Here is a 113,173-nt window from a genome sequence, read left to right on the forward strand (position 1 = left end):
CTGGCGAAACGAGGTCCTCGGCTCCGGCACCGACATGTGGAAGTACTGGGACGACAAGCGGGCCGGCCTCATCGGCGACTGCGAGATGGCGGAGCTGGAGAACGGCCTCGCCCGCTCGCCCGGCCACTGCATGACCATGGGCACGGCGTCCACCCTGACGGCCGCCGCCGAGGCGCTCGGCGTGACCGTGCCCGGCGCGTCGAGCATCCCGGCGGTGGACTCCGGGCACGACCGGATGGCCGCCAAGGCGGGCATGGCGATCGTCGAGCTGGTGCACAAGGGCCGCACGCTCAACACCATCCTCACCCGCGACGCCTTCGAGGACGCCGTGACGACCGTCCTCGGCCTCGGCGGCTCGACCAACGCGGTCATCCATCTGATCGCCATGGCGGGCCGGGCCGGGGTGCGGCTCACCCTCGACGACTTCGACCGGATCGCGCGGACGGTCCCGGTGCTCGCCAACGTCCGCCCCGGAGGCCGGAAGTACCTCATGGAGGACTTCCACTTCGCCGGCGGCCTGCCCGGTTTCCTCTCCCGCATCCCGGACCTGCTCCACCTGGACCGGCCGACCGTCTCGTACGACACGATGCGTGAGCAGATCGCCGGCGCCCAGGTCCACGACGACGACGTCATCCGCACCCGCCACAACCCGGTCGCCGACGAGGGCGGGGTGGCCGTGCTGCGCGGCAACCTCTGCCCGGACGGTGCCGTCATCAAGCACATCGCCGCCGAGCCGCACCTGCTCAAGCACACCGGTCCCGCGGTCGTCTTCGACGACTACAAGACCATGCAGCGCACCATCAACGACCCGTCGCTGGGCATCACCGCCGACAGCGTGCTGGTGCTGCGAGGCGCCGGCCCCAAGGGCGGACCGGGCATGCCCGAGTACGGCATGCTGCCGATCCCCGACCACCTGCTCAAGCGGGGGGTGCGGGACATGGTCCGGATCTCCGACGCCCGTATGAGTGGCACGAGTTACGGCGCCTGTGTGCTGCACGTCGCGCCCGAGTCGTACATCGGGGGACCGCTGGCGCTGGTGGAGACCGGCGACCTGATCACCCTGGACGTCGAGGCCCGGACCCTCCATCTCGACGTCGACGACGAGGAGCTGGAGCTCCGCCGGGCGCGGTGGACGCCGCCGCCCACCCGGTACGAGCGCGGCTACGGCGCGCTCTACAACGAACAGATCACCCAGGCCGACACGGGCTGCGACTTCGAGTTCCTGGCCCGGCCGGGCAAGGTGCAGGACCCGTACGCCGGCTGACCCGACAGCAGAGCACCACCCAGCACAACCCTGCCCATGGAGTAAGCGCTTTCCCGCACCACGTACCAGAAACGGAGAACAGTCATGGCCCAAGCCGCAGCCGTGGCGAAACCGCCCGCGCCACCCCGGCGGCGCCGTGCCTCCGCCACGCCCCGCAGGCTCCCCTACCTGCTGATCGCCCCGGCGGCCCTGCTGATGCTGGGCTTCATCGCCTATCCCGTCATCAGCGTCTTCTACTACAGCCTGCAGAACTACAACCCCACCAAACCGTGGCGCAACGGCTACGCGGGCTTCGACAACTTCGTCACCATCTTCACCGACGACCCCCAGTTCTGGGGCACCCTGACCTTCAGCGCCAAGTGGGTCTTCGTCGAGGTCGGCCTCCAACTGCTGTTCGGTCTGGCGCTGGCGCTCATCGTCAACCAGACCTTCGTGGGACGGGCGCTCGGACGCGCCCTGGTCTTCTCCCCGTGGGCCGTCTCCGGCGTGCTGACCTCCGCGATCTGGGTCCTGCTCTACAACTCCCAGACCGGCATCACCCGCTACCTCGCCGACATGGGCATCGGCTCCTACGGCACCAGCTGGCTGTCGGACCCCTCCACCGTCTTCCCGGCGGCGATCGTCGCCGACCTGTGGCGCGGTGTGCCCTTCTTCGCGATCCTCATCCTCGCCGACCTCCAGTCCGTCTCCAAGGACCTGTACGAGGCCGCCGAGGTCGACGGCGCCAGCAAGCTCAAGCAGTTCTGGCACATCACCCTGCCGCACCTGAAGGACGCCATCATCCTGTCCACGCTGCTGCGCGCGGTGTGGGAGTTCAACAACGTCGACCTGCTCTACACCCTCACCGGCGGCGGTCCGGCCGGCGAGACCACCACACTCCCGCTGTACGTCGCGCACACCAGCGTCGACGCGCACAACTTCGGCTACGCGTCCGCCCTCACCACGGTCGCGTTCGTGATCCTGCTCTTCTGCTCGATCATCTATCTGCGGCTGAGCAAGTTCGGAGGCGAGTCCAAGTGATCACCGAGGAGGCCACCAGGACGGCGCCCGCCCCCGTGCCCCCGGCACCCGAGGCCCCCCGCCCGACCAAGCGCCACCGCAACTGGGACGAGGCACCCCGCTGGCAGATCTACCTGCCGCTGTCGATCTACCTGATCTTCACCCTCATCCCCTTCTACTGGATCCTGCTCTTCTCGCTGCGCCCGGCCGGCTCGACCTCGCTCGTGCCCTGGCCGATGACCTTCGAGCACTTCGAGAAGGTCTGGAACGAGCGGAGCTTCGGCACCTACTTCCAGAACAGCGTGCTCGTCGGCGTCGCCACCCTGGTGATGACGACGGTCGTCGCCCTGGCCGGCGGCTACGCCCTCGCCCGCTTCGACTTCAAGGTCAAGCAGGGCTTCATGCTCGCCCTGCTCTGCTCCCAGTTCGTGCCGGGCGCGCTGCTCCTGGTGCCGCTGTTCGAGATCTTCGCCGAACTGCAGATGATCAACTCGCTGGCCAGTGTCATCATCGCCGAGACGGTCTTCCAGCTGCCGCTGTCGATCATCCTGCTCAGCAACTTCATCAAGAACGTGCCGTACTCCCTGGAGGAGGCGGCCTGGGTGGACGGCTGCAGCCGGCTGCGCGCCTTCCGGGTGATCGTGCTGCCGCTGCTCACCCCCGGTCTGATCGCCGTCGGCTCCTTCGCCTTCGTCCACTCCTGGAACCACTTCCTGTTCGCCCTGATGTTCCTCAACAACCAGGACAAGCAGACGATCCCGGTCGGCCTCAACACCCTGATGGGCGCGGACAGCGTCGACCTCGGCGCCCTGGCCGCGGGCGGCATCATCGCCGCCGTCCCCGTGGTCATCGTGTTCGCGTTCATCCAGAAGTGGCTGATCACCGGCTTCAGCGCGGGGGCGGTGAAGGGATGAGACTGCGTCACCTGACCCTGGCCGCGGCGCTGCTGGGCGTCCTGTGCGTCCCCGCGCACGCGGGGACCGCCCCCGACATCAGCCGCGACACCCTCCCGGCGGGCGACGGCTGGGCGTCGTACGGCACCGGCACCACCGGTGGCGCCGCCGCCGACGACGCCCATGTCCTCACCGTCAGGAACCGCGCCGAACTGGTCCGGGCCCTCGACGGCGGCAGCGACACCCCGAAGATCATCAAGATCGCGGGCACGATCGACGCCAACACCGACGACCGCGGACGCCGCCTCGACTGTGCCGACTACGCCACCGACGGCTACGACCTGGAGCGGTACCTGGCGGCCTACGACCCCCGCACCTGGGGCTCCGCCAAACCCAGCGGACCGCAGGAGGAGGCCCGCCGGGCGTCTGCTGCGAAGCAGGCCGAACGGGTCGAGCTACCCGTCGGCTCCAACACCACCCTCGTCGGCCTCGGCAGGGGCGCCGTCCTCAAGGGCGCCAGCCTCCAGGTCAAGAACGCCGACAACGTCATCATCCGCAACCTCGACCTGCGCGACGCCTACGACTGCTTCCCCGCCTGGCAGCCCAACAGCGGCGGCCTCGGGGACTGGAAGACCGCCTACGACAACATCTGGCTGCGCGGCGCCACCCACGTCTGGATCGACCACGTCACCGCCGGCGACAAGGGTCGGCTCGACGAGGACGAGCCCACCTACTTCGCCCGCAACTACCTGCGCCACGACGGCCTGCTGGACATCACCAACGGCTCCGACCTGATCACCGTCTCCTGGAGCCGGTTCGCCGACCACGACAAGGCGATGCTGATCGGCAGCGGCGACAGCGCCACCGGCGACCGCGGCAGGCTCCGGGTCACCCTGCACCACAACGAGTTCGAGTCGATCGTCCAGCGCGCCCCCCGCGTCCGCTTCGGACAGGTCCACCTCTACAACAACCGGTACGTCGTCCCGGCCGACGCCCACGACTACCGCTACTCCCTCGGCGTCGGCACCGAGTCCGCCCTCCACGCCGAGAACAACGCCTTCCACACCCCGAGCCACATCGAGGTCGCCGACCTGGTCAAGAGCTGGAACGGCAGCGCCCTGCACGACAGCGGCACCCTGTTCAACAACTACCCGGTCGACCTGCGCACGATCTACAACGCCTACAACTCGGGCAGCGAGCGCGACCTCACGGCGGACGTCGGCTGGACGCCTACCCTGCACGCAACGATCGACAGCGCCGCGGTGGCCGACCGCGAGGTGGCACGCGGCGCGGGCGCAGGGAGGATCCCATGAGCATCGCCGTACCCCTGGTCCTGGCGGGCGCGCGCGGCCACGGCCGCTGGCACCTGGACAACATCCGCCGCCTGGCGGACAAGGGCATCGTCCGCCTCGCCGGCATCTGCGAGCTGACCCCCCTGACCCCGGACGAGATCCCCGACGGCCTCGGCACGCCCGAGCAGTCCGCCGACTTCGGCGCGCTGCTGGACGCCACCGGCGCCCGGATCGCCGTGGTCTGCACCCCCATCCCGACCCACACCGACCTGGCGCTGACCGCCGCCGCCAAGGGCGTGCACCTCCTCCTGGAGAAGCCGCCCGCGCCCTCCTACGCCGAGTTCCACCGGATGGCCGACGGGGTCGCCGCGGCCGGCGTGGCCTGTCAGATCGGCTTCCAGTCGCTGGGCTCGCACGCCGTGCCCGCGATCCGCGAGCTGATCGCCGACGGCACCATCGGCGAGGTCACCGGCGTCGGCGGGGCCGGCGCCTGGGCCCGACCCGAGGCGTACTACCGGCGCGCCCCCTGGGCCGGCAAGCGGCGGCTGAACGGCGTCGACGTCATCGACGGCGCCCTCACCAACCCGCTCGCCCACGCCGTCGCCACCGCGCTCGCCCTCGATGGTGCCACCCGCGCCGAGGACGTCGCCGACATCGAGACCGAGCTGTGGCACGCCAACGCCATCGAGTCCGACGACACCTCCTGCATCCGCCTCACCACCGCGGCCGGCCGCCGGATCACCGTCGCCGCGACCCTGTGCGCCGAGCACCCCGACGACCCGTACGTCCTGGTGCACGGCAGCCGGGGCCGGATCACCTACTGGTACAAGCAGGACCGCGTCCTGCTCCAGCGCGCCGACCACGGCCCCGAGGAGTTCGAGTACGGCCGCACCGACCTGCTGGAGAACCTCGTCGAGCACCTCACCGACGGCACACCGCTGCTCGTCCCGCCGGACGCCACCGGCGCCTTCATGAAGGCCGCCGAGGCGATCCGCACCGCCCCCGACCCCTCCCAGCTGCCCGCTTCGGCATGGCAGCTGCGTAAGGACGAGGCCCGCCGGGTGGTCCCCGGGATCGACGCACTGGTCGCGGCCTGCGCCGACACCCTCTCCCTCTACTCCGAACTGGGCGCCCCCTGGGCGCTGCCGAAAGAGGTGAGTACCGAATGACGACCGACGACACAGCCGTCCTGCGCGTCGCGGGCCGCCCGGTCGGCCGCTACGCCACCCGGCCCGAGCTGCCCGCCCGGCTCTCCCCGCGCCCCTGTCTGCACCCGGTCACCACCCTGGCCGGCACGACGGTCACCGAGCTGGCCCCGGCCGACCACGCACACCACCTCGGCGTCGGTGTGGCCGTTCCCGACGTCGAGGGGCACAACTTCTGGGGCGGGCGCACCTTCGTCCGCGACCAGGGCCCCACCGAGCTCGACAACCACGGCGCCCAGCGGCACACCGGCTTCCAGCTGCGCGGCCCCGACGGGTTCGTCGAGGAGCTGCGCTGGGTCGCCGCCGGGACCGAGCTGCTGCGTGAGCGCCGTACCGTCGCCGCCGCCGAACTCACCGAGTACGCCTGGTCGCTGGACTTCACCTTCGCCCTGACCAACGTCACCTCCGCGCCGGTCACCATCGGCAGCCCCGCCACCAACGGACGCCCCGGCGCGGCCTACGGCGGCTTCTTCTGGCGCGCCCGCAAGGAGGCCGCGGCCCCGGACGTCTTCACCGCCGACCGCGAGGGCGAGTCCGAGGTCCACGGCCGGGCCGCCGACTGGCTCGCCCTGACCGGGGAGAACTGGACCCTGGTCTTCGCCGGCGCCACCGACACCACCCGCCGTGACCCCTGGTTCGTGCGCACCGCCGAGTACCCCGGCGTCGGCTCCTCGCTGGCGTCCGAGGAGCGGCTGGCGATCGCGCCCGGCGACACCGCTGTACGCCGGATCGTCACCGTCGTCGCCGACGGCCGCCTGGGCCGGGACGACGCCACCGCGCTGGCCCGCAAGGCGGTGAGCCAGTGACGACACACACCGACGAGCAGGTGACGACCCACACGGGCGGGCCGGTGACGCCCCAAACGGGCGTGCCGGCGACGACATACACCAACCCGATCCTGAACGCCGACTGGTCCGACCCGGACGTCGTGCGCGTAGGCGACGACTTCTACCTCACCGCCTCCAGCTTCGGCCGCGCCCCCGGCCTGCCACTGCTGCACTCACGCGACCTGCTGAACTGGACCCTGGTGGGCCACGCCCTCGAACACCTCACGCCTGCGGACCAGTTCGAGACGCCGCGCCACGACTGCGGCGTCTGGGCCCCGTCCATCCGCCACCACGACGACCGCTTCTGGATCTTCTGGGGCGACCCGGACCAGGGCATCTTCCAGGTCAACGCCCCCGAGATCCGGGGCCCCTGGACCCGGCCGCACCTGCTGAAGGAGGGCAAGGGACTCATCGACCCCTGCCCCCTGTGGGACGACGAGACCGGCGACGCCTACCTCGTGCACGCCTGGGCCAAGTCCCGCGCGGGCGTGAAGAACCGCCTCACCGGCCACCGGATGCACCCCGACGCGACCTCGCTCCTCGACGAGGGCAGGGTGATCGTCGACGCGGACCGCATACCCGGCTGGTTCACCCTCGAAGGCCCCAAGCTCTACCGGCACGACGGCTGGTTCTGGATCCTGGCACCCGCCGGGGGAGTGGAGACCGGCTGGCAGGGCGCCTTCCGGTCCCGGGACTTCTTCGGCCCGTACGAGGAGCGGATCGTCCTCGAACAGAAGGACACCGAGGTCAACGGCCCGCACCAGGGCGGCTGGGTGCGCACCCCCGCCGGTGAGGACTGGTTCCTGCACTTCCAGCAGCGCGGCGCGTACGGCCGGGTCGTGCACCTCCAGCCGATGCGCTGGGGTGCCGACAGCTGGCCGGTGCTCGGCGACGACGGCGCCCCCGTCCTCGTACACACGAAGCCCGATCTGCCGGCGCAGCCGCCCGCCGCGCCCGCCACCGACGACGACTTCCCCGGCGGACGCTTCGGCCGGCAGTGGCAGTGGACCGCCAACCCCCGGGACGGCTGGGCCACGCAGCACTCCGGCGACGGACTCCGGCTGGCCTGCGTCCGCACGGCCGACGCGCACGACCTGCGCCGGCTGCCACAGGTGCTCACCCAGCGGCTGCCCGGCGCGCCCTCGGTCGTCGAGGTGGAGCTGGCACTGCACGGCAAGGAGCAGGGCGCTAGGGCCGGGCTCGCCATCCTCGGGGACGCCTTCGGCTGGATCGGGCTGGAGCGGGGCACCGACGGGACGGTGCACCTGGTGCACCGGTTCGCCGAGCCGGTCGCGACGGGGGTCCCTCCCACGCCTTTCGGGCAGTGGGGGAAGGAACGGGACGCCGCCCACCCGCGCATCGCTCGCGAGGGCCGCGCCCGACTACGGGTGGAGATCGGCGCGGGCGCCCGCTGCCGCTTCTCCGCAGACCTCGGCGACGGCTTCCAGCCCTCCGGCCCGGTCTTCGCCGCCACCCCCTGGCGCTGGGTCGGGGCCCTGATCGGGCTCTTCGCGGCCGCGCCCGCCGGGGCAGGGCACGCCGGTGCCGGCACGTTCACGCACTTCCGGATCAGATCCCTGTAACCACCGTCCCCCCTACGCCTGTTGGGAGCCGCAATGTCGCACCTCCATAGCAAGCGATTGCCGAGACACGGTGTCGTCCTGGCCGCCGTCACAGGACTGCTCGCCGCCCTCGGCCTCGGCGCGGTGGGGGAGGCGAGGGCCGCCGTCCCCTCGTCGGACGCCGCCACCCCGGCCGCCTCCCGCTGGGCCGACCAGCCGCACGGCTTCGCCTCCCTCGCCGGCGGCACCACCGGCGGCGCCGGCGGCACGGTCGTCACCGTCACCGACCAGGCGTCCCTGGCCCGGTACGCGGCCGCCGAGGAGCCGTACGTCATCCGGGTCAAGGGTTCCATCGAGGTGGCGCCCTTCGGCTCGGACATCGTGGTCGGCTCGAACAAGACGATCACCGGCGTCGGTGACACCGGCGAGATCGTCCACGGCGAACTGCACCTCAAGCCGGGCACGCACAACGTCATCATCCGCAATCTGACGATCCGCGACTCCTACGTCGAGGGCGACTGGGACGGCAAGACCACCGACTTCGACGCCATCCAGATGGACACCGTCCACCACGTCTGGATCGACCACAACCGCCTCACCCACATGGGCGACGGGCTGCTCGACATCCGCAAGGACAGCCAGTACATCACCGTCTCCTACAACCAGTTCAGCGACCACAACAAGGCGCTCGGCATCGGCTGGACCGACAACGTCCGGACCCAGGTCACCATCGACCACAACTGGTTCACCGGCACCAAACAGCGCAACCCCTCGGCGGACAACTGCGCCTACGCGCACCTTTACAACAACTACTTCTCGCAACAGGTCAGCGACGGCGATCCGGTGTGGACGTACGGCAGTTGGGCGCGCGGCCGCACAAAGATGGTCATCGAGAACAGCTACTACGACGGTGTCCAGCATCCCCACCAGGCCGACGCCACGGCCGAGTTGGTGCAGCGCGGCTCGATCCTGAGGAACACCACCGGACGCGCCGAGGCATGGGGCGACGCCTTCGACCCGCGTGACTTCTACGACTACCGGCTCGACCCCGCCGCCGCCGTACCGGCACTGGTGACCCGCTTCTCCGGGCCGCAGCGGCAGCTCGGCGACGCCGTGACGCTGCATGTCCCCGGGGCCTATCCGACGGTGCAGGCCGCCGTGGACGCCGTGCCCGCGGGCAACGACGTGCGTGTCGTCGTCGCCGTCGCGCCGGGCACCTACCGGGAGAAGGTCCACCTCCCCAGGACAAAGCCGAACATCGTGCTGCAGGGGACTGGACAGAACCGCTCGGACACCGTCATCGTCTACGACACGCCCGCCGAGTACGGCGGCTCCACCGGCAGCGCCACGGTGCGGATCGACGCGAACGACGTCACCGCCCGCAACCTCACCTTCAGCAACGACTTCGACGAGGCCGCACACGAGCTGAGGGCCGAGCAGGCGCTGGCGATGAAGACGAACGGCGACCGGATCGTCTTCGAGAACACCGCCTTCCTGGGCAACCAGGACACCCTGATGACGAACAGCCCCAGCCTGACCACCGTCAGCCGGGTCTACATCCGCGACTCCTACATCGAGGGCGATGTCGACTTCGTCTACGGGCGGGCCACGACCGTGATCGAGCGGTCGGTGATCCGGGCGCTGAGCCGGGGCTCGGACACCAACAACGGCTGGGTGACGGCCGCCTCGACCTGGACGGGCAACCCCTACGGGTTCCTGATCACCCGTTCGAGGATCGTCAGCGACGCGCCCGACGGGTCCTTCCACCTGGGCCGGCCCTGGCATCCGGGAGGGGAACCGGACGCCGTGGCCCAGGTGCTGATCCGGGAGACCGAGCTGCCGGCCGCGATCAAGTCCGCGCCGTGGACCGACATGAGCGGCTTCTCGTGGAAGGACGCCCGGTTCGCCGAGTACCGCAACTACGGCCCGGGCGCCGCGGTCACCGCCGACCGGCCGCAGATGAGCGACGCGGACGCGCGGACCCACACCGTCGCGGCCTACCTCGCGGGCACGGACGGCTGGGCCCCGCAGGCCCGCACCCACTGATCCCCCACAACTTCACCACTCCGCTGGATCCAGAAGAAGAGAGCCGACCAATGAAGATCAGCAATCGCAGAAGCCGGCGCGCCGCCGCGGCCGTCGCCCTGGGCTCCGCGCTCGCCCTCACCGCCACCGCCTGCGGCGACGACGGCAGCGGGAGCGGCGACGGCGCCGAGGGCAGCGGCAAGGGCAAGATCGTCTTCTGGGACAACAACGGCGGTGTCCGCACCGACATCTGGAACGAGATCATCGCCGACTTCGAGAAGGCCAACCCGGACATCGACGTCGAGTACGTCGGCCTGCCGTCCAAGGAGGCCCAGTCCAAGTACGACACCGCCATCCAGGGCGGCGGACTGCCGGACGTCGGCGGCGTCGGCGCGGCGATGCTCGCCGGGATAGCCGCCCAGGACGCGCTGGAGCCGCTGGAGGACCGGCTCGCCAAGTCGTCCCTGAACGGCAAGCTCAACGACGGCATGGTCGAGTCGGTCAAGAGCGCCGGCGGCTCCGACGAGCACCTCTACACGATCCCGACCTCCGCGAACAACGGCACCCTCTACTACCGCACCGACCTGTTCCAGAAGGCCGGCCTGGAGGCGCCGGAGACCTGGGAGAAGTTCTACGAGGCCGCCGAGAAGCTCACCAACACCAGCAAGAACGAGTTCGGTTACACCATCCGCGGTGGCGCGGGGTCGATCGCGCAGGCGCTCGACGCGATGTACGGGCAGTCCGGGATCACCTCGTTCTGGGACGCCGGCGGTGAGAAGACCACCGTCAACGACCCGAAGAACGTCGAGGCGCTGGAGAAGTACGCGGCCCTCTACAAGAAGGTCACCCCGGCCGCCGACCTCAACAACGACTTCACGAAGATGGTCGCCCAGTGGGACTCCGGCACCATCGGGATGCTGAACCACAACCTGGGGTCGTACCAGGACCACGTGAAGGCGCTCGGCACCGAGAAGTTCCGGGGTATCCCGCAGCCCACCGGCCCCGGCGGCAAGCGGGTCCAGGTGTCCAACCCGGTCGACGGGCTGGGCCTGTTCAAGTCCTCCAAGAACAAGGACGCCGCCTGGAAGTTCATCGAGTTCGCCGTGTCCCACGAGTCGAACTCCAAGTGGAACGAGTCGGCCGGCGCGATTCCGTCGAACACGGAGGCGGCGAAGGACGCGTGGATCTCGAAGGCCGAGCCGACGAAGCTCGCTGCTGCCGCACTGAATGACGGGTCCACGACGATTGTTCAGCTGCCGTACTACCTGCCGGACTGGAACAACATCTCGAAGTCCGACAACGAGGCGAACTTCCAGAAGGTGCTCATCGGGGACATGAGCGCGAAGGAGTTCCTGGACGGGATGGCCGAGGAGCTCAACAAGGCGCAGGCGGAGTGGAAGCAGCAGAAGAAGAGCTGAATCTCGCCGTGGGGCGGCCTGTTGTCTGCAGGGTGCAGGCCGCCCCTGGCTGGTCGCGCAGTTCCCCGCGCCCCTTGCACACTCCCGTACGTTGAAAGGTGAAACCCTGTGTCCCTTACCCGTCGGCAGGTCGCCGCCGCCGCTTTCGCCTCGGTTCCGCTCGCCATGGTGGCGTCCGGTACCGCCCGAGCCGCGCAGCGCCCCCGCACCCTCTTCATCGCCGGTGACTCCACCGCCGCCCAGAAGTACGCCGATGCCGCGCCCGAGACCGGGTGGGGAATGGCGCTGCCCTTCTTCCTCCACAGGGACCGGCCCGTCTCCAATCACGCGGTGAACGGGCGGAGCTCCAAGAGCTTCTATGACGAAGGGCGGCTGGATGTCATCCTGGCGGCCATTCGGCCCGGCGACTTCCTGCTGATCCAGTTCGCGCACAACGACCAGAAGAACACCGACCCCACCCGCTACACCGAGCCCTGGTCGACGTACCAGGACCACCTGCGGCTGTACATCGACGGTGCGCGTGCCCGGGGCGCGCGGCCCGTGCTGGCGACGTCGGTCGAACGGCGGCGGTTCGACGCCGCGGGCAACGCCCGCACCACGCACGGTGAGTACCCGGCGGCCATGCGGGCGCTCGCCGAGCAGGAGGGCGTGGCGCTGCTCGACATCCAGGCGCTGTCGCTGGCGCTGTGGCAGGAACTGGGGGTCGAGGAGACCAAGAGGTACTTCAACTGGACCGAGACCGAGCAGGACAACACGCACTTCAATCCGCCGGGCGCGATCGAGGTCGCACGGCTGGTGGCGCGGGAGCTGCTGCGCACCGGTGTGCTGGAGCCGTGTGACGTGCGCCGGCTGGACGACGCCGTTCCGGAGTCCTGGATCACCTGGCCGGAAGGCAGCGCCCAGTAACACCCCGTCCCCTCACCCCCCCGTCCCTGAAGAAAGAGAGCCGCACCATGAACGCACAGAAGTGGCATGGGCATGCCACAGTGAGAGCCGCCGCGCTGGTCGGTTGCACCGCCCTCGTGCTGTCCCTGACCGGTACCACCGCCCAGGCGGACGAGCGGGACCTCGGCCGTGAGGCGCTCGCCGCGAACGACGGCTGGGCCTCCGAGGGGGCCGGCACCACCGGTGGCTCGGCCGCCGACGCCGAGCACGTCTACACCGTCACCACCTGGGAGGAGTTCAAGGCCGCCCTCAAGGCCGGCGGCAACGCCCCGAAGATCATCAAGGTCGACGGGATGATCGACGCCGTCTCGAAGGGCTGCGAGGCGTTCGAGGCCGAGGGCTACGACTTCCAGCAGTACCTCGCCGACTACGACCCCGCGGTGTGGGGGTACGACACCCCGGTCAGCGGCGAGCAGGAGAACCTGCGGGCCGCGTCCGCCAAGAACCAGGACAAGGCCATCAAGGCGAGCGTCCCCTCCAACACCACCATCGTCGGTGTCGGCCGGAACTCCGGGATCCTCGGCGGCAGCCTCCAGATCAAGGACGTCGACAACGTCATCCTGCGCAACCTCACCATCGAGGCCCCGATCGACTGCTTCCCGCAGTGGGACCCGACCGACGACAACAACACCGGCGCCTGGAACTCCGAGTACGACGGCGTCGTCGTCTACAACTCCACCCATGTGTGGGTCGACCACAACACCCTCACCGACGGCCGCTACCCCGACAGCAGCCTGCCGACCTACTTCGGCAAGGTCTTCCAGCAGCACGACGGCCTGCTCGACATCGTGCGCGGCGCGAACTACGTGACCGTCTCGTGGAACTCCTTCAAGGACCACGACAAGACCATGCTGATCGGCAACAGCGACAGCGCCGCGGCCACCGACAGCGGCAAGCTCAAGGTGACGCTCCACCACAACCGCTTCGAGGGCATCGTGGAGCGGGCGCCGCGCGTGCGGTTCGGGCAGGTCGACTCCTACAACAACCACTTCGTGGTGACCAAGGACCAGAAGTTCGGCTACGTCTTCGGCATCGGCATCTCCTCGCAGCTGTACGCCTCGCACAACGCCTTCTCCCTGGCCCCCGGCGTCAGCGTCGGCAAGACGCTGAAGAAGTGGAAGGAGTCGCCGCTCACCGCCGAGAACAACTACGTCAACGGCAGGCTCGTCGACCTGATCGCCGTGCACAACGCGGAGATCCCCGAGGAGATCCTCCAGTCCGGCGCGGGCTGGACCCCCACCCTGCGCACCCGCGTCGACCACCCGAGGGCCGTGCCCGGCGTCGTCGACCACCGCGCCGGCGCCGGCCGTATCTGCTGACCCAGCCCTCGCACCCGAACCGGCCGGGGCGGTCCGCACCGCGGCCCCATCAGGGCGGCGTCCGCCCCGGCCCCTCGTCACCCGCTCGACCGCACCCGCGAAGGAACCTCCCCATGCCCTCGCCCCACGTCCGACTGCCCCTCTCCCGCAGAGGCTTCCTGATGGCAAGCGCCGGAGCCGGCGCCACCCTCGCGCTCACCGCCGGTCCCGCCCAGGCGTACGGCGCGCGGGCCCCGTTCGGCCGCTTCGGCTCGCCCACCGCCCGCCTCACCCCGCAGACCCTCTACATCGCCCCCGACGGCCAGGGCGACTTCAGCTCCGTGCAGGCCGCCGTCACCGCCGCGACCGGCAGCGGCTGGACCCTCGTCCTCGCCCCCGGCGTCTACCGCGAGACCGTCTCCGTCGCCACCAGCCGTACGGAGATGACCTGGATCGGCGCCTCCGAGAACCCCCGCGACGTCGTGGTCGTCTACGACAACGCGGCCGGCACCCCCAAGCCCGACGGCTCCGGCACCTACGGCACCACCGGCTCGGCCACCACCACCGTCCGCGCCGACGGCTTCACCGCCCGCTGGATCACCTTCGCCAACGACTGGCTGCGCGCCGACCACCCGGGCGTCTCCGGCACCCAGGCCGTCGCCGTCAAGGTGCAGGGCGATCGCAGCGCCTTCTTCCACTGCCGGTTCCTCGGCCACCAGGACACCCTGTACGCCGACTCCAACAACCTGGCCTCCTTCGCCCGGCAGTACTACGCCCACTGCCATGTCGAGGGCGACGTCGACTTCGTCTTCGGCCGGGCCACCGCCGTCTACGAGCACTGTCACTTCCGCACCCTGTCCCGCACCGACCTCGGCGGCGCCCCCTTCGGGTTCGTCTTCGCCCCGTCGACGGCCGGCGCCAACCCGTACGGCTACCTGGTGACGAAGAGCCGCGTCAGCAGCGAGGCCCCGGACGGCTACTACAAGCTCGCCCGGCCCTGGGTGCCCAGCTCCGACACCACCGCCCACCCGATGCTCACGGTCCGCAACTCCTGGCTCGGCCCCGGCATCGACGCGGTCACGCCCTACGCCAACATGTCGAACTCCTTCCCCTGGCAGGAGCAGCGGTTCGCCGAGTACCGCAACGCCGGCCCCGGCGCGGAGATCCCCGTGCCGGAGAACCGCCCCCAGCTCACCGACGCGGAGGCCGAGTCCGCCACCCGCGCCGCGCACCTCGGCGACTGGGAGCCCTGGAAGGAGACCTGCTGAGATGCGCCGGCGCACCCTGATCACCGGTTTCGCGGGCGGACTCCTGGCCACCACCGCCACCTCCGCCTTCGCGACCGACGCCCGCCGCCGCGTCCTGCACGTCCGCCCGGGCGACTCCGTCCAGGCGGCGGTGGACGCGGTCGGCGGGCCCGGCCGGACGATCGTCGTGCACCCGGGGACATACCGCGAGGTCGTCAACGTCCCCGCCCACACGGTGGAGTTGACGATCCGCGGCGCCACCCGCGATCCGCGGGACACCGTCATCGTCCACGACAACGCGAACGGGACGAAGAAGCCCGACGGCACCACGTACGGGACCGCGGGCTCCGCGACCTTCAGCTCCGCGGCCGCCGGACTGACCGTCCGCGATCTGACCCTGGCCAACGACTGGCTGCGCGCCGACCACCCCGACATCACCGGCACCCAGGCGGTGGCCGCCTACACCTACGGCGACCGCACCCGTTTCGAGAACGTCCGGCTGCTCGCCCACCAGGACACCCTGTTCGTCGACACCACCGCGCTCGACGCCTTCGACCGGCAGTACTTCCGCCACTGCTACATCGAAGGCGATGTCGACTTCGTCTTCGGGCGGGCGACCGCGGTGTTCGACCGGTGCCACTTCCACACGCTCCAGCGGGACGTGACCTTCACCCCGAAGGGCATGGTCTTCGCCCCCTCCACCGCACGCGCCAATCCGCACGGCATCCTCGCCGTCCGCTCCCGCATCACCTCGCAAGCGGAGGACGGCGCCTACAAGCTGGCCCGGCCCTGGGTCCCGTCGTACGAGACGACCGCCCGGCCGTCCCTCGTCGTCCGGGACACCCGGATCGGGCCCGGGATCGACCCGGTCGCCCCCTACACCAACATGCGCGACGCCTACCCCTGGCAGACCATGCGCTTCCGCGAGTACCGCAACACCGGCCCCGGCGCCGAGATCTCCGTACCGGAGAACCGCCCCCAGCTCACCGACGCCGAGGCCCTCTCCCACACGCCGGCCGCCTACCTCGGCGACTGGCGTCCCTGAGTCCCCCGGGAAACCGGCAACCGCACGACGAAAGGACCCGCACTCCATGTCTCGTCGTACCGCTCTCACCCTCGCCGGGGCCCTCGCCCTGGGCACCGGCCTCGCCGTCCTCCCCACCCAGGCGCAGGCCGCGACCGTCGTCGTCAGCAACTCCACCGACCTGTCCAACGCGCTTCGCAACGCCACCCCCGGCACCGTCATCCAGGTCCGCGGCGGCACCTACTACCCGACGGCCACGCTCCAGTCGACGGCCAACGGCAGCTCCTCCTCGCCGATCACCCTCACCGCGTACGGCTCGGAGACCGTGAAGATCGACGGCTCCGCGCTGCCGTCGGGCGCCTGGATCTTCAAGCTGACCGCCGACTACTGGAACGTCTCGAACATCACCTTCCAGAACTCCCCGGACAGCGCGGTCGTCTGCCAGTCCTGCACCGGCACCAACTGGAACAACATCAAGACCATCAACGGCGGAGACTCCGGCTTCACGCTCACCGGCGACGGCACGGTGAACAACACCGTCCGCAACATCGACTCCTACGGCCACTACGACGCCGCCAACCACGGCGAGAACGCCGACGGTGTCGCCGTCAAGTACGGCTCCGGCAGCGGCAACCTGATCACCGGCGCGCGGCTGTTCAACAACTCCGACGACGGCATCGACCTGTGGTCCTTCTCCTCGCCCGTCACGATCGAGCACACCTGGGCGTTCGGCAACGGCAAGAACCGCTGGGGAGACTCCGCCTTCACCGGCGACGGCAACGGCTACAAGCTGGGCGGCGACGGCGAGGTCGTCGCGCACGTCGTCAACAACTCCGCCGCCTGGGACAACACGGGCAACGGCTTCACCGAGAACAGCAACAGGGGCGCGATCGTCATCAACCGCACGACCGCCTACGCCAACGGCAAGTGGGGCTACTACTTCGCCACCGGAGCCGCCCGGCTCGGCAAGAACCTCGCGGTGAGCAACGGATCCGGGCTGGTCAACAAGGGCTCGTCGGTCGTCTCGCAGGGCAACAACTGGGACTCGGGGATCACGACGCCGGCCTTCCGGTCCACGGACGCGAGCACGGTCTACAACGCCCGCCAGTCGAACGGCGCGCTGCCCGTGACCACCTTCCTGACCACGGGCAGCACCACCATCGGCGCGACGATGGACTAGGAGGCCCGTACCGGCCTGATCGACTCCAACGTCGGCACGACCGGCTCGATCGTGCCGTCCGCCGCGAAGGTCATACGGTCGATCGTCGTCTCGCGGTGCATCCCGTCACCGCCCGGCCGTCCGGGCCCGTTCAGCGCGAACCGGTGGTAGACGACGTACCAGTCGTCGGTGCCGGGCGCGTTCACCACGGAGTGGTGGCCGGTGGCGAGGATGCCGTACTCGGGGCGCTTGGACAGGATCGTGCCCCGCTTGGTCCACGGGCCGAGCGGGGACGGTCCCGTCGCATACGCCACGTGGTAGTTCTCGCTGCGGGTGTCGTCCTCGGACCACATGAAGTAGTACGTCCCGTTCCGCTTGATCACGAAGGACCCCTCGCGGAAGTCGTCCGGCGTGATCTCCTCGATCCTGCTCGCGTCGTACGACACCATGTCGTCGTTCAGCGGCACGACGTACCCGCGCCCGTTGCCCCAGTAGAGGTACGCCTGCCCGTCGTCGTCCGTGAAGACCGCCGGGTCGATCATCTGCCCGGACAGCGAGCCGCCCTTGGCCACCAGTGGCCTGCCCAGCGCGTCCTTGAAGGGGCCGGCGGGGGAGTCGGCCACCGCCACGCCGATCTGCTGCTCGGCACAGAAGTAGAAGTAGTACTTCCCGTCGCGCTCGGCGATCGCCGGCGCCCACGCGTACGTGTCCGCCCAGCTCACGTCCGGCCCGAGGTCCAGGATGACCCCGTGGTCCTTCCAGTGGACCAGGTCCTTCGACGAGTACGCCTTGAACCGGGTCCCGCTCCAGCCCTGGAAGCCGTCGGTGGTCGGGTAGATCCAGTATTCGCCGTTCAGATGGTGCACGTCCGGGTCGGCGTTGAGGCCGGGCAGGACGGGGCTGCCGGTGGGGACGGCCTCGACCGTCCAGCTGCGCCTGGTGCCGTCCGCTGCCGTCACCGTGTACGTCTGCGGCCTCCGGAAGTCCCGCCGGGTGCCGGACCGGGGGCTGAGCGTGGCGCCCTCAGCCACGTGGAGCTTCGGTGCGAGGCGCGTGAGATCGGCTCCCGGCTCCATTGGCAGTACGACCTTCGAGGACGCCTCCGTGACGATGGCGTACCCCTTCTGGTCCTTCGCCGTCGCGTCCACGACCGAGGTGGGGGTGGAGGGATACGCGGCCAGCAGACGGTCGTACTCCGCCTGGGTCACGGGAAGTACCGTGCCGTGCCGGGGGCTCGCGGGAAGCTGGTAGTCCGTGGACGGGGTCCACTCGCCGGAGTCGAGGTCGGTGGTCTCGAAGGGGACGTAGCCGCGGCCGCCGTACTCGTCGATGAACAGGTACCACTTCTTCTCGGTGTTCGACTTGAACACCGTGGGGCCCTCACCGCGGTCCATCGCGCCGCTGCCGATGCAGTCCGCGACCAGGTCGTACGCGGTCGAGGTCAGGCTCGTCGACCTCTCACCGGTGATGAACTTGGCGCACGGCGAGCCGGAGGCCGGGTCCCGCTCGTCCTTGGTGTACCGGTAGTAGGTGCCCCGGTGCTCGACGACCGTCGAGTCGATCACCGAGTAGCCGGGGTCGTGCCAGATCTTCGGCTCGCTGAAGGTGCGGAAGTCCTTCGTCGTCGCGTACAGCATCTTGTTGTACGTCGAGCCGGTGTGGTCGGGGTCGTCTTCGGCGTACAGCTTCGACGCCCAGAAGACGACGTACTCGCCGAGGGCGTCGTCCCAGTAGGCTTCCGGCGCCCAGGTGTTGCCCGCGCTGTCCGGGGCGACCCGCACCAGGCGCTGGTCGGTCCAGTGGACCAGGTCGGTGGACTCCCACACCATGATCGACTTGCTGCCGTGCCGCTGGACCTCGTCCCAGCTGCCGCTGGAGTTGCGGTACATGCGCAGGTCGGTGGCGATGAGGAAGAACCTGTCGCCCTCGGGGGAGCGGATCACGAACGGGTCGCGCAGGCCCTTCTCCCCGATGGTGGAGGTGAGGACGGGTGCTCCCGCGTTCAACTCCCGCCAGTGCAGCGGGTCGTTGCCCCGGCTCAGGGCGTAGCGGATCTGCTCGCCGTCGGCGGTGCCCTCGCCGGTGAAGTAGGCGAAGAGGTAGCCGGCGTACTTGGAGTGGTTCACGGGTGGGGCTCCGGAGTTCGCGGTGCTGGGTGGGGCGGTCAACAGGCCGAGGAGGAGAGCGAGACACGCGAGGAGCAGTGCTCTGGGGCGCATGGGCCGTCCTGTGGGGGTGTGGGGGTTCCGGGTGTGGTTTCTGTTCGATGGTGCGCGCCTTCGGAGTGTCACCAGTGAGGAACAGTGCGTCAACCGGTGTGCGGGGGACGCGGGTCAGCGAAAGTTTCGGGTGTTCTTCAGCGGGGTGCGGCAACCTTTTCCCGTCATGGCGGCGACCGAGGTGCGGAAACAGGCCCCGAGGAAAGGAACCGCCCAGTGCGTCAGAGCACCGGACGCCACCGCAGGACACGCACCGTCTCGATCGCCGCGGCGGTGGCCGTCGCCTCGGGCGCGGGCGGCGTCCACCTCGGTCTGTCGAACGGCGGCGCCCAGGCGGCCGGCGCGACGGTCACCGTGTCCTCCACCGCGCAGCTGGAGTCGGCCGTGCGGAACGCGGCCGCCGGCACGGTCATCGAGGTCCGCGGCGGGACCTACTACCCGTCGGCGACCCTGCGGTCGACGGCGAGCGGCACACCGACCAGCCGCATCACGCTCCGCGCCCGCGGCGGCGAGACGGTGCGCGTCGACGGCTCCAGGCTGCCCGCCGGGTCCTGGCTCGCCGGGATCCACGGCAGCTACTGGACCGTGGAGAACCTCACCTTCCAGAAGTCACCGGCCCAGGGACTCGTGGTCACCTCCTCGACCGGCGGCGTCTTCCGCAACCTCGTCACCGCGAGCAACGGCGACTCCGGCTTCACCCTGCGCGGCGACAACACGGTGGACAACCTCGTGCGGAACCTGGACAGCCACGACAACCACGCCGCCGGCGACGGCATCGCCATCACGTTCGGCTCGGGCAGCGGCAACGTCGTCGACGGCGCGCGCCTCCATGACAACGCGTCCGACGGGATCGACCTCTGGCAGTTCTCCACCCCCGTCACCATCAGGAACTCCCGGGCCTACGGCAACGGCAACGGCTTCAACCTGGGCGGCGGCGGGGCCGTCGTCGCCCATCAGGTCCACGACAACACCGCCCGGGACAACACCCTGCACGGCTTCACCGAGAACTCCAACCCGGGCGCGATCGCCCTGGACGCCAACACGGCCCGGGCCAACGGACAGTCCGGCTTCCACTTCCCCACCGGCAAGGCCCGCCTGACCCGCAACCACGCGGCCGACAACAAGGGCGGCCCGGCCGAGCTGGGCCCGTCGACGGTGAACGAGGCGAACACCTGGGACGGCGAGTGACCGGATCCACCAGGAGCGCGGTTCCCCGCGCCCCAAAGGGACGCGGGGAACTCGTCGTTACTTGTAGGTGATGTCAGAGCCCGTGAACAGGCACGACTTCGCGTCCGGGCCCACGCCCAGCTGCTTGGGCTCCTTGCCGGAGTTGTTGCCCTCGAAGCGGACGCAGGTCTTGACCTTCTTCTTGGGGTCGCCCTCGATGCGGATGTTGCGCAGGGAGGCCGTGTCGCCGTAGTTGGCGTTCACGCCGGCGATGGCGCCCAGGGGCGCGACGACGTCGACGTCGTTGATGATGATGGTGCGCTTGTACTGGGTCTTGCAGTTGCCGCAGGAGCGGACCAGCTTGCCGGAGTTCTCGACCCGGAACTTGCTGATGACCAGCTTGCCGGCGCCGTTGAACTGCAGCACCTTGTCGTCGGCGTTCTTCGCGCCGCCGCCGTAGACCTTGTACACGGCCGACGCGGACTTGCCCTTGAAGCTGGCCGCGTCCTCGCCGACGTCCAGCCACCAGACGTTCTGCAGCGTGCAGGAACCCTTGCAGTGCACACCGTCGGCGGCCGGGGTGCCGATGATGACGTTCTTCAGGACGGCGCCGTCCTCCAGTTCGAAGATCGCCTTCTGCGACTCGCCCTGGTCGGAGGTGCCCAGCGCGCCGGCGCCGTAGAACTTCGTCAGCTTGCCGTCGTACGTGCCCGACACCTTGATCGTGGAGGACACGGCCTTGCTGCCCTTGGCCGTCGGCCAGGCGGACGCGGCGCCCGCGGGGGACAGCAGCGTTGTGGTGGCGATCGCCGCGCCCGTGATGCCGAGGGCCGAGAAGCCCGCGATCAGGGCCCGCCGCTTGGTGACCTTGCGGCGGTGCCGGACGTGCGGTTCTGCAGGTGCAGTCATGAACCAATTCCTCAAGTGGGTGGTGACTCTTGCTCCTTGTGGTCGCCACCGGTGAGGAAGAGGTTGCCGTGTCTCCAGGAATTTCTTACGAGGAGTTCTTTGCGAGAGAAGTCTCTACGAGTCGCCGGCGCTGTCGTCCTGGGCGGCGAAGTCGCCGCCCACGGCACGCTGTTCGCCGCCCGCCGTGCCGCTGATCGCGTACCGGTCGTCCCTGGCGTCCCGGCCGCCCCGGTCGTGGTCGTACTGCCCCGCGAACACCCACTCGCCCGCGGCGACCTTACGGCCCTCCTTGAGCACCCAGGTGTAGACGAGGAAGCCGTCCCGCTCCTCGACGGTCGTGGTGAAGTCGTCCTCGGGCAGTGAGCGCCAGGCACCCGTCGAGGACACCCCGCCGGTCTGCGCGACCTTCAACTGCACGGTCAGCGCCGTGAGTTCCTCGGAGGTCCTGAGGGTGATGTTGCTCTGCGCCCAGAAGTCGTTGCTGTGCGGGTCCACCGAACCGTCCGACGACAGCGGGCCGTTCTCGACGTCGTCGGTGTCCGGCAGCAGCGGGACGTCCGCAGGCGCCGAGGGCGTCGGCGGCGTGTCCCCGGCCGGTGGGCTGCTCGGCCGCCTCGACGGCTCGGCGCCGCCCGTGCTCGGCGTGGCCCGCGGGGACACCGGCGGACGGCTGGTGGCCTCGGGGGAGTTCACCGGCGGGGACGGGACGGCGACCTGCTGCTGCGGCGGGGGCGGGTCGCTCTTCACCGCGGAGGCGACCGCGTAGCCGCCGACGGCCAGCATGCCGGCGACCGCCGCCGTGGCGCTCGCGATCCGCACCCAGCCCCACACCGGCGGCCGGGTCGCGCGGTGGTCGGGCCGCTCCTGCGCCGCCATGCCCCGCTCGATGCGGGCCAGCATGCGCTCCCGGCTCGGCTCGTGCGCCTCGGCCGCCTCGTGCAGCCGGGCGCGCAGCTCGTCGTGCACGTCCCGCTGCATGGTCATCGGTCCCTTCCTGCGGTCTCGGTGCGCGCCATCACCGCGTGCACCTTCTGCGGAGCTCCCTTTGCGGTGCCGAGCAGTTTCCTCAGCTCGGCCATTCCCTTCGAGGTCTGGCTCTTCACCGTACCCACCGAGACACCGAGGGCCAGCGCGGTGTCCTTCTCCGAGAGGTCGAAGGCGTGCCGCAGCACCACACAGGCCCGCTTGCGGAACGGGAGTCTACGCAGCGCCGACTGGACGTCCACAACGCCCGCGATGTCGGGGTTCTCCGTCTTCTCCTCACGCTGCGACCAGAACAGCGCGATCCTGCGGCGCTCGCGGACGGTGCTGCGGATACGGGTGCGGGCCAGATTCGCCACCACACCGCGCGCGTACGCCACCGGATGGTCGGCCGCGCGCACCCGGTCCCAGCGGTGCCACAGCGCCAGCAGCGCATCCGCCGCCAGATCGTCGGCGGCGTCCGACTCGCCCGTCAACAGATAGGCGAGACGGGACAGTTCGGCGTAGTGGCGTTCGAAGAAGGCATGGAACTCCACGGAGGCGGCGTCGTCGACGACTGTGCCCACGGGTGACCTCTCCTGCCTGGGAAGGGGGATGGGAACGGGATGTGATCGTACAGAACTTCGAACCTTGTACGGTCATCCGATGTGCGGTCATCCGATGACGTAACACGGAGAAAACCTGAAGCCGGTTCGGCGCGGGCACAATCCAGCCAGCATCCGCACTGATCAACCAGGCTTCCGGGAGTGTCCGTGAACGGCGTCGACCGCTACTTCAAGATCTCCGCACGGGGATCCACCTTCGGCCGTGAGATACGCGGCGGCTTCGCCACGTTCTTCACCATGGCCTACATCCTCGTCCTGAACCCCATCATCCTCGGCAGCGCGAAGGACAAGTTCGGCCAGCAGCTCGACCCGGTCCAACTCACCACCGCCACCGCCCTGGTGGCCGCCGTGATGACGATCATCATGGGCGTCGGCGGCAACCTGCCGCTCGCCCTCGCCGCCGGCCTCGGCCTCAACGCCGTCGTCGGCTTCCAGATCGCCCCGCTGATGAGCTGGGACGACGCCATGGGCCTCGTCGTCCTGGAGGGCCTGCTGCTGTGCGTGCTGGTCCTCACCGGGCTGCGCGAGGCCGTCATGCACGCGATCCCGCAGGCCCTGAAGCAGGCGATCAGCGTCGGCATCGGCCTGTTCATCGCCTTCATCGGCTTCGTCGACGCCGGCTTCGTCACCCGGATCCCCGACGCCGCCAACACCACCGTGCCCGTGCAGCTCGGCGGCACCGGCACGCTCAGCGGCTGGCCGGTGCTGGTCTTCTGCCTCGGTGTGCTGCTGACCGTCGGGCTGCTCGCCCGCAAGGTCAAGGGCGCCATCCTCATCAGCATCGTCACCATGACGGTCGTGGCGATCCTCGTCAACTCGGTCGCCGACGTCGAGAGCTGGGGGCTGACCACGCCCGACTGGCCCGACGAGATCGTCGACACGCCCGACTTCGGACTGCTCGGTCACTTCAGCCTGTTCGGCGCGTTCGGCGAGACCACCGCGGTCACGGTCGTGCTGCTCGTCTTCACCCTCATCCTGTCCGACTTCTTCGACACGATGGGGACGGTCGTCGGCATCAGCTCGGAGGCCGGGCTGCTCGACGAGCAGGGCAAGGTGCCCGGCCTCGGCCGCGTCCTGCTCATCGACAGCGCCGCGGCCGCCGTCGGCGGGGCGGCGTCCGCCTCCTCCGCCACCTCCTACATCGAGTCGGCGGCCGGTGTCGGCGAGGGCGCGCGGACCGGCTTCTCCAACCTCGTCACCGGCGGACTCTTCGCGCTCGCCCTGCTGTTCACGCCGCTGCTCACCATCGTGCCGCTGCAGGCCGCCGCGCCCGCGCTGGTCGCCGTCGGCTTCCTGATGATGACCCAGGTCAAGCACATCGACTGGGACAGGTACGACATCGCCATCCCGGCGTTCCTGACGATCGCCGTGATGCCGTTCACCTACTCGATCACGAACGGCATCGGGGCGGGTTTCCTGGCGTACGTGCTGATCAAGACGGTGCTCGGCAAGGCGAGGGACGTGCACTGGCTGCTGTGGGGGGCCTCGGCGCTGTTCGCCGTGTACTTCGCGATCGACCCGATCGAGCAGATCCTCGGCGTCGGTTGAGCGCTGCCTCCCTCACCGCCCTGGCCACCGGGGCGGGGCTCAGTCCTCCAGGACGAGCACCGCCTCCTCGATCTCCGCACCGCGCGCGGCGGCATACCCGCGCGCCCGTGCCGTCTCCCGGAAGCCGCACTTGTGCAGCACCCGCAGCGAGGCGGTGTTGTCGGCCGCCGCGCGTGCGTACAGCGGGCGTTCGGGCACCTCGGCGAGCAGGGCGCGCAGGGCGGCGGTGGCGACACCGCGCCCCCAGTACGCCCGGTCCACCCAGTAGGTGACCTCACGCTCGCCCGGCTCCCCGTAGACCGCGGCGCTGCCGACGACATCGCCGTCCAGCAGGATCGTGCGCGACACGTCGGACGAGGCGCGGATCCGCTGCCAGCGGGCCTCGAAGGCGTCCCGGTCGGCGGGGTCCTCGGGGGTGAAGGCGGCCGTCCGGAGTGCCTCCGGGTCGTTCAACTGCCGGTAGAAAACAGGCAGATCGCTGTCATGGACCTCACGCAGGACGACATGCATGCCTCAGAGCCTACGGGTGGCCAGTGTCAGCCGGTCCCGGGCGTCGAACAGGGCGTCCTTCACCATCTGCTCGTGCGCCGGGGTGAGCCGGGCCACCGGCACCGAGCAGCTGATCGCGTCGCGGGCCGGGGTGCGGTAGGGGATCGCCACGCCGAAGCAGCGCAGGCCGAGCGTGTTCTCCTCACGGTCGACGGCGAAGCCCTGCTCGCGGACCTGATGCAGCTCCTCGATGAGCTTCTCGCGGTCCGTGAGGGTGTTCTCGGTGAGGGCCGGCAGCGTCTCCGGGAGCATCTTGCGCACCTGCTCGTCGCTGTAGGTGGCGAGGATCGCCTTGCCCAGCGAGGTGGAGTGGGCGGGCAGCCGGCGGCCGACCCGGGTGAAGGGGCGCAGGTAGTGCTGGGACTGGCGGGTGGCGAGGTAGACGACGTTGGTGCCGTCCAGGCGAGCCAGGTGGATGGTCTCGGTGGTGTCGTCGGACAGCCGGTCGAGGGTGGGGCGGGCGGCCGCGACCACCTCGTCGCCGTCGATGTAGGAGGTGCCGACGAGCAGCGCCCGCACCCCGATGCCGTACCGCGTGCCCGTCGCGTCGGTCTCCACCCAGCCGAGCTCCACGAGGGTGCGCAGCAGCATGTAGAGGCTTGACTTGGGGTAGCCGACGGCCTCCTGGACCGCCGCGAGGGAGTGCATACCGGGGCGACCGGCGAAGTATTCCAGCAGTTCAACCGTCCGTACCGCGGACTTGACCTGCGTGCCGCCCCCCGTCTCGCCAGCCGACATCGCCCTTGACCCCTTCCTTCGGCGGGAAATAGTCTCCAACAGCATATTCACCATCAGAGACGGCGTTCAGTATATCGAACAGCCCTGGTGGGTGACCCTGGATACACGTGGAAGGAACCCGCGGTGGCAGCAGCACCAGTCTGGAGTGTCGACCCCCGTACCGGGAAGCAGCGGGAACAGGTTGCGGTCGAGGCCACCGCCCAGGAGGTGGACGCCGCCGTCCGCGCCGCGCACGACGCGCGCGACCGTCTCGCCGACCGTGCCGTCCGCGCCGCCTTCCTGCGCGGCGCGGCCGACGGCCTGGAGGCGGCCAAGGACGGTCTCGTGGAGACCGCCGACGCCGAGACCGCGCTCGGCCCGGTCCGGCTGACCGGCGAACTCGCCCGCACCTGCTACCAGCTGCGCGCCTTCGCGGACATCGTCGACGAGGGCGCCTTCCTCGACGTCGTCATCAACCACCCCGACGACACGGCCACCCCGCCGATCCCCGACCTGCGCCGCTACAAGGTGCCGCTGGGTGTCGTCGCCGTCTACTCGGCGTCCAACTTCCCCTTCGCGTTCTCCGTCGCCGGCGGTGACACCGCGAGCGCGCTGGCGGCCGGCTGCCCGGTCGTGGTCAAGGCCCACCCCGACCACCCGGCGCTGTCCGAGCTGGTCGCGAAGGTGCTGCGGCGGGCCGCCGCCGAGCACGGCATCCCCGAGGGCGTGGTCGGTCTGGTCCACGGCTTCGAGGCCGGCATCGAGCTGATCAGGCACCCGCTGGTCACCGCGGCCGGCTTCACCGGGTCCGTCAAGGGCGGCCGGGCCCTCTTCGACGCGGCCGCCGCGCGCCCCGTGCCGATCCCCTTCCACGGCGAGCTGGGCTCGCTCAACCCGGTCGTGGTCACCGAGGCCGCGGCCGCCGAGCGCGCGGAGGCCATCGGCGCCGGGCTCGCCGGGTCGATGACGCTGGGCGTCGGGCAGTTCTGCGTCAAGCCGGGCCTGGTGCTCGTACCGTCCGGCGCGGCCGGCGACGGGCTGGTCAAGTCGCTCACCGACGCGGTCAGCGACACCGAGGCGGGCGTCCTGCTCGACCATCGCATGCGGGACAACTTCGTCGCCGGGGTCGCCGAGCGGGCGGGCCTCGACGGCGTCGACTCGCCGGTGACGCCGGGTGCGGGCGGCGAGCACACGGTCAGCGCCGGCTTCCTCACGGTGCCGGCGGAGAAGCTGGCGGCCGAGGGCGAGTACGACCTGCTCCTCGAGGAGTGCTTCGGGCCGGTCACCGTCGTGGCCCGCTACGAGGACGAGGCCGAGGTCAAGGCCGTCCTGTCCCGGCTGCCGGGCAACCTCACGGCCACCGTGCAGCTCTCCGAGGCGGAGGCCGCCGGCGAGGGGCGGGGCGCGGAGATCCTTCAGGAGCTGACGCCGCTCGCCGGGCGTGTGCTGGTCAACGGCTGGCCGACAGGGGTCGCCGTGGCGCCGGCCCAGCACCACGGGGGCCCGTACCCCGCCACGACCTCCACGTCGACCTCCGTGGGCGGTACGGCCATCGAGCGGTGGCTGCGGCCGGTGGTGTACCAGAACGCCCCGCAGGCGCTGCTGCCGGTGGAGCTCCGTGACGAGAACGAGCTGGGACTGCCGCGCCGCTTCAACGGCCGCCTCGAACGCTGAACACCCCGACGCGGCAAGGGAGAAGAGGACTGGGAAACTGTGGCCATGGATGTCGAGCTTCCCGAACTCCCCTTCTCCCTGCGCACGTACGGCCCCGACGGCCACTGGTCCTACGAGGACGGCGTCCTCTCCGGGTGGGCCGGGCCGCGCCAGGACCGGTTCGTGCCGCCCACCGGGGAGGCGCTGGACCCCGCGTCCGACGCGCCCCGGCTGCTCGGGGCGCCCGAGGGGGACTTCCAGCTGATCGCCCGGGTCACCGTCGGCTTCAGCTCCTCCTTCGACGCGGGCGTGCTGTACGTCCACGTCGGCGAGCGGGCCTGGGCCAAGCTGTGCCTGGAGTACTCCCCGGACGTGCCCACCGTCTGCACGGTGGTCACCCGGGGACACTCCGACGACGCCAACTCCTTCACCGCGGACGGCAACTCGGCCTGGCTGCGCATCAGCCGCACCGGGCGAGCCTTCGCCTTCCACGCCTCCCGCGACGGCAGCCACTGGACCTTCGTCCGCCTGTTCACCCTCGGCGACGAGAAGGAGACCGACGCCGCCTTGATCGGCTTCATGACCCAGTCCCCGACGGGCGAGGGCTGCGTGGTCACGTACGACCACATCGAGTTCCGCAACACCTGGCCGGACGACCTGCGCGACGGCACCTGACATGATCCGCAACGCCCTCCCCGCGGACGCGGAGACCCTCGCCGAACTGCACCGGCGCGCCTGGTCGACGTACTACCCCCGCCCGCCTGAGGGAGGGCCCGACGGGACGGTGAAGCTGTACCAGTTCCACGTCGACCCCGACCACTGGCGCTCCGGCGTCGGTACGGCCCTGCACGCCGCCTGCGTCGAGCGGTGGCGGGCCGAAGGGAGGCGGGTCGCCGTGCTCGACATGCATGTGGACAACCGGCGGGCCCAGGCGTGCTACGGCCGGATGGGATGGGTCGGTGACCCGGCTCATGGTGGTGGGCATCACATCGGGATGCGGTTCGGTCTGATCGGGGAATGAGGGTGGGGTGCTTGAATGTTCATCCACATTGAGCGGAGGGAGTCTCCGTACCCGTACGAGCTGGAGAGAGCCGAGAGATGCGCGTCGAGACCTGGAGCGACATCGCCTGCCCCTGGTGCTATGTGGGCAAGGCCCGCTTCGAGAAGGCGCTGGCTGCCTTCCCGCACCGTGACGAGGTCGAGGTGGTGCACCGCTCCTTCGAGCTGGACCCCGGCCGTGCCAAGGGCGACGTCCAGCCGGTGCTGGCCATGCTCAGCAAGAAGTACGGGATGAGCCAGGCCCAGGCCCAGGCCGGTGAGGACAACCTCGGCGCGCAGGCCGCCGCCGAGGGCCTCGCCTACCGCACCCGCGACCGCGACCACGGCAACACCTTCGACCTGCACCGCCTGCTGCACTTCGCCAAGGAGCAGGGTCGGCAGGACGAGCTGATCCAGATCCTGTACCGGGCCAACTTCGCCGAGGAGCGGTCGCTGTTCACCGAGGGCGACGAGCGGCTCGTGGAGCTGGCCGCCGAGGCCGGTCTGGACGCCGACGCCGCCCGTGCGGTGCTCGCCGACCCCACCGCCTACGCCGACGACGTCCGCGCCGACGAGCGCGAGGCCGCCCAGCTCGGCGCCACCGGGGTGCCCTTCTTCGTCCTCGACCGCAAGTACGGCGTCTCCGGCGCCCAGCCGTCCGAGGTCTTCACCCAGGTGCTCACCGAGGCGTGGGGCGAGCGCGCTCCGCTGAAGCTGGTGGACCAGAGTGACGCGGAGGCGTGCGGGCCCGACGGGTGCGCCGTGCCCCAGCACTGAGGCGGTGCCGCTCGGCGCGGACGTATAAGCGTTCCTTAGGGGTTCCGCGTAAAAATCCGCAATGGACTTCGAGGTCGTGGGGCGCCACAGTGGACCCATGGAGACCTTCGAGAGCGTCGTCCGCGCCGAGTTCACCCCGAAGCGCACCTACCTGAACACCGCGAGCAACGCCCTGCTGCCCGCCCGGACCGTCGCCGCCCTGCACGAGGCGGCGCTGCTGCGGGCCGAGGGCCGCCCGGCGGGCTCGCTCTACGAGGACGTGGAGAGCTGCCGGGCCGCGTACGCCCGGCTGGCCGGTGTCCCGGTCACCCGGGTGGCGGCCGGCGCCTCGGTCGCCGCCCACACCGGGCTGATCGCCGCCTCGCTGCCGGCCGGCGCCGAGGTGCTCACCGCCGAGGACGACTTCAGCTCCGTACTGAACCCGTTCCACGTCCGCGGCGACCTCAAGGTCCGCTCGGTCCCGCTGGAGCGGATCGCCGATTCCGTCCGCCCCGGCACCGCGCTCGTCGCGGTCAGCGCCGCGCAGTCCGCGGACGGGCGGATCGCCGACCTGCCCGCCCTGCGGGAGGCGGCCCGCGCGCACGGGGCACGCACCTATGTCGACTGCTCCCAGTCCGCCGGCTGGCTCCCCATGGACGCCGACGGCCACGACTTCACCGCGTCGGTCTCCTTCAAGTGGCTCCTCGGCCCGCACGGCGCCGCCTTCCTCACCGTCCCCGAGGACTTCGGCGGACTGAGCCCGCTGCTGGCCGGCTGGGTCGCGGGGGAGAGGCCCTGGGACAGCTGCTACGGCCCCGTCGCCGAACTCGCCCGCTCCGCCCGGCGGTTCGACCTCTCCCCGGCCTTGTTCACCTTCGCCGGACTGCGCGCCTCGCTCGAACTCGTCGAGCAACTCGGCGTGGACGCCATCCACGCCCATGACCTCGCCCTCGCCGACCGCTTCCGCACGGGCCTGGCCGGCCTCGGCCACGAGGTGCTGCCCGCACCCGGCTCGGCGATCGTGTCCGTGCCCGGACTCGGCCACCGCCAGGCGGAGTTGAGCGCGGCGGGCATCGAGGTCTCCGACCGCGCGGGCAATCTGCGCGCGTCCTTCCACCTCTACAACACACCCGCCGACGTCGACCGCCTGCTGGACGTCCTCACCGACTGACGGACACAGCCAGCGGACCGGGGCCCCCACCCCGGCCCGCTGAACCGCGCGGTCTACTTCACCGGCGTGAAATCCCGAGCCCCGATGCTGCGTTCTTCCGGGGGCAACCCCCGGACCCCCGGCCGGGGCCGGTTCACCGCACCGGCGTGAAATCCCGAGCCCCGATGAACTCCGGCCGTCGTACCGGCGCTGCGAAGGGCTCCACCGCCGCGTTCTCCACGCTGTTGAACACGATGAAGACGTTGCTGCGCGGGAAGGGCGTGATGTTGTCGCCGGAGCCGTGCATGGCGTTGCAGTCGAACCAGGTCGCCGAACCGGCCCTGCCCGTGAAGAGCTTGATGCCGTACTGCGAGGCCATCGCGGTCAGCGCCTCGTCCGACGGCGTGCCCGCGTCCTGCATCTGCAGCGACTTCTTGTAGTTGTCCTTGGGCGTGGCACCGGCACAGCCCAGGAACGTCCGGTGCGACCCGGGCATGATCATCAGCCCGCCGTTGGTGTCGTAGTTCTCGGTCAGCGCGATCGAGACGGACACGGTCCGCATGTTCGGCAGCCCGTCCTCCGCGTGCCAGGTCTCGAAGTCCGAGTGCCAGTAGAAGCCGCTGGCGCCGAAGCCCGGCTTGACGTTGATCCGCGACTGGTGGACGTACACGTCCGAGCCCAGGATCTGCCGGGCCCGCCCCACGACCCGCTCGTCACGCACCAGGTTCGCGAACACCTCGCTGATCCGGTGCACCTCGAAGACGGAGCGGATCTCCTTGGACTTCGGCTCGATGATCGAGCGTTCGTCGGCGCGGATCGCCGGGTCGGCGACGAGCCGCTCCAGCTCCCGCCGGTGGACGGCGACCTCGTCCGGGGCGATCAGCTGGTCGATGGTCAGGAAGCCGTCACGCTCGTACGCCTCCAGATCGGCGGTCGCGATCGGGCCGGGCGTGTCCAGGGCGCCCCATACGACGGGGTCCTGACGCGGGACGGACACCTCGGTGGTGCCTCGGCTGGGGTAGAGATCGGTCATCGTCACGATGCCTCACACCTCCTCGGGCTCGGTGAGCAGGGGGTACACGCCGTTCTCGTCGTGGTCCTCACGTCCGGTGACCGGCGGGTTGAACACACAGATGCAGCGGAAGTCCTCCTTGACGCGCAGCGTGTGCCGCTCGTGCCCGTCGAGGAGGTACATGGTCCCGGGAGTGATCGAGTACGTGGTCCCGGTCTCGTGGTCGGTGAGTTCGGCCTCGCCCTCCACGCAGACGACGGCCTCGATGTGGTTGGCGTACCACATCGACGTCTCGGTCCCGGCGTAGAGGGTCGTCTCGTGCAGCGAGAAGCCGACCCTCTCCTTCGCGAGGACGATGCGTTTGCTCTCCCAGGTCCCGGACGCCGCTCTCACATGCCGGTCGGTGCCTTCGATGTCCTTGAACGAACGGACGATCACGTCGGTGCTTGCCTCCTTGCTGGGGTTTTCCTGGTCAGGCGGTCTCGCGGACGGCGCGGGCGACGATGCTCAGCCCTTCGTCCAGCTCCTCCGGGGTGACGGTGAGGGCGGGCAGCAGCTTGACGACCTCGCCCTGCGGGCCGGACGTCTCGATGAGCAGCCCCAGGTCGAAGGCGCGCCGCGCCACCTTCTCGGCGCGCGCCTTGTCGTGGAACTCCAGGCCCCACACCAGCCCGCGGCCCCGGTACTCCTTGACGTCGGAGAGGTTCTCCTCGCAGATCGCGATCAGCCCCTGCTCGACCTGCTCACCGCGCGCCCGGGTCTGCTTCTCCATGGCGGAGCCGTCGGTCCAGTACGCCTCCAGCGCGGCCGTCGCGGTGACGAACGCGGGGTTGTTGCCGCGGAAGGTGCCGTTGTGCTCGCCCGGCTCCCACAGGTCCAGCTCGGGCTTGAACAGGCACAGCGACATGGGCAGCCCGTAGCCGCTGATCGACTTGGACACGGTGACGATGTCGGGCACGATCCCGGCCTCCTCGAAGGAGAAGAAGGCACCGGTGCGCCCGCACCCCATCTGGATGTCGTCGACGATCAGCAGCATGTCGCGGCGCCGGCACAGCTCGGCGAGGCCGCGCAGCCACTCCGGGCGGGCGACGTTGATGCCGCCCTCGCCCTGCACGGTCTCGACGATGACCGCGGCCGGGTGGTTGAGCCCCGACCCCTGGTCCGCCAGCAGCCGCTCGAACCACAGGAAGTCCGGGACCTGCCCGTCGAGATAGTGGTCGAAGGGCATCGGGGTGCCGTGCACCAGCGGGATGCCGGCGCCGGCCCGCTTGAAGGCGTTTCCGGTGACGGCGAGGGAGCCGAGGGACATCCCGTGGAAGGCGTTGGTGAAGGAGACGATCGCCTCCCGGCCCTTCACCTTCCGGGCCAGCTTCAGCGCGGACTCCACGGCGTTGGTGCCGGTCGGCCCCGGGAACATCACCTTGTACGGCAGGTCGCGCGGGCGCAGCACCAGGTCCTGGAAGGTCTGCAGGAACGACCGTTTCGCGGTGGTCGACATGTCCAGGCCGTGGGTGACGCCGTCCCGCGACAGGTAGTCGATCAGCGCCCGCTTGAGCACGGGGTTGTTGTGGCCGTAGTTGAGCGAACCGGCACCGGCGAAGAAGTCCAGGTAGGCGTGTCCGTCCTCGTCGTACATCCGGCTGCCCTGGGCGCGGTCGAAGACGGCGGGCCAGCCGCGGCAGTAGCTGCGCACCTCGGACTCCAGGGTCTCGAAGACGCTCAGATCCGGCTGGGTGATGGTCACGACGAAATCGCTCCTCGATGCGACGAGTGGGACACGTGGGAGACGTGGGTCAACGGGCCGATGCGGTACAGGACTTCGGGGTCGTGCGGGCCGTCCGGGAACAGGCCGGCGCCGAACAGCACCTCTCGGGTGACCAGCGCGCCGTGCCGGTCGGCGAACGACGTGAACAGCCGCTCGGAGGCGGTGTTGCCGGGCGTGATGGTGGTCTCCACGGAGTCGATCCCGCGCTCCGCGGCGAGCCGTCCGACCAGCCCGTCGAGCAGGGCGCCCGCCAGCCCGTGGCCGCGGTGCGCGGCGTCGACGGCCACCTGCCAGACCAGCAGGGTGCGCGGCGCCTGCGGCCGCAGGAAGCCCGTGACGAAGCCGACCGGCCGCCCGCCGTCCGCGTCCGCGCGCGCCACCGCCGAGGTGTCGGCGAAGTCCCGGCACCACAGCAGATAGCTGTACGAGGAGTTCAGGTCGAGCTTTCCGGATTCCTTGGCAATACGCCAGATGTCGGCCCCGTCCGCCACCGACGGACGGTCGATGCGCAGGTCTGCTTGTGCGGCAGTCATGGGAATTCAACCTAGCGAGAGAAATTCTGAAATGCATGGCCGGAGAGACTTACGCACAGGGCCCGCCTGTGTTATCGCGCGGGCGAGTGCGAGCGCGCGGGACCGGATGGTTTGTCAGTATTTGTACCCGGCGAAAGCGAAAAAAAGGACGCGTTGTGGAACGCGTCACACGGTTGAAACCGTCATGAAATCTTAGTGTTTAGGGCCGGAGAGAGCGGGCAGACGAATACGGGAAGCTGCCCGCTCCCATAATTGTGGAATTAATTCCGTGAGGCATTCTCTGCCGCATGCAAAGCTGCCGGCGCATTCACGTCCAGCACCTTCTCCGCGAGGGCCACCGCCCAGCGCCGGCATCTCCAGTTGCGCCGGCGCGTGCAGCAGCGCCGTGCGGCCGCCGTCGATCCAGCGCTCCTTCCAGTCCAGCAGCGACAGGTACGGTCTGCGCCCCGATCACGCACAGATCCACGCCCCACGCGTCCGGCAGTGGAACGGCACCGCCAGATCGATCACCGTCGCACCGCACTCCCGCAGCCAGTCGCCGAAGGTCTGCCCGCAGGCGCCGGTGATCACGTTCAGCGCGGTCGTGCCCGGACCGGCGGTCGCGCGGCTTCGCCTCCTTCTTCCTGTCCTCCGCCGCCATGTCGGCGGGATTCTTAGGCGAGACGGCTTTGTAACCATCGGTTTAATTTGAGCGTCCCAAACTTCTCCTTATAATCGGAAGCCGCATAGCTCCCCCTAGGGAAGGTCCCCATGAACACGCTCCTCGGGCGCCGCGCCCGCACCCTGGCCGCCATCACCGCGACGGCCGGCCTGGTCCTCGTGGCCGGCTGCACGTCGAGCGACGACGGCGACAGCGGCTCCAAGACCGCCGCCGGCGGGGTCGAGCTGGTCAAGGCCGGCCGGCTGACCACCTGCACCCACCTGCCCTACCCGCCCTTCCAGTCGGAGATCGACGGCAAGGTGCAGGGCTTCGACGTGGCGCTGATCGACCTGGTCGCCGAGGACCTCGGCGTCAAGCAGGAGATCGTCGACACCCCGTTCGAGAACTTCAAGACCGGCGCGTTCCTCAACTCCGGCCAGTGCGACCTCGCCGCCGCCGGCATGACCATCACCGAGGAGCGCAAGAAGAACGTCGACTTCTCCGACCCGTACTTCGAGGCCACCCAGGCCGTCCTCGCCGACAAGAAGAGCGGCATCTCCTCCCTCGCCGACCTCAAGGGCAAGAAGGTCGGCGCCCAGGCGCAGACCACCGGCGAGGACTACGCCAAGAGCCAGGGCCTCAACCCGGTCTCCTTCGAGTCCTCCGACGCCGTCCTCAACGGTCTGCGCACCGGCCAGGTCCAGGCCGTCGTCATCGACTACCCGGTCGTCCAGGGCTGGCTGAAGAACCAGGCCAACGCCGACGCCTTCCAGATCGCCGAGCAGATCAACACCGGCGAGCAGTACGGCTTCACGGTCAAGAAGGGCAACACCAAGCTCCGCGAGGCCATCAACAAGGCCCTCGCCGACGCCAAGGCCGACGGCACGTACAAGAAGCTCTACGAGCAGTGGATCGGCCCATACGTCGCTTCTGCGACAACAGGTGAGTCCGCGGCGTCCCCGTCCGCCTCATGACGCAGACCGACGTCACACTCCAGCCGAAGAAGAAGGGCCTGACCCGGCGCCAGAAGCGCCGGGTCTCCCGTGGCGTCCAGTACGTCGTCTTCGTCGCCGGCATCGTCGCCTTCGCGCTGCTCGCCGACTGGGACCGGCTGCAGAACCAGTTCGCGCAGAAGGACATCGCGCGGCAGATGTTCCCGGACGTCATCACGCTGGCGCTGAAGAACACCGTCCTCTACACGGTGACCGGCTTCGCCGTCGGACTCGCCCTCGGCATGGTCATCGCGCTGATGCGACTGTCGTCCGTCGGCCCCTACCGTTGGCTCGCCGGCATCTACATCGAGATCTTCCGCGGCCTGCCCGCCCTGCTGATCTTCATCTTCATCGGCGTCGCCGTCCCGCTGGCCTTCCCCGGCACGGAGATCATCGGCGGCACCTACGGCAAGGTCGCACTCGCCCTCGGCCTGGTGGCCGCCGCCTACATGGCCGAGACGATCCGCGCGGGCATCCAGGCGGTCCCCAAGGGCCAGATGGAAGCGGCCCGTTCCCTGGGCTTCTCACCCGCCCGCGCGATGGTCTCCATCATCATCCCGCAGGCGTTCCGCATCATCCTCCCGCCGCTCACCAACGAACTCGTCCTGCTCTTCAAGGACTCCTCGCTGGTGCTCTTCCTCGGCGTCACCCTGGAAGAACGCGAACTGTCCAAGTACGGCCGCGACCTGGCCAGTACGACCGCCAACTCCACGCCCATCCTCGTCGCCGGCCTGTGCTACCTGCTGATCACGATCCCGCTCGGCTTCGTCGTGCGCCGCATGGAGGCCAAGGCCCAGGAGGCCGTGAAATGACCCGTCAGGAGACGACCCGACCGGAGATCCAGGTCAAGGACCTGCACAAGTCCTTCGGCGACAACCAGGTCCTGCGCGGCATCGACCTCGACATCCACCAGGGCGACGTCGTCTGCGTCATCGGCCCCTCAGGCTCCGGCAAGTCCACGCTCCTGCGCTGCGTGAACCTCCTGGAGGAACCCACCGGCGGCCAGGTCTTCGTCGGCGGCACCGAACTCACCGACCCCGACGTCGACATCGACGCCGTACGCCGCCGTATCGGCATGGTCTTCCAGCAGTTCAACCTCTTCCCGCACCTGACGGTGACCGAGAACCTCACCCTCCCGCAGCGCCGGGTCCTGAAGAGGGACAAGGCGACTGCGGCGAAGGTCGCCGCCGAGAACCTGGCGCGCGTCGGCCTCGCCGAGAAGGCGGACGCCTACCCCTCCTCCCTCTCCGGCGGCCAGCAGCAGCGCGTCGCCATCGCCCGCGCGCTGGCGATGGGCCCCGAGGTCATGCTCTTCGACGAGCCGACCTCGGCACTCGACCCGGAGCTGGTCGGGGACGTGCTCGCGGTCATGCGCATGCTCGCCGACGAAGGCATGACCATGATGGTCGTCACCCACGAGATGACCTTCGCCCGCGAGGTCGCCGACCGCGTCGTCTTCATGGACGGCGGCGTGATCGTCGAGGACGGCACCCCCGCCCAGGTCATCGGCGCCCCCCGCCACGAACGCACCCGCCACTTCCTCTCCCGCCTCCTCGACCCCGCGATGGCCGAGGTCGAGGAGGAGACCTCCGACCAGGTCGGCGGACCGGCTGACTAAGGTTCGCACCATGAGCGAACGCGCGGTGCTGCACGTGAAGGGCCGGATCCTGGCCGGACCCGACGACATCCGGGACGACCTGTGGATCGTCGACGGCCGGATCTCCTACGACCGTCCCGCCGGCGCACGCGACATACGGACCGTCGCCGGCTGGGCCCTGCCCGGCCTGGTCGACGCCCACTGCCACGTCGGCCTCGGCCCGCACGGCCCGGTCGACGCCGGCACGGCGGAGAAGCAGGCGCTGACCGACCGCGACGCGGGCGCCCTGCTGCTGCGCGACGCGGGCTCCCCGTCCGACACCCGCTGGGTCGACGACCGCGCCGACCTGCCGAAGATCATCCGGGCCGGGCGGCACATCGCCCGCACCCGCCGCTACATCCGCGGCTACGCCCACGAGATCGAACCGGATGACCTCGTCGCCTACGTCGCCCAGGAGGCCCGGCGCGGCGACGGCTGGGTCAAACTGGTCGGCGACTGGATCGACCGCGACCTCGGCGACCTGGCCCCCTCCTGGCCCCGCGAAGCCGTCGAGGCGGCCATCGCGGAGGCCCACCGCCAGGGCGCCCGCGTCACCGCCCACTGCTTCTCCGAGGACTCCCTCCAGGACCTGGTGGAGTCCGGCATCGACTGCGTCGAACACGCCACCGGCCTCACCGAGGACCTCATCCCGCTGTTCGCCGCACGCGGCGTCGCCATCGTCCCCACCCTGGTCAACATCGCCACCTTCCCGCAGCTCGCCAAGGGCGGCGAGAGCAAGTTCCCCCGCTGGTCGGCCCATATGCGACGGCTCCACGAACGCCGCTACGACACCGTCCGCGCCGCCTACGACGCCGGCATCCCGGTGTTCGTCGGCACCGACGCGGGCGGCACCCTGCCCCACGGCCTGGTCGCCGCCGAGGTCGCCGAACTCGTCACCGCGGGCCTCCCGCCCCTCGACGCCCTCGCCGCCACCACCTGGTCGGCCCGCACCTGGCTCGGCCGACCCGGCCTGGACGAGGGCGCGCCGGCCGACCTCGTGGTGTACGAGTCCGACCCGCGCGCCGACGTACGCGTGCTGGCGGCGCCGCGCCGGGTGGTCGTGAACGGGCGGGTCGTCGCGTAGACGCGCGCCTACGGCCCTGCGCTCAGCGGGAAGCCAGGGCCATGGCCTGGTCCAGGGCCTGGAGGAAGCGGTTCACCGTGGAGCGGTCACGCACCGCCAGGCGCAGCCACTCCCCGTCCAGCCCGGGGAACGTGTCGCCACGCCGCACCGCGAAGCCCAGGGTGCGCAGGTGTCGTCGTACAGCCGCCGCACGAGGCAGCCGCACCAGCACGAAGGGACCCTCGGCCGGACCCACCACCCGCACCCCGTCCCCGGCGAACTCCTCCAGCCCGGCGACGAGATGTGCCCGGTCGGCGGCGATCCGGTGGGCCGCGTGCGCGGCCTCGGCCAACGCCACCGACGACACGCACGCCTCCGCCGCCGCCAACGCCGGAGTGGACACCGGCCACAGCGGCTGCGCCCGCTCCAGCTCGGCGATCGTCTCCGGCGCGGACAACACGTACCCGATGCGCAGCCCGGCCAGCCCCCACGTCTTCGTCAGGCTGCGCAGCACCACAAGGCCGGGCACATCCGTCCGCCCGGCCAGCGCCTCCCGCTCACCCGGCACCGCGTCCATGAACGCCTCGTCGACCACCAACACCCGCCCGGGGCGGGCCAGTCGGGCGATCGACTCCGCGGGGTGCAGCACCGACGTCGGGTTCGTGGGGTTGCCGATCACCACCAGGTCGGCCTCCTCGGGGACGGCCGCCGGATCCAGCCGGAACCCGTCCGCCTCCCGCAGCAGCACCCGGTCCACACTGTGCCCGGCGTCCCGCAACGCCGCCTCCGGCTCGGTGAACTGCGGATGCACCACCACCGGCCGACGCACCTTCAGCGCCCGCGCCAGCAGCACGAATGCCTCCGCCGCCCCCGCCGTCAGCAGCACCCGCTCCACCGGCAGCCCGTGCCGCGCCGCGACCGCCGCCCGCGCCGCCCGCCCGTCCGGATAGGCCGCCAGCCCCGCGAGCGAGGCCGCGATCCGCTCCCGCAGCCACGCGGGCGGCGTGTCCGCCCGCACGTTCACGGCGAGATCGACGAGCGCCGAACCGTCGTCACGGACCTCGGCGTCACCGTGATGCCGCAGATCGTGGCCCGGCCCCTCCTCAGTGGGCATGCGCGTGCCCGTGCCCGTGATGGTGATGCCCGTGGTGGTGGCCGTCGTCGTCCGGGTGGAAGTGCGGCTGCTGAGGCATCCCCACCTTGTCCTCGAACCCCGGCAGCGCGATCCGGTACACGCACGAGTCGCAGTTCATCCGCAGATCACCCTTGACGGCCTCGCGGTACCGCTCCATCACCAGATCCAGCAGCTCCGGCTCCGGCCCGATCACCTCCGCCGACCGCACCTCGACCTCCGGACGCCCGGCCGCCCACTCCTCGGTCTGCTGCCGCACCCGGTCCGGCAGAATCCCGGTGAACAGGAAGTACGGCAGCACGACGATCCGCCCGGCACCCAGCCGGGCACACCGGTCCAGCCCGCTCGGCACGTCCGGCGCCGCCAGCGACACGAACGCCGTCTCCACGCCCGCGTACCCACGCCCCTCCCACAGCAGCCGCGCCGCCTTGTGCACCTCGGCGTTGGCGTCCGGGTCGGTGGAGCCGCGCCCCACCAGCAGCACGGTCACCTCGTCCCGCGCCCAGTCGCCGAGCACCTCGTCCAGCCGCCGCTCCAGCACGCTCAGCAGCGCCGGATGCGGGCCCAGCGGACGCCCGTACGCGTACGAGATCCCCGGGTGCCGCTCCTTCTCCCGGGCCAGCGCCGCCGGGATGTCCCCCTTGGCGTGCCCGGCGGACACCAGCATCAGCGGAACGGCCGCGAACCGTCGTACCCCCCGCTCCACCAGCTCGGTCACGGCCTCGCCCAGCGGAGGCGGGGACAGCTCGATGAAGCCGCCCGCGACGGGCAGTTCGGGATGGCGGCGCCCGAGCTCGCGTACGAAGTCGCGGAACGCCTCGGCTCCGGCGTCGTCCCGGGTGCCGTGGCCGGCGATGAGCAGGGCGGGCGGGGTGGTCACTGGTTCTCCTCGGCGGAAATCGGGTGGTACAGCAGGGCGTTGAGCGCGGCGGCGGCGACCGCCGACCCGCCCTTCTCGGACACGTTGCTCACGGCGGGCAGCCCGCTCTCCCGCAACGCGGCCTTCGACTCGGCCGCCCCGACGAAACCGACGGGCAGACCGATGACGAGCGCGGGGGAGGCGTCCAGGGTCAGCAGCTCCTCCAGGGCGGTCGGCGCACAGCCGATCACCCACAGGGCGCCGGGCCCCACCTCCTCGTACGCCAGCCGGATCGCATGGGCCGACCGCGTCAGCCCCGGCCCCGACCTGGCGTCCTTCAACCGGCAGACGGTGCGACGGCGGGTGATGCCCGCCGCGACCATCTCCACGTCCACGACGACGGGCGCCCCGGCGTGCAGCGCCGCATGCGCCGCCACCAACTCGCCCTCGTCCATGACGAGATCGTCCGCGTACTCCAGATCGGCCGCGGAGTGGATGACCCGCTCCACCACCGCCCGGGTCAGCGGCGCGAAGTGCGAGGTGTCCAGCCGGGCCCGCAACCGCCGGAAGGACTCCTGCTCGATGGGGTGGACGACGCGGTTCAATTCGGTTCCTCCTGCCAGCGGTAGCCGCGGGGCGTCACCATGCGCCCCGCGATGATCCGGGTCGCCGTGTTGCCCACCGTCACGACCGTCATCATGTCGACCGTCGCCGGGTCGAGCGCCCCCAGCGTCGTCACCCGGCTGGACTCGTCCGGCCGTGAGGCGTTGCGTACGACACCGACGGGCGTCGTCGGCTCCCGGTGCTCGGCGAGGATGCCGAGCGCCTTGGGCAGCTGCCAGTCGCGGCCCCGGCTGCGCGGATTGTAGAAGGTGACCACGATGTCCGCCTCGGCCGCCGCCCGCACCCGCCGCTCGATGACCTCCCACGGCGTGTGCAGGTCGGAGAGGCTGATGGACACATGGTCGTGCCCGAGCGGCGCCCCGAGGATCGCCCCGGCGGCCAGCGCGGCCGTCACCCCGGGCACCCCGACCACGTCGATGTCGTCGGACGTCTCCGCGAGCGCGGGCGACGCCATCGCGTACACCCCCGCGTCCCCGCTCCCGATCAACGCCACGGCCTGCCCCTCACGGGCCTGTGCCACCGCCGTCCGGGCCCGCTCCTCCTCGGCCCCCAGCCCCGACTCCAGGATCCGGGTGCCCGGCCGCAGCAGATCACGGATCTGGTCGACGTACTGATCGAGCCCGACCAGCACGGACGCGCGCCGCAGCTCCGCCCTGGCCCGCGGGGTGAGCAGATCCCGCGCCCCCGGCCCGAGCCCCACCACCGCGAGCCGCCCGCGCCCCGGCCGCCGTACGACCGCACAGGTCGCCATCGCGGGCCGGGCCCCCGACTTCCGCTTCGGTACGAGCAGTTCACCCCCGCCGATCAGCGCGGCGGCCTCGGCGACGGACGGCGTACCCACGGCCGCGAGCGGAGCGTCGGAGGGGTTGGGCACCTGGACCCCCGCCAACTCGTCGGCGGAGTACGTCACCAGGGGCACCCCGAGCCGTTCCGCCGCCTCCACGATCCCCGGCTCCCCGGCCTTCGCGTCCACGGTCGCGACCTCGGCGACGCTACGACGCGACAGCCCCGCCTCCTCCAACGCTCCCTCGATCAGCCCGAGCACCTCGTCGACGGGGGCCCCCTTGGACGCGCCGACGCCGACCACGAGGGAGGGCGGGCGCAACAGCACCTCACCGTCGCCGGGTTCGAGCACCCGATCGGTCACCCGGACAACCGGGCCGCCCGGCTGTGCCCGGCGCTCCACATTCGACGGCAGAGCAGGCAACGGCCACTGAACATCAAGCTCCAGCGAAACGCTCTCCCCGTCCAGCACCGCCCGGGAAACCCCCGCGACATCCCCCTCCACCGGCAACCCCAGCGTGTCCAGCCCCGGCACCCCCACCGCGTCCGTAGCCGTCGTCACCACCGGCAAGGCCCCCAGCACCTCACCCACCTCCCCGGCGAGTTCATTGGCCCCACCCCCGTGCCCACCGACCAGCGACACGGCGAACCGCCCGCCCTCGTCGACACACACCACACCCGGGTCGGACGCCTTGTCCCCCAACAGCGGGGCGACGAGCCGCACCACGGCCCCCGTGGCCAGGAAACACACGAGCTGCTCGCACTCCGCGAACGCCCGCCGCACCGCGTCACCCACGGGCCCGTCGTACACCCGCGTACGCTCCGGCCAGGCCGCGGCCAGCCGGTCGCGTGCCGCCGCCCCCGCCGAGGTGGCGGAAATGAGGCCGATCACTGGGCAACTCCTTCGTCACAGAGAGGGGTTCTGACACCCCACAGCAGAAAAACGGGATTGGTCGCCGCGAGCCGGGTCACCTCACCCGGCAGCGGCGCCAGCCGCGACGACTGCAGCAGCACGCCCTCGCAGGCGAACCCGGCGTCGACGAGCGCGGCCCGCGCCGCCGGTACCCGGTCCAGCGCGGCCATGGCCACGACCACGGTCCGCCGGGCCCGCCGCGCGCACGCCCCGACGATGTCCGCCAGCTCACGCCCGCCGCCCCCGACGAACACGGCGTCGGGATCGTCGAGCCCGCCGAGCACCTCCGGCGCCGTGCCGTGCACGACGTGCACATCGACGCCGTGCGCACCGGCGTTGGCGCGGATCCGCGCCACCCCGTCGGCGGCCTTCTCCACCGCCGACACGGCGGCACCCAGCCGCGCGCACTCCACCGCCACCGAGCCGGACCCGGAACCGATGTCCCACACCAGTTCGCCCGGCCGGGGCCCGAGCCGCGCCAGCGCCAGCGCCCGCACCTCGAACTTGGTGATCATCGAGTCACGGTGGGCGAAAGCGCCTTCGTCCAGGGCCCACCCGGCGGGGGGCAGCTCCGGCCCCGCGACCGTCCGTACGGGCCCGGGACCCGTCGCCCGCCGCTCGTCGAGGCACAGGACGACACTGACCGCCGTACCCCAGTCCCGGGCGGCCGCCTCGGCGGGCGTCACCCGCTCCACCCGCTCGTGGGCCGGATCGCCCAGCGCGCAGGCCACGACGAGGACACGGTCGTAGCCCACCAGCGCCGCCCCCAGCTCGGCCGGCCCCGCGCCGGGCCCGGTGAGCACGGCGACCTTCGGGTACGCCCGGCAGAGGTTCACCGCCGTGCGGGGCTCCCGCCCGTGCGCGCTCACCACCACCGCGTCGTCCCAGGTCAGCCCGAGCCGCGCGAACGCGGTGGCCACGGAGGAGACCCCGGGCCGCACATCGAGCCGCTCCGCCCCGCACCGCTCGGCCAGCGCCCGCACGATCCCGAAGAACCCGGGGTCGCCCGACGCCAGCACCACCACCCGCCGGTCCTTGCCGTCGTACTCCTCGACGGTGTCGAGGGCGGGCGCCAGCGGCCCGAGCACGATCCGCTCGGCCGACTCAGGCAGCCGCGACCGTACGGCGTCCAGATGCCGCCGCCCGCCGACGACCAGCTCGGCCCCGGCCAGCACCTCTGCCGGGACCGGCGCACCCGTCCCCGTACCCACCACGGTGATCATGTACTGGCACCCCGCGCGCGCAGGGCCCTGCGGGCCTCCGGGTCCGCCTTGCGGTAGCCGTGGAAGTGGCCCGGGTGGTACAGGTGCGAGCGGGTGCCGTGCGCGTCCAGGGCCGGGCCCACCAGGAAGAGCGTGTGCTTCCAGAGCTTGTGCTCCTTCACCGTCTCCTCCAGCGTGCCGATCGTGCACCGCACGACCAGCTCCTCCGGCCAGGTCGCCTGATACGCCACCACGACCGCGGTGTCCGTCGGATAGCCGCCCTCCAGCAGCTCCCGCACCAGCTGCCCGCTGCGCGCCGCCGACAGGAAGATCGCCATCGTCGTGCCGTGCCGGGCGAACTCCCGCACCTCCTCACCGGGCGGCATCGGCGTCTTGCCGCCACCGAGCCGGGTCAGCACGACGGACTGCGCCACCTCGGGGATCGTCAGCTCCCGCTGCGCCAGCGCGGCCACCGCCGAGAAGGAGGAGACGCCCGGTACGACCTCCGTCTCGATGCCGATCGCCCGGCAGCGGTCGAGCTGCTCCTGCGTACCGCCCCACAGGGCGGGATCCCCGGAGTGGATACGGGCGACCCGCAGCCCCTCCCGCACCGCACGCTCGTACACGGCGACGACGTCCTCCAGGGACATGGCCGCCGAGTCGAGGATCTCCGCCCCCTCACGCGCGTGCTCCAGAACCTCCGCCTGGACCAGGCTCGCGGCCCAGATCACGACATCGGCCTCGGCGATCGCGCGCGCGGCACGGAACGTCAGCAGATCGGCGGCGCCGGGGCCGGCACCGACGAAGGTCACCTTGCCGGTGGAGGCATCGGCCATGGGTTCGGGTCCTCTCATACGGAACTTCAGCTTCGACTTCACGGGGTCCGGATATGCACGCAGCGGGTCTGATCGGATACGAAGAGCACATGGCGGTCTTCGTCGCGCTCGGCGCGGTCCTCATGACGCTGGCCGGCGGCTGGACGGCACAACGCGTGACCGACCGCCGCCACCTGGTGCTGGGCCTGGCCGGCGGCCTGATGCTCGGAGTGGTCGGCCTGGACCTGCTGCCCGAGGCCCTGGAGTCGGCCGACGACGAGATCTTCGGCGTACCGGCCGCGCTGCTGCTGTTCGTCACCGGCTTCCTGCTCGCCCATCTGGTGGAACGGCTCCTCGCCCACCTCCCCCACTCTCGACTTCGCTCGAGCGGGGCGACACCCATGGCCGCCCACGGCGCGGAGGAACACAACGGCCGGACGCCCCAGGTCGGCCTCACGGCCGCCGCCGCGATGGTCGCCCACAGCGCCATGGACGGCGTGGCGATCGGCGCGGCCTTCCAGGTGGACGAGGGCATGGGCGTGGCCGTCGCGCTCGCGGTCATCGCGCACGACTTCGCCGACGGCTTCAACACGTACACGGTCACGGCCCTGTACGGAAACGCCCGCCGCCGCGCCCTGACCATGCTGTTCGCCGACGCGGCCGCCCCGGTCGCCGGCGCGGCCTCGACCGCCTTCGTCACCATCCCGGAGCCCCTGCTCGGCGGCTACCTCGGCCTGTTCGGCGGCGCACTGCTGTATCTGGCGGCGGCCGAGATCCTGCCCGAGGCCCATCGTGCGCACCCGGCCCGCTCGACGCTGCTGTGCACGGTCGCCGGGGCGGCGTTCATCTGGCTGGTGGTGGGCCTGGCGGTGTGACGGCGACGCCGCCGACGCGGACGCCGTCACAGCTTGCCGCCCCGGCCGCCGTCGCGCCGCGCGGGCGCGATGAGCGTCGACAGGTAGGGGAGCGGCTCGGCACCGAGTTCGGCCGCGGGCCGGATGGACTCCTCCTCCAGCCCGAGCGCCGACCCCCACACCGCGTCACCGATCCGCCCGGTCTCCCGCAGCGCCTCGGCGACCTCGGCGGCCTGCCGCCCGAACTTGTAGGCGACGACCGTCCCCGGGCCGGCCAGCGCGTCCTTCAGCACGGCGGCCCCCGCGGTCACCGGCACCAGCGTCAGCGGCTCGGTGCCCTCGGTCAGCACCGCCCCCGACCGTGCCGCGAGATCCTGCATGGCGGTGATCCCCGGCACCGTCTCCACGACCGTCCCGGGCACCAGCTCACCGATGGTCTGCGCGAGATAGGTGAACGTCGAGTACACGTTCGGATCCCCGATCGTCGCGAAGGCCACGCACCCCCGGTCCCTCAGCAACTCGGCGACCCGCTCACCGGCCGCGTCCCAGGCCGCCTCCCGCCGCGCCCGATCGGTCCGCTCGTTCAACGCGAACACGACCCGTACGACCTTCTCCCCGGGCACGTAGTGCAGCACCGTCGCCTCGGCCCGTCCCCGCTCCCCGGTGTCCATCACCGGCACGACGACGACATCCGCGGCCCGCAGCGCGTTGACACCCTTGACGGTCACCAGCTCCGGATCCCCGGGCCCCACCCCGACCCCGATCAACCTGCTGCTGCTCATGACGTCCGGCACCTCTCCACGAACCGACGGGCCACACCGGGCGCGGACGCCCAGTGCGTGTGCAGATAACTCGCGTGCACACCTCGCTGTACAAAACCTTCGACCCGCCGCACCGGCGACCGCACACCCCAGGCGGGCGCCACACCGGCCCCGGGCTCGACCACCGTCCGGTGGAACTCATGCCCCCGCATCCGCGTCCCCGCGACCGCCAGCGCACTGTCACTCACGGCCACCGCGTCCCGATACCCGAGCGTCAGCCGCTCACTCATCCGGGCGGTGGCGTCGAGCACCCCGCACATGGGCCTGCCGTCCAGCTCCTTGCACAGATACAGCAGCCCCGCACACTCGGCCGCCACCGGCGCCCCGCTCAACGCCAGCTCGGCGACAGCCTTGCGCAACGGCTCGTTGGCGGACAGCTCACCGGCGTACACCTCCGGAAACCCACCCCCGATGACCAACCCACCCGTCCCCTCCGGCAGCTGCTCATCCCGCAACGGATCAAACGTCACGACCTCCGCCCCAGCGGCGGCCAGCAGCTCAGCATGCTCGGCATAGGAAAAGGTGAACGCGGCCCCACCAGCAACAGCAACTCTCACCCTGCCCGACGGCTGACCTCCCGGCCTGTCCGGCGCTTGACCTCCAAGCCCGCCCGACGGTTGACCTCCCGGCCTGTCCGGCGTTTGACTTCCAAGCCCGCCCGACGGTTGACCTCCCAGCCCGTCCGGCGTTTGAGGACGAGGCCCGTTCAGGGCCGAAGCGGGGGTCCAGGGGGCGGCAGCCCCCTGGTGGGGTCGAAGGGGCGAAGCCCCTGGAGACGGGACGGGTAGGGGCGGCGGGGGCGAGGACACCAAGACCTCAGCCGCATCCCAAGCCGCCCCCGACAACACCCCCGCACTCCGCCCCAACGCCAGCAACGCATCCAGATCACACCCCTCGGCAACCTGCCGGCCCATCGCCGCAACAGCCTCCACCGCGGCAGCCCCCCGCTCCGCCACCGGCACCAGCCCCAGATGCCGAGACGGCGTATCCACCTGCGCCACCCGCCGCAACACCCCGAACACCGGCACCCCGACGGAGTCCAACGCCTCCCGCAACAACTCCTCATGCCGCTCCGACCCGACCTTGTTCAGGATCACCCCCCCGACCCGCACCTCCGGATCCCACGACACGAACCCGTGCACCAGCGCCGCCACCGACCGCGACTGCGCCGACGCGTCCACCACCAGCACCACCGGCGCCCGCAACAACTTCGCCACCTGCGCGGTCGACGCCAGCTCCCCCTCCCCGGCGGCACCGTCGAACAACCCCATGACACCCTCGACCACCGCGACATCGCACCCGCGCGCCCCATGCGCGAACAGCGGCCCCACCAACTCCGGCCCACACAGGTACGCGTCGAGGTTGCGCCCCACCCGCCCGCACGCGAGCGCGTGATACCCGGGGTCGATGTAGTCCGGCCCCACCTTGTGCGGAGACACGGCAAGCCCCCGCGCGGCGAACGCGGCCATCAACCCCGTGGCAACGGTGGTCTTGCCGCTGCCGGACGCCGGCGCGGCAATGACCAGCCGTGGGACGGACGACATCACCACTCGATGCCCCTCTGCCCCTTCTGCCCGACGTCCATCGGGTGCTTCACCTTCGACATGTCGGTGACGAGATCCGCGAACCCGACCAGCTTCTCCGGCGCGTTCCGCCCCGTGATCACGACATGCTGGGTTCCAGGACGCCCCCGCAGCACCTCGATCACCTCATCGGTGTCGACCCACCCCCAGTGCATCGGATACGCGAACTCGTCCAGCACGTACAACCGGTACGTCTCGTTGGCCAGATCCCGCTTGACCTGCTCCCAGCCCTCCCGGGCCTTCTCCTCGTTGCTGAAGTTGTCCCCCTGAAGATCGCGCTGCACCCACGACCAGCCCTCACCCATCTTGTGCCAGTCGACGGACCCACCCTCACCGGAGTCCCCGAGCACCCGCAGCGCCCGCTCCTCGCCCACCTTCCACTTCGCCGACTTCACGAACTGGAACACCCCGATCGGCCACCCCTGGTTCCAGGCCCGCAACGCCAGCCCGAAGGCCGCCGTCGACTTGCCCTTGCCGATCCCCGTGTGCACGACGACCAGCGGCCTGTTCCGCCGCTGACGTGTCGTCAGCCCGTCGTCCGGTACGACACTCGGCTGTCCCTGCGGCATTACGCGGCCCTCCTCTGTACGTCCTTCACGAGCCCGGCGATGCTGTCCGCCCGCAGCTCGTCCAGCGCCACGGCGGTCCCGCCCAGCTCGCCCGCCAACTGACCGGCGAGCCCCAGCCGCACCGGCCCCGACTCACAGTCCACGACCACCGAGGCGACCCCCTCGGCCGCGAACAGCCGAGCCGCACGCCCGGCGAGCGCGACCGGCTCCGGCCCGCCCGTGGCCCGCCCATCGGTCACCACCACGACCAGCGCCCGCCGCGCCGGATCCCTGAGCCGCTCCACCCGCAGCACGTCATGCGCCTTGAGCAGCCCGGCGGCGAGCGGAGTCCGTCCACCGGTCGGCAGCGACTCCAGCCGAGCCGCCGCCGCGTCCACGGACGAGGTCGGCGGCAACGCCACATCGGCGGCCGACCCCCGGAAGGTCACCAGCCCCACCTTGTCCCGCCGCTGATACGCGTCGAGCAGCAACGACAGCACAGCACCCTTCACGGCACTCATCCGCTGCCGGGCCGCCATCGACCCAGAGGCGTCGACAACGAACAGGACGAGATTCCCCTCACGCCCCTCCCGAGTGGCCTGCCGCAGATCATCCCGCCGGACCACCAGCCCCGGCCCGGACCGCCCCCGCGCCCGCTGATGCGGCGCGGCCGCCTGCACGGTGGCAGCCAAGTGCAGCTTGGTCAGAGCACCCTGCGGCCGCCGGGCCCCGATCGTCCGCCCCTGCTCGGCCCGCGCCCGCGAACGCCGCCCGGCGGCTCCCTCACCGATCCCCGGCACACTCAGCACCTTCGTCCGAAACGGCTCGGAAGCCCGCACGGCGGACTGCTCACCGGCCCCGGACGCCTGAGGCTCGCCCGCCTCCCCGGCCTCGGGCCGCGCGGCGGTGTCACCACCCCCCTGCGGAGCCCCGTCGTCCGGGGCCGGCTGCCCACCGCCGCCGCCCGGCCCATCGGGATCCGGGTCGTCCTCGGGGGACTCGCCGGAGAACTCCTCCAGCGTCTGGTCCAGCTTGTCCTCGTCAAGGCCCGGCGCATCAAAGGGATTGCGTCGCCGCCGGTGCGGCAGCGCCAGCAGCGCCGCCTGCCGCACATCCTCGGCCAGCACATCCGTCCGCCCGGCCCAGGCAGCCAACGCGGTGGCGGTCCGAGCCATCACGATGTCGGCCCGCATCCCATCCACCTCGAATGCCGCACAGGTCGCCGCGATCTGCCGCAGTGCCCCATCGCCGAGCCGCACGGACGGCAACAACTCCCGCGCCGCCACGATCCGCTGCCGCACGGCGACTTCCTCGTCCGCCCACCGGGCAGCGAACCCGGCGGGATCGTCGTCGTAGGCGAGCCGCCGCCGCACGACCTCGACGCGCTGCTCCGGCTCCCGGGAGGCGGCCACCTCGACGGTCAGCCCGAACCGGTCGAGCAACTGCGGCCGCAGCTCGCCTTCCTCGGGATTCATGGTCCCGACGAGCAGGAACTTCGAGGCATGCCGTACGGAGACGCCTTCGCGCTCCACGTACGAGGCGCCCATCGCGGCAGCGTCCAACAGGAGGTCGACCAGATGGTCGTGCAACAGGTTGACCTCGTCGACGTACAGGATGCCGCGATGCGCCTCCGCCAAGAGACCTGGCTCGAACGCTTTCACACCCTCGGAGAGCGCCCGCTCGATGTCGAGCGCCCCGACGAGCCGGTCCTCGGAGGCCCCGACGGGGAGCTCGACCATCCGGGAGGGACGCTCGACACCGCTGCCACTCTCGTGCGGCCCGTCCGGGCATCCCGGGTCGGGTGAGGCGGGGGCACAGGAGAAACGGCACCCGGCGACGACCTCGATCTCCGGAACGAGCGCGGCCAGTGCTCTGACCGCGGTCGACTTCGCGGTGCCCTTCTCGCCGCGTACGAGCACGCCGCCCACCTGCGGTGACACGGCGTTGAGCAGCAGGGCGAGCCGCAGGTCGTCTTGGCCGACGATGGCAGTGAAGGGATAAGGCGTGCTCACGCGATGATCACTCCTTCGGGTGAGTCATGAGGAGGCGGCTCGCATTCCCGCCGCAGGCCGGTCAAGGTGAAGGCATGGTCCCCGCTGACGCGGGGGTGGTCCGGCCGCACAGGTCGCGGCGATCTGTCGGAGCGCGTCGTCCCCGCCGACGCGGGGGTTTCCAGGGAGATCACGCGTCTCCCTCCAGATCTCCCTCAAGTTCGAGGTAGGTCGCTCGGAGCCGCTCCAGGGTCTCCTGGTCCGGCTCCGCCCACAGGCCGCGGTCCGCCGCTTCCAGCAGCCGCTCGGTGATGCCCCTCAGGGCCCACGGGTTGGACTTCTTCATGAAGTCCCGGTTCTCGGGGTCGAAGACGTACTCGGCGCTGAGCTTCTCGTACATCCAGTCGTCGACCACGCCCGCCGTCGCGTCGTACCCGAACAGGTAGTCCACGGTCGCCGCCATCTCGAAGGCGCCCTTGTAGCCGTGCCGCCGCATGGCCGCCATCCAGCGCGGGTTGACCACCCGCGCCCGGAACACCCGGTGCGTCTCCTCGCCGAGGGTCCTGGTCCTCACCTGGTCCGGAGTCGCCGAATCACCCACGTACGCCTCGGGGTTGGCCCCCGTCAGATGCCGCACCATCGCGACCATGCCGCCGTGGTACTGGAAGTAGTCGTCGGCGTCGACCAGGTCGTGCTCACGCGTGTCGACGTTCTTCGCCGCCACCGCGATCCGCCTGAACGCCGTCTCCATGTCCCCCCGGGCCGCCCGCCCATCGAGCCCCCGCCCGTACGCGTAACCACCCCACACGGCGTACACCTCGGCGAGGTCCGCGTCGCTCCGCCAGTTCCGCGCGTCGATCAGCGGCAGCAACCCGGCGCCGTAGGCCCCCGGCTTCGACCCGAAGATCCGAGCCGTGGCCCGCCGCCGGTCACCGTGCTCGGCCGCGTCCTCCTCCACATGCGCCCGCACGAAGTTGGACTCGTCCGGCTCCGCCAGCTCCGCCACCGTCCGCACCGCGTCGTCGATCAGCCCGACCACATGCGGGAACGCGTCCCGGAAAAACCCGGAGATACGCACCGTGACGTCGATGCGGGGTCGCCCCAGCTCCTCCAGCGGGATCACCTCGAACCCGGTCACCCGGCGCGACGCGTCGTCCCACACCGGCCGGCACCCCAGCAGCGCCAGGATCTCGGCGATGTCGTCACCCTGCGTCCGCATGGCCGACGTACCCCACACCGTGAGCCCGACGGACTTCGGGTACTCGCCCGTGTCCTGCAGATAGCGCGCCACCAGCGAATCCGCCAGCGACTGGCCGACCTCCCAGCTCAGCCGCGACGGAATCGCCTTGGGGTCGACGGAGTAGAAGTTCCGGCCGGTCGGCAGCACGTTGACCAGCCCGCGCGTGGGCGAACCCGACGGTCCGGCCGGGACGTAACCGCCGTCCAGCGCCCGCAGGATGTGCCCGATCTCATCGCTGGTACGCGCCAGCCGAGGCACGACCTCCGAGCAGGCGAACTCCAACACCGCGACGGCGTCCGGCAGTTCGGCCCCGAGTACGTCCCGCACGAGCGGCGCCGCCTCGGCCACCGCCCACCCGCGTTCCTCCATCCCCTCCGCGATCCGCCGGCACAGCTGCTCCAGCAGGTCGATCGCGTCGGCACCCGTACGGGCCGGACCCTCCACCAGGTCCGTCAACTCCACCGGCACCTTCACCGGAGCCCCCGGCTCGGCCAGCAACTCCTTCTCCACCAGCCCGAAGTGCGCCGCCAGGCAGGCCCGCAGCCCCGGCAGCGCGTTCGCCTGCCCGCCCCACACCTGCGAGGCCCGCAGCACGGCCAGGACCAGATTCACGCGCGGCTCACCGACCGGCCCGCCACCCAGGACATGGAGCCCGTCCCGGATCTGCACGTCCTTGATCTCGCACAGATAGCCGTCGATGTGCATGACGAACTCGTCGAAGTCGTCGTCGTCCGGCTGCTCGTCGACATGCAGGTCGTGGTGCAGCTCGGCCGCCTTCACCAGCGTCCAGATCTGCGCCCGCACCGCCGGCGCCTTCACCGGATCCAGGTCGCTCACCAGCGCGTACTCGTCCAGCAGCTGCTCCAGCTTCGCCAGATCCCCGTACGTGTCGGCCCGCGCCATCGGCGGCACCAGATGGTCGACCACCGTCGCGTGCCCGCGCCGCTTGGCCTGGGTGCCCTCGCCGGGGTCGTTGACGATGAACGGGTAGATCAGCGGCAGCTCGCCCAGCACCGCGTCCGGCGCGCACCCGCGCGACAGACCCAGCCCCTTGCCCGGCAGCCACTCCATGGTGCCGTGCTTGCCCATGTGGACGACGGCGTCCGCGCCGAAGGAATTCTCCAGCCACCGGTACGCGGCCATGTAGTGGTGCGACGGCGGCATGTCCGGGTCGTGGTAGATCGCGATCGGGTTCTCCCCGAAGCCGCGCGGCGGCTGGATCATCACGACCACGTTCCCGAACCGCAGCGACGCCAGCACGATGTCGTCGCCGTCGACGTACAGCGACCCCGGCGGCTCACCCCACGCCTCCAGCATGGCCTCCCGCAGCTCCGGGTCCAGCTCGTCGAACCACGCCCGGTAGTCGGCGAGCGGCACCCGCGCGGGCGCGGCGGCCAACTGCTCCTCGGTCAGCCACTCCACGTCGTGCCCGCCGGCCTCGATGAGCCGGTGGATCAACTCGTCCCCGCCCGACGGGTATGCGGTGACGCCGTACCCCGCGTCGCGCAGGGCGTCCAGCACCCGCACCGCCGACGCGGGCGTGTCGAGCCCGACCGCGTTGCCGACCCGTGAGTGCTTGGTGGGGTAGGCGGTGAAGACGAGAGCGATCCGCTTCTCCGCGTTCGGCTTGTGCCTCAACTGCGCGTGCCGTACGGCGATCCCGGCCACCCGCGCCGCCCGCTCAGGGTCGGCCACGTACACCGGCACCTCGTCCGGCCCCTGCTCCTTGAAGGAGAACGGGACCGTGATCAGCCGCCCGTCGAACTCGGGGATCGCGACCTGCATGGCCGCGTCCATCGGGGACAGCGCGGCATCCGACTCCTCCCACGCCGCCCGCGACGACGTCAGGCAAAGCCCTTGCAGCACGGGGATGTCGAGCTTGGCCAGCGCCCCGATGTCCCAGGCTTCCTCGTCACCGCCCGCCGACGCCTGCGAGGCATGCGTACCGCCGGCCGCGAGCACGGTGGCGACCAGCGCGTCGGCCCGGCCGAGGATCTCGTACAGCGCGGCGTCGGCGCCGCGCAGCGAACCGCAGTAGACGGGCAGGGCGTTGGCGCCCCGCGCCTCGATCGCGTCGCACAGCGTGTCGACGAAGGCGGTGTTGCCGCTCAGCTCGTGCGCCCGGTAGAAGAGCACGCCGACGGTGGGCCGCCCCTCGACGTGCGCCCGCTCCCCGTGCACGCCGTACTCGGGCATCTTGCGCGGCTCGTCGAACCCCTCGCCGGTCAGCAGCACGGTGTCGGACAGGAACCGCGCCAGCTCCGTCAGGTTCGCCGGCCCGCCCTCCACGAGGTACTTCAGCGCCTCCGCGACGACACCGGCCGGCACCGTCGACTCGGCCATCAGCTCGGCGTCCGGCACGGCCTCGCCGCCCAGCAGCACGGTCGGGATCCCGGCCGCCCGCAGCGCGGCGAGCCCGTCCTCCCAGGCGCGCTTGCCGCCCAGCAGTCGTACGACGGCGATGTCGGCGCCCTGGATCAGCTCCGGGAGCTCCTGCGCGACATCCACCCGGGTCGGGTTGCCGATGCGGTAGGAGGCACCGGTGGCGGCCCGGGCCGCCAGCAGATCGGTGTCGGCGGTCGACAACAACAACACTGTGCTCATGCGGGCGCTCCCGGTGGATTGAAAGGCAGTCCTTGCGGCGCGCCCGACTCGATGAGCCGCCAGAGCGCGTCCGTGTCCGCGTGCTGTTCGATCAGGTCGCCGAGCCGGTCGAGCTGCTCCTCGCGCAGCGCGGCGAAGGAGGTGTCCGGCGCCGGTACGAAGCGGCGGCCCGCGGCGGCCGCGACCTCCCGCAGGAAGGCCCGCCGGAAGCCGTCCGACTCCAGCGAGCCGTGCCAGTGCGTGCCCCAGGTCTGGCCGACCCGGCAGCCGTCCAAGAACGGATCGCCGCCCTGCACTTCAGCGACCCCGTGGTGGATCTCGTACCCCTCGACGCGCTCCCCGAGCGCCTCGCCCACCGGCCGGGTGAGGGTCTTCTCGCGGGCGAACCGCACCCGTACGGGCAGCAGTCCGAGCCCGTCGACCTGCCCGCGGCGGCTCTCCACGTCGTCCTCGATGTGCTCGCCGAGGATCTGGAACCCGCCGCAGACACCGAGGACGGGCCGCCCCTCGGCGGCGCGCCGCGCGACGGCCTCGGCGAGCCCCCGCTCCCGCAGCCACTCCAGGGCCCGGACCGTGCCCCGCGTCCCCGGGATCACCACCAGGTCCGCGTCGGCAAGCTCCTCGGGCCGGTCCACGAACCGCACCACGACGCCCGGTTCGGCGGCGAGGGCGTCCACGTCCGTGAAGTTGGACATCAGCGGGACCGCGCAGACGGCGACCCGCAGCACGTCCTCGCCGACGGGCGGGGCGACGGCCGACTCCCGCACGGTGCCGCGCAGGGACACCCGCAGTCCGTCCTCCTCGTCGATGCCGAGCCCGTGCCGGAAGGGCAGTACGCCGTACGTACGCCGCCCGGTGAGCCCGTGCAGCATGTCCAGGCCAGGCTCCAGCAGGGAGACGTCCCCGCGGAACTTGTTGACCAGGAACCCGGCGACCAGCTCCTGGTCCTCCCGCGACAGCAGCGCCACGGTCCCGAAGAAGGAGGCGAACACGCCGCCCCGGTCGATGTCACCCACCACCAGCACGGGCAGCCGGGCGTTGCGCGCGATGCCCATGTTGACGATGTCGGTCCGCCGCAGATTGATCTCGGCGGGACTGCCCGCCCCCTCACAGATCACCGCGTCATACGTGCCCCGCAACTCGGCGAGGCACTCCAGCACGGTCCCGAGCAGCTTCTGCTGCCGCCCGCCGTGATACCCGCGCGCACTCAGCTCACCGACCGGCTTGCCGAGCAGCACGACCTGACTGCTCTGCTCGCCGCCCGGCTTGAGCAGCACCGGGTTCATCAGCGCGGTCGGCTCGACCCGGCACGCCTGCGCCTGCATGGCCTGCGCCCGCCCGATCTCGGCACCCTCCCGGGTGACGTACGAGTTCAGCGACATGTTCTGCGCCTTGAACGGCGCGACCTTGACCCCCTGCCGCACCAGCCACCGACAGATCCCGGCGGTGACGACACTCTTCCCGGCGTCGGAGGTGGTCCCGGCGACCAGAAGCCCGCCGCCGCTCATACGCCCCGCCCCGTCCGCTGCGTCGACCGCTGTGGGCAGTCGTTCCGCAGGGCGAGGGGGGTACCTCCCGGGCGCCTTGCGGCGCACGCCCGCAGCACCGCCCCAGCCGCACTCACCCCCAACGCCGACCACCCGACCCGCCGAGACAGCCGAACAGCCCTGCCGATGTCCCCGACTTCCACCGCACGCCCCTCCCCATTCAGCACAGGCCGATGCTCGATCCGCCCGCCATACGACAAGGTCCCCCCGAGCCGTACCCCGAGCGCGCCCGCGAACGCCGCCTCGACGGGCCCCGCGTTGGGGCTCGGATGCTTCCCCGCATCCGCCCGCCAAGCCCGCACGGCCCCGCGCGGATCCCCTCCGGCCAGTACCGCGAGCACGGCGGTGACCCGCGCCCCCGGCCAGCCGGCGACATCGTCCAGCCGCGCCGACGCCCACCCGAACCGCCGATACCGATCGGACTTGTGACCGACCATCGCATCAAGGGTGTTGACAGCCCGAAACCCGACGAGCCCCGGCACCCCGGCCACGGCCCCCCAGACCAGCGCCCCCACCACCGCGTCGGACGTGTTCTCGGCGACGGACTCGACAACGGCCCGGGCGATCCCGTCCGCGTCCAGCGCCTGCGGATCCCGTCCGCACAGATGCGGCAGCCGGGCCCGCGCGGCCTCCACATCGCCCGCCTCCAGGGCCCGCCCGATGGTTCGGGCCTCGCGGCTGAGCGAGGTCCCGCCGACGACGGCCCAGGTGGCGGCGCCGGTCAGCGCGACGGAGGCGGCGGGGGAGTTCCGTACGGCACGGGACGCGAGCGCGCCGAGCGCCACGGCGCCACCGGCGCACACGGCGGCGTGCAGCGCGCCCCACCCGCGGTGGTCGCGCCACAGCACCCGTTCCACGGCTCCGGCGGCCCGCCCGAACGCGGCGACCGGATGCCCCCGGCGCGGATCGCCGAGGAGGAGGTCACCGAGGAGGCCGGCGGCGGCGCCGTACGCGAAGACGCGATCGGCCCGCATCGGCTCAGCCGACCACGGGGCAGGGAAGGACCCCGGTACTGAACCTGAACCTAGATCGGCAGCCGCGCATGGCGATATGTCCTCACTCAGGGTGTCCACGCCCTGGTTCGACGAGACCGGCGGTGAGAGTTCCTGGCTCCCGGGGGGGGTTCTACCCCGGTGACAGTGGCGGGACCGCGCCGGATTCACACCGGCTTCCTCTCCTGCCGCCGTACATGGCCCCGGCAGTCCACCACGCCTTCGGAAGGGCCGTCAACTTGCCGTTGACCTGCAAGGGGAGAGTGTGCAGAACCCCACACCCGGCTTTCGACGACGACATGACTCCGCCCTGTCGGAAACCTCGGTGAGGTCCCGGACAGGGCGGAAGCCGATCCGTGTGGCTCAGGCCACGATCAAGGAGATGCCGTACGCCACCGCGGCCGCGCACGCCGCGAAGCAGGCGTACGCGCCGGTCGTCGCGAGGACGGCCGAGCCGCCCTCGGACTGCGCCCGCTCGCGGCGGGAGAGGCCGGCGATGCCGAGGGTGAAGAGGGTGACGAGGCCCACGGTGACGGCGAGGCTGACGCCGAAGACGGAGCCCAGGGCTGCCCAGTCGATCTTCATGGTGATGCTTCCTTGGGGGTACCGGGTGGGCGGGGCTCAGGCCGTGGTGGCCGGCGTGGTGGCCGGCTCGGCCGTGGGGGCGGGGATGACGGCCGCGAGCTCGTCGGCCGCCTGGCCGCCCGTCGGGGGCGGGGTGACGGCGGCGATCGCGGTGGTGACCACACCGGCCGGCTCGTCGGCGTCCGTGTCGTTGACGTTGGTGTGGTCGACGATCTCACGACGGGAGATCTTCCAGATGGCGGCGCTGGAGGCGACCAGGAAGACCGCGACGAGGGCCGTGCCCCAGTCACCGAAGCCCGTCACGTACTCGGCGAGCGCGGCGACGAGCGCGGCGGCCGGCAGCGTCAGACCCCAGGCGACGAACATCCGGGTGGCGGTCGACCAGCGGACGACACCGCCCTTGCGGCCGAGGCCCGCGCCCATCACCGAACCGGAGACGGAGTGCGTGGTGGAGAGGGAGAAGCCCAGGTGGGAGGAGGCCAGGATGACCGTCGCGGCGCTGGTCTGGGCGGCGAAGCCCTGCTGCGGCTGGAGGTCGGTCAGGCCCTTGCCCATGGTGCGGATGATGCGCCAGCCGCCGAGGTAGGTGCCGAGCGCGATGGCGATGCCCGCGGAGAGGATCACCCACATGGGCGGGTCGGAGTCGGGCGCGACGGCGCCGCCGGCGACCAGGGCGAGGGTGATGACACCCATCGTCTTCTGCGCGTCGTTGGTGCCGTGGGCCAGGGAGACCAGGCCGGCCGAGGCGATCTGACCGGCGCGGTAGCCCTTCTTGGACGCCTTGTCGTCGGCCTTCTTGCCGAGCGAGTACGTCACCCGGGTCGCGAGCATCGCGGCGACACCGGCGACGATCGGCGCGGCGATCGCCGGGATCAGCACCTTGGTGACGAGGACGTCGCCGTGGACCGCGCCGATGCCGGCGGAGGCGACGGCGGCGCCGATCAGGCCGCCCATCAGGGCGTGCGAGGAGCTGGAGGGGAGGCCCACCAGCCAGGTCAGCAGGTTCCAGAGGATCGCGCCGACCAACGCGGCGAAGATGACCTCGGGACGGATGCCCGTCTCGTCGACGAGACCTTTGGAGATCGTGTTGGCGACCTCCACGGAGAGGAAAGCGCCCACCAGGTTGAGCACGGCGGACATGGCCACCGCGACCTTGGGCTTGAGCGCACCGGTCGAGATGGTCGTGGCCATCGCGTTGGCGGTGTCGTGAAAACCGTTCGTGAAATCGAACGCGAGTGCAGTTACCACCACAATCGCGAGGATCAGCGAGAAGTTTTCCATTTACCCAGGCAATCGTTCGAAGTCATTGGCCGTTGGACCGTAGGCAACCTGGGTGAACGGAAGGTGAACTGATGCGGGCGTAGGAGTGTCCTACGGGCCTGCTCAGACCCAAGAGCCTTGCGCGAACCGCCTCAGCCGGTCGCTGGACCCGTTGAAGAGATTCTGGTCACCCGGCAGCTCCCCGCCGTTGTCGTACTGCCAGAACGTCCACGTCGACCAACCCGCCGGCAGTGCCCCCGCCTCCCGCGTGCGGTACCGGGCGATCCACAGGGCGTGCTCCGCGGCGAAGGCGGTACTGCCGTCCGTGCACTGGTTCCACCAGTGGGTGGTCGTGTAGATCACCGGACGGCGACCGGTGAGCCGGTGCGTCTCGTCGCTGAAGGCCCGGATCCAGTCGACCATCCGCGCCGGGCTCAGCCCGTAGCACCGCTTCCCGCGGTCGTACGGGTTGTATTCGATGTCCAGCGCGGGCGGCAGCGTCCATCCGTCCGCGCTCCAGGCGCCGCCGTTGCGGACGAAGAACGCGGCCTGGGCCTCACCGGGCCCCCGGTCCGGCAGCGCGAAGTGATACGCGCCACGGATCAGACCCGCGCCGCGCGCCCCGTCGTACTGCCCGGCGAAGTACGGGTTGCGGTAGCCGACGGACTCGGTCGCCTTGACGTAGACGAAGCTCGCTCCCTTCGCCCGGGTCGCCGCCCAGTCGACGTCCCTCTGGTGCGAGGAGACGTCATGCCCCCGGGGCAGCTGCGCCGCCTCGGCGGGCGGCGCGGTGAGCGCGGTGAGCGCGGCCAGTGCGGTCACCGCCGCGGTGAGGATCCCGATGGGACGGACGCGGGCGTGGACCATGGTTCCCCCCGATATGGCTGTGTGTGGGTGCACGTCGAACGCGACCGGGAGATTACTGAAAGATCGATCAACACCCGCCGATATCCGGCCAATCGCCTCGACTACGGGATGAATGCGGATATGCGCCCTGCCGGACCCCCGGGCTCCGCCCTGCAGTGCGCGCACACCCACCGGCGGACCGGGCCCGCGCCTGGCAGGATCGCGGCATGGCTGAGCAGCGACGCGAGCAGCGGGAGACCGGGGGCACCCGGGGCGGCACACCGGAGCCGGGAGAGCCGTGGGGGAGACGTGCGAGCGACGCGGAGGCCCGTGCGTGGGAGGCGCTCGTGGCGGCCGCCCGCCGCACCGTCGCCGACGGACTGGTCGTCGGCGCCTCCGGCAACGTCTCGGTGCGCGTCGGCGACACCGTGCTGGTCACACCCTCCGGCGTGCCCTACGACCGGCTCGGCCCGGACGACGTCACGGGCGTCGACCTCGACGGCCGACAGGTCCTCGGCACGCTCGTCCCGACCAGCGAGCTGCCCATGCACCTCGCCGTCTACCGCGCCACCGACGCCGGCGCCGTCGTGCACACCCACGCCGTGCACGCCACGGCGGTCTCCACGCTCCTGTCCGAGCTGCCCGTCATCCACTACATGACGGCCGCGCTCGGCGGACCCGTCCGGGTCGCGCCCTACGCGACCTACGGCAGCCAGGAGTTGGCCGAGAACATGCTCCGCGCCCTCGCCGACCGCACCGGCTGCCTCCTCCAGAACCACGGCACCATCACCTACGGCACCACCCTCGACCAGGCATACGACCGCACAGCCCAACTGGAGTGGATGTGCCACCTGTGGCTCACGGCGTCCACGATCCCCGGCCTGAAACCGACCCTCCTGACGGACCAACAACTAGCCGAGGTCACGCGGAAGCTCCGCACCTACGGCCAACACACCTGAGCCACGTCCGTCCGTGCTGCCGCCGGTCCTTCCTCCGCCGGCGGCTCTTCCCGCCGGCCTGTGCTGGTGTCAGCTCTTCCTCCGCCGGCGCGTCTTCCCGCCGGTCTCCGCTTCCGCCGGGCCTTCCTCCGCTGATCCCTCTTCCCGCCGGTCCCTGCCCCCGAGGGCTTCGCCTCCGCCGCCCCGTCCTACCCAGCCTCCCTCTGCCGGCTCCTCGGCTGCGTCCCGTCCCCCCACCGCCCCCTGGTTCCCGCCGCAACGGCGATCCACCACGGCGGTGCGGTCCGGCGGTGCCGAACCGGCAGTCACCAGCACGCCCCCCGCTGCCACCGGCGCACACCCGTCACCCCACCCCGCCCCACCACTGGCCGCCGGCCGACACCCCCGCGACACTGGGAGCCGTGCGCCCTGTCAAAGCGACGGCCGTCGCCGTCACCGCAGCCCTGGCCGCCGGCGCGGCCGGTGTCGCCGCCGGCCGCCTCGCCAGCGACGTCGCCCTGAAGGCGCCCCCCGGCCGCCCCCTGCCCACCGAGCCCCGGCTCACCGTGCACGGCACCGCGGCCGGCCGCATCACCCTCACCCGCGACCTGGCCAGCCTCCGCCCCGGCACCTACGGCCTCGCCGGTGACGGCAGCCACGCGGTCGTCGGCCCCGTCCTCGACCGCGCACCCCACTCCGCCGACACCGTCGTACGCCGCCTGGAGCGCGTCTCCCACGGCACCCTCCACCCCGGCGACACGGTCTGGCTCACACCGAACGTGCACATAGGCAACCCCGGCGCCGCCCTCGGCCTGGACTACGCCGACATCGACGTCCCCGGCGAGCTCGGCGCCCTGCCCGCCTGGTTCGTGCCCGCTGATCGCCGCACCTGGGTGATCGCCGTGCACGGCCTGGGCACCACCCGCGAGCACGCCCTGAACGTCATCGGCTTCCTGCACCGCCGCCACATCCCCGTGCTCGCCCTCTCCTACCGCGGCGACCTCGGCGCACCCCGCTCCCCGGACGGCCTGAACCACCTCGGCGAGACCGAGTGGCGCGACCTGGACGCCGCGATCCGCTACGCCGTGCGCTACGGCGCCGACCGTGTCGTCCTGCTCGGCTGGTCCACCGGCGCCGCCATGGCCCTGCGCGCCGCCCTGCACTCGGGGGTGCGCAACCGTGTCGCCGGGCTGGTCCTCGACTCCCCGGTGCTCAGCTGGCAGACCACCCTGCGCGCCCTCGCCGCCGCCCGCCGCACCCCCGGCGCCCTCCTGCCGCTGGCGGTCCGGGCCGCCCAGGGCCGCGCCGGACTGCAGGGCGGTCCCGGCGACGGCGGCGACATGATCGACCCGGCGCGGCTGGCGGTCCCGACCCTGATCTTCCACGGCCCCGGCGACACGGTCGCCCCCTGGCGGCTCTCCCGCCGCCTCGCCGACCGCCGCCCCGGCCTCGTCGCCCTGCACGCCGTCCCCGACGCCCCGCACGGCGCCATGTGGAACCCCGACCCCGGCGCCTACGAGGAAGCCCTCCGCCGCTTCCTCACCCCCCTCGTCTGACACCCTCGGCCGCCCCGGCGACGAACACCCGGTCGCCATGGTTCCGTTTACCGTTGGACCACTGTCCGGTTTTCGGCCTTCGGCCCCCCGCGAAACGCCGTGCCTTGGCCACTCCCATAGCCCGCCGTGACATTCCGTTTGGGTTTTCGGACCGTCAACCGGAAGACTGCACCCGTGACGTCCCGTATCCCGCGCGACTCCAGGCTTCGACTCGTCCGCCCGCGACCCCTGGCCGCCGCCCCCTCAGCTGTGAACCAGCGGCGCCCGCGCCGCCCCGCACCCCGCCCACCGGAGGGCACCCCGGCCCCGGCGGAGCTGGCCAGAATGGCGCGCTCCGGTCTGGCCGGCGCGGCCCGTGTCGCCCGCTGGGCGGACGCGGCTCTCGGCCCGGGCAGTGACGCGGCGACCGCCGACGGCAAGGCCACCCTGTCCGAGGCGACCGCCGAACGCGCGGCCGGCGACCTGGGCCTGACCCCCGCTCAGGTCCGCGCCGACTGGGACACCGCGCGCCTCGCCGGCCTCGTCGAGGTGCACGGCGCCAGCGCCCGCCCCGGCTGGCGGCTGCGCGCCTGGGACCGCGACGACAGCGCCGTCCTGCGCGGCTGGGTCGCCCTCTTCGACGCCTGGTCGCTCGCCACCGCCGAGCCCGCCGACGAGGAGCCCGCCGCGGTCGCCGAGGTCGTCTCGGCCATGCCCCAGGTGCTCTCCTTCCTCCAGCTGTCCGCCGGCCCCGTCCCGGTCGAACAACTCCTCGACCTCCTGCGCCAGCGCGTCACCGAACTGCGCACGGAACGCTGCGAGATCTCCTACGAGGCCGAAGCCGACACCGAGACCGAGACCGACGCCGACACCGAGGCCGACGCCGAGCCCGAGGCCGGCGCCGAGGCAGCGCGCCGAGCCGACGCCGACCCGGCCGAGCCCGCGCGGGACGCCGAACTCGCCCCCCTCCTCGACTGGGCCCTGCACGCCCTCGCCTCCGTCGGCGCCCTGACCTACGGCGACGGCCAGGCCACCCTCACCCCGCTCGGCAGCTGGGCGGTGTGGGTCAAGCTGGAGCAGATCTGCGTGGCCGCGCAGAGCCCGGCCGGCAACATCGAGCAGGCCGCCGAGGACATGCTGCGCGGCTGCGCCCAGCTGCGCCCCAACGCGGCCCGCGCCGAGTACCGCGCCTGGCTCGCCGCCCGCCCCGTCGGAAGCGCCGTCACCGAGCTGCTGGCCGCCGCCCGCGGCGAGGACGCCCTGCTGCGCGGCCTCGCCTTCGAGGCGCTGCGCGTCGTCGGTGCCCCCGCCGAGCCGGACGTACGGGCCGTCGTCGACGAGCCCGCGCTGAGGCCGTACGCCCTGCTGTGGCTGGCGGAGCACGACGGCGTCGACCCCGAGGACGCGCACGAGGTGCTCACCCGGGAGGAGGCCACCTGGCTGTGGGTCGACACCGCTGCCGCCGTCGCCGACCACGGCGAGGCCCCGATGCTGGTGCGGCACCTGGAGTCCGCGCTGCAGCCGACCGTGCCCGCGCTGCTGCAGGAGGTCCGCGGCGTCGGGCATCCGCGCACCGTGCAGGTGCTGGTCGCGCTGGCCGCCGCGCATCCGGACCCGGCGCTGGCCAAGGCCGTGCGCCGGGCCGCCTTCCAGGTGCACACCGGGGGCAGCTGAGCCGCGGCGGGCCCCGGCGTCAGGCCCGTACCTCCGGGGCGTACGTGCCGAAGCTCCAGATGTTGCCCTCCAGGTCGCGGGCCATGTAGTCCCGCGAGCCGTAGTCCTGGTCCGTCGGGGGCAGCAGGATCTCCGCGCCGTGCTCCACGGCCCGCCGGTGGTGTGCGTCGACGTCGTCCACCACGACGTACACCCCGGTGGGGCCGGCGCTCTTCATGGCCTCGTCGAAGCGGCTGCCGGTGCCCTTCGAGCCGATCATCACCGCGCCGTTGCCCTGCGCCAGCTCGGCATGCGCCACCAGGCCGTCCTCGCCCTCGTACACCGCCAGCTCGGCGAAGCCGAAAGCCTCCGTGAGCTGCCGGATCGCCGCCTTCGCGTCCGTGTACAGCAGGGTGGGGCAAATGCTCGGAGACGCACTGTTCGCTCCTGCCATGCCGATCACTCCCAAGTGTCGGATTTCACCACTGCCGCCAGTCTCGCAGCCACCACTGACAACGCCCCCCGGATCCGACCTCACTCTGCTGATCGAACACGCGAACCCGCGAAAACTGCTTGCACGACCCCGTTAGACTGGCCCCCATGGCCATTCTCCTCGCGCATTAGACGGCGGGAACGCCCGCATCCGCCTGTCCCGCCAACCCTTCCGCCCTGGAGTCTGTCCGTGATCTCCGCCTCCGGTATCGAGCTGCGCGCCGGTGCCCGCATCCTCATCGAGAACGCTTCCTTCCGCGTCACCAAGGGCGACCGCATCGGTCTGGTCGGCCGCAACGGCGCCGGCAAGACCACACTGACCAAGGTCCTGGCCGGCGAGGGCATCCCGGCCGCGGGCACGGTCACCCGCTCCGGCGAGGTCGGCTACCTCCCGCAGGACCCGCGCACCGGCGACCTCGACATCCTCGCCCGCGACCGCATCCTCTCCGCGCGCGGCCTCGACGTACTGCTGCGCAAGATGCGTGAGAACGAGCAGCGCATCGCCACCGGCAAGGGCGCCACCCGCGAGAAGGCGATGAAGCAGTACGAGCGCCAGGAGACGGAGTTCCTCACCAAGGGCGGGTACGCCGCCGAGGCCGAGGCCGCCACCATCGCCGCCGCGCTCAACCTGCCCGACCGCGTGCTCGGCCAGCCCCTGCACACGCTCTCCGGCGGTCAGCGCCGCCGTATCGAGCTGGCCCGCATCCTGTTCTCCGACGCGGACACGCTGCTCCTGGACGAGCCGACGAACCACCTGGACGCCGACTCGATCATCTGGCTGCGCGACTACCTCAAGACCTACCGCGGCGGCTTCATCGTCATCTCCCACGACGTCGACCTGGTCGAGACGGTCGTCAACAAGGTGTTCTACCTGGACGCGAACCGGTCGGCGATCGACGTCTACAACATGGGCTGGAAGCTCTACCAGCAGCAGCGCGAGGCCGACGAGAAGCGCCGCAAGCGCGAGCGCGCCAACGCCGAGAAGAAGGCCGCCGCGCTGAACGCCCAGGCCGACAAGATGCGCGCCAAGGCCACCAAGACGGTCGCCGCGCAGAACATGGCCCGCCGTGCCGAGAAGCTGCTGTCCGGCCTGGAGGAGGTCCGCCGGCAGGACAAGGTGGCCCGGCTGCGCTTCCCCGAGCCCTCGCCCTGCGGCCGGACCCCGCTGACCGCCGAGGGCCTGTCGAAGTCGTACGGCTCGCTGGAGATCTTCACCGACGTCGACCTGGCCATCGACAAGGGCTCCCGGGTCGTCATCCTCGGCCTCAACGGCGCCGGCAAGACCACCCTGCTGCGGCTCCTCGCCGGCGTCGAACAGCCCGACACCGGTGCCGTGGTCCCCGGCCACGGCCTCAAGCTCGGCTACTACGCCCAGGAGCACGAGACCCTCGACCCGGACCGCACGGTCCTGGAGAACATGCGCTCCGCCGCCCCCGACATGGACCTCGTCGAGGTCCGCAAGGTGCTCGGCTCGTTCCTGTTCTCCGGCGACGACGTCGACAAGCCGGCCAGGGTCCTCTCCGGCGGCGAGAAGACCCGCCTGGCGCTCGCCACCCTGGTGGTGTCGTCCGCGAACGTCCTGCTGCTCGACGAGCCCACCAACAACCTCGACCCGGCCAGCCGCGAGGAGATCCTCGGCGCGCTGCGCACCTACAAGGGCGCGGTCGTCCTGGTCACCCACGACGAGGGCGCCGTCGAGGCGCTCCAGCCGGAGCGGATCATCCTGCTGCCGGACGGCGTCGAGGACCTGTGGGGCGCCGACTACGCGGATCTCGTCGCCCTGGCTTGACCGAATGAGTGATCCACTGCGTATGGATCATTCGGCCCATCCGTGATCCATCATCTGTGTGAGATCTCCTCGTATTGAGGTGTGTCCTACACGGATTTTGCGGCCGATCCCTCCGCCACCGAGGGATCGGCCGTTGCGCGTCTCTGACCTGCTGCTTCCTGGCGAAGGCTGTTCGATCCTGCGGACGTCCGTGTGTGGAATCACACTCTCCGTTTGTGGGGACGCGCTCCTGTCGTCAAAACCATGTCGCACGGACCTTGCCGAATGGGTGGCCATCAGGCCCCGGAGGGGTGATCATGAGGAGACCAGAGCGCACTTCCCATGAGGAGGCACGGGTGGCCGAGACTCTGAAGAAGGGCAGCCGGGTGACCGGCGCCGCGCGCGACAAGCTCGCGGCAGACCTGAAGAAGAAGTACGACTCCGGTGCGAGCATTCGGGCACTGGCCGAGGAAACCGGCCGCTCGTATGGCTTCGTACACCGGATGCTCAGCGAGTCGGGCGTCACGCTCCGTGGGCGTGGCGGGGCGACGAGGGGTAAGAAGGCCGCCTCGTCCTGACCCCGGGCCCGGCTCATCGCTTCGATGGTGGCCACCCGGTCGGTCGTCTGATCGGCCGGGTGGTTACTGTGCAGTCACTTAGCTCTGCTCGGCTGACCGCACTCATCGGAGGCGCCCCATGGCATCGCCCGCCAAGGACCTCGGTCCGGTACTCGACAAGGACGGCGTACGGCTCACCGTCGACGACGCGCTCGCCACGGTGACGCTGACCAACCCGGCCAAGCGCAACGCGCAGAGCCCCGCCATGTGGCGGGCGCTCGCCGAGGCCGGGCGGCTGCTGCCGGGCTCCGTCCGGGTCGTCGTGCTGCGCGGTGAGGGCCAGTCCTTCTCCGCGGGGCTCGACCGGCAGATGTTCACGCCGGACGGGATCGAGGGCGAGCCCTCGTTCATCGACCTCGCCCGCAGCGGCGACGCCGAACTCGACGCTGCCATCGCCGGGTTCCAGGAGGCGTTCACCTGGTGGCGACAGAGCGACATCGTGTCCGTCGCCGCCGTCCAGGGGTACGCCATCGGGGCCGGGTTCCAGCTCGCACTCGCCTGTGACCTGCGCGTCGTCGCCGACGACGTGCAGTTCGCGATGCGTGAGACCAGTCTGGGACTCGTCCCCGACCTGACGGGGACGCATCCGCTGGTGTCCCTCGTGGGGTACGGGCGTGCCGTCGAGATGTGTCTGACCGGGCGGTTCGTCGGGGCCGAGGAGGCGGTGAGTGCCGGGCTCGCGAACATCGCGGTGCCGGGGGAGCAGCTCGAGGTGACGGTACGGGAGCTGGCGGGGGCGATTCTGGCCGCGCCGCGGGAGGCCGTGATCGAGACCAAGGCGCTGCTCGCCGGTGCCGCGGGGCGGTCGTACGACGAGCAGCGGGCCGCCGAGCGGGCCGCGCAGGCCCGACGGCTGCGGGACCTCGCGGGCTTGGGCGAGTGAGCCTCGTGGCGGAGCGATGTGTCACGTCGCCGACGTGACCAGCACCGCCACCGTCGGGTGATCCGGCAGCGCCTCCGACACCACGGCCCGGACCCGCCGGGCCACGTCCACGGCCCGGTGGTCCGCGTGCACCGCGAGCTCCACGCGCGCGTGTCTGCGCGGCAGGGCGGCCGGGTTTCGGTGCTCCTGGAGGTGGACCGGACTGCCGAGGGTGCCGGTCAGGGCGGCCACGCCGGGTACGGCCAGCGCGGCGGCCGCCACGCGCGTCTCGTCGTCGCCGGTGGCCGTGCCGGCCGGGGGCCGCTCGGGAGGTCGTACGTCCTGTGGGGCCCGATCCTGCTCCTCGTCCAGCAGGGACGTCACCCGGAGGTCCACCTCGGTCACCGTCAGGCCGAGACGATCCGTCGCCGTGGCGGCGAGGACGGCCCGCAGCCGGGAGGCCGCCGTCGGCAGCGGCGCGGCCGGGCCGGCCGCGAAGTCCGCCGTCACCCGCAGCGGCCCCGGCGGCAGGGCGCTCGGCGGCGGCGGTACGACCGGCTCGGCGCCGCCCTCCGCGTCCGTCGGCCCCAGCCGGAGCACCCCCAGCCGCACCCCGCGCACCTCCCGCGCCGCCTGCCGCAGAACCGCCTCCGCCGCCCGCTCCGTGATCCACGCACCGTCGCGCGGACCGCCGAGCGGCAGCACCCTGCCCAGCCCCACGTGACGCCGTACCGCTTGCGTCCAACTCTCCACCGCCGTCATTCCTCCAGCCTGCCGCATCCCTGGGGCGCCGGGGCGGAACCGCGCTTACGGTGGTGATAGGACGACGACCGAAAGGGATGCACGGTGATGACCGAGACGACGGACCGGAACCGGACGCAGACTCCCGAGGGCGAGACCGAGGCACCGGTGCAGACCCGCAAAGCCGCCAGGCGCGGCGGCGGGGACCCGGCCACCCGAGGGCGGACCACCATCGCCGACGGGGTCGTGGAGAAGATCGCTGGAATGGCGGCGCGGGACGTGGTCGGCGTGCACGCCATGGGCAGCGGGCTGAGTCGCACCTTCGGCGCCGTACGGGACCGGGTGCCCGGCGGAGCCAAGTCTGTGACGCGGGGTGTGAAGGCGGAGGTCGGAGAGGTGCAGACCGCGCTCGATCTGGAGATCGTCGTGGACTACGGCTTCTCGATCTCGGAGGTGTCGCGCGACGTGCGGGAGAACGTCATCGCGGCCGTCGAGCGGATGACCGGCCTTGAGGTGGTCGAGGTCAACATCGCGGTGAGCGACGTCAAGCTGCCCGAGGAAGAGGAAGAGGAGCCGGAGCCCCGGATCCAGTGACCCGCCGAGGCGGACAACCGCACGGCTGAGGGGAGAGCACCTTGAGCATGGCCGTGGCCGGCATGATCGCCGGTATGGCGCTGGGCTTCGCCGGGTACTTCGGCGGGTTCGGGGCCTTCCTGCTGGTGGCGGCGCTGGGCGCCATCGGTTTCGTCGTCGGCCGGTTCCTCGAGGGGGACTTCGAGATCGGCGACTTCTTCCGCTCGCGTGACGACCGGCGGCGGTGACGGGAGTGAGCGAAGGGAGCGACGCGCTCGGCAGCCGCCCGGCCGTCGTCCCGCCGGGGGAGCGTGGCGCGACCCGGATCGCCGACCGGGTCGTCGCGAAGATCGCCTCGCAGGCGGCCCGCGAGGCGGTCGGCGCCCTCCCTGCGGACGCGGCCCGCCCGCAGGCCACCGTCGTGGTCCACCACGAGGCGGCCCACGTCCGCGTCCACCTCGAACTCGACTACCCCTGCGACATCGGCGCCCGCTGCCGCGCGGTGCGTCGCCATGTCGCCGAACGGGTACGCGCCTTGGTGTCCATGGAAGTACCGGAGGTCGCCGTCCACGTGGAGCGCCTGCACCCGACGACGGCACCCGGCGCGGCACAGGGGAGGACGCGATGAGCGAGTCCCGGGGCACCGAGGACACCACCCGGCCCCTGCCGGTGGTCCTGGAGAAGGAACCGCCACCGCAACCGCCGGCGGACCGCCCCACCGACGCCCCGCCCGCCAAGGGCCACCGCTTCTGGTCCGCGCGCCGCGTCCCGGCCGTCGTCGTCGCGCTCCTGCTGCTGGCCGTCGCGGGCGCCTTCCTCTACGACATCGCCGCCGTACGGGCCGATCGCCGCGCCCTCGCCTGGCGCCGCGAACTCGCCCGGCAGCTCGCCGAACGCCCCCTGGACGACATCTGGGTCCTGCTCGGCGCCGGGGTCGCCACCGCCCTCGGTCTCTGGCTGGTCGTCCTGGCCGTCACCCCCGGTCTGCGCTCCCTGCTGCCCATGCGCCCCACCCACACCGACGTCCGCGCCGGCCTCCACCGCGGCGCGGCCGCGCTGGTACTGCGCGACCGGGCGATGGAGGTCGCCGGCGTCCAGTCGGTACGGGTCCGCGTGCACCGCCGCAGGGCCGACGTCCGCGCGATCTCCCACTTCCGCGAACTGGACGATGTACGAGCCGACTTGGACCTGATCCTCAGCGAGGCGGTCGAGGGCCTGGGCCTGTCCCACCCGCCGGTGTTGTCGGTGCACGTACGGCGGCCCGGGAAGAAGGGATGAGGGCGATGCTCAGGACGGTCAACCGCGTTCTCCTGGCGGTCGTCGGGCTGACGCTGCTGGTCCTCGGCGGCGCGGTGCTCGCCGTGGGACTGGGCGCCCCCACGCCCTCCTGGTGGCTCCACCACGGCTCGCACGACGTCCTCCTGTCCACCGCCGAACGCACCCGCTGGCGCGACGACGCCTGGTGGTGGCCGACGGTCATCGCCGCACTCGCCGTCGCCGTCCTGCTGTCCCTGTGGTGGCTCACCGCGGTCCTGCGCCGCCGCCGACTGCGCGAAGTCCTGATCGACACCGGCGACGGCGAGGGCGCGCTGCTGCGGGGCCGGGCCCTGGAACACGTCCTGTCCACGGAGGCGTCCCACCTGGACGGCGTCGCCCACGCCCACGTCCACCTCACGGGCCGCCGCACCGCCCCCGAGACCCGTGTACGACTCGAACTGGAGCCCCACGTGGACCCGGGAACGGCCCTGCGGGAACTGACGGACCAGGCACTGGACCATGCGAGGAATTCGGCGGCCTTGGAGACACTTCCGTCGGAAGTACGCCTACGGGCGGTCAAGCACCGTGCGGAGAGGGTGAGTTGATGAACCGGCACCCGGCGACGCACCCTCAGAACCCCCTGCGCATCCCCCCGTCCACCGGCACCATGATTCCCGTCAGGTAGGAAGCAGCCGGCGACAACAAGAACGCCGCCGTACGCCCGAACTCCTCCGGAGTCCCGTAGCGCCGCAACGGAATCCGCGCCTCGTTCGCGGCCCGAGTGGCCTCAGGGTCCGCCGACATCCCGTCCAGCTCGCGCACACGATCCGTGTCGATGCGCGCCGGCAGCAACCCCACCACCCGGATCCCGCGCGGCCCCAGCTCGTCCGCCAGCGACTTCGCGAAGCCGGCCAGCCCCGGCCGCAGCCCGTTCGAAATCGTCAGCCCCGGAATCGGCTCGTGCACGGACCCGGACAGGACGAACCCGATGACGCCCCCGGCCTCCAGCTCGGCCGCCGCCGTGCGGGCGAGCCGTACCGCCCCGAGGAACACGGACTCGAACGCCGCCTGCCACTGCTCGTCGGTGTTGTCGGCGACGAACCCCGGCGCCGGCCCGCCCACGCTGATGAAGATGCCGTCGAACCCGCCGAAGTGCTCACGCGCGGCCGCGATCAGCCGCGCCGCCGCCTCGGGGTCGGCGTTGTCGACGGCCACACCGACCGCGTTCTCGCCCAGCTCGGCCGCCGCGGCGGCGGTCCGCCGCTCGTCCCGCCCGGTGACGACCACCTTCGCGCCGTCGGCGACCAGTTCACGCGCGGCGGCGTTGCCCAGGCCACGGGTGGCCCCCGTGACGACGTACACCCGGTCCTTCAGTCCAAGATCCATGGTCCCTATCCTGCCCGGTCGTCCCCGAACAGGGCGAGGGCGGTGTTCACCAGACCGATGTGGCTGAACGCCTGCGGGAAGTTCCCCAGCTGCCGGCCGCTCACCGGGTCGTACTCCTCCGACAGCAGCCCCACGTCGTTGGCCAGACCCACCAGCCGTTCGAACAGGGCCCGGGCCTCCTTCGTACGGCCCGTCATGTGCAGCGCGTGCGCCAGCCAGAACGAGCAGACCAGGAAGGCGCCCTCGGAACCGGGCAGGCCGTCGACGGTGGTGCCGTCGGTGCTGTAGCGGCGCAGCAGCCCGTCATGGCTCAGCTCGGCGCGGACCGCGTCGACGGTGCCGATCACCCGGGGGTCGTCCGGCGGCAGGAAGCCGACGCGGGGGATGAGCAGCAGGGCGGCGTCCAGTTCGGCGGAGCCGTAGGACTGGGTGAAGGTGTTGCGGTCGGCGTCGTAGCCCCTGTCGCACACCTCGCGGTGCACCTCCGCACGCAGCGCCCGCCAGCCGTCGAGGTCGCCGGGCAGCTCCGGACACTGCTCCAGGGTCCCTACCGCCCGGTCGGCGGCCACCCACACCATCACCTTGGAGTGCACGAACTGGCGGCGGCCGCCACGCACCTCCCACAGCCCCTCGTCCGGCTGCCGCCAGTTCTCGCTCAGCCACGTCATCAGCTCCACCTGGAGCGCCCACACATGCGCCTTCGGCGGCAGACCGGCGGCGCGGGCCAGGGCCAGTGTGTCCATGACCTCGCCGTAGACGTCGAGCTGCAGCTGCTTCACCGCCGCGTTCCCGGTGCGTACGGGGGTGGAGCCGGCGAAGCCGGGCAGCCAGTCCAGCACCACCTCCGGCAGCCGGCGCTCGCCCGCGAGGCCGTACATGATCTGCAGGTCGGCCGGGTCGCCGGCGACGGCGCGCAGCAGCCAGTCGCGCCAGGCGGCGGCCTCGTCCTGGTATCCCGCGCGGAGCAGGGCGCTCAGGGTGAGGGTGGAGTCGCGCAGCCAGCAGTAGCGGTAGTCCCAGTTGCGGACGCCGCCGATCTCCTCCGGCAGGGAGGTGGTGGCGGCGGCGACGATGCCGCCGGTGGGGGCGTAGGTGAGGGCCTTGAGGGTGATCAGGGAGCGGACGACGGCGTCCCGGTGGGGGCCGTCGTAGCGGCAGGGGGCGGCCCACGCCCGCCAGTCGTCGACGCTGTGGCTCAGCGCCTCGTACGGGTCGACCAGGGGTGGGCGCGGCTCGTGCGAGGGGTGCCAGGTGAGCACGAACGCGACCCGCTCGCCCTCGGCGACGGTGAACTCGGAGTGGGTGCACAGGTCCTCGCCCCAGGTGGGCACCTCCGGTTCGCTGCGCAGCCAGACCGAGTCGGGGCCGGCGACCGCGATGCGGTGGCCGTCGGCCCTGCGCATCCACGGCACGATCGAACCGTGGTCGAAGCGCAGCCGGAGCATGCCGTGCACGGTGACCCGGCCGCGCAGCCCCTGAACGATCCGCACCAGGTCGGGCGCGCGGTCGCGCTGCGGCATCAGGTCGGTGACCCGGATCGCGCCCTCGGCGGTCTCCCACTCGGTGTCCAGGACGAGGGTGTCGCGGCGGTAGGCGCGGCGGGTGCAGGGCCCGTCGGCGTCCTTCGGGGCGATCCGCCAGTGGCCGTGGTTCTCGTCGCCCAGGAGCCGGGCGAAGCAGGCGCCGGAGTCGAACCGGGGCAGACAGAGCCAGTCGACGGATCCGTCCCTGCCGACCAGGGCCGCGGTCTGCTCGTCGCCGATCAGGGCGTAGTCCTCGATGCGGGGATGCACGCACTAGCGGGTTCCCGGCGCGCCGAGGGAGCAATCAGGGGTGCGGCCGGGGGAGTGAGATGCCGTGGGCGGCGTCGCCCGTGCCCGAGAAGATCACGCCGGGTTCCGAGGGCGCCTGGTTGAGCACCCACAGCCCGATCAGCGTGGCCAGCGCGAAGACGACGATGATGAGGACGGCGAGGACCAGCCGCCGTCTGCGCTCGCGGCGCAGCCACTCGCCGCGCGCCGTGCGGTAGGCGTCGGGGGCGGCCCGCACCCCGTCGGCGAGCGCGGCGAGGGCTTCCTGCAGTTCCCGCTCGGTGCGGTCCGCACTGGTGTGACCGGTGTCGTTCATCGCCGGGCCTCCATCGCCTGGCTCAGGGCGGCGATGCCGCGTGCCGTATGGGTCTTGACCGAGCCGCAGGAGATGCCCATCGCGGCGGCGATCTCGCCCTCCTTCAGTCCCAGCCAGTGCCGCAGCACCAGCGCCTCGCGCTGCCGGGCCGGCAACTGCTGCAACGCGTCGATCAGGACGCGCTGGTCGTCGCGGAGCAGCGCGGTGCTCTCGGCGGAGGCGACGATCTCCTCCGGTGGGGTCGGGGGGCTCTCCACGTGCCGCCGGGCGACCTGGAGGTGACGTATCCGCATCCGGGTCAGATTGCAGACGGTGGAGCGCAGATACGCCTCCGCCGCCTGGACGTCCCGCAGCCGCCGCCACTTGCGGTAGATCTGGTAGTACGCCTCGGCCACCACGTTCTCCGGATCGTCGGCGCCCAGCAGCACGGCGAGCCGCAGCATCGAGGAGTAGTGCAGCTCGAAGAGGCGCGCCAGGCCGGCCTCCCGCTCCAGCTCGTCCGGGTCGCTCAGCGTCGGGGCGAGGGGCTCGGCGGCGGGTTGTGGCACCGTCGGCAGCACGGCCGGGGAGTTCTGTCTGCGTCTCACGGGTTGTTCGCTCCCGTCTCGGGGCGCCGCCTGACCCTCAGGCGGGACGGTAGGTCGGTCGCGTCGGTGCCGCGCGGCACACCGAGGCGGTCCAGGGCCGCGGTGGCGGCCACCGCGACGAGCAGGTTCAGTACGAGGGCGGCGAGACCGGCGTAGATCTCCGGCCCGGAACCGAGGGCCACGATCGGCGAGAACCCCTCCCGTACGACCATGAAGGTCCCCGCCAGCATGCCCACGCCCCACCCGGCGAGCAGCGCCCGCGGATGCAGCCGCCCGGTGAACAGGCCCACCGCGACGGCCGGGAAGATCTGCAGGATCCACACCCCGCCGAGGAGCTGGAGGTTGATGGCGTCCTGGTCGCGCAGCCCGAACACGAACGCCACCGCGCCCACCTTCGCGGTGAGCGACACCGCCTTGGCGATGCGTACCTGCCGCTTGGGCGTGGCCGTCGGATGGACGTACTCGACGTACACGTTGCGGACGAAGCTGGTGGCGGCCGCGATCGACATGACCGCCGCAGGGACCAGCGCCCCCACGGTGATCGCGCCGAACACCAGCCCGGCCAGTGGCGCCGGCATCAGCCGGTCGACCAGCATCGGCACGGCGGCCTCGGCGCCGCCGTCCGGGGCGCGGACGCCCGTCGCGAGGGCCGCGATGCCGAGGAGGCCGAAGAGGGCGAGCAGCCCGGTCCAGGCGGGCAGGGCCACGGACACCTTGCGCAGTGTCCGCGGGCCGTCGGCGGCGAAACCGGCGGTGAGGACGTGCGGGTACATCAGCAGGGCGAGGGCCGAGCCGAGGGCGAGGGTGGCGTAGGCGGGCTGCTGCTCGGGGGTGAGGAGCAGCGCCGGGCCGCCGAGGCGCTCGGCCGCGCCGTCGAAGACCCCACCGGGGCCGCCGAGCCGATCGAGGACCAGCCAGGTCACCGCGGTCAGTGAGACGAAGACGGCCACGGCCTTGAGCGCGGAGATGACGGTGGGTGCGCGCAGCCCGTGCCGGTAGGTGGCGACCGCCAGCCCGGCGAACAGGGCCACCATCACCAGATCACCGGCCGCGCCCCGCGGATACAGGCCCCCCGCCGCCAGCACCGCACGTATGCCGAGCAGCTGCAGCGCGAGATACGGCATCGTCGCGAGGATCCCGGTCAGCGCGACCACCAGGGCCAGCGGCGGTGAGCCGTACCGGCCGCGCACGAAGTCGGCCGCCGTGACATAGCCGTGCGCGCGGGCCACGGTCCACAGCCGGGTCAGCAGCACGAAGGCCAGCGGGCAGACGATCACGGTGTACGGCACCGCGAAGAAGGCGGGCGCGCCGCTGCCGTACGCCAGTCCCGGTATGGCGGCGAAGGTGTACGCGGTGAAGATCGTGCCGCCGAGCAGCAGCCAGGTCCACACCGGACCGAGGCTGCGGTCGGCCAGCGCCCAGCCCTCCAGGGACGGCAGCCGGTCGCTCGGGTGCAGGCGCCGCGCGGTGACGGCGAGCAGCGACGCTCCGCCGATCACGGCGAGAAACGTCGCGGTCATGGCGCCGTCGGCCATGGGTCACCGTCCTTGGTGTGCCTGTGCCCTCGCGCGAGAGTTGCGCGAGTGGCCGGAAAGGATGACACGGAACCGGCGGGAAAATTCCTGGAAACTCGCTGTCAACCGGATCCCGCGGGTGGGCAACTCTTGCACGAACCCACAGCGAGCGGGAGAGGAGCGCAGGTCATGGCACGGACCGGTCATCATCGGCTACGGCGCGTCGCGATCGCCGTACTGCTCCTCGCACCCGCCGCCGGTCTGCTGTGGGTCCCCTGGTACGCCGGTGCCGATCCGCGGCTGGCCGGGACGCCGTTCTTCTACTGGTACCAGCTCGCCTGGGTGCCGGGGTGCGGCCTCTGCCTGCTCGCCGCGTACGCGCTGTCGGACCGACATCGACATCGCTGAGCCGTAGCTCCCCATCTACGTCATCCCTGTTTCTGCTTCACCCCTGCTTAGCCCACCTGTTCAGCTCAGGAGCCGCCATGCCCACATCAGCCATGCCCGAATCCGGTCGCGAGGCGCCGGAGAAGTCACGAATGTCCCCGAAGTCGGTCGCGATCTGGAGTGCCGTCGCCCTCGTCGGCGCCCTCGGCTGGGCCGTGCTCGCCCTGTCTCGTGGCGAGGAGATCTCGGCCGTCTGGCTGGTCGTGGCCGCCCTGGGTTCGTACGCGATCGCCTACCGCTTCTACTCGCGGTTCATCGCCCGCAAGGTCCTCCAGGTCGACGACACCCGGGCCACCCCGGCCGAACGGCTCGAGGACGGCGTCGACTACCACCCCACCGACAAGCGGGTGCTGTTCGGCCACCACTTCGCGGCGATCGCCGGCGCCGGTCCGCTGGTCGGCCCGGTGCTGGCCGCGCAGATGGGCTATCTGCCCGGCACCATCTGGATCATCGTGGGAGTGATCTTCGCCGGCGCGGTGCAGGACATGATCGTCCTGTTCCTCTCGATGCGCCGGGACGGCAAAAGCCTCGGCCAGATGGCCCGGGACGAGATCGGCAGGGTCGGCGGCGCCGCCGCTCTGATCGGCGTCTTCGCCATCATGATCATCCTCCTCGCGGTGCTCGCGATGGTCGTCGTCAACGCGCTCGCCGAGTCCGCGTGGGGCACCTTCTCGGTCTCCATGACCATCCCCATCGCCCTCTTCATGGGCTTCTACCTGCGCTACCTGCGGCCGGGACAGGTGGTGGAGACCAGTGTCATCGGCGTCGCCCTGCTCCTGCTCGCGATCGTCGGCGGAGGCTGGATCCAGGACTCCTCACTCGCCGAGTACTTCGTCTGGAGCCCCGAGACGCTGGTCTTCTGCCTGATCGGCTACGGCTTCGTCGCCTCCGTGCTCCCGGTGTGGATGCTGCTCGCCCCGCGGGACTACCTCTCCACCTTCATGAAGGTCGGCACCATCGCCCTGATGGCCGTCGGTGTACTGATCGCCGCCCCGACGCTGAAGGCGGAGCCGGTCACCGAGTTCGCCTCCACCGGCGAAGGACCGGTGTTCGCCGGGTCGCTCTTCCCGTTCCTCTTCATCACCATCGCCTGCGGCGCCCTGTCCGGCTTCCACGCCCTGGTCTCCTCCGGTACGACTCCGAAGCTGATCCAGAAGGAGTCCCAGGTCCGGATGATCGGCTACGGCTCCATGCTCACGGAGTCCTTCGTCGCCGTCATGGCCCTGATCGCCGCCTGCGTCCTCGAACCGGGCCTGTTCTACGCGATGAACTCCCCGGCCGCGCTGCTCGGCCCGACCGTGGAGACCGCCTCCGAGGCGGTGAAGAACCTCGGCTTCACCATCACCCCCGACCAGCTCACCGCGGCGGCCGCGGCCGTCGAGGAGGAGACGCTGGTCGGCCGCTCCGGTGGTGCGCCCACCCTGGCCGTCGGTATGTCGGAGATCTTCGCCGGAGTGCTCGGCGGCGCCGGGATGAAGGCGTTCTGGTACCACTTCGCCATCATGTTCGAGGCGCTGTTCATCCTCACCACGGTGGACGCCGGCACCCGCGTCGGCCGCTTCATGCTCCAGGACATGCTCGGCAACGTCTGGAAGCCGATCGGCCGGGTCACCTGGAAGCCCGGCATCTGGATCACCAGCGCCCTGGTCGTCGGCGCCTGGGGCTACTTCCTCTACGCCGGTGTCACCGACCCGCTCGGCGGCATCCGGCAGCTCTTCCCGCTGTTCGGCATCGCCAACCAGCTGCTGGCCGCGGTCGCCCTGGCCGTCACCACCACCCTCCTCGTCAAGCACGGCAAACTGCGCTGGGCCTGGGTCACCGGCGTCCCGCTGGCCTGGGACGTGGCCGTCACCTTCACCGCCGGCTGGCAGAAGATCTTCTCCGACGACCCGAAGATCGGCTTCTTCGCCCTGCGGGACAAGTACGCCCGGGCCATCGACGCCGGTGAGCTCCTGCCCGGCGCCAAGAGCATGGACGACATGCACAAGATCGTGCTGAACAACACCGTCGACGGCGTGCTCATGGCCGTCTTCCTCCTGCTGGTCCTCATCGTCCTGGTCAACTGTGCCGTGGTCTGCGTCCGCGCCGTCCGCTCCACCGAGCCGCTGCCGACGACGGAAGTGCCGTACGTCGAGTCCCGCATCGACGTCCCGGAGCAGGCCGGTGAGCCGCTGGCGGGTGTCCGGTCGTGAACGTCCGACGGTGGGCCGGGACCGTGCGCTGGTATCTGCGGGAGCTGACCGGGGAGGCCGAGTACGACCGCTACTGCGAGCGCCACCGACGTCACCACCCGCACGCCCCGCTCCCGACCCGGCGGGAGTACGAGGTACTGCGGACCCTGCACCGCGAGGAGCATCCGCAGAGCCGCTGCTGCTGACGCAGTCCACCGATGCAGCCCCGCGCCTCTCGAGTACGTGCACAGGACGTACCTCCAGGGGCGCGGGGAACTGCGCCACCGAGCCACCGACCGCCTGCAGTCGCCCACAAGCGGAACCACCACGGCGAGACACAGATGCTGAGACGCCGACCACCCCTGCTGATCCGCCCCGAACTCGACGACGACCTCCTGCACAGAACCCTGCGCGAACTCCGCCCCACCCCACAGCTCCACGGCCTCGGAGCGGGCCGCACCAGCGCCGCGTGGGAACCCGTGGCCGAGCTGCTCCGGGCCACCGGACGCGACTGGGACCGCCGTATCCACCGAGTCTCCGTCCTCGCCCAGGGCCTGCCGGTCGCGGTCTCCGAGAGATGGACCGCCGACCGCCCCGACGACGCAGACGCCCTGGTCCTGCGTGCCTTCGTCCACGCGGCCCGCGCCCCGGCCGGGGGACACTCCGCGGTACGCCGGGCCGAGCAGACCTGTCTGCGCGCCGCCGCGGCCTGCCCCGAGGACCCGTCGCCCTGGCTGGCGCTGCTGTCCCTGATGCACTCCTGCGCCGTACCGGTGCGGGACGCCGTGCCGGTGTGGACCCAGGCCGTCAACCGCGCCCCGTGGCACCGGACGGCCTACCACCTGATGCTGCGGTACCTGTCCCCGCGCGGACACGGCGCGGTCCCCGACATGATGGACTTCGCCTGGCAGGCCGCCTTCCAGGCACCGCACGGATCCCCGGTCGCCCTGCTGCCGGTGGCCGCCCGCGTGGAACTCGTCGCCCACCGCCAGGATCGGACGCGTGTCGCCGCGCTCGGCGCGAGCGGTCACTGGAACGAACCCAGGGCCGTCCGGGAGATCGACATGGCCCTCGCGCGCTGGTTCCACACCGCCGTCGCACCGCACGCCGAAGCCGTCAGCGACCTCAACATCCTTGCCTTCGCCCTGACCCGCGCCCACCGCCAGGCCGAGGCGGGCCAGGTCTTCCAGCGCATCGGCCGCCACATGACCCGCCACCCGTGGGACCTGCTGCCCGAGCCGGAGCGCAGCTTCGTCTACTGGCGGGACCAGCTGACCCGCCGGCACGGGAGGTGAGAGGGGGCGCCGGTGGTGTGCGCCGGGCCCGGGACGCTACACCGGGGCCGGTGTCGTCTCGGTCTCCTCCGGCGCGACCGCACGGGCCCGTTCCCGGGCCTCACGGCGGGCCAGGACGAACCAGCCGATGGGGACGCCCGCCGCGAACAGCCACCACTGGACGGCGTACGCGTAGTTCAGCGCGGCGTCCTCGTTGCCGGGCTTGCCGATCAGCTGCGGGGTGCCGTCCTCGGGCTGGGGAGCGGTCTGCACGAGATACCCGCCGAGCACCTCGGCGCCGAGGCGCCGGGCCTCCTGCTCGCTGCTGATCAGCATGATCTGCCGGTCCGGCAGTCCCTGGAGGTCCTTGATGCCGCTCGCCGCGGAGGTCTCGTCGGGCATCAGCCGCCCGGTGACGGTGAGCTCGCCGCTGGGTGGGGCGGGGACCTTCGGGTACGCGGTCTGGCTGGCGGCGGCGGGGATCCAGCCGCGGTTGACGAGCACCACCTTCCCGTCCGTCAGGACGAACGGGGTCAGGACATGGAAGCCGACCGTCTCGTCCGCGTTGACACGCCGCCGGACGACGACCTCACGCTCGGCGTCGAAACGCCCCTCGGCGGTCACCCGGCGATACCGCTGGTCGCTGGTGACGGCGTGCCCCGGGGAGGTCAGCGACTCCACGGGCACCGGCTCGGCGGCGAGCGCGTCGGCGACCAGCTGGTTGCGTGCGGTGCGCTCCTCGTAGCGGCTCATCTGCCAGAAGCCCAGCCTGATCATCGTGGGGATGAGGAGGAGGGCGACCAGCGTGAGGATCACCCACTGCCGGGACAACAGGAAGCGGTACACCCCATGACCGTACCTCCCGGCCATGGGGTGCGAGTGGGCGGGTACCGGGTCAGACCCGGTCGACGATCCCCACCTTCCCCTCCGCCCGTGCGCAGTGGGCCCCGCAGTACCAGTGGCCCTCGACCTCGACGCCCTGCCCGATGATCTGCACCCGGCAGTGCTCGCAGATGGGGGCCATGCGGTGGATCGCACAGGAGAAGCAGTCGAAGACATGCACCGCGCCCTGCGCGTGGACCTCGAAGGTCATGCCGTAGTCATTGCCGCAAACTTCGCATCTCGCCATGCGCCACAGGGTGGGCCGTCGCCGCGGGGCGGGCGAGCGGGCGGCGGGCGAGTCGTGCGGCAATCACCCGGAGGGACGGGGGCCTCACCCGTACGTACGGCTCACTCGTCCGCCGGTTCGACATCCCGCAGGAGCTGCCCGAACGCGGCCTCGTCGACGACGGGCGTGCCGAACTGCCGCGCCTTGACCACCTTCGACGTGCCCGAGCCGGGGTCGTTGGTGACCAGCAGGCTGGTCAGCCGCGACAGGCTGGTCGCGACATGCAGGCCGGCCTCGGTGGCGCGGTCCTCCAGCAGCTCACGCTCGACCGAGGTGTCCCCCGAGAAGGCGACCCGCATGCCCTGCTTGAGCCTTTTGCCGTCTTCGTACCGCCCTGGGTTGGGATAAGGGCATGCGGGTCTTTTGCGGGAAGGCCGCCAACTACTGGGCCGATACCCGCCGTATCCCCCGTACCCACCGGGCTGCCGGCCGATGACCGGTGCCGCGGGCCCGTCCTGCCACTCCGTCAGCGGCCGGCACTCGTGCAGCGGCAGCCGCACCCCGCCCGCCGCGGCCGCCCTGAGGCTCGGCCGGAACGCCTCCGCCAGCACACGCGCGTCGTCGAGCGCGTGGTGCGCCCGCTGCTGGACGACGCCGAAGTGCGCGGCCAGCGTCTCCAGCTTGTGGTTGGGCAGCGGCAGCCCCAGCTCCTTCGAGAGCGCGATGGTGCACAGCCGTTGCCTCACCGGCGCCTCGCACTCCGCGCGCGCGTACTCCCGCGCGATCATCTGCCAGTCGAACACGGCGTTGTGCGCGACCAGCACCCGGCCCTCCAGCCGCGTCGCGAACTCCCCGGCGATGTCCCTGAACAGCGGCGCGCCCTCCAGCACCTCGCTCGTCAGTCCGTGGATCCACACCGGCCCCGGATCCCGCTCCGGATTCACCAGCGAGTACCAGTGGTCCTCGACCTCGCCGCGCGCGTCCAGCCGGTACACGGCCGCCGAGATGATCCGGTCGTGCCGGGCCAGCCCGGTGGTCTCCACGTCGACGACCGCGTACCCCTGCGGATACGCGGCCGGCCACGAGGCGGGCGAGGACGCTGCGGTCGTACGGTCTTCGAGCATGGTCCCTGAGGATACGGGCCACAACCGACACCCCACCGCCCACGCCCCTGCCTCGACGAGAAACAGCTCCGCTGGTTGACGGAGGCTCAGTGGACGGGGGTGTTGACGGCACGCGTATGGTGGAGAGGAAACGCATCAACGCCCGCGCCGCGCTTCGCGCTTGGCGCGCCGAACGGGGGAAGAAAGGTGCGTGCCCGATGACGATCGGGCTCCTCTCCGCCATCTCGGCGCCGCACGCTGCGGCATGAAGCGCGCAGCACCCTTGCCGTTCTGGTACCAGGCAGGGTGGTGGAGTCGCAGCAAGCAGACCGCGCGGCACTGGGCCCGAACGGCTGAGCGGTTACGGCGAAGTCAACTGCCATGCCACGAGGGCGACTCCGCCGACCTCCGGTCTCCCTTGGCGGAGATCGCCAACAAGCAAGCGCATACCGCCGGTAATACTTGTCGGTAACAACGTCTAGTCGCGGCCGACCAGGGGTTCTACGGTGCCCTCATGCCGAACCTGCCCGATGTCGTGCTGTGGTCGATACCCGCCTTCGTGCTGCTCACCGTGGTCGAGATGATCAGTGTCCGGATCCATCCCGACGAGGAGGCGGCCGGGTACGACACCAAGGACGCCGCGACGAGCGTCACCATGGGACTCGGCAGCCTCGCCTTCGACTTCCTGTGGAAGATCCCCGTCGTCGCGATCTACACGGCGATCTACGAACTGACCCCGCTGCGCGTCCCCGTCCTGTGGTGGACGGTCCCGCTGATGCTGCTCGCCCAGGACTTCTTCTACTACTGGTCCCACCGCGGCCATCACGTCATCCGCATCCTGTGGGCCTGTCATGTGGTCCACCACTCCAGCGAGAAGTTCAACCTCACCACCGCGCTGCGCCAGCCCTGGACCTCCCTGACCGTCTGGCCGTTCTACGTCCCGCTCGTCGCCGCCGGTGTCCACCCGGCCGCGCTCGCCTTCTGCTCCTCGGCCAACCTCGTCTACCAGTTCTGGATCCACACCGAGCGGATCGACAAGATGCCCCGATGGTTCGAGTTCGTGTTCAACACGCCCTCCCACCACCGGGTGCACCACGCCTCGCAGGGCGGCTATCTCGACCGTAACTTCGGCGGCATCCTCATCGTCTGGGACCGGGTGTTCCGGTCGTTCGTGCCCGAGGTCGACCGGCCCGTCTACGGGTTGACCAAGAACATCAACACGTTCAACCCGATCAAGGTGGCCACCCATGAGTACATGGCCATCGCCAGGGACCTCAAGAAAGCACGTAGTTGGCGTGAGCGCGCCGGGCGCGTGTTCCGCGGGCCGGGCTGGCAGCCGGCGGCGCCCGCGTCGGACCCGGCCGAGAAGACCGTGGCCGCGTGAGAGCCGACCGGGCCCTGCTGCTCGCCTTCGGCCTCGCGACCGCCGCCGATCTCGGCTCCCTCGCGGTCGGCTTCGAGCCCGGTCACCAGGTGGCCAAGCCCCTCCTGATGCCGCTGCTCGCCGCCTGGGCGGCGCGGCAGGGTGCGCCCAGGCTCCTCGTCGCCGCCCTGCTGTGCGGCTGGGGCGGCGACATCCTGCTCCTGTTCGACGCCGAGCCCGCCTTCCTCGCCGGGATGGCCTGCTTCGCCGCCGGGCACGTCTGCTACCTGGTGCTGTTCACGCGCGGCGGCGGCCCTCTACGCGCGCGTGCCGGTGTTCTCCTCGGCTGCTACGCCGCCGCCCTGGCCCTCACCCTCGCCTTCCTGTGGCCGGACCTCCCGGCGGACCTCCGCATCCCGGTCGCCGGCTACAGCGCCCTCCTCACCGCCATGGCCTGGACGGCCGCCGCACGGCTGGGCCTCATCGCCGGTGCCGGCGGCGCGCTGTTCCTGCTCTCCGACACCCTCATCGCCACCGGCGTCGCCGACTGGCCACAGCCGCCCCGCCCCGACTTCTGGATCATGCTCACCTACGCCGCCGGACAGCTCCTGCTGGCCCGAGGCGCCCTCGGCCAACAGCCCGCGCCCACCGCGACGTCCGGCGAACTGCGCGCGACCAGCCCCTGAGAGCGGCGGCGGGCAGCGCCGGTACCCCTCGCTCCAGCACGTGCTGACCCGCCGCCCGACGCCCGCGCTGCAAGGCGAACATCACGGCGGGCCCACGAAGCACAGCCGCCGGGCTGCACCACCCAGCGGACCACGATCACGCCCAGCACGCCCGGTCCCCGCCCCAGGGCCCCGGCGGCCGCGACCAGTCGGCGGGCCCTCCCTCGAAGGACTCCGGCGGCAGCGCGTACCGCAGCCGCCCGATCCGGCCGTCGGTCTGGGCGAGCCAGGGTTCCGGGCCGTCGTACGCACCCGCGTTCTCCCGCACCGGCGTCAGGCTCCCGTCCGTCAGCCAAGCAGCCGTCCGTGCCAACGCCACCCGCAGGACCCGCCCGTGGCCCTCGTACGACCGCTCGGTCAGCGCCCGTAGCACGGCGGCCGCCAGGAGATGGCCGGTGCCGTGGTCGAGCGCCTGGGCGGGGAGGGCGCCGGGGCGCTCCGGTGACCCCTCGATGGCCGCGATGCCCGTGGCGACCTGCACCAGGCTGTCGAAGCCGCGCCGCCCGCCCCACGGCCCGTGCGCACCCCACGCCGACACCTGCGCCACGACCAGCCCGGGCCTGCGCTCGATCAGCGCCTCGGGGGAGAGGCCCATGCGGTCCAGGGCGCCCGGCCGGTAACCGGTGACGACGACGTCCGCCGAGGCGAGCAGTTCCTCGAAGGCGGCCCGGTCGGTTCTCAGGTCCAGGGTGGCCGACCGCTTCCCAAGGCCCGTGTCGGCGTGCTGGTCGGGCAGTTCGGGCAACTGCGGCGGGTCCACGCGCAGTACGTCCGCGCCCAGCAGGGCCAGCGTGCGGGTGGCGACGGGGCCCGCGATGACGCGGGTCAGATCCAGGACGCGTACCCCCGCGGCCGGCAGCAGGGGCGTGCCGTCGAGGGGCGGGAGCACCCGCGGGGGCGCGGCGGTCACCCGTTCGCGCTCGACGAGCGGCCGCCCGGCGAGCGCCGCCGCCTGTCCGTGCGCGGCCCACTGCTCGGGCGTACGCAGCGCCACGGCCAGACCGCCCGCGGCGTACACCGCCTCCTCGACTTCCAGGGCGGAACGCTCCTTCAGGGCCGCCTCGACCGCGCCGGGATCCTCGGGGACGCCCAGGGCACGCAGCAACCGTGCGCGATGGTGGGGATAGTTGGCGTGGGTGCGCACCCAGCCGTCGGCGGTCCGCCAGAAGCGCGACAGCGGCGCGAAGACCTCCGGTGCCCGCCCGTCGACCAGCAGATGGCGCTCACTCGTGAAGGACGTGGCCACCGCCCCGTCGTCCACCCGCACCCCCGGCACCCGCGCGAGCCCGGCCCGCAGCGCCCCCAGCTCGGCGGCGGCCAGCGCACAGGCGCCGACGCAGGCCCGCGCCAGCTCCCGGACGGGCAGCCGGGCCGGCAGCGCGCCCTCACGGGGCACGGCCGACACGCGCGTGAGGAGGACGGGATCGCCGCCCAGCTCCGACCAAGCGAACTTGATTCCAGTCATGACTTCACTATGCATTATTGATTCAATCAATATATGGCGGGAGAGGTCCGTGTATCGGTCATGACAGGCAGGCCGGCGCAACGCAAAGGGCCGGGCGGTCGACCCGCCCGGCCCCGAAAAGGCAACTACTGCGCCACTACGCCTACTTCACCGCACGCAGCGCGTTGACGATGCCCCAGCCGTAGAAGCCGTTGACCCGCTTGGTGCCCTCGCAGGTCGCGTCCTGCGTGCCGTCGCCGTTCTGGTCGTACGACTCCGGGCAACCCGGGTTGTCCGCCTGCGCCTTGAGCAGCCACTGAAGCTGCGCCGGGCTCGCCCACGGGTGCTTCGACTTCAGCAGCGCGGCGACGCCCGCGGCGTGCGGGGCGGCCATCGACGTGCCCTGCAGGAAGCCGTACTCGCCGTTCGGCATGGTGGACAGCACCCGGCCGTTCTTCGACGGAGTGTCCGGGAGCTGGTAGCGCGAGTCGCCGCCCGGCGCCGCGACGTCCACGACGGGGTAACCGTACGTCGAGTAGAACGACTTCTCGTTCTTGACGCCGGTCGCGCTCACCGTGACCACGCCGGGCAGCTGGGTCGGCAGGTCGAGGCACTCGGACGGGTCGATGGTGCGCTCCACCGGCGTGGTGTCGTTCGGGCTGGTGGTGTCCACGATCGCGTCGGAGCCGAGGTCGTGGTTGGAGTTGCCGGCCGACGCGATGTGCAGGGTGCCCTTCTTCGTCGCGTACAGCTGGGCCCGGTTGACCGCGTCGACGACCGCCTTCTGGTCCGGGTCGTCCTTGCAGTTGTACAGGTACGGGTCGATGTAATAGCTGTTGTTCGTTATCTCCACACCGCGGTCGGCGGCGAACATGAACGCGCAGACCACGGCCTCCGGGTAGAACAGGCTGGTGTCCGGCTCGCTCACCTTGATGGAGGAGACCTTCACACCCGGCGCGACACCGGCCACGCCGACACCGTTGCGGGCCGCGGCGATCGAACCGGCCACATGCGTGCCGTGGTAGTCGTCCGCGGTGTACGGCCGCCAGGCGCCCTCGCTGGTGTCCGCGACACCGCCGACGCAGTTCGCCGACTGGGACGCGGAGAAGTTCGGCGCGAGGTCCGGGTGGGTGTCGTCGACACCCGTGTCGATGACCGCGACGGTGACCTTCGCGCTGCCGGGGTTGATCTGCGCGGCCTTGTCGGCGCCGATCGCCCGCAGGTCCCACTGGTCGGCCTCGAGCGGCTCGCTGCCCTCGGTCGCGGCGGAGACGCTGCGGGTCTTCGCGGCCTGCGCGTCCGACAGCAGCTGGACGGCGCCCACATCGGTCGTCGCCGCCGCCTGAAGCGGCGCCGTACGGGTCGCGCCCGCCGACTGCACGCCCGGCACTGCTCGTATCTGCGCGGCGAACGTCGGGTTCGCCGAGTGCACGACGATCACACCGATCCTGTCGTGCGTGGTCACGACCGTGCCGCCGGCCTTGGCGATGGCCTTCTTCACCGACCCGATCGTGCGGTGGTCCACCTTCGTGTTGACGACGTACGTCAGGGTGCCGGCCTCGGCGGCCTGCGAGGCGGAGGCCGCGTTCGGGGCCGCCGTGGCCGCCGCCGGCAGGAAGCCGAGGGAGGCGGTCAGCGACAGCACGACGGGCACCGCGAGAGCGAGACGGCGTCTGGAAGGCAGATGAGCCATGGGGTCTCCACATCATCCGGAAACGGAACCGGCCCGAGACACAGGTGGTGCTCGGGCAGGTACATGACGAGTAGTGCAGGCTCGAAGCTATCTCCCGAGGTCCGTGGCCAGCAATGACTTCCGAGAACGAGTTTCGAAAGAACCCGAACGAGTTGAACCGGGTCATGCGTGGCGCCGTGACGTTGAACAAGGAGCCCGAGCACGATCGAGCCCCCTGGATTCCAGCCACCCGCAACACGAGGAGACTCCGTGGCCACCGAGACACCGCCCCCCTCGGATACCCAAGCCCAACTCCCCTCCACCGAGGAGTTCCTCGCGGTGCAGGAGAGTGCGGAGTTCGGTGAACTGCGCCGCTCCTACCGCTCCTTCGCCTTTCCGCTGACCGTCGGCTTCATCACCTGGTACCTGCTCTACGTACTGCTGTCCATCTACGCCGGCGGCTTCATGGGCACCAAGCTCTTCGGCAACATCAACGTCGCCCTCGTCCTCGGCGTCGCCCAGTTCGTCACCACGTTCCTCATCGCCTGGTGGTACGCGCGGCACGCCGCCGCCAAGCTCGACCCGCAGGCCGAGGCGATCAAGTCCCGCATGGAGGGCGACGCATGATCCTCGCACAGCAGACCGTCCTGGCCGCCAACGAGGCCAGCGAGCACAGAGGGCTGATCATCAGCCTGTTCGCGGCCTTCGTCATCGCCACCCTCTTCATCACCATCTGGGCCGGCCGCCAGACCAAGGACGCCGCCGACTTCTACGCCGGCGGACGGCAGTTCACCGGCTTCCAGAACGGCCTCGCCATCTCCGGCGACTACATGTCCGCCGCGTCCTTCCTCGGCATCGCGGGCGCCATCGCGCTCTCCGGCTACGACGGCTTCCTGTACTCCATCGGCTTCCTGGTCGCCTGGCTCATCGCCCTGCTCCTGGTCGCCGAACCCCTGCGCAACTCCGGTCGCTACACCATGGGCGACGTCCTCGCCTACCGCATGCGCCAGCGACCGGTCCGCACGGCGGCAGGTACCTCCACCATCGTGGTGTCGATCTTCTACCTGCTGGCCCAGATGGCCGGCGCCGGTGTCCTGGTCTCCCTGCTGCTCGGCATCACCAGCGACGCCGGCAAGATCGGCATCGTCGCCCTGGTCGGCGTCCTGATGATCGTGTACGTCAGCATCGGCGGCATGAAGGGCACCACCTGGGTGCAGATGGTCAAGGCCGTGCTGCTCATGACCGGCGCCCTGCTGCTGACCTTCCTGGTCCTGCTGAAGTTCGACTTCAACATCTCCTCGCTGCTCGGCGCCGCCGCCGACCAGAGCGGCAAGGGCTCGGCCTTCCTGGAGCCCGGCCTGAAGTACGGCGTCGACAACATGACCAAGCTGGACTTCATCTCCCTGAGCATCGCCCTGGTCCTCGGCACCGCGGGTCTGCCGCACATCCTGATCCGCTTCTACACGGTGCCCACCGCCAAGGCCGCCCGTAAGTCGGTCATCTGGGCCATCGGCCTCATCGGCTCCTTCTACCTGATGACCCTGGCGCTCGGCTTCGGCGCCGCCGCACTCATCACTCCCAAGGAGATCACCGACTCCAACCCCGCGGGCAACACGGCCGCCCCGCTGCTCGCCCTGCACCTGGGCGGCGTCGACTCCACCTGGGGCGCCATCCTGCTCGCCACCATCTCGGCGGTCGCCTTCGCCACGATCCTCGCGGTCGTCGCGGGCCTGACGCTGGCCTCGTCCTCCTCCTTCGCCCACGACATCTACGCGAACGTCATCAGGAGGGGCCAGGCCACCGAGAAGGAGGAGGTGCGCGCGGCCCGCTGGTCGACCGTCGGCATCGGCGCGGTCTCCATCGTCCTGGGCGCCCTGGCCCGCGACATCAACGTCGCCGGACTGGTGGCCCTCGCCTTCGCGGTCGCCGCCTCCGCCAACCTCCCGACCATCATCTACAGCCTCTTCTGGAAGCGGTTCACCACCCAGGGCGCCCTGTGGTCGATCTACGGCGGCCTGATCAGCGCGGTCGGCCTGGTGCTGTTCTCGCCGGTGGTGTCGGGCAAGCCGTCGTCGATGTTCCCGGACGTCGACTTCCACTGGTTCCCCATGAGCAACCCCGGCATCATCTCCATCCCCGTCGGCTTCCTGCTGGGCATCGTCGGCACCCTGCTGTCGAAGGAGAAGCCCGACACCGGCAAGTACGCCGAGCTGGAGGTCCGGTCCCTGACCGGCACCGGCGCGCACTGAGTACCGCTGGGCACTACCCGACGCGGCCGGTCGTAGCTCCCTACGACCGGCCGCGTCCGGCGTCGTGGGATCCGGCCGGTGTCGATGTCAGTGCGATCACGTAGTCTCGCTAGTGGTACGGGACGACTGAGGCACCATGTGATCCGCGACGAGGGAGGGGGCCACGTGCTCATCGACACCTACGGCCGGGTGGCCACCGACCTGAGGGTCTCGCTGACCGACCGCTGCAATCTGCGGTGCACCTACTGCATGCCCGAGGAGGGCCTGCAGTGGCTGGCCAAGCCGGATCTGCTCACGGACGACGAGATCGTCCGCCTGATCGACATAGCGGTGCGGACCCTGGGTATCGAGGAGGTGCGCTTCACCGGCGGCGAGCCCCTGCTGCGCCCCGGCCTGGTCGGCATCGTCGAGCGCGTCGCGGCCCTCGCACCCCGCCCCAAGATGTCCCTCACGACCAACGGCATCGGCCTCCGGCGCACCGCCCCGGCCCTCAAGGCGGCGGGCCTGGACCGGGTCAACGTCTCCCTCGACACCCTCCGCCCGGACGTCTTCAAGGCCCTCACCCGCCGCGACCGCCACCAGGACGTCCTGGAGGGCCTGTACGCGGCCCGCGAGGCCGGCCTGACCCCCGTCAAGGTCAACTCGGTCCTGATGCCCGGGCTGAACGGGGACGAGGCCCCCGACCTCCTGGCCTGGGCGGTGGAGCACGACTACGAACTGCGCTTCATCGAGCAGATGCCCCTGGACGCCCAGCACGGCTGGAAGCGCGACGGCATGATCACTGCCGGGGACATCCTGACCTCCCTGCGCACCCGCTTCGAGCTGACCCCGGAGGGCGAGGAGAAGCGCGGCTCGGCCCCGGCGGAGCGCTGGCTGGTCGACGGCGGCCCCCATGTGGTCGGCGTCATCGCCTCGGTCACCCGCCCGTTCTGCTCGGCCTGCGACCGCACCCGCCTCACCGCCGACGGCCAGATCCGCACCTGCCTGTTCGCCCGCGAGGAGACCGACCTGCGCGCCGCGCTGCGCTCGGGCGCGCCGGACGAGGAGATCGCCCGCATCTGGCGTCTGGCGATGTGGGGCAAGAAGGCGGGGGCGGGCCTGGACGACCCGACGTTCGTCCAGCCGGACCGGCCGATGTCGGCCATCGGCGGCTAGGACTCTTCGGGACTCCGCCAGTCCTCGAACTTCACCACGTCCTTCAGGAAGCCGCGCACCCCGAGGAACTGCGACAGATGCTCCCGGTGCTCCTCGCACGCGAGCCACGTCTTGCGTCGCTCCGGCGTGTGGATCTTCGGGTTGTTCCAGGCCAGCACCCACACGGCGGCGGTGCGGCACCCCTTGGCGGAACAGATCGGCGTCTCGTCACTCACAGCTGGGTCCCACGACTTCCGTGCGCAAAAAGGCGACGCCGAGCAGCCACGGGGGGAGCTGCCCGGCGTCGGTCCGTCGCTCCGACGGGGGATGCGGAGCGCGTACGCAGTATGTCACGGCCAACCGCCCGTAGGGACATGAACGACAGGATTGATCTTGAGCTTCTTTTGAGCTTGGCGTACCGCACCCTCACGTCCGCCGCTCGCCCGAATCGCCCACCGCGTCCTCCGGGACGGATTCCGCGTACGGCGACCCCTCCGCCCTCGGCGGCATGATCATCGGCGGTGTCGGCGCCGTCACGAACGTCGACGGCAGCGAGGGCACGTTCTCCCGCCCGGCGTTGGCGATCACCACGGCGATGTACGGCAACACCGCGCCCAACACCAGTGCGACCACGGCGACGTGCCGTTCCACGTTCCACAGCACGGCCGCGAGGACCACCGACAGCGTACGGATCGTCATCGAGATGACGTACCGCCGCTGCCGCCCGCGTACGTCCTCCTGCAGTCCCTGCCGGGCTCCGGTGATCCGGAACACCTCGGCACTGCCCCCGCCAGCCAGCTTCCGCATCACATTCCACCGTCCGCCCGTGCCGCATTTCCCCGGACTTCCCACGTTACGCCGCGCCTGCGCCGCCTTCGAGACCGGGTCGGCCCACCGCGGGTGATCCCGCTGCGCCGTACCGCGTACGGCCGTGCCCGGCATGCGGCGTAGCGCACCCGGCACCACACTGAGGGCAATGCTCAGGTAGATCCGTACGAGGAGGCGGCCATGGGCTGGTTGTGGGCGATCATCGTGGGATTCGTGCTGGGCCTCCTCGCCAAGGCGATCATCCCCGGCAAGCAGCACACCCCCCTGTGGCTGACCACGATCTTCGGCATGCTGGGCGCGATCGCCGGCAACGCGATCGCCCGCGCCGCCGGCGTCGACGAAACCCCGGGCATCGACTGGAGCCGCCACGCCTTCCAGCTCATCGCGGCCGTGATCATCGTGGGCGTGGGCGACATGCTGTACATGGCGACGCTGGGCAAGAGGAAGCAACGGGCGTGAGCCCGTTGCTTCCAGGGGGCGCTTACGCCCCCGTCACCTCAACGGCGGCGAGGTTCTTCTTCCCCCGCCGCAGCACCAGCCACCGCCCCTGCAGCAGATCCTCCCGGGACGGCACCGCGTCCTCCGCGACAACCTTCACGTTGTTCACGTACGCCCCGCCCTCCTTCACCGTCCGCCGCGCAGCCGACTTGCTCGCGACAAGACCGACCTCCGCGAACAGATCCACGACCGGCGCCAGCTCCGCGACCTGGACGTGCGGCACCTCGGACAGCGCCGCGGCCAGCGTCTTCTCGTCCAGCTCGGCCAGCTCGCCCTGCCCGAAGAGCGCCTTGGACGCGGCGATCACAGCGGCGGTCTGCTCGGCCCCGTGGACGAGCGTCGTCAGCTCCTCGGCCAGCGCCCGCTGCGCGGCCCGCGCCTGCGGCCGCTCCTCCGTCTGCTTCTCCAGCTCCTCCAGCTCCTCGCGGGACCTGAAGGACAGGATCCGCATGTACGTCGAGATGTCCCGGTCGTCCACGTTCAGCCAGAACTGGTAGAACGCGTACGGCGTCGTCATCTCCGGGTCGAGCCAGACGGCGCCGCCCTCGGTCTTGCCGAACTTGGTGCCGTCCGCCTTGGTCATCAGCGGCGTGGCCAGCGCGTGCACGCTCGCGTGCGGCTCCAGCTTGTGGATCAGGTCGAGACCGGCCGTGAGATTGCCCCACTGGTCGCTGCCGCCCTGCTGGAGCATGCAGCCGTACCGCCGGTACAGCTGCAGGAAGTCCATGCCCTGCAGGATCTGGTAGCTGAACTCGGTGTAGCTGATGCCCTGGTCGGACTCCAGACGGCGGGCCACCGAGTCTTTCGTCAGCATCTTGTTGACGCGGAAGTGCTTGCCGATGTCCCGCAGGAACTCGATCGCGGACAGCCCGGCGGTCCAGTCGAGGTTGTTGACCATCACGGCCGCGTTCTCGCCCTCGAAGGACAGGAACGGCTCGATCTGGGCGCGCAGCTTGCCGACCCAGCCGGCGACCGTCTCCGGGTCGTTCAGCGTGCGCTCCGCCGTCGGGCGGGGGTCGCCGATCAGGCCGGTCGCGCCGCCGACCAGCGCCAGCGGCCGGTGGCCGGCCTGCTGGAGCCGGCGCACGGTGAGCACCTGGACCAGATGCCCGACGTGCAGGGACGGCGCGGTCGGGTCGAAACCGCAATAGAACGTGACGGGACCGTCCGCGAGCGCCTTGCGCAAAGCGTCCTCGTCGGTGGACAGGGCGAACAGGCCCCGCCACTTCAGCTCGTCGACGATGTCCGTCACGGTTCTCATGTCTCCTTGAGTGGGCTCGTGGTCATGGATCAGACTGGAGCGGTCTCGCAATCAGGTACGAGGTTATACGCCCTGACTGACAGAGCTCATATTGAAGTCCGGCACCCGCAGCGCGGGCATCGCGGCCCTGGTGAACCAGTCGCTCCACTCCCGCGGCAGCGTCTTCTCCGTACGCCCCGCCTCGGTGGCCCGCCCCAGCAGATCCACCGGCGACTCGTTGAACCGGAAGTTGTTCACCTCGCCCGTGACCTCGCCGTTCTCCACCAGGTACACCCCGTCCCGGGTCAGCCCGGTCAGCAGCAGCGTGGCCGGGTCGACCTCGCGGATGTACCACAGGCAGGTCAGCAGCAGCCCGCGCTCAGTGCTCGCGACCATCTCCTCCAGGGAGCGGTCGTCGCCGCCGTCCAGGACGAGGTTGCCGAGCGACGGCGCCAGCGGCAGTCCGGTCAGCCCGGCGCTGAACCGGCTGGTGATCAGGTTCTTCACCGCACCGTCGCCGATCCACTCCGTGGTCCCCACGGGCAGCCCGTTGTCGAACACCGACTGGTCGCCCCCGGAGGAGTGCGCGATCACGAACGGCGCCGACTCCAGCCCCGGCTCGTTCGGGTCGCTGCGCAGGCTCAGCGGCAGGTCGGTCAGCTTCTCGCCCAGGCGCGTACCGCCGCCCGGCTTGGAGAACACCGTGCGCCCCTCGGCCGCGTCCCGGCCCGACGCCGACCACATCTGGTAGATCAGCAGGTCCGCCACGGCCGTCGGCGGCAACAGCGTCTCGTACCGGCCGGCGGGCAGCTCGACCCGCCGCTTCGCCCAGCCCAGCCGCACGGCCAGCTCGGCGTCCAGCGCCGCCGGGTCGACGTCCTTGAAGTCACGCGTCGAGCGCCCCGCCCACGCCGACCGGGTGCGGTCCGGCGACTTGGCGTTGATCTCCAGCGTGCCGTTCGGCTGGTCGTGCCGCAGCCGCAGCCCCGACGACGTACCCAGGTACGTCGAGACCAACTCGTGGTTGGCGAAGCCGTACAGCTCCCGACCGCCGGCACGCGCGCGTGCGAACGCCTCACCCAGGGCGGGCGCGAAGTCGGCGAACACGGCCGAGGAGGTCTCCACGGGCGGCTCGGCGAAGTCGGGGGACTGCGCCACGCCGGTCACCAGCGGCTGCGCGTCCTCGGCGGGCTGCGCACCGCGCGCGGCGGCCTCGGCGGCCCGCACCAGCGGCTCCAGCTCGTCGGCGGTCACGGCGGCCCGCGAGACCACCCCGGAGGCGGTGCCCTCCTTGCCGTCGACCGTCGCGACGACGGTGAGCGTACGCCCGCGCGTGACGCCGTTGGTGGTGAGCGCGTTGCCCGCCCAGCGCAGGTTGGCGGTCGACTGCTCGTCCGCGATGACGACACAGCCGTCGGCCCGGGACAGCTCCAGGGCCCGCTCGACGATCTCGTGCGGCTTGCTGATGCTGCTGGCGCTCATCGCCCGGCCTCCTGCGTGGTGTTGAGGATGTTCACGCCCTTGAAGAGGGCCGACGGGCAGCCGTGCGACACGGCCGCGACCTGACCGGGCTGGGCCTTGCCGCAGTTGAAGGCGCCCCCGAGGACGTATGTCTGCGGGCCGCCCACGGCCGCCATGGAGCCCCAGAAGTCGGTCGTCGTCGCCTGGTAGGCCACGTCCCGCAGCTGCCCGGTGATCCGCCCGTTCTCGATCCTGAAGAAGCGCTGCCCGGTGAACTGGAAGTTGTAGCGCTGCATGTCGATCGACCACGACCGGTCGCCGACGACGTAGATCCCGCGGTCCACGCCCCCGATCAGATCCTCGGTCGACATCCCGGCAGGATCCGGCCGGAGCGAGACGTTCGCCATGCGCTGCACGGGCACATGGGCGGGGGAGTCGGCGTAGGCGCACCCGTTGGAGCGGCCGAGCCCGGTCAGCTTCGCGATCCGCCGGTCCAGCTGGTAGCCCACCAGCGTGCCGTCCTTCACCAGGTCCCAGGACTGGGCCTCGACGCCCTCGTCGTCGTAGCCGATGGTCGCCAGGCCGTGCTCGGCGGTGCGGTCACCGGTGACGTTCATCAGCTCCGAGCCGTACTTCAGCAGGCCGAGCTGGTCGAAGGTGGCGAAGGAGGTGCCGGCGTAGGCGGCCTCGTAGCCGAGCGCCCGGTCCAGCTCGGTGGCGTGACCGATGGACTCGTGGATCGTCAGCCACAGGTTGGACGGGTCGACCACCAGGTCGTACAGCCCCGGCTCCACGCTCGGCGCGCGCATCTTCTCGGCGAGCAGCTCCGGGATCCGCTCCAGCTCCCCGTCCCAGTCCCAGCCGCTCCCGGTCAGGTACTCCCAGCCGCGCCCGACCGGCGGCGCGATGGTCCGCATCGAGTCGAACTCGCCGCTCGACGCGTCCACCGACACCGCCGTCAGCTGCGGATGCAGCCGCACCCGCTGCTGTGTCGTCACCGTCCCCGCCGTATCGGCGTAGAACTTGTTCTCGTGAACGGTCAGCAGCGAGGCATCGACATGATCGACCCCGGCCGCCGCCAGCAGCCCGTTGCTCCACTCCGCCAGCAGCGCCGTCTTCTCCTCGTCCGGCACGGTGAACGGATCGATCTCGTACGACGACACCCACGTCTTCTCGGAGTGCACCGGCTCCTCGGCCAGCTCCACCCGCTCATCGGACCCCGCAGCCCTGATGACCTGCGCGGACAGCTTCGCCATCGCCACCGCCTGCGAGGCGACCTTCGCGGCGGCGTCCATCGTCAGATCCACCCCCGAGGCGAACCCCCAGGTCCCGCCGTGGACGACCCGCACTGCGTACCCGAGGTCGGTCGTGTCCGACGAGCCGGCGGGCTTGGCGTCCCGCAGCCGCCAGGACGCACTGCGCACCCGCTCGAACCGGAAGTCCGCGTGCTCCGCCCCGAGCGCACGCGCGCGTGCGAGCGCGGCGTCGGCGAGGGCGCGTAGGGGGAGCGCCAGGAATGACTGATCGACTTCGTGGGGCACCGGTGGGATCCCTTCGGGGCGCTTGCCTGTGGTGACCTTCGGAGGCAGTGAATCACGTCTCACCCCGCGGACTCCCGGGAAAATCACGGGGTGTCCGAGGAGAGCGGACGGCCGGGCTGCGGTCCTCACCGCCGTACCCCGCGAAGAACGGGTGCCGACCAAGAATCCGCCCCCGCGAGCCCACTGCCGGGACACCGCGGGGCTCATCCCTCTCAAGGAGGGCGGCCCCTGGACCAGCTGGGACCTCACACCGACCCAGGCCGGTGGGCTTCGCACGCCTTCGTCTCCGCCGCCGACCGCGCCCTGCCGCCGTGGGACTCTCACAACCCTGGCGGGATCTGGCGTCCGGCATCGCGGCCCTCGCCGAGTCCGTCGAGGTCGCGCGGACGACCGGCGCCAAGTGAGACGTCATCCGCTCCGGTGCCCCCGAGAGATTCCCCGGCACCCTCAACTCCCGCGACACTACGGTGAGTCCATGTCCAGCAAGCGCCGTACGACCGGCAAGAGCCAGAAGTCCCGCAAGACCGGGCGGATCCCCGCCGATCGCGCGCTACCCGGAGGACCGTGAGGACCTGCTCCGCGAGGCCGCCGACGCGTGGAGCGCGGCGGGGGAGTACGACCGGGCGCTCGCCCTGTACGAGCGGCTCCTCGACCCGGACGACGGTGGTTGCGCGCAGCCGGACCTGGTGGACGCCTTCCGGATCAACGCGCTGTGGGACGCCGGAGGGGAGGAGGAGGCCCGCGCGGCTGCCCTCGCGTTCCGTGGGCCGCATCCCCGGGACGCGAGCGCGTGGAACTTCGTCGGCGAGGCATTCGAGTCGCACGACGAGGAGGCCGCGGCAGAGTGGTACACGGCCGACATCACGCACGTCCTGGGGGCCGGGATCCAGGTCACGGCCGACGCGGTCGAGGCGTCGCCGGACCACTTCGACCCGGAGATGCTCGTCATCGCCCGCCACCGGGCCCGCCGCCTGACCGGTGCCGTGCACGACGACTGGGACGACGTGGCCGACGAACTCCACGCGCGGCGCCGGTCGGGCCTGCCCGGAGAGGGACGACCGCTCGACGAGGCACACGACCCGATCCGCCTGAGGCGGATGCGCGACGGGGGGTCCGAACTCGCGAAAGCGGTGAGTCCCCCGATATGCCCGCTGCCGGTCCCGCTGTGCGGCCGAACTGGCCCGCAGGGGCGAGGCGACCGACTGGCCGCCACCCCGCAATGGAACGTGCTGGTGCGGCTCGCAGCGGAAGTACAAGAAGTGCTGCGGGAGTCCCACGTTCGTGTGAACGCCGGGGTGGAGTGAGGGAGCTCGCCAGCCTCCTCGCGGAGCGCGAGGAGAGATACCGGTGATCTACATGCCCTCGCGGCCAACGTGCCCGCCCACGCACCCCGGAATGACGGACTGAGCCTGCCGGGCACGTGCCCGCGAAGGGTGCCGCCTGTGGAAACCCTACAGACAGCACCCCTTCGCCCTGTCACCCCCGGCTTCGGCGACCGATACCGCGGACCGATAGGTTTCGAGAGAAGCCGCCTGCCATCCAGGTGTTCGGGCGGGTGTGTCAGACCCCTATCGAAAGGGTGATCCGTTGAGCCGCTCGGTTCTCGTCACCGGAGGCAACCGGGGCATCGGCCTCGCCATCGCCCGCGCATTCGCCGACGCCGGCGACAAGGTCGCGATCACGTACCGCTCGGGTGAGCCGCCGGCCGGCTTCCTCGCGGTCAAGTGCGACATCACCGACCCCGAGCAGGTGGAGCAGGCATACAAAGAGATCGAGGCCGAGCACGGCCCGGTCGAGGTCCTGATCGCCAACGCCGGCGTCACCAAGGACCAGTTGCTGATGCGCATGTCCGAGGAGGACTTCACCTCGGTCCTCGACACCAACCTCACCGGCACCTTCCGGGTCGTCAAGCGCGCCAACCGCGGCATGCTGCGCGCCAAGAAGGGCCGCGTCGTGCTCATCTCGTCGGTCGTCGGCCTGTACGGCTCCCCGGGGCAGGCCAACTACGCCGCATCCAAGGCCGGCCTGGTCGGCTTCGCGCGCTCCCTCGCCCGTGAGCTGGGCTCGCGCAACATCACCTTCAACGTCGTCGCACCCGGCTTCGTCGACACCGACATGACCAAGGCGCTCACGGACGAGCAGCGCGCGAACATCCTCGCGGGTGTGCCACTCGGCCGGTACGCGCAGCCGGAGGAGATCGCCGCGACGGTGCGGTTCCTCGCCTCGGACGACGCCTCGTACATCACTGGAGCCGTCATCCCCGTTGACGGCGGACTGGGAATGGGTCACTGATCACCATGAGCGGAATTCTCGAGGGCAAGCGCGTCCTGATCACCGGTGTGCTGATGGAGTCCTCCATCGCCTTCCACGCCGCCAAGCTGGCCCAGGAGCAGGGCGCCGAGATCATCCTGACCGCGTTCCCGCGGCCCACGCTGACCGAGCGCATCGCCAAGAAGCTGCCGAAGCCCACCAAGGTCATCGAGCTCGACGTCACCAACGACGAGCACCTGGGCCGGCTGGCCGACCTGGTCGGCGAGGAACTCGGCGGTCTCGACGGCGTCGTCCACTCCATCGGCTTCGCGCCGCAGGACGCCCTCGGCGGCAACTTCCTCAACACGCCGTTCGAGTCGGTCGCCACGGCCATGCACGTCTCGGCGTACTCCCTGAAGTCGCTCACGATGGCCTGCCTGCCCCTGATGCAGAACGGCGGCTCGGTCGTCGGCCTCACCTTCGACGCCCAGTACGCCTGGCCGCAGTACGACTGGATGGGCCCTGCCAAGGCCGCCCTGGAGGCCACCAGCCGTTACATGGCACGTGACCTGGGCAAGCAGAACATCCGCTGCAACCTGATCTCCGCGGGCCCGATCGGCTCCATGGCCGCGAAGTCCATCCCGGGCTTCGGTGAGCTGGCGTCGGTGTGGGACACCCGCTCCCCGCTGGAGTGGGACCTGAAGGACCCGGAGCCCGCCGGCCGCGGCATCGTCGCCCTGCTGAGCGACTGGTTCCCGAAGACCACGGGCGAGATCATCCACGTCGACGGCGGGCTGCACGCCATCGGCGCCTGATTTCCCCACCTACGACGGTGACGCCCCGTTCCCCGCAGCGCGCGGGGGCGGGGCGTCACCCGTTCGGCCCCTTCGGCCGGGCGGTGACCAGGGCCGACGCGCACGCTGGGAGGACCGCACCACCCCGCAGCCGTACGGCCGAGGAGGTCCCGTTGTGCGCCTGTTCCGCAGCCTGGCCCCAGTGACCCTCGCCGTAGCCCTCGTCCTGTCGCTGCCGTACGACGCGACGCCCCACGCGCGCGTGAAGGCGGCCGAGCCGTTCGGCTCGGAGTGCCGCACCCGGGTGCACGGTTCCCAGGTGATCGCCTTCTGCCACAACCCCTACGCCGACACCGACCGCGTCCAGCTGCACATCGAGTGCGCGCGCTGGTGGGACCTCGACACCGACAGCGTTCCCGTCGACGCGGGGCCCGCCGTGACCGTACGGCTCACCGGGCGCTGCTGGAAGGAGGTCGACTCGGCGTGGGTCAGCCACCAGAAGGCGTGAACCGCTCCGGCCGGCACAGAAACGGATAGCTGGCGGCCTCGGCCGCAGCCGTCTCCGCGTCACCCGCGCGGATCGCGTCGAGCAGCCGCGTGTGGTCCATGTGCGTCTCCGGCGTCAGCTCCCGGCCCACGTCCTCACGCAGCCAGTCCCGCCGCCGCAGCAGCGCGTCCAGCTGCCTGAGGTCCTTCTCCGTGCGTCGTACGGCGGCCAGCCCGGCCGCGCTCGACTCCAGCGCGGCGCACAGTTCGGCGATGTGCCGCGGGTCGGCGTCGGCGAACCGGCGGTGCATCACGCCCGTCAGCTCGCTGGTGGCCACGACGAATGTGCCGGAACCCTGCCGGATGTCCAGCAGACCGTTGTGCGTCGGCGCGCGGACGGCCTCACGGACCGTGTTACGGGCCACGCCCAGCTGCTCGACCAGCTCGGGCTCGGTCGGGATGCGTGAGCCGACCGGCCACTCGCCCGAGGTGATCTGCTTGCGCAGCTCGGCGACGACCTGCTCGGACAGCGCCGATCGGCGGGGATGCGTCAGAGCCATGCCACACCTCCGCACGGGCGGGCCCGGCAGGCGTCGCCCAGCCAGTGCCCATTTCGGCAGCTTCCCTCTCGGCAGGGCCCGCCTGTCCAGGACTCGCCTCTCCAGGGCCCGCCCCGGCAAGCGCCGCCCAGCCAGGACCCGCCTCTCCAGGACCCGGCCGTCCCGTTCCGTGTCAGCCGCAGTCGGACCGCCTGGGCGCTCGCCGTGTTCTTCGGACTTCAGGCCACCGCCGCCCACATCACCATGGGCTGGATGGCGCAGATCTTCCGCGACGCGGGCGTCCCCGCCGGCACGGCCGGGCTGCTGCTCGCCGTCACGATGGTGAGGGGTGGGCCCCTGGCGTTCGTCATCCCGCGCCTCGCCTCCCGGCTGCCCCGGCAGGGCCCGATCGTGCTCGCGATCGGCGCCTGCGGCCTCGCCGGATACGCCGGCCTGTACCTTGCGCCGGCCGGCGGCGCCTGGGCCTGGGCCGTGCTGATCGGTGTCGCCAACTGCGCCTTCCCGTTGGCACTGACCATGGTCGGGATGCGGGCCAGGACCGGCGCGGGCGTGGCCCAGCTGTCGGCCTTCGCGCAGAGCACCGGCTGTCTGATCTCGATCCCCGGCCCGCTCCTGGTGGGCGTGCTCCACCAGCACACCGGCGGCTGGGGAGTGCCGATCGCCCTCATGGCCGCGCTGATGATGCCGCAGATGGTCGTGGGCGTGCTGGCCGGCCGTGACCGGACGGTGGAGGACGAGGTCGCCGCCGCGCCCGCGGCCCGCTGACCCCCGGGGAACCGGCGGGGGAGTGAGGTGCGAGACTGGCCGTATGCCAGTGCTCGACCCGAATCCGCAGAACGGCCAGAAGAAGATGCTCGTCGTCTTCGGCGCGTTCCTCGCCATCTTCGTGATCATCGCAGTCATCGCGTCGATCGCCGCACCCTGAACCGACGCCCCACCCGCACCTGGCCGGCACCCGATGGTGGGGCTGGCCCCACCATCCCTTAGGGGGTGAGGGTCAGGGTCAAGTGGGTGGATCACCGGATGGGCCGACGGCCCCGGATTCCGTAACTTCGAGATATGGCCGCGAGACGCGGACCACGCACCCCTCGGAGATCAGCGGAGGCACCCATGCCGGCCTGTACGCACACGCGGCCCGACCCGGCGACCACGGGCGGCGTCGGGACCCGGCTGCCCTGGTGGGCCCTCGCCCTGCCGACCCTCGGCTTCGTCACCCTGCTCGTGCTGATACTCAACCCCGCCGACGCCCAGGCGGCCACCGGCGACCCTCTGATGGCCGACCTCTTCGAGCGGGTGCGGGAGCTGTTCGCGCGCTGAGCGCACAGGCCGCCGGACGCGCCCTTCCAGCCCCCGGGCCGCCGTGAAGTCGCATGTCAACTCCCTGCGCCCGGTGGCGTGTTTCATGCGAAGCTGGGAGCCATGAGCGTCGCAGAACCCCGCAGGATCGTCCTCTTCCGGCACGCCAAGGCGGACTGGCCACAGGTGACCGACCACGAGCGTCCGCTCGCCGAGCGCGGCCGCAAGGACGCCGCCGAGGCCGGCCGCAGGCTCGCCGACACCGGCATCCCGTTCGACCTGGCCCTGTGCTCCACCGCGACCCGCACCCGCGAGACCTGGAAGCTCGCCGTCCAGGAATTCCCGCAGCGGCCGAGGACCGTCTACGAGGAGCGGATCTACGAGGCATCACCGGGCGAACTGATCGCCCTGCTCAACGAGACCTCCGAAGACGCCCGGAACATCCTGCTCATCGGCCACAATCCGGGCGTGCACGGCCTCGCCGAAATCCTCTCCGGCACCTCCGAGGACGGCGCCGGCGAGCGGATGAGCCGCCGCGGCTTCCCCGCCGCCGCCTTCGCCGTGCTGTCCTTCGACGGCAGCTGGAAGAGTCTGGAGCCGGGCGTGGCCGTACTGCGCGACTACTGGGCCCCGACCGACTGACCCGCCGACCGACACCGCCGACCGACACCGGGCCCGGCACCGCGCACGGCGCCGGGCCCCCGCGTACGGAGATCCCGACGGCGAGCCGTCACTGACCGTCGAGCGTGTCCGCCGCCTCGACCTCTTCCCGCGTGATGCCCAGCAGATAGAGCACGGTGTCGAGGAAGGGCACGTTCACCGCGGTGTGCGCCGCCTCACGCACCACCGGCTTGGCATTGAAGGCGACCCCGAGACCGGCCGCGTTCAGCATGTCCAGATCGTTCGCGCCGTCGCCGATCGCCACCGTCTGCGACAGCGGTACGCCCGCCTCCGCGGCGAACCTGCGCAGCAGCCGCGCCTTGCCCGCGCGGTCCACGATCTCGCCGGTCACCCGGCCGGTCAGCTTGCCGTCGACGATCTCCAGCGTGTTGGCCTGGGCGAAGTCCAGCCCCAGCCGCTCCTTGAGGTCATCGGTGACCTGGGTGAAGCCGCCGGAGACGACACCCACCTGGTAGCCGAGGCGCTTCAGAGTGCGGATGAGGGTGCGGGCGCCGGGCGTCAGCCGCACCTCGGTGCGCACCTTCTCCACCACCGACGCGTCCAGCCCCGCCAGCAGCGCCACCCGCGCGTGCAGCGACTGCTCGAAGTCCAGCTCGCCGCGCATCGCGGCCGCAGTCACCTCCGCGACCTTGTCCTCGCAGCCGGCGTGCGCCGCGAAGAGCTCGATCACCTCGTCCTGGATGAGGGTCGAGTCGACGTCCATGACGACGAGCCGCTGAGCCCGGCGGTGCAGACCCGCCGCCACCACGGCGACATCGACACCGAGAGCGGCCGCGTCCAGGACCAGAGCCGTGCGCAGGGGCTCGGTCTCGACACCGGAGACGGCGAACTCCACCGCCGTGACCGGGTACTTGGCGAGCCGGAAGATACGGTCGATGTTGCCGCCCGCCTTCGCGATCTTCGCGGCGATGGCGGCGGTGGCCTCGGCGGTGAGGGGGTGCCCCAGCACGGTCACGAGTGACCGGCCGAGACCACGCGGACGGTTGTCACCCGTACCGGAGATGATCTCCGCCTGCATCCTCATCGACTCCGCCCAGCTGTGGACGGTCGACCGCAGCTCGCCCTCCAGACCGCGGGGCGGCTCGGTCACCAGCGCGCACAGGACCATCCGGCCCCGGGTGACGACCTGCTCGATGTCGACCACGTCGACGGAGTAGGCCGCGAGGGTGTCGAACAGGCCGGCCGTGATGCCCGGCCTGTCCTTGCCGAAGATCTTGACGAGGAGAGTGGGGACGTCGGAGGACGCAGTCTGCGAAGCACTCATGGTGTAACCACCGTATCCGGCACCTGGTGCCTCGCGCCGGTCAGGTCCGACTGGCGGACAGCGAACAGCGGACGAAGGGCAGGTGGCGGGGGGTTTACGGGTGGGGTGTGCGGTGGCCGGCGGCGACTCGCGAGCGTGGCCCGGCGTGGCCCATCCAGGGGCGCGGGGAACTGCGAGACCAGCCCCCACGCACCCGCACCCGGAGACCACCTGATCCACCCCTACTCCTCCGGCCTCCGAGGAGGCACCGGCGGTGGAGGCGGCGGGGGAGGTGGAGGCGGCGCTCCCATCCACCGAGCCATCGTCGGCGCACCGGACACATCACCCCCCGGCTGCACCGCCGGAGGCTCCGGCTCCCGGCGCAGTTCCTCCGGCAGCCGCAGATACGGATTGGTTCCGGGGTTCGGCGGCCGGTACGGCGCACCCGGCGCATACGGCCCGGGACTCCCGCCACCCACGTCGGCCCCCGTTCCCCCACCGCCAACGCCGTTCCCCCACGCCAACGCCGCCACCCGCACCCCCGCCGCCCCGCACACCCACGCCAACCCCGCCCCGGCGGCCCCAGCCCCGGCCCCCCACACGGCCCCCCACACCAACGCCAGGCCCAGATCCGCACGCAGCTCGATCCCCGCGCCGAACGCGTCGAAGCCCAGCACCGACAGCGAGGCGTTCACCGACACCTCCGCCAGCCACGCCAGCAGCGGCAGCGTCACCGCCGTCCCGATGCCCAGCCGCAGCGCACAGCGGCCCACGAAACCGAGGGCACCCCCGGCAAGAACCGGTGTCCGTGCCGCCGTCAGCACCCCCGCGAGCAGCACCATCAGGGCCGCGGCCACCGCCAACAGCCAGACCCGCCCGTCGAGTTCGGCCAGCCTGCTCAGCGTCACATCCTGTTCCGTGCCCGCGCTCAGCAGGTCGTCCAGCGGATCCGGCAGCACCCGGTACAGCACGCCGGTCGCCTGCCCGTCCCAGGGCACGAAGAGCCCCACGCCGACACCGAGCCACACGCCGTTCGGCGCGCCGAGCAGTGCCGCGCCCACGATCCGCTGCGGCTCGTCGTCACCGATCGCCGCGTAGGCGGCCGCCGCCAGCCCGGCCGCCACCGCCACCAGCGCCACGGTGACCAGGGCCGAGGCGACCGGCCGCACGACCCGGTGGACCGCCTCCCAGCCGCGCGGCAGCGGAGTGCGACGCGAGGCCAGCAGGGCGATCAGCAGGATCCCGGCCGACCAGCACAGCCCACCGAGCAGCGTGGGCACCGTGTCGACGCTGAAGCCGACCGCCGCCCGCGCGTCGATCAGATCGCCGATCCGGTCCGGCAACAGCCCGCCGACGTCACCGAGACCGGGAATCCCAAGGCCGCCCCCACCCCCGCCCGGCAGGTCGTCCAGGCCCAGGGAGCCGCCGTCGACGGTGATGACATCGTGTCCGGCCCACGCCAGCCCGCCCATGGTCGCCACGAACACCGCCACCACCGCGCCCGCCCGTGCGAGGAGTTCGGCCGGTTCGACGACAACTCCGGCCGAGCGCAGGGACCGTAGGAAGAACCACGACAACAGCAGCGCCCCGACCAGGCTCACTCCGAGTGGCGTGATCTCGATGGCGGTGGCCGCCTCCGCGCCCGTCAGACCGAACGCGGACACATCCCCCGAAGGCGACACCGAACCACCCGCCCCCAGGGCCACCACGGCCGCCGTCATCGGTCCGAGCGAGCCCGCCGCGTCCGCCTCCAGCAGATGCAGCCCCAGCGCCGCCGTCCCCGCCATCCCGATCAACGCCCAGCTCACCGCGGCGATCGCGGACAGCAGCACATCGCCCCACGGCACGCCCCTGCCGTGCTCCGGGCGCCTCGCGCCCTCGACACCCGTACCCGCACCCATGCAGACCCCCCGATCCGCCGCGCATGTCCCCCTCGCGTGCGTTTACCACTCTCCGGGCAGGTTTCAACCCCGTCAACGGAAACGGTGGATGCGTGTACGCGCCCTCTTCACAAGGCCCGACTTTCGGTCAGAGGGCCGCTACTGAAATAGTTCCTCCCGATGTTCGACATCCCTAGACTCCCTGTGATGGGGGTAACTCGGGGGACAACTCAGTGGGGCATGGAGTGCCGGAACTCGTACTGGAATTGAACGGACGCACCTGGACGCTCGATCCGTCCAGGTCATACACCCTCGGACGCGATCCGCAGGGAGACATCGTGCTCGACGACGCCAGGGTCTCCTGGCGTCACGCCACGGTCAGCTTCAACGGCCGTAGTTGGGTCATCGAGGACCACGGCAGCACCAACGGCACGTTCGCGCAGGGGCAGCGCATCCACCAGCTGGAGGTCGGCCCCGGCGCGGCCGTGCACCTGGGCAACGCGACCGACGGACCGCGTCTGAACCTCTCCGCCGCCGCCCAACCGCAGCAACAGCCGCAGCCGTACGCGGCACAGGGCGCCGCCTGGGGCCAACAGCCGCCCGCCCAGCAGGCACCTGCCCAGCACACGCCGCACCAGCAGGCCCCGCCGGCCGGCTGGCAGCAGCCGCAGCAGCCCGCCGGACACATCCCGCCGCAGCAGGGTGGCCCGGCCGAGCAGTACGCACAGAAGGTACCCGGCGTCGGCGCGGGGGCGCCGCCGGTCTACGGCGACCGCAGCCCCACCACGTTCCACCAGCTCGCGCTGGGCCGCGTGATGCGCATCGGTCGCGCCCTGGAGAACGACCTGGTCGTCTCCGACCTCCAGGTCTCCCGCAACCACGCCGAGTTCCGCTCGACGCCCGACGGTCGCATGGAGATCCGCGACCTGGGCTCGCACAACGGCACGTACGTCAACGGCCAGCCGATCCCCAAGGGCGGCGCCCAACTGCTCGGTCCGACCGACATCGTGGGCGTCGGCCACTCGACGTTCCGTATCGTCGGTGACCGGCTCGAGGAGTTCGTCGACACCGGTGAGGTGTCCTTCTCCGCCCGCCATCTGACCGTCACGGTCGACGGCGGCAAGCAGATCCTCAAGGACGTCTCCTTCGGCGTCCCGGAGAAGTCGCTGATCGCGGTCATCGGCCCGTCCGGCTCCGGCAAGTCGACGCTGCTGAAGGCGCTCACCGGCTACCGGCCCGCCGACCAGGGCGAGGTCCTGTACGACAACAGGAACCTGTACAAGCAGTTCGCCGAGCTGCGCCAGCGCATCGGTCTGGTCCCGCAGGACGACATCCTGCACAAGGAGCTGACCGTCAAGAAGGCCCTCAAGTACGCGGCCAAGCTGCGCTTCCCGGCCGACACCACGGCCGCCGAGCGCGACGCCCGCATCGACGAGGTGCTGCGTGAGCTGAAGCTGGACATCCACCGGGACAAGAAGGTCACCTCCCTCTCCGGCGGCCAGCGCAAGCGTGTCTCGGTGGCCCTGGAGCTGCTGACCAAGCCGTCGCTGATCTTCCTCGACGAGCCGACGTCGGGCCTCGACCCGGGCATGGACCGCGATGTCATGCAGCTGCTGCGCGGCCTCGCCGACGACGGCCGTACGGTCCTCGTCGTCACCCACTCCGTCGCCGAGCTGGCGCTGTGCGACAAGCTCCTGGTGATGGCGCCGGGCGGTTCGGTCGCCTACTTCGGCCCGCCGGAGGAGGCGCTGAACTTCTTCGGCTACGACACCTGGGCCGATGTCTTCTCCGCCTTCGAGAACTACCGCGACTACGACTGGGCGGGCCGCTGGAAGGGCTCGCAGCACTACCAGATGTACGCCGCGGACATCGACGCGGTGGCGCCGCAGTCCGTACAGATCCCGCCGATGCAGGCGATGCGGCCGCCGAAGCCCCAGGGCTGGATGTCGCAGTTCATGACCCTGGTGCGCCGCTACGTCTCGGTGATCGTCTCCGACAAGGGCTTCCTCGCCCTGATGGTGATCCTGCCGGGCGTCCTCGGAGCGGTCAGCCTGCTGATCGACTCGGGCAAGGGCCTGCTGCCCAACCCGCCCAACGCGCAGACCGGCCGGATCATCCCGAACGGCACGGCCACCACCGTGCTGCTGATCCTCGCGGTCGGCGCCTGCTTCGCGGGTGCCGCCAACTCCGTCCGTGAGCTGATCAAGGAACGGGTCATCTACGAGCGGGAGCGCGCCACCGGCCTGTCGCGCTCGGCGTACCTGATGTCGAAGGTGTTCGTGCTCGGCATGATCACCGTCGCGCAGGGCCTGATGGTCGGCGTCATCGGCTTCTCCAGCCGGGAGATCCCCGAGGAGGGCCTGGTCCTCGGCGAGCTCACGCTCGTCGAGCTCTCGCTGCCGATCATGGCGTTGGGCTTCACCTCGATGATGTTCGGCCTGATCATCTCCTCGCTGGTGAAGACGGCCGAGAAGACCATGCCGCTGCTGGTCATGTTCGCGATCGTCCAGGTGGTCTTCACCGGCTGCCTCTTCACCCTGAACGGTTCGATCGGCGTCAACGAGTTCTCGTACTTGATGCCGTCGCGCTGGGCGGTGGCCGCCGCGGGCGCCACGCTGGACTTCAACAAGATCAGCCCGCCCGGTGAGGGCGACAGCACCGACCCCCTGTGGGACCACTCCGTCGGCGCCTGGAGCCTGGACATGGCCGCCCTGATCGCCCTCGGCGTGATCTGCGGCTTCTTCGTCTCCCGCTTCCTGCGCCGCCACGAGCCCGAGGTCATGCGCAAGTAGCAGGGCAGGTGGCGGAGTCCGTACGACCCGAAGGGCGGCCCCCGGTCAGGTGGGGGCCGCCCTTCGGCGTGTGAGCGTGCCCGTGGTGGGCTCAGTACGCGCTGTTCACGTTGTCCATGGAGCCGTACCGGTCGGCCGCGTAGTTGCACGCGGCGGTGATGTTGGCGACCGGGTCGTAGATGTTCCAGGACGTGCCCGGCACGTGGTACGCGTTGAAGGTCGGCTGGATGACCTGCAGCAGGCCCTTCGACGGGACGCCGTTGATGGCGTTGATGTCCCAGTTGTTGATGGCCATCGGGTTGCCGGAGGACTCCCGCATGATGTTGCGGTGGATGCCGTTGTAGCTGCCCGGGATGCCGTGCTTCTTCATGATGTCGAGCGACTCACGGATCCAGCCGTCCAGGTTGTTGGCGTACGTCTTGGCGACGACCGGCTTGACCTGGGTGCGCGGCGCGGAGCGGCTGGCGGCCGCCTTGGCCTTGCGGGCGGTTTCGGCCTTCTTCCTGGCCTCCGCGGCCTTCTTCGCGGCGGCCTTCTTGGCGGCCTCGGCGGCGGCCTTCTTGGCGGCCTCGGCCTTCTTGGCGGCCTCGGCCTTCTTCTTGGCGTCGGCGGCCTTCTTCGCAGCGTCCGCCTCGGCCTTCTTCGCAGCGTCCGCCGCGGCCTTCTTCCTGGCCTCGATGGCCTCGACCTTGACACTGGCGGCGGCGAGTCGGTCCGTCACGCTGGGCTTGACATCCTCGATCTGCTCGGAGCTGTACGCCACGCGGCTCGCGGCAGCGGCCTCGCTGGTGGTCGTCTGCGCGTCGGCCGGCACCACGGAGAAGGCGAGGGCGGCGGCACCGAGGGTGGCGACACCGGCGATCGCGATCTTGTGAGTGTTCTTGGGCATGGCGAATGGACCTCTTCGAATAGCGCGGAGGTCGCTCCGGTGTCCGAGCGGACGGGGTGCTTTCGGCACGAACGCCGCGGGCTGCAACCCGCGGTGCTGAGCGACGGCAGCCATTCTTAGCGGCCGCAAAATGGCCAGGCAAAGATGTGACCTACGATCCCGGATAGTGGAGCGGAGGAGGGCAAAACGGGACAGACCATTCCGTCTGTCCCGTTCACATGGGGCGGCTTTGTCTCCTATTGACCCTCGTAGGTGATCTGCGCCCTATGTGCGGGCTCACATCGGCGACGCAGCAGCCTCACAATGAGTTGCCGGAGCAACGCTGTGTGTGAGCCTTCCGGACAGCAACACGGAGGGGCAGCCTCTCCTACCGTCCAGCAGATGACGGTCCAGCCACTCCAGGGGCTCCGTGCCCAGCACCGCCGCGTTGTTCACACGTCCCGTACGACATGAGCACCCGCGTCGTCTCCTTGAGCCGGCCGGCGTTCCTGGCACCGAGCACCAGATCCCAGCCGTCGGCGGCCGGCGCCCGGCGAGCGCCCGACCCAGTCCCTTCCACGCGCGTGATGGCACAGCCAGGCGGACCTTCGGCCTAGGTCCCCGGGCCGAGTACGAGGCGGTCACAGGGCCGATCCGCGCTGTCACAGCACGCCGGTACGGTGAGGACATGAGTCAAGGTCCCCGGTCCGGCCTCGCCGCGGTGAGCTCCGCGCTGCTGGCCATGAGCCGGCATCTGGAGGTGCGCGACGTCCTCAAGACGATCGTCGCCTCCGCGCGCGAGCTGCTCGACGCGCAGTACGCCGCCCTGGGCGTCCCCGACGACCACGGCGGCTTCGCGCAGTTCGTCGTCGACGGCGTCAGCGAGGACCGGTGGCACGCCATCGGCCCCCTGCCCCGCCAGCACGGCATCCTCGCCGCGATGCTGCACCAGGCCAAGCCGGAGCGCCTCGCCGATGTGCGCAAGGACCCGCGCTTCGAGGGCTGGCCGGCCGCCCACCCCGAGATGTCCGACTTCCTGGGCCTGCCCATCCGCGACGGCGAGGAGATCATCGGCGCGCTGTTCCTCGCCAACAAGAACTGCGGGAAGCCGGAGGGCGCGTGCGGCTTCACCGAGGAGGACGAGCAACTGCTCTCCATCCTCGGCCAGCACGCCGCGATCGCCCTCACCAACGCCCGTCTCTACGAGCGCAGCCGCGAACTGACGATCGCCGAGGAGCGCTCCCGCCTGGCCCATGAACTGCACGACGCGGTGAGCCAGAAGCTGTTCTCCCTGCGCCTGACCGCCCAGGCCGCCGCGGCCCTCGTCGACCGCGACCCGTCCCGCGCCAAGGGCGAGCTCCAGCAGGTCGCCGCGCTCGCCGCCGAGGCCGCCGACGAACTGCGCGCCGCCGTCGTCGAGCTGCGCCCCGCCGCCCTCGACGAGGACGGCCTCGTCGCGACCCTGCGCACCCAGGTCCAGGTCCTCGACCGCGCCCACACCGCGCGCGTCTCCTTCATCAGCCGGGGCGTGCGCGCCCTGCCCGCGGCTCAGGAGGAGGCCCTGCTGCGCGTCGCCCAGGAGGCTCTGCACAACGCCCTGCGCCACTCCGGCGCCTCCCGCGTCGACGTCACCCTCGACAAGCGCGGCCCGGGCGCCGTCCTACGGGTCACGGACGACGGCAGCGGCTTCGACCCGCAGGCGATACGACGCGCAGGACGCCACCTCGGCCTGGTCTCCATGCGGGACCGCGCGAGCGGGGTCGGCGGCGGTCTGACGGTGGAGTCGGCGCCCGGCAAGGGCACCACGATCGAGATGGAGGTCCCCGGTGGGTGACGCAATCAAGGTGCTGCTCGTCGACGACCACCAGGTCGTCCGCCGGGGCCTGCGCACCTTCCTGGAGGTGCAGGACGACATCGAGGTCGTCGGCGAGGGCGCCGACGGCGCCGAGGGCGTCGCCCGCGCCGAGGAGCTGAAGCCCGACGTCGTCCTCATGGACGTCAGGATGCCTGGCCTGGACGGAGTGGACGCCCTGCGCCGGCTCCGCGAACTCGACAACCCCGCGCGCGTGCTGATCGTCACCAGCTTCACCGAACAGCGCACCGTGATCCCGGCCCTCCGCGCCGGCGCCGCCGGGTACGTCTACAAGGACGTCGACCCCGACGCGCTCGCCGCCGCCATCCGCTCGGTGCACGCCGGCCACGTCCTGCTCCAACCCGAGGTCGCGTCCGCCCTGCTGTCGCAGGAGGACACCAACGGCGGCCAGGGCAGGGGCGGCTCACTCACGGAGCGGGAGCGGGAGGTGCTGGGCCTGATCGCCGACGGCCGCTCCAACCGAGAGATCGCCCGGGCCCTGGTGCTGTCCGAGAAGACCGTCAAGACGCATGTGTCGAACATCCTGATGAAACTCGATCTCGCGGACCGTACCCAGGCCGCCCTGTGGGCCGTACGCCATAGTGTGAGTGGCTGAACGGCAACTCGGAGCGTTCACTTCCGAACCGAGATTCATCCCGTCGTGGGAATGTCCTCCCGGACGGCGCAACTTCGGCCGGTCGGCGCCGTTCTCCAGTGCGTACCGCGGCACCCGCCGCGGCGATCCACAAGGAGGGCTTGGACAGTGAAGAACCTGAAGAAGGCAGCGGCCGTGACGATGGTGGCCGGTGGTCTGGTGGCCGCCGGAGCCGGCATGGCCTCCGCCACCGACGGCGCGTGGGCCGGCGGTGAGGCCCAGGGTTCTCCGGGTGTCGTCTCGGGCAACGTCATCCAGGCCCCGGTGCACCTCCCGGTGAACGCGGTCGGCAACAGCGTCAACGTGGTCGGCGTGCTGAACCCCGCCTTCGGCAACCTGGGCCTGAACAACTGACGTTCCTCGCGGACGCCGCAGCGGCGCCCCGCCGGCCTCCCGGTCGACCACCGGGAGGCCGCTTTGTTTGTTTGTCGCTCCAACGATCCCGAGCGGGCAGTCTCATGCCGTCTGCGGGCAGTCGGTGGCTGGTCGCGCAGCTCCCCGCGGCCCCTCGGTACGACCCCACCCAGCTGCGGTCAGTGGTGCCGCTGGCTCACGTCACCGCGCCCCCCGCTCCCGCTCCTCCACGTACGCGTTGTACGCAGCGACCTGCGCCCGCCGGGCCGTCCGCTCGACAGGCCGCAACGCAGCCCCTCGAGCCGCCATCTCCGACGCGCTCACCGCACCCCCATGCCCGTTCTCGTACGCCAGCGAGATCAACACCCCCACCCGCTGCGCCAGCTCCAGCACCCGCACCGCCCGCGGCGGATACCCCGGCGCCAACACCTCCCGGCCCCGCTCGGCCCGCGCCCGATACGCCTCGATCGCCGCCGCGGCCACCGGCCCCGACCCCGCCACATCCAGCCGCGTCAGCACCGACGTCGCCTCCCGCAAAGCCTCCGCCAGCTCCCGCTCCGCCTCACCCAGCGACGGCACATCGGCCGGCGGCGCCTCCCGCACCGCGAGGCAGTGCCACACCACCTCGACATGCACATCACCCTCGGGCCCGGCCTCGTACACCTCCGGCACCAGCCCCAGCGCCGCCCCCTGACAGATCACCGCCTCCTCGGCCTCCAGCGCCCGCGCGTTGAACTCCGGCGGCCCGCTCAACCCCAGCGGATGCCCCGGCGCGGGCAGCGCCACCCGCAGCCCGGTCACCCCCAGCGCCCGCAACCGGCCCAGGGCGAGTGTGAGTCCGACGGGCGCGGACTCACCGGGCAGCCCCTCCACCCGGTGCACCGCGTCATCGCCGACGATGGCGAGCACGGCGTCGTCCGGAGAGACAAGTCCGGCCAAAAGGGCATTTCCCCAAGCGGCGAGGCGACCAGAGCGCGGTTCCGAGTGCATGCCCCCAGCCTAAGGACCGGACCGATGGAACGGCCCGCCCGGCCGGTGGCGTAGATTTCCTAGGAGGACCGTGCCCACCGGCGCGGCGGACCGAGCCACAGGCGTACGCGACAGCCGAGACCGGCCACACTGCAAGGGGAGACAACGCGCTCATGAGCGATGTTCTGGAGCTTCAGGACGTATCCGTGGTCCGTGAGGGCCGGGCTCTGGTGGACCAGGTCTCCTGGTCGGTCAAGGAGGGCGAGCGCTGGGTCATCCTCGGCCCCAACGGCGCCGGCAAGACCACCCTCCTGAATGTCGCGTCCAGCTACCTCTACCCCAGCAAGGGCACCGCCACCATCCTCGGCGAGACCCTCGGCACGCCCGGCACCGACGTCTTCGAGCTGCGCCCGCGCATCGGCATGGCGGGCATCGCCATGGCCGACAAGCTCCCCAAGCGCCAGACCGTCCTGCAGACCGTGCTGACGGCGGCGTACGGCATGACGGCCGGCTGGCAGGAGGAGTACGAGGAGATCGACGAGCAGCGCGCCCGCGCCTTCCTCGACCGCCTCGGCATGACCGACTACCTCGAGCGGAAGTTCGGCACCCTCTCCGAGGGCGAACGCAAGCGCACCCTCATCGCCCGAGCCCTGATGACCGACCCCGAGCTGCTCCTGCTCGACGAGCCCGCCGCCGGCCTCGACCTCGGCGGCCGCGAGGACCTGGTCCGCCGCCTCGGCCGGCTCGCCCGCGACCCCATCGCCCCCTCGATGATCATGGTCACCCACCATGTCGAGGAGATCGCCCCCGGCTTCACCCACGTCCTCATGATCCGTCAGGGCAAGGTCCTCGCCGCCGGCCCGATCGAGCTGGAACTGACCTCCCGCAACCTCTC

The 113,173-nt window shown here is 71.3% G+C and carries 106 protein-coding genes, 3 pseudogenes and 1 riboswitch (2 of these 110 cut by a window edge); of the genes and pseudogenes, 60 read left to right on the plus strand and 49 right to left on the minus strand.

Annotated features, from left to right (window positions below; translation table 11 throughout):
* The 14 genes from araD to ACH5AC_RS20940 form a co-directional block, all read left to right on the plus strand.
* Positions 1-1,264: the 3' portion of an L-arabinonate dehydratase gene (gene araD, locus ACH5AC_RS20875; RefSeq protein WP_398863430.1), read on the plus strand. It extends 461 nt beyond the left edge of the window; only the last 1,264 of its 1,725 coding nucleotides appear in the window; its start codon lies beyond the left edge, outside the window; it ends in the stop codon at positions 1,262-1,264.
* An 84-nt stretch (positions 1,265-1,348) separates the two neighbouring features.
* Positions 1,349-2,284: a carbohydrate ABC transporter permease gene (locus tag ACH5AC_RS20880; RefSeq protein ID WP_398863431.1), complete on the plus strand. Its 936-nt coding sequence runs from the start codon at positions 1,349-1,351 to the stop codon at positions 2,282-2,284.
* Entirely contained in the window at positions 2,281-3,177 is an 897-nt protein-coding gene (locus ACH5AC_RS20885; RefSeq protein WP_398863432.1) for a carbohydrate ABC transporter permease, read from the plus strand. The genes ACH5AC_RS20880 and ACH5AC_RS20885 overlap by 4 nt, the downstream gene beginning before the upstream one ends.
* A complete protein-coding gene (locus ACH5AC_RS20890; protein WP_398863434.1) occupies positions 3,174-4,469 on the plus strand; it encodes a polysaccharide lyase family 1 protein in 1,296 nt (431 codons plus the stop codon). Before ACH5AC_RS20885 ends, ACH5AC_RS20890 begins: the two co-directional genes overlap by 4 nt.
* On the plus strand, positions 4,466-5,617 hold the full coding sequence (locus ACH5AC_RS20895; RefSeq protein WP_398863435.1) for a Gfo/Idh/MocA family protein: 1,152 nt from the start codon (positions 4,466-4,468) through the stop codon (positions 5,615-5,617). The genes ACH5AC_RS20890 and ACH5AC_RS20895 overlap by 4 nt, the downstream gene beginning before the upstream one ends.
* Positions 5,614-6,459: a PmoA family protein gene (locus ACH5AC_RS20900; protein ID WP_398863436.1), complete on the plus strand. Its 846-nt coding sequence runs from the start codon at positions 5,614-5,616 to the stop codon at positions 6,457-6,459. The genes ACH5AC_RS20895 and ACH5AC_RS20900 overlap by 4 nt, the downstream gene beginning before the upstream one ends.
* A gap of 62 nt (positions 6,460-6,521) precedes the next feature.
* Positions 6,522-8,063: a family 43 glycosylhydrolase gene (locus ACH5AC_RS20905; protein ID WP_398863566.1), complete on the plus strand. Its 1,542-nt coding sequence runs from the start codon at positions 6,522-6,524 to the stop codon at positions 8,061-8,063.
* 33 nt (positions 8,064-8,096) lie between these two features.
* Positions 8,097-10,088: a pectinesterase family protein gene (locus ACH5AC_RS20910; protein ID WP_398863437.1), complete on the plus strand. Its 1,992-nt coding sequence runs from the start codon at positions 8,097-8,099 to the stop codon at positions 10,086-10,088.
* 50 nt (positions 10,089-10,138) lie between these two features.
* Positions 10,139-11,485, plus strand: a complete 1,347-nt coding sequence (locus ACH5AC_RS20915) for an ABC transporter substrate-binding protein (RefSeq protein WP_398863439.1) — start codon at positions 10,139-10,141, stop codon at positions 11,483-11,485.
* 108 nt (positions 11,486-11,593) lie between these two features.
* Positions 11,594-12,391, plus strand: coding sequence for a rhamnogalacturonan acetylesterase (locus ACH5AC_RS20920; RefSeq protein ID WP_398863440.1), 798 nt, complete (start codon positions 11,594-11,596; stop codon positions 12,389-12,391).
* A gap of 47 nt (positions 12,392-12,438) precedes the next feature.
* Positions 12,439-13,749: a polysaccharide lyase family 1 protein gene (locus ACH5AC_RS20925; RefSeq protein ID WP_398863441.1), complete on the plus strand. Its 1,311-nt coding sequence runs from the start codon at positions 12,439-12,441 to the stop codon at positions 13,747-13,749.
* Positions 13,750-13,862: 113 nt separating this feature from the next.
* Positions 13,863-14,996 carry a pectinesterase family protein gene (locus ACH5AC_RS20930; protein WP_398863442.1) on the plus strand — a complete coding sequence of 378 codons (1,134 nt, stop codon included), beginning with the start codon at positions 13,863-13,865 and terminating at the stop codon, positions 14,994-14,996.
* Between the two features lies 1 nt (position 14,997).
* Positions 14,998-16,020, plus strand: a complete 1,023-nt coding sequence (locus ACH5AC_RS20935; protein WP_398863445.1) for a pectinesterase family protein — start codon at positions 14,998-15,000, stop codon at positions 16,018-16,020.
* Positions 16,021-16,066: 46 nt separating this feature from the next.
* The gene (locus ACH5AC_RS20940; protein ID WP_398863447.1) at positions 16,067-17,179 is read left to right on the plus strand and encodes a chondroitinase-B domain-containing protein; all 1,113 of its coding nucleotides are present in this window, start codon (positions 16,067-16,069) and stop codon (positions 17,177-17,179) included.
* Here the strand turns inward: ACH5AC_RS20940 and ACH5AC_RS20945 are convergent.
* Positions 17,176-19,377, minus strand: coding sequence for a family 43 glycosylhydrolase (locus tag ACH5AC_RS20945; protein ID WP_398863449.1), 2,202 nt, complete (start codon positions 19,375-19,377; stop codon positions 17,176-17,178). The genes ACH5AC_RS20940 and ACH5AC_RS20945 overlap by 4 nt on opposite strands.
* 216 nt (positions 19,378-19,593) lie before the next feature.
* Between ACH5AC_RS20945 and ACH5AC_RS20950 the strand changes: the two genes are divergently transcribed.
* Positions 19,594-20,565, plus strand: a complete 972-nt coding sequence (locus tag ACH5AC_RS20950; RefSeq protein ID WP_398863450.1) for a right-handed parallel beta-helix repeat-containing protein — start codon at positions 19,594-19,596, stop codon at positions 20,563-20,565.
* A 57-nt stretch (positions 20,566-20,622) separates the two neighbouring features.
* Here ACH5AC_RS20950 and ACH5AC_RS20955 read toward each other — a convergent pair whose 3' ends face one another.
* From ACH5AC_RS20955 to ACH5AC_RS20965, 3 genes are all read right to left on the minus strand, one after another.
* Positions 20,623-21,453, minus strand: coding sequence for a pectate lyase (locus ACH5AC_RS20955; RefSeq protein WP_398863451.1), 831 nt, complete (start codon positions 21,451-21,453; stop codon positions 20,623-20,625).
* A 114-nt stretch (positions 21,454-21,567) separates the two neighbouring features.
* A complete protein-coding gene (locus ACH5AC_RS20960) occupies positions 21,568-22,437 on the minus strand; it encodes a hypothetical protein (protein WP_398863452.1) in 870 nt (289 codons plus the stop codon).
* Positions 22,434-23,000 carry a SigE family RNA polymerase sigma factor gene (locus ACH5AC_RS20965; protein WP_398863454.1) on the minus strand — a complete coding sequence of 189 codons (567 nt, stop codon included), beginning with the start codon at positions 22,998-23,000 and terminating at the stop codon, positions 22,434-22,436. The genes ACH5AC_RS20960 and ACH5AC_RS20965 overlap by 4 nt, the downstream gene beginning before the upstream one ends.
* 186 nt (positions 23,001-23,186) lie before the next feature.
* Between ACH5AC_RS20965 and ACH5AC_RS20970 the strand changes: the two genes are divergently transcribed.
* Positions 23,187-24,587 carry an NCS2 family permease gene (locus tag ACH5AC_RS20970; RefSeq protein WP_398863455.1) on the plus strand — a complete coding sequence of 467 codons (1,401 nt, stop codon included), beginning with the start codon at positions 23,187-23,189 and terminating at the stop codon, positions 24,585-24,587.
* Between the two features lie 39 nt (positions 24,588-24,626).
* Here the strand turns inward: ACH5AC_RS20970 and ACH5AC_RS20975 are convergent, their stop codons facing one another.
* Positions 24,627-25,097 (minus strand): GNAT family N-acetyltransferase, encoded by a 471-nt coding sequence (locus ACH5AC_RS20975; RefSeq protein ID WP_398863457.1) that lies wholly within the window; start codon positions 25,095-25,097, stop codon positions 24,627-24,629.
* A 3-nt stretch (positions 25,098-25,100) separates the two neighbouring features.
* The gene (locus tag ACH5AC_RS20980) at positions 25,101-25,874 is read right to left on the minus strand and encodes an IclR family transcriptional regulator (protein WP_398863458.1); all 774 of its coding nucleotides are present in this window, start codon (positions 25,872-25,874) and stop codon (positions 25,101-25,103) included.
* 123 nt (positions 25,875-25,997) lie between these two features.
* On the opposite strand from ACH5AC_RS20980, the gene ACH5AC_RS20985 reads away from it, so the two are divergent.
* From ACH5AC_RS20985 to ACH5AC_RS21005, 5 genes are all read left to right on the plus strand, one after another.
* The gene (locus ACH5AC_RS20985) at positions 25,998-27,527 is read left to right on the plus strand and encodes an aldehyde dehydrogenase (NADP(+)) (RefSeq protein WP_398863459.1); all 1,530 of its coding nucleotides are present in this window, start codon (positions 25,998-26,000) and stop codon (positions 27,525-27,527) included.
* A 45-nt stretch (positions 27,528-27,572) separates the two neighbouring features.
* Entirely contained in the window at positions 27,573-28,181 is a 609-nt protein-coding gene (locus ACH5AC_RS20990; protein WP_398863461.1) for a DUF1349 domain-containing protein, read from the plus strand.
* Position 28,182: 1 nt separating this feature from the next.
* Positions 28,183-28,527 carry a GNAT family N-acetyltransferase gene (locus tag ACH5AC_RS20995; protein WP_398863462.1) on the plus strand — a complete coding sequence of 115 codons (345 nt, stop codon included), beginning with the start codon at positions 28,183-28,185 and terminating at the stop codon, positions 28,525-28,527.
* A gap of 77 nt (positions 28,528-28,604) precedes the next feature.
* Positions 28,605-29,321 carry a DsbA family oxidoreductase gene (locus tag ACH5AC_RS21000; RefSeq protein ID WP_398863463.1) on the plus strand — a complete coding sequence of 239 codons (717 nt, stop codon included), beginning with the start codon at positions 28,605-28,607 and terminating at the stop codon, positions 29,319-29,321.
* Positions 29,322-29,418: 97 nt separating this feature from the next.
* Complete coding sequence (locus ACH5AC_RS21005) at positions 29,419-30,471, plus strand: aminotransferase class V-fold PLP-dependent enzyme (protein ID WP_398863465.1); 1,053 nt, start codon at positions 29,419-29,421, stop codon at positions 30,469-30,471.
* Between the two features lie 133 nt (positions 30,472-30,604).
* On the opposite strand, the gene thpD is transcribed toward ACH5AC_RS21005, so the two are convergent.
* The 5 genes and pseudogenes from thpD to ACH5AC_RS21030 all read right to left on the minus strand — a co-directional run.
* On the minus strand, positions 30,605-31,483 hold the full coding sequence (gene thpD / locus ACH5AC_RS21010; RefSeq protein ID WP_398863568.1) for an ectoine hydroxylase: 879 nt from the start codon (positions 31,481-31,483) through the stop codon (positions 30,605-30,607).
* Between the two features lie 12 nt (positions 31,484-31,495).
* Positions 31,496-31,900: an ectoine synthase gene (locus ACH5AC_RS21015; RefSeq protein ID WP_398863467.1), complete on the minus strand. Its 405-nt coding sequence runs from the start codon at positions 31,898-31,900 to the stop codon at positions 31,496-31,498.
* A 34-nt stretch (positions 31,901-31,934) separates the two neighbouring features.
* Complete coding sequence (gene ectB / locus ACH5AC_RS21020; protein WP_398863468.1) at positions 31,935-33,206, minus strand: diaminobutyrate--2-oxoglutarate transaminase; 1,272 nt, start codon at positions 33,204-33,206, stop codon at positions 31,935-31,937.
* Positions 33,203-33,760 carry a diaminobutyrate acetyltransferase gene (gene ectA, locus ACH5AC_RS21025; protein WP_398863469.1) on the minus strand — a complete coding sequence of 186 codons (558 nt, stop codon included), beginning with the start codon at positions 33,758-33,760 and terminating at the stop codon, positions 33,203-33,205. Before ectA ends, ectB begins: the two co-directional genes overlap by 4 nt.
* Before the next feature lie 342 nt (positions 33,761-34,102).
* Positions 34,103-34,366, minus strand: a pseudogene (locus tag ACH5AC_RS21030) (hypothetical protein); the annotation flags it as partial.
* Between the two features lie 144 nt (positions 34,367-34,510).
* Here ACH5AC_RS21030 and ACH5AC_RS21035 point away from each other — a divergent pair.
* The 4 genes from ACH5AC_RS21035 to ACH5AC_RS21050 are packed head-to-tail and all read left to right on the plus strand — an operon-like array spanning position 34,511 to position 38,112.
* Positions 34,511-35,374 carry a basic amino acid ABC transporter substrate-binding protein gene (locus ACH5AC_RS21035; RefSeq protein ID WP_398863471.1) on the plus strand — a complete coding sequence of 288 codons (864 nt, stop codon included), beginning with the start codon at positions 34,511-34,513 and terminating at the stop codon, positions 35,372-35,374.
* Positions 35,371-36,204, plus strand: coding sequence for an amino acid ABC transporter permease (locus ACH5AC_RS21040; RefSeq protein ID WP_398863473.1), 834 nt, complete (start codon positions 35,371-35,373; stop codon positions 36,202-36,204). The genes ACH5AC_RS21035 and ACH5AC_RS21040 overlap by 4 nt, the downstream gene beginning before the upstream one ends.
* Complete coding sequence (locus ACH5AC_RS21045) at positions 36,201-37,010, plus strand: amino acid ABC transporter ATP-binding protein (protein WP_398863474.1); 810 nt, start codon at positions 36,201-36,203, stop codon at positions 37,008-37,010. The genes ACH5AC_RS21040 and ACH5AC_RS21045 overlap by 4 nt, the downstream gene beginning before the upstream one ends.
* Positions 37,011-37,020: 10 nt before the next feature.
* Positions 37,021-38,112 carry an amidohydrolase family protein gene (locus ACH5AC_RS21050; protein ID WP_398863475.1) on the plus strand — a complete coding sequence of 364 codons (1,092 nt, stop codon included), beginning with the start codon at positions 37,021-37,023 and terminating at the stop codon, positions 38,110-38,112.
* Positions 38,113-38,134: 22 nt separating this feature from the next.
* Here the strand turns inward: ACH5AC_RS21050 and cobC are convergent, their stop codons facing one another.
* The 6 genes from cobC to cobM are packed head-to-tail and all read right to left on the minus strand — an operon-like array spanning position 38,135 to position 44,440.
* The gene (gene cobC / locus ACH5AC_RS21055; RefSeq protein WP_398863476.1) at positions 38,135-39,205 is read right to left on the minus strand and encodes an Rv2231c family pyridoxal phosphate-dependent protein CobC; all 1,071 of its coding nucleotides are present in this window, start codon (positions 39,203-39,205) and stop codon (positions 38,135-38,137) included.
* Positions 39,195-40,103, minus strand: coding sequence for a sirohydrochlorin chelatase (locus tag ACH5AC_RS21060; protein ID WP_398863477.1), 909 nt, complete (start codon positions 40,101-40,103; stop codon positions 39,195-39,197). The genes cobC and ACH5AC_RS21060 overlap by 11 nt, the downstream gene beginning before the upstream one ends.
* Positions 40,100-40,687, minus strand: coding sequence for a precorrin-8X methylmutase (locus ACH5AC_RS21065; protein ID WP_398863478.1), 588 nt, complete (start codon positions 40,685-40,687; stop codon positions 40,100-40,102). Before ACH5AC_RS21065 ends, ACH5AC_RS21060 begins: the two co-directional genes overlap by 4 nt.
* Positions 40,684-42,381, minus strand: coding sequence for a precorrin-3B C(17)-methyltransferase (cobJ, locus tag ACH5AC_RS21070; RefSeq protein WP_398863479.1), 1,698 nt, complete (start codon positions 42,379-42,381; stop codon positions 40,684-40,686). Before cobJ ends, ACH5AC_RS21065 begins: the two co-directional genes overlap by 4 nt.
* A complete protein-coding gene (gene cbiE, locus ACH5AC_RS21075; protein ID WP_398863480.1) occupies positions 42,378-43,625 on the minus strand; it encodes a precorrin-6y C5,15-methyltransferase (decarboxylating) subunit CbiE in 1,248 nt (415 codons plus the stop codon). The genes cobJ and cbiE overlap by 4 nt, the downstream gene beginning before the upstream one ends.
* Complete coding sequence (cobM, locus tag ACH5AC_RS21080; RefSeq protein ID WP_398863481.1) at positions 43,622-44,440, minus strand: precorrin-4 C(11)-methyltransferase; 819 nt, start codon at positions 44,438-44,440, stop codon at positions 43,622-43,624. Before cobM ends, cbiE begins: the two co-directional genes overlap by 4 nt.
* A gap of 89 nt (positions 44,441-44,529) precedes the next feature.
* Here cobM and ACH5AC_RS21085 point away from each other — a divergent pair, with 89 nt between their 5' ends.
* Positions 44,530-45,294, plus strand: coding sequence for a ZIP family metal transporter (locus ACH5AC_RS21085; RefSeq protein ID WP_398863482.1), 765 nt, complete (start codon positions 44,530-44,532; stop codon positions 45,292-45,294).
* A gap of 26 nt (positions 45,295-45,320) precedes the next feature.
* Here ACH5AC_RS21085 and cobI read toward each other — a convergent pair whose 3' ends face one another.
* The 10 genes and pseudogenes from cobI to ACH5AC_RS21135 form a co-directional block, all read right to left on the minus strand.
* A complete protein-coding gene (gene cobI / locus ACH5AC_RS21090; RefSeq protein ID WP_398863483.1) occupies positions 45,321-46,067 on the minus strand; it encodes a precorrin-2 C(20)-methyltransferase in 747 nt (248 codons plus the stop codon).
* A pseudogene (locus ACH5AC_RS21095) lies at positions 46,052-47,635 on the minus strand (cobyrinate a,c-diamide synthase); the annotation flags it as partial. The pseudogene ACH5AC_RS21095 and the gene cobI, both read right to left, overlap by 16 nt.
* A 2-nt stretch (positions 47,636-47,637) precedes the next feature.
* A complete protein-coding gene (gene cobO / locus ACH5AC_RS21100) occupies positions 47,638-48,246 on the minus strand; it encodes a cob(I)yrinic acid a,c-diamide adenosyltransferase (RefSeq protein ID WP_398863484.1) in 609 nt (202 codons plus the stop codon).
* On the minus strand, positions 48,246-50,237 hold the full coding sequence (locus ACH5AC_RS21105) for a putative cobaltochelatase (RefSeq protein ID WP_398863485.1): 1,992 nt from the start codon (positions 50,235-50,237) through the stop codon (positions 48,246-48,248). Before ACH5AC_RS21105 ends, cobO begins: the two co-directional genes overlap by 1 nt.
* A gap of 169 nt (positions 50,238-50,406) precedes the next feature.
* Positions 50,407-54,060: a cobaltochelatase subunit CobN gene (gene cobN, locus ACH5AC_RS21110; RefSeq protein WP_398863487.1), complete on the minus strand. Its 3,654-nt coding sequence runs from the start codon at positions 54,058-54,060 to the stop codon at positions 50,407-50,409.
* Positions 54,057-55,568, minus strand: coding sequence for a cobyric acid synthase (locus ACH5AC_RS21115; protein WP_398863488.1), 1,512 nt, complete (start codon positions 55,566-55,568; stop codon positions 54,057-54,059). The genes cobN and ACH5AC_RS21115 overlap by 4 nt, the downstream gene beginning before the upstream one ends.
* Positions 55,565-56,581, minus strand: a complete 1,017-nt coding sequence (locus ACH5AC_RS21120; protein ID WP_398863489.1) for a cobalamin biosynthesis protein — start codon at positions 56,579-56,581, stop codon at positions 55,565-55,567. Before ACH5AC_RS21120 ends, ACH5AC_RS21115 begins: the two co-directional genes overlap by 4 nt.
* A gap of 104 nt (positions 56,582-56,685) precedes the next feature.
* A riboswitch (cobalamin riboswitch) is annotated at positions 56,686-56,822 on the minus strand.
* A gap of 140 nt (positions 56,823-56,962) precedes the next feature.
* Entirely contained in the window at positions 56,963-57,184 is a 222-nt protein-coding gene (locus tag ACH5AC_RS21125; protein ID WP_398863490.1) for a hypothetical protein, read from the minus strand.
* Positions 57,185-57,220: 36 nt separating this feature from the next.
* Entirely contained in the window at positions 57,221-58,465 is a 1,245-nt protein-coding gene (locus ACH5AC_RS21130) for an anion permease (protein WP_398863491.1), read from the minus strand.
* 102 nt (positions 58,466-58,567) lie between these two features.
* The gene (locus tag ACH5AC_RS21135; RefSeq protein ID WP_398863492.1) at positions 58,568-59,311 is read right to left on the minus strand and encodes a lysozyme; all 744 of its coding nucleotides are present in this window, start codon (positions 59,309-59,311) and stop codon (positions 58,568-58,570) included.
* Between the two features lie 206 nt (positions 59,312-59,517).
* Here ACH5AC_RS21135 and ACH5AC_RS21140 point away from each other — a divergent pair, with 206 nt between their 5' ends.
* From ACH5AC_RS21140 to ACH5AC_RS21150, 3 genes are all read left to right on the plus strand, one after another.
* A complete protein-coding gene (locus ACH5AC_RS21140; protein ID WP_398863493.1) occupies positions 59,518-60,249 on the plus strand; it encodes a class II aldolase/adducin family protein in 732 nt (243 codons plus the stop codon).
* Positions 60,250-60,650: 401 nt separating this feature from the next.
* The gene (locus ACH5AC_RS21145) at positions 60,651-61,784 is read left to right on the plus strand and encodes an alpha/beta hydrolase (protein ID WP_398863494.1); all 1,134 of its coding nucleotides are present in this window, start codon (positions 60,651-60,653) and stop codon (positions 61,782-61,784) included.
* Positions 61,785-61,958: 174 nt separating this feature from the next.
* Complete coding sequence (locus ACH5AC_RS21150; RefSeq protein ID WP_398863495.1) at positions 61,959-63,437, plus strand: hypothetical protein; 1,479 nt, start codon at positions 61,959-61,961, stop codon at positions 63,435-63,437.
* 19 nt (positions 63,438-63,456) lie between these two features.
* On the opposite strand, the gene ACH5AC_RS21155 is transcribed toward ACH5AC_RS21150, so the two are convergent.
* Positions 63,457-63,870 (minus strand): VOC family protein, encoded by a 414-nt coding sequence (locus ACH5AC_RS21155; RefSeq protein WP_398863496.1) that lies wholly within the window; start codon positions 63,868-63,870, stop codon positions 63,457-63,459.
* A 228-nt stretch (positions 63,871-64,098) separates the two neighbouring features.
* Here ACH5AC_RS21155 and ACH5AC_RS21160 point away from each other — a divergent pair, with 228 nt between their 5' ends.
* The 3 genes from ACH5AC_RS21160 (at position 64,099) to ACH5AC_RS21170 (ending at position 67,176) form a co-directional block, all read left to right on the plus strand.
* Positions 64,099-65,697, plus strand: a complete 1,599-nt coding sequence (locus ACH5AC_RS21160) for an ABC-F family ATP-binding cassette domain-containing protein (protein WP_398863497.1) — start codon at positions 64,099-64,101, stop codon at positions 65,695-65,697.
* Between the two features lie 335 nt (positions 65,698-66,032).
* The gene (locus ACH5AC_RS21165; protein ID WP_004002281.1) at positions 66,033-66,254 is read left to right on the plus strand and encodes a helix-turn-helix domain-containing protein; all 222 of its coding nucleotides are present in this window, start codon (positions 66,033-66,035) and stop codon (positions 66,252-66,254) included.
* Positions 66,255-66,372: 118 nt separating this feature from the next.
* Positions 66,373-67,176 (plus strand): enoyl-CoA hydratase/isomerase family protein, encoded by an 804-nt coding sequence (locus tag ACH5AC_RS21170; RefSeq protein ID WP_398863498.1) that lies wholly within the window; start codon positions 66,373-66,375, stop codon positions 67,174-67,176.
* A 21-nt stretch (positions 67,177-67,197) separates the two neighbouring features.
* Here ACH5AC_RS21170 and ACH5AC_RS21175 read toward each other — a convergent pair whose 3' ends face one another.
* Positions 67,198-67,917 carry a nucleopolyhedrovirus P10 family protein gene (locus ACH5AC_RS21175; protein WP_398863499.1) on the minus strand — a complete coding sequence of 240 codons (720 nt, stop codon included), beginning with the start codon at positions 67,915-67,917 and terminating at the stop codon, positions 67,198-67,200.
* An 87-nt stretch (positions 67,918-68,004) separates the two neighbouring features.
* Here ACH5AC_RS21175 and ACH5AC_RS21180 point away from each other — a divergent pair, with 87 nt between their 5' ends.
* From ACH5AC_RS21180 to amaP, 5 genes are read left to right on the plus strand one after another with little or no spacing between them, the layout of a single operon-like run.
* The gene (locus ACH5AC_RS21180; protein ID WP_398863500.1) at positions 68,005-68,490 is read left to right on the plus strand and encodes an Asp23/Gls24 family envelope stress response protein; all 486 of its coding nucleotides are present in this window, start codon (positions 68,005-68,007) and stop codon (positions 68,488-68,490) included.
* A 41-nt stretch (positions 68,491-68,531) separates the two neighbouring features.
* Positions 68,532-68,717, plus strand: a complete 186-nt coding sequence (locus tag ACH5AC_RS21185) for a hypothetical protein (RefSeq protein WP_398863501.1) — start codon at positions 68,532-68,534, stop codon at positions 68,715-68,717.
* Positions 68,714-69,097 carry an Asp23/Gls24 family envelope stress response protein gene (locus ACH5AC_RS21190; RefSeq protein ID WP_398863502.1) on the plus strand — a complete coding sequence of 128 codons (384 nt, stop codon included), beginning with the start codon at positions 68,714-68,716 and terminating at the stop codon, positions 69,095-69,097. The genes ACH5AC_RS21185 and ACH5AC_RS21190 overlap by 4 nt, the downstream gene beginning before the upstream one ends.
* Positions 69,094-69,747: a DUF6286 domain-containing protein gene (locus ACH5AC_RS21195; protein WP_398863503.1), complete on the plus strand. Its 654-nt coding sequence runs from the start codon at positions 69,094-69,096 to the stop codon at positions 69,745-69,747. Before ACH5AC_RS21190 ends, ACH5AC_RS21195 begins: the two co-directional genes overlap by 4 nt.
* The gene (gene amaP, locus ACH5AC_RS21200; RefSeq protein ID WP_398863504.1) at positions 69,744-70,331 is read left to right on the plus strand and encodes an alkaline shock response membrane anchor protein AmaP; all 588 of its coding nucleotides are present in this window, start codon (positions 69,744-69,746) and stop codon (positions 70,329-70,331) included. The genes ACH5AC_RS21195 and amaP overlap by 4 nt, the downstream gene beginning before the upstream one ends.
* Before the next feature lie 25 nt (positions 70,332-70,356).
* Here the strand turns inward: amaP and ACH5AC_RS21205 are convergent, their stop codons facing one another.
* Genes ACH5AC_RS21205 through ACH5AC_RS21225 form a run of 5 tightly spaced genes read right to left on the minus strand, consistent with a single transcriptional unit; the run spans position 70,357 to position 75,361 of the window.
* Positions 70,357-71,112 (minus strand): SDR family oxidoreductase, encoded by a 756-nt coding sequence (locus ACH5AC_RS21205; RefSeq protein WP_398863505.1) that lies wholly within the window; start codon positions 71,110-71,112, stop codon positions 70,357-70,359.
* Between the two features lie 5 nt (positions 71,113-71,117).
* The gene (locus tag ACH5AC_RS21210; RefSeq protein WP_398863506.1) at positions 71,118-72,905 is read right to left on the minus strand and encodes a glycoside hydrolase family 15 protein; all 1,788 of its coding nucleotides are present in this window, start codon (positions 72,903-72,905) and stop codon (positions 71,118-71,120) included.
* A 34-nt stretch (positions 72,906-72,939) separates the two neighbouring features.
* Positions 72,940-73,239 (minus strand): hypothetical protein, encoded by a 300-nt coding sequence (locus tag ACH5AC_RS21215; protein ID WP_398863507.1) that lies wholly within the window; start codon positions 73,237-73,239, stop codon positions 72,940-72,942.
* Complete coding sequence (locus ACH5AC_RS21220) at positions 73,236-73,826, minus strand: RNA polymerase sigma factor (RefSeq protein ID WP_398863508.1); 591 nt, start codon at positions 73,824-73,826, stop codon at positions 73,236-73,238. Before ACH5AC_RS21220 ends, ACH5AC_RS21215 begins: the two co-directional genes overlap by 4 nt.
* Positions 73,823-75,361, minus strand: coding sequence for a sodium:solute symporter (locus tag ACH5AC_RS21225; protein WP_398863509.1), 1,539 nt, complete (start codon positions 75,359-75,361; stop codon positions 73,823-73,825). Before ACH5AC_RS21225 ends, ACH5AC_RS21220 begins: the two co-directional genes overlap by 4 nt.
* 168 nt (positions 75,362-75,529) lie before the next feature.
* On the opposite strand from ACH5AC_RS21225, the gene ACH5AC_RS21230 reads away from it, so the two are divergent.
* The 4 genes from ACH5AC_RS21230 to ACH5AC_RS21245 all read left to right on the plus strand — a co-directional run bounded on the left by ACH5AC_RS21230 (position 75,530) and on the right by ACH5AC_RS21245 (position 79,253).
* Positions 75,530-75,748: a DUF3311 domain-containing protein gene (locus ACH5AC_RS21230; RefSeq protein ID WP_398863510.1), complete on the plus strand. Its 219-nt coding sequence runs from the start codon at positions 75,530-75,532 to the stop codon at positions 75,746-75,748.
* 77 nt (positions 75,749-75,825) lie between these two features.
* Entirely contained in the window at positions 75,826-77,979 is a 2,154-nt protein-coding gene (locus ACH5AC_RS21235; protein WP_398863511.1) for a carbon starvation CstA family protein, read from the plus strand.
* A complete protein-coding gene (locus ACH5AC_RS21240; protein WP_398863512.1) occupies positions 77,976-78,164 on the plus strand; it encodes a YbdD/YjiX family protein in 189 nt (62 codons plus the stop codon). The genes ACH5AC_RS21235 and ACH5AC_RS21240 overlap by 4 nt, the downstream gene beginning before the upstream one ends.
* A gap of 135 nt (positions 78,165-78,299) precedes the next feature.
* On the plus strand, positions 78,300-79,253 hold the full coding sequence (locus tag ACH5AC_RS21245; protein WP_398863513.1) for a hypothetical protein: 954 nt from the start codon (positions 78,300-78,302) through the stop codon (positions 79,251-79,253).
* 36 nt (positions 79,254-79,289) lie between these two features.
* Here ACH5AC_RS21245 and ACH5AC_RS21250 read toward each other — a convergent pair whose 3' ends face one another.
* From ACH5AC_RS21250 to ACH5AC_RS21260, 3 genes are all read right to left on the minus strand, one after another.
* The gene (locus ACH5AC_RS21250) at positions 79,290-80,078 is read right to left on the minus strand and encodes an SURF1 family protein (protein ID WP_398863514.1); all 789 of its coding nucleotides are present in this window, start codon (positions 80,076-80,078) and stop codon (positions 79,290-79,292) included.
* Positions 80,079-80,127: 49 nt separating this feature from the next.
* Positions 80,128-80,361, minus strand: coding sequence for a hypothetical protein (locus ACH5AC_RS21255; RefSeq protein ID WP_398863515.1), 234 nt, complete (start codon positions 80,359-80,361; stop codon positions 80,128-80,130).
* A 101-nt stretch (positions 80,362-80,462) separates the two neighbouring features.
* Positions 80,463-81,464, minus strand: coding sequence for a DEDDh family exonuclease (locus ACH5AC_RS21260; RefSeq protein WP_398863516.1), 1,002 nt, complete (start codon positions 81,462-81,464; stop codon positions 80,463-80,465).
* Between the two features lie 493 nt (positions 81,465-81,957).
* On the opposite strand from ACH5AC_RS21260, the gene ACH5AC_RS21265 reads away from it, so the two are divergent.
* Together ACH5AC_RS21265 and ACH5AC_RS21270 are read left to right on the plus strand one after the other, a co-directional pair.
* Positions 81,958-82,827: a sterol desaturase family protein gene (locus tag ACH5AC_RS21265; protein WP_398863517.1), complete on the plus strand. Its 870-nt coding sequence runs from the start codon at positions 81,958-81,960 to the stop codon at positions 82,825-82,827.
* On the plus strand, positions 82,824-83,492 hold the full coding sequence (locus ACH5AC_RS21270; RefSeq protein ID WP_398863518.1) for a lysoplasmalogenase: 669 nt from the start codon (positions 82,824-82,826) through the stop codon (positions 83,490-83,492). The genes ACH5AC_RS21265 and ACH5AC_RS21270 overlap by 4 nt, the downstream gene beginning before the upstream one ends.
* 136 nt (positions 83,493-83,628) lie before the next feature.
* On the opposite strand, the gene ACH5AC_RS21275 is transcribed toward ACH5AC_RS21270, so the two are convergent.
* On the minus strand, positions 83,629-84,996 hold the full coding sequence (locus ACH5AC_RS21275; RefSeq protein ID WP_398863519.1) for a CoA transferase: 1,368 nt from the start codon (positions 84,994-84,996) through the stop codon (positions 83,629-83,631).
* Between the two features lie 142 nt (positions 84,997-85,138).
* Complete coding sequence (locus ACH5AC_RS21280) at positions 85,139-86,668, minus strand: S8 family peptidase (RefSeq protein WP_398863520.1); 1,530 nt, start codon at positions 86,666-86,668, stop codon at positions 85,139-85,141.
* Between the two features lie 249 nt (positions 86,669-86,917).
* On the opposite strand from ACH5AC_RS21280, the gene ACH5AC_RS21285 reads away from it, so the two are divergent.
* From ACH5AC_RS21285 to moaA, 3 genes are all read left to right on the plus strand, one after another.
* Complete coding sequence (locus tag ACH5AC_RS21285) at positions 86,918-87,274, plus strand: DUF485 domain-containing protein (protein ID WP_398863521.1); 357 nt, start codon at positions 86,918-86,920, stop codon at positions 87,272-87,274.
* Positions 87,271-88,896 carry a cation acetate symporter gene (locus ACH5AC_RS21290; protein ID WP_398863522.1) on the plus strand — a complete coding sequence of 542 codons (1,626 nt, stop codon included), beginning with the start codon at positions 87,271-87,273 and terminating at the stop codon, positions 88,894-88,896. Before ACH5AC_RS21285 ends, ACH5AC_RS21290 begins: the two co-directional genes overlap by 4 nt.
* A 165-nt stretch (positions 88,897-89,061) precedes the next feature.
* A complete protein-coding gene (gene moaA / locus ACH5AC_RS21295) occupies positions 89,062-90,051 on the plus strand; it encodes a GTP 3',8-cyclase MoaA (RefSeq protein WP_398863523.1) in 990 nt (329 codons plus the stop codon).
* On the opposite strand, the gene ACH5AC_RS21300 is transcribed toward moaA, so the two are convergent.
* Both ACH5AC_RS21300 and ACH5AC_RS21305 read right to left on the minus strand, forming a co-directional pair.
* The gene (locus ACH5AC_RS21300) at positions 90,048-90,266 is read right to left on the minus strand and encodes a hypothetical protein (RefSeq protein WP_398863524.1); all 219 of its coding nucleotides are present in this window, start codon (positions 90,264-90,266) and stop codon (positions 90,048-90,050) included. The two genes, moaA and ACH5AC_RS21300, sit on opposite strands and share 4 nt — an antisense overlap.
* A gap of 190 nt (positions 90,267-90,456) precedes the next feature.
* Positions 90,457-90,837 (minus strand): DUF3099 domain-containing protein, encoded by a 381-nt coding sequence (locus ACH5AC_RS21305; RefSeq protein ID WP_398863525.1) that lies wholly within the window; start codon positions 90,835-90,837, stop codon positions 90,457-90,459.
* Between the two features lie 201 nt (positions 90,838-91,038).
* Here ACH5AC_RS21305 and ACH5AC_RS21310 point away from each other — a divergent pair, with 201 nt between their 5' ends.
* On the plus strand, positions 91,039-91,317 hold the full coding sequence (locus tag ACH5AC_RS21310; RefSeq protein ID WP_398863526.1) for a GlsB/YeaQ/YmgE family stress response membrane protein: 279 nt from the start codon (positions 91,039-91,041) through the stop codon (positions 91,315-91,317).
* Positions 91,318-91,339: 22 nt separating this feature from the next.
* Here the strand turns inward: ACH5AC_RS21310 and tyrS are convergent, their stop codons facing one another.
* The 3 genes from tyrS to ACH5AC_RS21325 form a co-directional block, all read right to left on the minus strand.
* Positions 91,340-92,608 carry a tyrosine--tRNA ligase gene (gene tyrS, locus ACH5AC_RS21315; RefSeq protein WP_398863569.1) on the minus strand — a complete coding sequence of 423 codons (1,269 nt, stop codon included), beginning with the start codon at positions 92,606-92,608 and terminating at the stop codon, positions 91,340-91,342.
* Positions 92,609-92,680: 72 nt separating this feature from the next.
* The gene (locus ACH5AC_RS21320; RefSeq protein WP_398863528.1) at positions 92,681-94,078 is read right to left on the minus strand and encodes a metallopeptidase TldD-related protein; all 1,398 of its coding nucleotides are present in this window, start codon (positions 94,076-94,078) and stop codon (positions 92,681-92,683) included.
* On the minus strand, positions 94,075-95,598 hold the full coding sequence (locus ACH5AC_RS21325) for a TldD/PmbA family protein (protein ID WP_398863529.1): 1,524 nt from the start codon (positions 95,596-95,598) through the stop codon (positions 94,075-94,077). The genes ACH5AC_RS21320 and ACH5AC_RS21325 overlap by 4 nt, the downstream gene beginning before the upstream one ends.
* Positions 95,599-96,774: 1,176 nt before the next feature.
* On the opposite strand from ACH5AC_RS21325, the gene ACH5AC_RS21330 reads away from it, so the two are divergent.
* From ACH5AC_RS21330 to ACH5AC_RS21345, 4 genes are all read left to right on the plus strand, one after another.
* Complete coding sequence (locus tag ACH5AC_RS21330) at positions 96,775-96,885, plus strand: SEC-C metal-binding domain-containing protein (RefSeq protein ID WP_398863570.1); 111 nt, start codon at positions 96,775-96,777, stop codon at positions 96,883-96,885.
* Positions 96,886-97,185: 300 nt separating this feature from the next.
* Positions 97,186-97,890 (plus strand): 3-oxoacyl-[acyl-carrier-protein] reductase, encoded by a 705-nt coding sequence (gene fabG, locus ACH5AC_RS21335; protein ID WP_398863530.1) that lies wholly within the window; start codon positions 97,186-97,188, stop codon positions 97,888-97,890.
* 5 nt (positions 97,891-97,895) lie between these two features.
* Positions 97,896-98,663: an enoyl-ACP reductase FabI gene (fabI, locus tag ACH5AC_RS21340; RefSeq protein WP_398863531.1), complete on the plus strand. Its 768-nt coding sequence runs from the start codon at positions 97,896-97,898 to the stop codon at positions 98,661-98,663.
* Positions 98,664-98,817: 154 nt separating this feature from the next.
* Positions 98,818-99,150: a hypothetical protein gene (locus ACH5AC_RS21345; protein ID WP_398863532.1), complete on the plus strand. Its 333-nt coding sequence runs from the start codon at positions 98,818-98,820 to the stop codon at positions 99,148-99,150.
* Here the strand turns inward: ACH5AC_RS21345 and ACH5AC_RS21350 are convergent.
* On the minus strand, positions 99,131-99,688 hold the full coding sequence (locus ACH5AC_RS21350; protein WP_398863533.1) for a FadR/GntR family transcriptional regulator: 558 nt from the start codon (positions 99,686-99,688) through the stop codon (positions 99,131-99,133). The genes ACH5AC_RS21345 and ACH5AC_RS21350 overlap by 20 nt on opposite strands.
* Positions 99,689-99,856: 168 nt before the next feature.
* On the opposite strand from ACH5AC_RS21350, the pseudogene ACH5AC_RS21355 reads away from it, so the two are divergent.
* The 4 genes and pseudogenes from ACH5AC_RS21355 to ACH5AC_RS21370 form a co-directional block, all read left to right on the plus strand.
* Positions 99,857-100,453: pseudogene (locus tag ACH5AC_RS21355) on the plus strand (MFS transporter); the annotation flags it as partial.
* 43 nt (positions 100,454-100,496) lie between these two features.
* The gene (locus ACH5AC_RS21360) at positions 100,497-100,613 is read left to right on the plus strand and encodes an SGM_5486 family transporter-associated protein (RefSeq protein WP_398863534.1); all 117 of its coding nucleotides are present in this window, start codon (positions 100,497-100,499) and stop codon (positions 100,611-100,613) included.
* Between the two features lie 185 nt (positions 100,614-100,798).
* Complete coding sequence (locus ACH5AC_RS21365) at positions 100,799-101,005, plus strand: hypothetical protein (protein ID WP_398863535.1); 207 nt, start codon at positions 100,799-100,801, stop codon at positions 101,003-101,005.
* 102 nt (positions 101,006-101,107) lie between these two features.
* Positions 101,108-101,626 carry a SixA phosphatase family protein gene (locus tag ACH5AC_RS21370; protein WP_398863537.1) on the plus strand — a complete coding sequence of 173 codons (519 nt, stop codon included), beginning with the start codon at positions 101,108-101,110 and terminating at the stop codon, positions 101,624-101,626.
* Between the two features lie 88 nt (positions 101,627-101,714).
* On the opposite strand, the gene serB is transcribed toward ACH5AC_RS21370, so the two are convergent.
* Entirely contained in the window at positions 101,715-102,929 is a 1,215-nt protein-coding gene (gene serB / locus ACH5AC_RS21375; protein ID WP_398863538.1) for a phosphoserine phosphatase SerB, read from the minus strand.
* A gap of 221 nt (positions 102,930-103,150) precedes the next feature.
* A complete protein-coding gene (locus ACH5AC_RS21380) occupies positions 103,151-104,809 on the minus strand; it encodes a streptophobe family protein (RefSeq protein ID WP_398863539.1) in 1,659 nt (552 codons plus the stop codon).
* Positions 104,810-105,033: 224 nt separating this feature from the next.
* On the opposite strand from ACH5AC_RS21380, the gene ACH5AC_RS21385 reads away from it, so the two are divergent.
* Positions 105,034-107,580 (plus strand): FHA domain-containing protein, encoded by a 2,547-nt coding sequence (locus ACH5AC_RS21385; RefSeq protein WP_398863571.1) that lies wholly within the window; start codon positions 105,034-105,036, stop codon positions 107,578-107,580.
* Between the two features lie 91 nt (positions 107,581-107,671).
* On the opposite strand, the gene ACH5AC_RS21390 is transcribed toward ACH5AC_RS21385, so the two are convergent.
* Positions 107,672-108,469 carry a transglycosylase SLT domain-containing protein gene (locus tag ACH5AC_RS21390; protein WP_398863540.1) on the minus strand — a complete coding sequence of 266 codons (798 nt, stop codon included), beginning with the start codon at positions 108,467-108,469 and terminating at the stop codon, positions 107,672-107,674.
* A 667-nt stretch (positions 108,470-109,136) separates the two neighbouring features.
* Between ACH5AC_RS21390 and ACH5AC_RS21395 the strand changes: the two genes are divergently transcribed.
* The 3 genes from ACH5AC_RS21395 (at position 109,137) to ACH5AC_RS21405 (ending at position 111,309) form a co-directional block, all read left to right on the plus strand.
* The gene (locus ACH5AC_RS21395; RefSeq protein WP_398863541.1) at positions 109,137-110,282 is read left to right on the plus strand and encodes a GAF domain-containing sensor histidine kinase; all 1,146 of its coding nucleotides are present in this window, start codon (positions 109,137-109,139) and stop codon (positions 110,280-110,282) included.
* The gene (locus ACH5AC_RS21400) at positions 110,275-110,916 is read left to right on the plus strand and encodes a response regulator (RefSeq protein ID WP_398863542.1); all 642 of its coding nucleotides are present in this window, start codon (positions 110,275-110,277) and stop codon (positions 110,914-110,916) included. The genes ACH5AC_RS21395 and ACH5AC_RS21400 overlap by 8 nt, the downstream gene beginning before the upstream one ends.
* 147 nt (positions 110,917-111,063) lie before the next feature.
* Positions 111,064-111,309 (plus strand): chaplin, encoded by a 246-nt coding sequence (locus ACH5AC_RS21405; protein ID WP_398863543.1) that lies wholly within the window; start codon positions 111,064-111,066, stop codon positions 111,307-111,309.
* A gap of 201 nt (positions 111,310-111,510) precedes the next feature.
* Here ACH5AC_RS21405 and ACH5AC_RS21410 read toward each other — a convergent pair whose 3' ends face one another.
* Positions 111,511-112,299, minus strand: a complete 789-nt coding sequence (locus ACH5AC_RS21410; protein WP_398863544.1) for a hypothetical protein — start codon at positions 112,297-112,299, stop codon at positions 111,511-111,513.
* Between the two features lie 152 nt (positions 112,300-112,451).
* On the opposite strand from ACH5AC_RS21410, the gene ACH5AC_RS21415 reads away from it, so the two are divergent.
* Positions 112,452-113,173, plus strand: the 5' portion of a protein-coding gene (locus ACH5AC_RS21415) for an ABC transporter ATP-binding protein (protein ID WP_398863545.1). The gene runs 76 nt beyond the window's last position; the window shows 722 of its 798 coding nt (coding positions 1-722); its start codon is at positions 112,452-112,454; its stop codon lies beyond the right edge, outside the window.

This window comes from Streptomyces sp. NPDC018693, from assembly GCF_044391385.1.
Taxonomy (GTDB): Bacteria; Actinomycetota; Actinomycetes; order Streptomycetales; family Streptomycetaceae; genus Streptomyces.

What these genes read in the sequence shown, in the direction of transcription:
- ACH5AC_RS21265 (WP_398863517.1), top strand. Translation starts at nt 81,958, where the DNA reads ATGCCGAACCTGCCCGATGTCGTGCTGTGGTCGATACCCGCCTTCGTG.
- ACH5AC_RS21410 (WP_398863544.1), bottom strand. Translation starts at nt 112,299, where the DNA reads ATGCACTCGGAACCGCGCTCTGGTCGCCTCGCCGCTTGGGGAAATGCC.
- ACH5AC_RS21205 (WP_398863505.1), bottom strand. Translation starts at nt 71,112, where the DNA reads ATGGATCTTGGACTGAAGGACCGGGTGTACGTCGTCACGGGGGCCACC.
- ACH5AC_RS21130 (WP_398863491.1), bottom strand. Translation starts at nt 58,465, where the DNA reads ATGGAAAACTTCTCGCTGATCCTCGCGATTGTGGTGGTAACTGCACTC.
- ACH5AC_RS21280 (WP_398863520.1), bottom strand. Translation starts at nt 86,668, where the DNA reads ATGGCTCATCTGCCTTCCAGACGCCGTCTCGCTCTCGCGGTGCCCGTC.
- ACH5AC_RS20925 (WP_398863441.1), top strand. Translation starts at nt 12,439, where the DNA reads ATGAACGCACAGAAGTGGCATGGGCATGCCACAGTGAGAGCCGCCGCG.
- ACH5AC_RS21140 (WP_398863493.1), top strand. Translation starts at nt 59,518, where the DNA reads ATGGCTGAGCAGCGACGCGAGCAGCGGGAGACCGGGGGCACCCGGGGC.
- serB (WP_398863538.1), bottom strand. Translation starts at nt 102,929, where the DNA reads ATGAGTGCTTCGCAGACTGCGTCCTCCGACGTCCCCACTCTCCTCGTC.
- cobN (WP_398863487.1), bottom strand. Translation starts at nt 54,060, where the DNA reads ATGAGCACAGTGTTGTTGTTGTCGACCGCCGACACCGATCTGCTGGCG.
- ACH5AC_RS21005 (WP_398863465.1), top strand. Translation starts at nt 29,419, where the DNA reads ATGGAGACCTTCGAGAGCGTCGTCCGCGCCGAGTTCACCCCGAAGCGC.
- ACH5AC_RS20975 (WP_398863457.1), bottom strand. Translation starts at nt 25,097, where the DNA reads ATGCATGTCGTCCTGCGTGAGGTCCATGACAGCGATCTGCCTGTTTTC.
- cobC (WP_398863476.1), bottom strand. Translation starts at nt 39,205, where the DNA reads ATGCCCACTGAGGAGGGGCCGGGCCACGATCTGCGGCATCACGGTGAC.
- ACH5AC_RS20880 (WP_398863431.1), top strand. Translation starts at nt 1,349, where the DNA reads ATGGCCCAAGCCGCAGCCGTGGCGAAACCGCCCGCGCCACCCCGGCGG.
- amaP (WP_398863504.1), top strand. Translation starts at nt 69,744, where the DNA reads ATGAGGGCGATGCTCAGGACGGTCAACCGCGTTCTCCTGGCGGTCGTC.
- thpD (WP_398863568.1), bottom strand. Translation starts at nt 31,483, where the DNA reads ATGACCGATCTCTACCCCAGCCGAGGCACCACCGAGGTGTCCGTCCCG.
- ACH5AC_RS20960 (WP_398863452.1), bottom strand. Translation starts at nt 22,437, where the DNA reads ATGACCATGCAGCGGGACGTGCACGACGAGCTGCGCGCCCGGCTGCAC.
- ACH5AC_RS21275 (WP_398863519.1), bottom strand. Translation starts at nt 84,996, where the DNA reads ATGACTGGAATCAAGTTCGCTTGGTCGGAGCTGGGCGGCGATCCCGTC.
- cbiE (WP_398863480.1), bottom strand. Translation starts at nt 43,625, where the DNA reads ATGATCACCGTGGTGGGTACGGGGACGGGTGCGCCGGTCCCGGCAGAG.
- ACH5AC_RS21050 (WP_398863475.1), top strand. Translation starts at nt 37,021, where the DNA reads ATGAGCGAACGCGCGGTGCTGCACGTGAAGGGCCGGATCCTGGCCGGA.
- ACH5AC_RS21360 (WP_398863534.1), top strand. Translation starts at nt 100,497, where the DNA reads ATGCCAGTGCTCGACCCGAATCCGCAGAACGGCCAGAAGAAGATGCTC.
- ACH5AC_RS20910 (WP_398863437.1), top strand. Translation starts at nt 8,097, where the DNA reads ATGTCGCACCTCCATAGCAAGCGATTGCCGAGACACGGTGTCGTCCTG.
- ACH5AC_RS21155 (WP_398863496.1), bottom strand. Translation starts at nt 63,870, where the DNA reads ATGGCAGGAGCGAACAGTGCGTCTCCGAGCATTTGCCCCACCCTGCTG.
- cobM (WP_398863481.1), bottom strand. Translation starts at nt 44,440, where the DNA reads ATGGCCGATGCCTCCACCGGCAAGGTGACCTTCGTCGGTGCCGGCCCC.
- ACH5AC_RS20900 (WP_398863436.1), top strand. Translation starts at nt 5,614, where the DNA reads ATGACGACCGACGACACAGCCGTCCTGCGCGTCGCGGGCCGCCCGGTC.
- ACH5AC_RS21040 (WP_398863473.1), top strand. Translation starts at nt 35,371, where the DNA reads ATGACGCAGACCGACGTCACACTCCAGCCGAAGAAGAAGGGCCTGACC.
- ACH5AC_RS21365 (WP_398863535.1), top strand. Translation starts at nt 100,799, where the DNA reads ATGCCGGCCTGTACGCACACGCGGCCCGACCCGGCGACCACGGGCGGC.
- cobO (WP_398863484.1), bottom strand. Translation starts at nt 48,246, where the DNA reads ATGCCGCAGGGACAGCCGAGTGTCGTACCGGACGACGGGCTGACGACA.
- ACH5AC_RS21135 (WP_398863492.1), bottom strand. Translation starts at nt 59,311, where the DNA reads ATGGTCCACGCCCGCGTCCGTCCCATCGGGATCCTCACCGCGGCGGTG.
- ACH5AC_RS20980 (WP_398863458.1), bottom strand. Translation starts at nt 25,874, where the DNA reads ATGTCGGCTGGCGAGACGGGGGGCGGCACGCAGGTCAAGTCCGCGGTA.
- ACH5AC_RS21215 (WP_398863507.1), bottom strand. Translation starts at nt 73,239, where the DNA reads ATGAACGACACCGGTCACACCAGTGCGGACCGCACCGAGCGGGAACTG.
- ACH5AC_RS21195 (WP_398863503.1), top strand. Translation starts at nt 69,094, where the DNA reads ATGAGCGAGTCCCGGGGCACCGAGGACACCACCCGGCCCCTGCCGGTG.
- ACH5AC_RS21180 (WP_398863500.1), top strand. Translation starts at nt 68,005, where the DNA reads ATGACCGAGACGACGGACCGGAACCGGACGCAGACTCCCGAGGGCGAG.
- ACH5AC_RS21255 (WP_398863515.1), bottom strand. Translation starts at nt 80,361, where the DNA reads ATGGCGAGATGCGAAGTTTGCGGCAATGACTACGGCATGACCTTCGAG.
- ACH5AC_RS21125 (WP_398863490.1), bottom strand. Translation starts at nt 57,184, where the DNA reads ATGAAGATCGACTGGGCAGCCCTGGGCTCCGTCTTCGGCGTCAGCCTC.
- ACH5AC_RS21000 (WP_398863463.1), top strand. Translation starts at nt 28,605, where the DNA reads ATGCGCGTCGAGACCTGGAGCGACATCGCCTGCCCCTGGTGCTATGTG.
- ACH5AC_RS21260 (WP_398863516.1), bottom strand. Translation starts at nt 81,464, where the DNA reads ATGCTCGAAGACCGTACGACCGCAGCGTCCTCGCCCGCCTCGTGGCCG.
- ACH5AC_RS21305 (WP_398863525.1), bottom strand. Translation starts at nt 90,837, where the DNA reads ATGCGGAAGCTGGCTGGCGGGGGCAGTGCCGAGGTGTTCCGGATCACC.
- ACH5AC_RS20995 (WP_398863462.1), top strand. Translation starts at nt 28,183, where the DNA reads ATGATCCGCAACGCCCTCCCCGCGGACGCGGAGACCCTCGCCGAACTG.
- ACH5AC_RS21235 (WP_398863511.1), top strand. Translation starts at nt 75,826, where the DNA reads ATGCCCACATCAGCCATGCCCGAATCCGGTCGCGAGGCGCCGGAGAAG.
- ACH5AC_RS21245 (WP_398863513.1), top strand. Translation starts at nt 78,300, where the DNA reads ATGCTGAGACGCCGACCACCCCTGCTGATCCGCCCCGAACTCGACGAC.
- ACH5AC_RS20945 (WP_398863449.1), bottom strand. Translation starts at nt 19,377, where the DNA reads ATGCGCCCCAGAGCACTGCTCCTCGCGTGTCTCGCTCTCCTCCTCGGC.
- ACH5AC_RS20940 (WP_398863447.1), top strand. Translation starts at nt 16,067, where the DNA reads ATGTCTCGTCGTACCGCTCTCACCCTCGCCGGGGCCCTCGCCCTGGGC.
- ACH5AC_RS21045 (WP_398863474.1), top strand. Translation starts at nt 36,201, where the DNA reads ATGACCCGTCAGGAGACGACCCGACCGGAGATCCAGGTCAAGGACCTG.
- ACH5AC_RS20930 (WP_398863442.1), top strand. Translation starts at nt 13,863, where the DNA reads ATGCCCTCGCCCCACGTCCGACTGCCCCTCTCCCGCAGAGGCTTCCTG.
- fabI (WP_398863531.1), top strand. Translation starts at nt 97,896, where the DNA reads ATGAGCGGAATTCTCGAGGGCAAGCGCGTCCTGATCACCGGTGTGCTG.
- ACH5AC_RS20955 (WP_398863451.1), bottom strand. Translation starts at nt 21,453, where the DNA reads ATGACTGCACCTGCAGAACCGCACGTCCGGCACCGCCGCAAGGTCACC.
- ACH5AC_RS21310 (WP_398863526.1), top strand. Translation starts at nt 91,039, where the DNA reads ATGGGCTGGTTGTGGGCGATCATCGTGGGATTCGTGCTGGGCCTCCTC.
- ACH5AC_RS20915 (WP_398863439.1), top strand. Translation starts at nt 10,139, where the DNA reads ATGAAGATCAGCAATCGCAGAAGCCGGCGCGCCGCCGCGGCCGTCGCC.
- ACH5AC_RS21175 (WP_398863499.1), bottom strand. Translation starts at nt 67,917, where the DNA reads ATGACGGCGGTGGAGAGTTGGACGCAAGCGGTACGGCGTCACGTGGGG.
- ACH5AC_RS21225 (WP_398863509.1), bottom strand. Translation starts at nt 75,361, where the DNA reads ATGGCCGACGGCGCCATGACCGCGACGTTTCTCGCCGTGATCGGCGGA.
- ACH5AC_RS21230 (WP_398863510.1), top strand. Translation starts at nt 75,530, where the DNA reads ATGGCACGGACCGGTCATCATCGGCTACGGCGCGTCGCGATCGCCGTA.
- ACH5AC_RS21085 (WP_398863482.1), top strand. Translation starts at nt 44,530, where the DNA reads ATGGCGGTCTTCGTCGCGCTCGGCGCGGTCCTCATGACGCTGGCCGGC.
- ACH5AC_RS20935 (WP_398863445.1), top strand. Translation starts at nt 14,998, where the DNA reads ATGCGCCGGCGCACCCTGATCACCGGTTTCGCGGGCGGACTCCTGGCC.
- ACH5AC_RS21035 (WP_398863471.1), top strand. Translation starts at nt 34,511, where the DNA reads ATGAACACGCTCCTCGGGCGCCGCGCCCGCACCCTGGCCGCCATCACC.
- ACH5AC_RS21350 (WP_398863533.1), bottom strand. Translation starts at nt 99,688, where the DNA reads ATGGCTCTGACGCATCCCCGCCGATCGGCGCTGTCCGAGCAGGTCGTC.
- ACH5AC_RS21115 (WP_398863488.1), bottom strand. Translation starts at nt 55,568, where the DNA reads ATGAGCGGCGGCGGGCTTCTGGTCGCCGGGACCACCTCCGACGCCGGG.
- ACH5AC_RS21320 (WP_398863528.1), bottom strand. Translation starts at nt 94,078, where the DNA reads ATGAGCGCCAGCAGCATCAGCAAGCCGCACGAGATCGTCGAGCGGGCC.
- ACH5AC_RS21120 (WP_398863489.1), bottom strand. Translation starts at nt 56,581, where the DNA reads ATGCGGGCCGATCGCGTCTTCGCGTACGGCGCCGCCGCCGGCCTCCTC.
- ACH5AC_RS20890 (WP_398863434.1), top strand. Translation starts at nt 3,174, where the DNA reads ATGAGACTGCGTCACCTGACCCTGGCCGCGGCGCTGCTGGGCGTCCTG.
- ACH5AC_RS20895 (WP_398863435.1), top strand. Translation starts at nt 4,466, where the DNA reads ATGAGCATCGCCGTACCCCTGGTCCTGGCGGGCGCGCGCGGCCACGGC.
- ACH5AC_RS20990 (WP_398863461.1), top strand. Translation starts at nt 27,573, where the DNA reads ATGGATGTCGAGCTTCCCGAACTCCCCTTCTCCCTGCGCACGTACGGC.
- ectA (WP_398863469.1), bottom strand. Translation starts at nt 33,760, where the DNA reads ATGACTGCCGCACAAGCAGACCTGCGCATCGACCGTCCGTCGGTGGCG.
- ACH5AC_RS21370 (WP_398863537.1), top strand. Translation starts at nt 101,108, where the DNA reads ATGAGCGTCGCAGAACCCCGCAGGATCGTCCTCTTCCGGCACGCCAAG.
- ACH5AC_RS21395 (WP_398863541.1), top strand. Translation starts at nt 109,137, where the DNA reads ATGAGTCAAGGTCCCCGGTCCGGCCTCGCCGCGGTGAGCTCCGCGCTG.
- ACH5AC_RS21380 (WP_398863539.1), bottom strand. Translation starts at nt 104,809, where the DNA reads ATGGGTGCGGGTACGGGTGTCGAGGGCGCGAGGCGCCCGGAGCACGGC.
- ACH5AC_RS21290 (WP_398863522.1), top strand. Translation starts at nt 87,271, where the DNA reads ATGATCCTCGCACAGCAGACCGTCCTGGCCGCCAACGAGGCCAGCGAG.
- ACH5AC_RS21390 (WP_398863540.1), bottom strand. Translation starts at nt 108,469, where the DNA reads ATGCCCAAGAACACTCACAAGATCGCGATCGCCGGTGTCGCCACCCTC.
- ACH5AC_RS21170 (WP_398863498.1), top strand. Translation starts at nt 66,373, where the DNA reads ATGGCATCGCCCGCCAAGGACCTCGGTCCGGTACTCGACAAGGACGGC.